The organism is Pantoea sp. BJ2 (assembly GCF_040255075.1).
GTDB lineage: Bacteria > Pseudomonadota > Gammaproteobacteria > Enterobacterales > Enterobacteriaceae > Pantoea > Pantoea leporis.
Genome location: NZ_CP158293.1, coordinates 173,015 through 288,357 on the forward strand (window position 1 = coordinate 173,015; position 115,343 = coordinate 288,357).

Annotated in this window: 88 protein-coding genes and 5 pseudogenes (2 of these 93 running past the window's edge); 48 read left to right on the plus strand and 45 right to left on the minus strand. The window is 53.8% G+C overall.

What is annotated here, in order from left to right; genetic code table 11:
• The 9 genes and pseudogenes from AAF463_RS20350 to AAF463_RS20390 form a co-directional block, all read left to right on the plus strand.
• Positions 1-8,829 carry the 3' portion of a hemagglutinin repeat-containing protein gene (locus tag AAF463_RS20350; protein WP_350262333.1) on the plus strand. Its footprint begins 2,214 nt before the window's first position, so 8,829 of the gene's 11,043 nt are visible here — the last part of the coding sequence; the start codon falls outside the window, past its left edge; its stop codon occupies positions 8,827-8,829.
• A 2-nt stretch (positions 8,830-8,831) separates the two neighbouring features.
• Entirely contained in the window at positions 8,832-9,182 is a 351-nt protein-coding gene (locus AAF463_RS20355) for a hypothetical protein (protein ID WP_350262334.1), read from the plus strand.
• 141 nt (positions 9,183-9,323) lie between these two features.
• On the plus strand, positions 9,324-10,025 hold the full coding sequence (locus AAF463_RS20360; RefSeq protein WP_336768069.1) for a GNAT family N-acetyltransferase: 702 nt from the start codon (positions 9,324-9,326) through the stop codon (positions 10,023-10,025).
• A gap of 62 nt (positions 10,026-10,087) precedes the next feature.
• Positions 10,088-10,681 (plus strand): annotated as a pseudogene (locus AAF463_RS20365) (NAD(P)H-dependent oxidoreductase).
• Positions 10,678-10,815 (plus strand): annotated as a pseudogene (locus tag AAF463_RS20370) (TetR/AcrR family transcriptional regulator); the annotation flags it as partial. The pseudogenes AAF463_RS20365 and AAF463_RS20370, both read left to right, overlap by 4 nt.
• Positions 10,816-10,873: 58 nt before the next feature.
• Positions 10,874-11,455: a hemagglutinin repeat-containing protein gene (locus AAF463_RS20375; protein ID WP_350262335.1), complete on the plus strand. Its 582-nt coding sequence runs from the start codon at positions 10,874-10,876 to the stop codon at positions 11,453-11,455.
• 73 nt (positions 11,456-11,528) lie between these two features.
• Complete coding sequence (locus tag AAF463_RS20380; RefSeq protein WP_255610303.1) at positions 11,529-12,071, plus strand: hypothetical protein; 543 nt, start codon at positions 11,529-11,531, stop codon at positions 12,069-12,071.
• 8 nt (positions 12,072-12,079) lie between these two features.
• A complete protein-coding gene (locus AAF463_RS20385) occupies positions 12,080-12,481 on the plus strand; it encodes a hypothetical protein (protein ID WP_222234083.1) in 402 nt (133 codons plus the stop codon).
• A 17-nt stretch (positions 12,482-12,498) separates the two neighbouring features.
• Positions 12,499-13,101: a hypothetical protein gene (locus tag AAF463_RS20390; RefSeq protein ID WP_350262336.1), complete on the plus strand. Its 603-nt coding sequence runs from the start codon at positions 12,499-12,501 to the stop codon at positions 13,099-13,101.
• Positions 13,102-13,367: 266 nt separating this feature from the next.
• On the opposite strand, the gene AAF463_RS20395 is transcribed toward AAF463_RS20390, so the two are convergent.
• Positions 13,368-14,288 (minus strand): LysR family transcriptional regulator, encoded by a 921-nt coding sequence (locus AAF463_RS20395; RefSeq protein WP_222234081.1) that lies wholly within the window; start codon positions 14,286-14,288, stop codon positions 13,368-13,370.
• Between the two features lie 111 nt (positions 14,289-14,399).
• On the opposite strand from AAF463_RS20395, the pseudogene AAF463_RS20400 reads away from it, so the two are divergent.
• The 6 genes and pseudogenes from AAF463_RS20400 (at position 14,400) to AAF463_RS20425 (ending at position 23,674) form a co-directional block, all read left to right on the plus strand.
• Positions 14,400-15,542, plus strand: a pseudogene (locus AAF463_RS20400) (M20 family metallopeptidase).
• Positions 15,529-16,929: a Na+/H+ antiporter NhaC family protein gene (locus AAF463_RS20405; protein ID WP_222234079.1), complete on the plus strand. Its 1,401-nt coding sequence runs from the start codon at positions 15,529-15,531 to the stop codon at positions 16,927-16,929. Before AAF463_RS20400 ends, AAF463_RS20405 begins: the two are co-directional and overlap by 14 nt.
• Before the next feature lie 302 nt (positions 16,930-17,231).
• Positions 17,232-21,797, plus strand: a complete 4,566-nt coding sequence (locus tag AAF463_RS20410; RefSeq protein WP_350262337.1) for an autotransporter outer membrane beta-barrel domain-containing protein — start codon at positions 17,232-17,234, stop codon at positions 21,795-21,797.
• 134 nt (positions 21,798-21,931) lie between these two features.
• A complete protein-coding gene (locus tag AAF463_RS20415) occupies positions 21,932-22,525 on the plus strand; it encodes an NAD(P)H-dependent oxidoreductase (RefSeq protein ID WP_101761297.1) in 594 nt (197 codons plus the stop codon).
• Entirely contained in the window at positions 22,522-23,097 is a 576-nt protein-coding gene (locus tag AAF463_RS20420) for a TetR/AcrR family transcriptional regulator (RefSeq protein WP_101761298.1), read from the plus strand. Before AAF463_RS20415 ends, AAF463_RS20420 begins: the two co-directional genes overlap by 4 nt.
• Positions 23,098-23,125: 28 nt before the next feature.
• Positions 23,126-23,674, plus strand: coding sequence for a pyridoxamine 5'-phosphate oxidase family protein (locus AAF463_RS20425; protein ID WP_350262338.1), 549 nt, complete (start codon positions 23,126-23,128; stop codon positions 23,672-23,674).
• On the opposite strand, the gene AAF463_RS20430 is transcribed toward AAF463_RS20425, so the two are convergent.
• Complete coding sequence (locus AAF463_RS20430) at positions 23,675-25,141, minus strand: MFS transporter (protein ID WP_350262339.1); 1,467 nt, start codon at positions 25,139-25,141, stop codon at positions 23,675-23,677. It lies immediately after the preceding gene.
• 116 nt (positions 25,142-25,257) lie between these two features.
• Here AAF463_RS20430 and ftrA point away from each other — a divergent pair, with 116 nt between their 5' ends.
• Complete coding sequence (ftrA, locus tag AAF463_RS20435; protein WP_350262340.1) at positions 25,258-26,262, plus strand: transcriptional regulator FtrA; 1,005 nt, start codon at positions 25,258-25,260, stop codon at positions 26,260-26,262.
• 37 nt (positions 26,263-26,299) lie between these two features.
• On the opposite strand, the gene uraH is transcribed toward ftrA, so the two are convergent.
• Both uraH and AAF463_RS20445 read right to left on the minus strand, forming a co-directional pair.
• On the minus strand, positions 26,300-26,722 hold the full coding sequence (uraH, locus tag AAF463_RS20440) for a hydroxyisourate hydrolase (protein ID WP_350262341.1): 423 nt from the start codon (positions 26,720-26,722) through the stop codon (positions 26,300-26,302).
• Positions 26,723-27,309: 587 nt separating this feature from the next.
• A complete protein-coding gene (locus tag AAF463_RS20445) occupies positions 27,310-27,513 on the minus strand; it encodes a general stress protein (protein WP_064740224.1) in 204 nt (67 codons plus the stop codon).
• 425 nt (positions 27,514-27,938) lie between these two features.
• Here AAF463_RS20445 and AAF463_RS20450 point away from each other — a divergent pair, with 425 nt between their 5' ends.
• Both AAF463_RS20450 and AAF463_RS20455 read left to right on the plus strand, forming a co-directional pair.
• Positions 27,939-28,433: a DUF892 family protein gene (locus AAF463_RS20450; RefSeq protein ID WP_222183016.1), complete on the plus strand. Its 495-nt coding sequence runs from the start codon at positions 27,939-27,941 to the stop codon at positions 28,431-28,433.
• 431 nt (positions 28,434-28,864) lie between these two features.
• Positions 28,865-30,430, plus strand: a complete 1,566-nt coding sequence (locus tag AAF463_RS20455; protein ID WP_210080197.1) for a methyl-accepting chemotaxis protein — start codon at positions 28,865-28,867, stop codon at positions 30,428-30,430.
• A 43-nt stretch (positions 30,431-30,473) separates the two neighbouring features.
• Here AAF463_RS20455 and map read toward each other — a convergent pair whose 3' ends face one another.
• The 3 genes from map to AAF463_RS20470 all read right to left on the minus strand — a co-directional run bounded on the left by map (position 30,474) and on the right by AAF463_RS20470 (position 31,795).
• Entirely contained in the window at positions 30,474-31,256 is a 783-nt protein-coding gene (gene map, locus AAF463_RS20460; RefSeq protein WP_271460289.1) for a type I methionyl aminopeptidase, read from the minus strand.
• Complete coding sequence (locus AAF463_RS20465) at positions 31,256-31,498, minus strand: ParD-like family protein (protein ID WP_008106304.1); 243 nt, start codon at positions 31,496-31,498, stop codon at positions 31,256-31,258. Before AAF463_RS20465 ends, map begins: the two co-directional genes overlap by 1 nt.
• A gap of 111 nt (positions 31,499-31,609) precedes the next feature.
• Positions 31,610-31,795 (minus strand): general stress protein, encoded by a 186-nt coding sequence (locus AAF463_RS20470; protein ID WP_101761305.1) that lies wholly within the window; start codon positions 31,793-31,795, stop codon positions 31,610-31,612.
• Between the two features lie 242 nt (positions 31,796-32,037).
• On the opposite strand from AAF463_RS20470, the gene AAF463_RS20475 reads away from it, so the two are divergent.
• The 4 genes from AAF463_RS20475 (at position 32,038) to ascB (ending at position 37,748) form a co-directional block, all read left to right on the plus strand.
• A complete protein-coding gene (locus tag AAF463_RS20475; protein ID WP_137387035.1) occupies positions 32,038-33,486 on the plus strand; it encodes a sugar porter family MFS transporter in 1,449 nt (482 codons plus the stop codon).
• Positions 33,487-33,550: 64 nt separating this feature from the next.
• Positions 33,551-34,255 (plus strand): YoaK family protein, encoded by a 705-nt coding sequence (locus AAF463_RS20480; protein ID WP_110867163.1) that lies wholly within the window; start codon positions 33,551-33,553, stop codon positions 34,253-34,255.
• 214 nt (positions 34,256-34,469) lie between these two features.
• Positions 34,470-36,338 (plus strand): PTS beta-glucoside transporter subunit IIABC, encoded by a 1,869-nt coding sequence (bglF, locus tag AAF463_RS20485; protein ID WP_350262342.1) that lies wholly within the window; start codon positions 34,470-34,472, stop codon positions 36,336-36,338.
• Between the two features lie 15 nt (positions 36,339-36,353).
• On the plus strand, positions 36,354-37,748 hold the full coding sequence (gene ascB, locus AAF463_RS20490) for a 6-phospho-beta-glucosidase (RefSeq protein ID WP_192235139.1): 1,395 nt from the start codon (positions 36,354-36,356) through the stop codon (positions 37,746-37,748).
• Positions 37,749-37,787: 39 nt separating this feature from the next.
• Here the strand turns inward: ascB and licT are convergent, their stop codons facing one another.
• Positions 37,788-38,651 (minus strand): BglG family transcription antiterminator LicT, encoded by an 864-nt coding sequence (gene licT, locus AAF463_RS20495; protein WP_350262343.1) that lies wholly within the window; start codon positions 38,649-38,651, stop codon positions 37,788-37,790.
• 293 nt (positions 38,652-38,944) lie between these two features.
• On the opposite strand from licT, the pseudogene fliD reads away from it, so the two are divergent.
• Positions 38,945-40,356: pseudogene (gene fliD, locus AAF463_RS20500) on the plus strand (flagellar filament capping protein FliD).
• A 47-nt stretch (positions 40,357-40,403) separates the two neighbouring features.
• On the opposite strand, the gene yajD reads toward fliD, so the two are convergent.
• Positions 40,404-40,751 (minus strand): HNH nuclease YajD, encoded by a 348-nt coding sequence (yajD, locus tag AAF463_RS20505; RefSeq protein WP_137387030.1) that lies wholly within the window; start codon positions 40,749-40,751, stop codon positions 40,404-40,406.
• Positions 40,752-40,961: 210 nt separating this feature from the next.
• Here yajD and AAF463_RS20510 point away from each other — a divergent pair, with 210 nt between their 5' ends.
• Positions 40,962-42,431 carry a glucosyltransferase domain-containing protein gene (locus tag AAF463_RS20510; protein ID WP_350262344.1) on the plus strand — a complete coding sequence of 490 codons (1,470 nt, stop codon included), beginning with the start codon at positions 40,962-40,964 and terminating at the stop codon, positions 42,429-42,431.
• 60 nt (positions 42,432-42,491) lie between these two features.
• Here AAF463_RS20510 and AAF463_RS20515 read toward each other — a convergent pair whose 3' ends face one another.
• Both AAF463_RS20515 and AAF463_RS20520 read right to left on the minus strand, forming a co-directional pair.
• Positions 42,492-43,523 (minus strand): methionine synthase, encoded by a 1,032-nt coding sequence (locus tag AAF463_RS20515; protein ID WP_101761313.1) that lies wholly within the window; start codon positions 43,521-43,523, stop codon positions 42,492-42,494.
• 29 nt (positions 43,524-43,552) lie between these two features.
• Entirely contained in the window at positions 43,553-44,533 is a 981-nt protein-coding gene (locus tag AAF463_RS20520) for a DUF1852 domain-containing protein (RefSeq protein ID WP_350262345.1), read from the minus strand.
• Positions 44,534-44,839: 306 nt separating this feature from the next.
• On the opposite strand from AAF463_RS20520, the gene AAF463_RS20525 reads away from it, so the two are divergent.
• A complete protein-coding gene (locus tag AAF463_RS20525; RefSeq protein WP_101761315.1) occupies positions 44,840-45,379 on the plus strand; it encodes a DUF2058 domain-containing protein in 540 nt (179 codons plus the stop codon).
• A gap of 20 nt (positions 45,380-45,399) precedes the next feature.
• On the opposite strand, the gene AAF463_RS20530 is transcribed toward AAF463_RS20525, so the two are convergent.
• Entirely contained in the window at positions 45,400-46,098 is a 699-nt protein-coding gene (locus AAF463_RS20530) for an RluA family pseudouridine synthase (RefSeq protein WP_350262347.1), read from the minus strand.
• A 190-nt stretch (positions 46,099-46,288) separates the two neighbouring features.
• On the opposite strand from AAF463_RS20530, the gene AAF463_RS20535 reads away from it, so the two are divergent.
• Complete coding sequence (locus tag AAF463_RS20535; RefSeq protein ID WP_101761317.1) at positions 46,289-46,771, plus strand: cold shock domain-containing protein; 483 nt, start codon at positions 46,289-46,291, stop codon at positions 46,769-46,771.
• Between the two features lie 53 nt (positions 46,772-46,824).
• On the opposite strand, the gene tssD is transcribed toward AAF463_RS20535, so the two are convergent.
• The 4 genes from tssD to AAF463_RS20555 form a co-directional block, all read right to left on the minus strand.
• Positions 46,825-47,310 carry a type VI secretion system tube protein TssD gene (gene tssD / locus AAF463_RS20540; RefSeq protein WP_192235130.1) on the minus strand — a complete coding sequence of 162 codons (486 nt, stop codon included), beginning with the start codon at positions 47,308-47,310 and terminating at the stop codon, positions 46,825-46,827.
• Positions 47,311-47,326: 16 nt separating this feature from the next.
• The gene (locus AAF463_RS20545) at positions 47,327-47,653 is read right to left on the minus strand and encodes a DUF1493 family protein (RefSeq protein ID WP_210080203.1); all 327 of its coding nucleotides are present in this window, start codon (positions 47,651-47,653) and stop codon (positions 47,327-47,329) included.
• Complete coding sequence (locus AAF463_RS20550) at positions 47,647-48,114, minus strand: STM2901 family protein (RefSeq protein ID WP_210080204.1); 468 nt, start codon at positions 48,112-48,114, stop codon at positions 47,647-47,649. The genes AAF463_RS20545 and AAF463_RS20550 overlap by 7 nt, the downstream gene beginning before the upstream one ends.
• 215 nt (positions 48,115-48,329) lie before the next feature.
• Positions 48,330-49,973 carry a methyl-accepting chemotaxis protein gene (locus AAF463_RS20555; protein ID WP_350262348.1) on the minus strand — a complete coding sequence of 548 codons (1,644 nt, stop codon included), beginning with the start codon at positions 49,971-49,973 and terminating at the stop codon, positions 48,330-48,332.
• Positions 49,974-50,262: 289 nt separating this feature from the next.
• Here AAF463_RS20555 and AAF463_RS20560 point away from each other — a divergent pair, with 289 nt between their 5' ends.
• Positions 50,263-53,529, plus strand: a complete 3,267-nt coding sequence (locus AAF463_RS20560) for an autotransporter outer membrane beta-barrel domain-containing protein (protein ID WP_350262349.1) — start codon at positions 50,263-50,265, stop codon at positions 53,527-53,529.
• 73 nt (positions 53,530-53,602) lie between these two features.
• On the opposite strand, the gene glgX is transcribed toward AAF463_RS20560, so the two are convergent.
• The 6 genes from glgX to AAF463_RS20590 all read right to left on the minus strand — a co-directional run bounded on the left by glgX (position 53,603) and on the right by AAF463_RS20590 (position 63,995).
• Positions 53,603-55,675 carry a glycogen debranching protein GlgX gene (gene glgX, locus AAF463_RS20565; protein ID WP_192412792.1) on the minus strand — a complete coding sequence of 691 codons (2,073 nt, stop codon included), beginning with the start codon at positions 55,673-55,675 and terminating at the stop codon, positions 53,603-53,605.
• Positions 55,676-55,710: 35 nt separating this feature from the next.
• Positions 55,711-58,197, minus strand: coding sequence for a malto-oligosyltrehalose synthase (gene treY / locus AAF463_RS20570; protein WP_350262350.1), 2,487 nt, complete (start codon positions 58,195-58,197; stop codon positions 55,711-55,713).
• Positions 58,194-59,978: a malto-oligosyltrehalose trehalohydrolase gene (gene treZ / locus AAF463_RS20575; protein WP_350262351.1), complete on the minus strand. Its 1,785-nt coding sequence runs from the start codon at positions 59,976-59,978 to the stop codon at positions 58,194-58,196. The genes treY and treZ overlap by 4 nt, the downstream gene beginning before the upstream one ends.
• 594 nt (positions 59,979-60,572) lie before the next feature.
• Positions 60,573-62,012, minus strand: coding sequence for a glycine betaine/L-proline transporter ProP (gene proP, locus AAF463_RS20580; RefSeq protein WP_350262352.1), 1,440 nt, complete (start codon positions 62,010-62,012; stop codon positions 60,573-60,575).
• A gap of 200 nt (positions 62,013-62,212) precedes the next feature.
• Complete coding sequence (locus AAF463_RS20585) at positions 62,213-63,103, minus strand: oxidoreductase (protein WP_350262353.1); 891 nt, start codon at positions 63,101-63,103, stop codon at positions 62,213-62,215.
• Between the two features lie 142 nt (positions 63,104-63,245).
• The gene (locus AAF463_RS20590) at positions 63,246-63,995 is read right to left on the minus strand and encodes a DeoR/GlpR family DNA-binding transcription regulator (RefSeq protein WP_210080451.1); all 750 of its coding nucleotides are present in this window, start codon (positions 63,993-63,995) and stop codon (positions 63,246-63,248) included.
• Between the two features lie 129 nt (positions 63,996-64,124).
• Between AAF463_RS20590 and AAF463_RS20595 the strand changes: the two genes are divergently transcribed.
• A complete protein-coding gene (locus tag AAF463_RS20595) occupies positions 64,125-64,484 on the plus strand; it encodes an NUDIX hydrolase (protein ID WP_350262354.1) in 360 nt (119 codons plus the stop codon).
• 47 nt (positions 64,485-64,531) lie between these two features.
• Here the strand turns inward: AAF463_RS20595 and AAF463_RS20600 are convergent, their stop codons facing one another.
• From AAF463_RS20600 to AAF463_RS20615, 4 genes are read right to left on the minus strand one after another with little or no spacing between them, the layout of a single operon-like run.
• On the minus strand, positions 64,532-65,311 hold the full coding sequence (locus AAF463_RS20600) for an SDR family oxidoreductase (protein ID WP_350262355.1): 780 nt from the start codon (positions 65,309-65,311) through the stop codon (positions 64,532-64,534).
• Positions 65,312-65,321: 10 nt separating this feature from the next.
• A complete protein-coding gene (locus tag AAF463_RS20605; protein WP_350262356.1) occupies positions 65,322-66,401 on the minus strand; it encodes a M24 family metallopeptidase in 1,080 nt (359 codons plus the stop codon).
• Complete coding sequence (locus AAF463_RS20610) at positions 66,394-68,037, minus strand: GMC family oxidoreductase N-terminal domain-containing protein (RefSeq protein WP_350262357.1); 1,644 nt, start codon at positions 68,035-68,037, stop codon at positions 66,394-66,396. Before AAF463_RS20610 ends, AAF463_RS20605 begins: the two co-directional genes overlap by 8 nt.
• A 10-nt stretch (positions 68,038-68,047) precedes the next feature.
• Positions 68,048-69,367 carry an MFS transporter gene (locus AAF463_RS20615; RefSeq protein ID WP_350262358.1) on the minus strand — a complete coding sequence of 440 codons (1,320 nt, stop codon included), beginning with the start codon at positions 69,365-69,367 and terminating at the stop codon, positions 68,048-68,050.
• Between the two features lie 152 nt (positions 69,368-69,519).
• On the opposite strand from AAF463_RS20615, the gene AAF463_RS20620 reads away from it, so the two are divergent.
• Positions 69,520-70,692, plus strand: coding sequence for an ROK family protein (locus tag AAF463_RS20620; RefSeq protein WP_350262359.1), 1,173 nt, complete (start codon positions 69,520-69,522; stop codon positions 70,690-70,692).
• A gap of 39 nt (positions 70,693-70,731) precedes the next feature.
• Here the strand turns inward: AAF463_RS20620 and AAF463_RS20625 are convergent, their stop codons facing one another.
• The gene (locus AAF463_RS20625) at positions 70,732-71,478 is read right to left on the minus strand and encodes an SDR family oxidoreductase (protein ID WP_110867182.1); all 747 of its coding nucleotides are present in this window, start codon (positions 71,476-71,478) and stop codon (positions 70,732-70,734) included.
• A gap of 147 nt (positions 71,479-71,625) precedes the next feature.
• Here AAF463_RS20625 and AAF463_RS20630 point away from each other — a divergent pair, with 147 nt between their 5' ends.
• Positions 71,626-72,531 (plus strand): LysR family transcriptional regulator, encoded by a 906-nt coding sequence (locus AAF463_RS20630; RefSeq protein WP_101761336.1) that lies wholly within the window; start codon positions 71,626-71,628, stop codon positions 72,529-72,531.
• Positions 72,532-72,566: 35 nt separating this feature from the next.
• Here the strand turns inward: AAF463_RS20630 and AAF463_RS20635 are convergent, their stop codons facing one another.
• From AAF463_RS20635 to AAF463_RS20650, 4 genes are all read right to left on the minus strand, one after another.
• Positions 72,567-73,463 carry an SDR family oxidoreductase gene (locus AAF463_RS20635; RefSeq protein ID WP_101761337.1) on the minus strand — a complete coding sequence of 299 codons (897 nt, stop codon included), beginning with the start codon at positions 73,461-73,463 and terminating at the stop codon, positions 72,567-72,569.
• A 248-nt stretch (positions 73,464-73,711) separates the two neighbouring features.
• A complete protein-coding gene (locus tag AAF463_RS20640) occupies positions 73,712-73,864 on the minus strand; it encodes a KGG domain-containing protein (RefSeq protein ID WP_101761338.1) in 153 nt (50 codons plus the stop codon).
• A 116-nt stretch (positions 73,865-73,980) separates the two neighbouring features.
• Positions 73,981-75,090, minus strand: a complete 1,110-nt coding sequence (locus tag AAF463_RS20645; protein ID WP_350262444.1) for an ABC transporter substrate-binding protein — start codon at positions 75,088-75,090, stop codon at positions 73,981-73,983.
• A 40-nt stretch (positions 75,091-75,130) separates the two neighbouring features.
• Positions 75,131-77,260 carry a TonB-dependent siderophore receptor gene (locus AAF463_RS20650; RefSeq protein ID WP_350262360.1) on the minus strand — a complete coding sequence of 710 codons (2,130 nt, stop codon included), beginning with the start codon at positions 77,258-77,260 and terminating at the stop codon, positions 75,131-75,133.
• A gap of 196 nt (positions 77,261-77,456) precedes the next feature.
• Between AAF463_RS20650 and AAF463_RS20655 the strand changes: the two genes are divergently transcribed.
• Positions 77,457-78,344, plus strand: a complete 888-nt coding sequence (locus AAF463_RS20655; RefSeq protein ID WP_350262361.1) for a MurR/RpiR family transcriptional regulator — start codon at positions 77,457-77,459, stop codon at positions 78,342-78,344.
• 2 nt (positions 78,345-78,346) lie between these two features.
• On the opposite strand, the gene AAF463_RS20660 is transcribed toward AAF463_RS20655, so the two are convergent.
• Positions 78,347-79,264: a DMT family transporter gene (locus AAF463_RS20660; RefSeq protein WP_350262362.1), complete on the minus strand. Its 918-nt coding sequence runs from the start codon at positions 79,262-79,264 to the stop codon at positions 78,347-78,349.
• 169 nt (positions 79,265-79,433) lie between these two features.
• Between AAF463_RS20660 and AAF463_RS20665 the strand changes: the two genes are divergently transcribed.
• A complete protein-coding gene (locus AAF463_RS20665) occupies positions 79,434-80,348 on the plus strand; it encodes an alpha/beta hydrolase (protein WP_350262363.1) in 915 nt (304 codons plus the stop codon).
• Positions 80,349-80,387: 39 nt separating this feature from the next.
• On the opposite strand, the gene AAF463_RS20670 is transcribed toward AAF463_RS20665, so the two are convergent.
• Positions 80,388-82,559: a TonB-dependent siderophore receptor gene (locus AAF463_RS20670; RefSeq protein WP_350262445.1), complete on the minus strand. Its 2,172-nt coding sequence runs from the start codon at positions 82,557-82,559 to the stop codon at positions 80,388-80,390.
• Between the two features lie 659 nt (positions 82,560-83,218).
• On the opposite strand from AAF463_RS20670, the gene AAF463_RS20675 reads away from it, so the two are divergent.
• The 6 genes from AAF463_RS20675 to AAF463_RS20700 all read left to right on the plus strand — a co-directional run bounded on the left by AAF463_RS20675 (position 83,219) and on the right by AAF463_RS20700 (position 88,834).
• Positions 83,219-84,115 carry an ABC transporter substrate-binding protein gene (locus tag AAF463_RS20675; protein WP_110867191.1) on the plus strand — a complete coding sequence of 299 codons (897 nt, stop codon included), beginning with the start codon at positions 83,219-83,221 and terminating at the stop codon, positions 84,113-84,115.
• On the plus strand, positions 84,112-85,035 hold the full coding sequence (locus AAF463_RS20680; protein WP_280173047.1) for an amino acid ABC transporter permease: 924 nt from the start codon (positions 84,112-84,114) through the stop codon (positions 85,033-85,035). Before AAF463_RS20675 ends, AAF463_RS20680 begins: the two co-directional genes overlap by 4 nt.
• On the plus strand, positions 85,028-85,789 hold the full coding sequence (locus AAF463_RS20685) for an amino acid ABC transporter ATP-binding protein (RefSeq protein WP_101761347.1): 762 nt from the start codon (positions 85,028-85,030) through the stop codon (positions 85,787-85,789). Before AAF463_RS20680 ends, AAF463_RS20685 begins: the two co-directional genes overlap by 8 nt.
• Before the next feature lie 34 nt (positions 85,790-85,823).
• Positions 85,824-88,109, plus strand: a complete 2,286-nt coding sequence (locus AAF463_RS20690; RefSeq protein WP_350262364.1) for a molybdopterin-dependent oxidoreductase — start codon at positions 85,824-85,826, stop codon at positions 88,107-88,109.
• An 87-nt stretch (positions 88,110-88,196) separates the two neighbouring features.
• Complete coding sequence (locus tag AAF463_RS20695; RefSeq protein ID WP_110867195.1) at positions 88,197-88,469, plus strand: antitoxin; 273 nt, start codon at positions 88,197-88,199, stop codon at positions 88,467-88,469.
• Positions 88,469-88,834, plus strand: coding sequence for a type II toxin-antitoxin system PemK/MazF family toxin (locus tag AAF463_RS20700; protein WP_217548016.1), 366 nt, complete (start codon positions 88,469-88,471; stop codon positions 88,832-88,834). Before AAF463_RS20695 ends, AAF463_RS20700 begins: the two co-directional genes overlap by 1 nt.
• A 98-nt stretch (positions 88,835-88,932) precedes the next feature.
• On the opposite strand, the gene AAF463_RS20705 is transcribed toward AAF463_RS20700, so the two are convergent.
• Entirely contained in the window at positions 88,933-92,643 is a 3,711-nt protein-coding gene (locus tag AAF463_RS20705; protein ID WP_350262365.1) for an FAD-dependent oxidoreductase, read from the minus strand.
• Between the two features lie 329 nt (positions 92,644-92,972).
• On the opposite strand from AAF463_RS20705, the gene AAF463_RS20710 reads away from it, so the two are divergent.
• A complete protein-coding gene (locus AAF463_RS20710; protein ID WP_255421536.1) occupies positions 92,973-93,095 on the plus strand; it encodes a hypothetical protein in 123 nt (40 codons plus the stop codon).
• A gap of 114 nt (positions 93,096-93,209) precedes the next feature.
• Entirely contained in the window at positions 93,210-93,434 is a 225-nt protein-coding gene (locus AAF463_RS20715) for a hypothetical protein (protein WP_007890034.1), read from the plus strand.
• Here AAF463_RS20715 and AAF463_RS20720 read toward each other — a convergent pair.
• From AAF463_RS20720 to AAF463_RS20730, 3 genes are read right to left on the minus strand one after another with little or no spacing between them, the layout of a single operon-like run.
• On the minus strand, positions 93,431-94,744 hold the full coding sequence (locus AAF463_RS20720; protein WP_350262366.1) for an MmgE/PrpD family protein: 1,314 nt from the start codon (positions 94,742-94,744) through the stop codon (positions 93,431-93,433). The genes AAF463_RS20715 and AAF463_RS20720 overlap by 4 nt on opposite strands.
• The gene (locus tag AAF463_RS20725) at positions 94,744-95,886 is read right to left on the minus strand and encodes an amidohydrolase (RefSeq protein ID WP_350262367.1); all 1,143 of its coding nucleotides are present in this window, start codon (positions 95,884-95,886) and stop codon (positions 94,744-94,746) included. The genes AAF463_RS20720 and AAF463_RS20725 overlap by 1 nt, the downstream gene beginning before the upstream one ends.
• A complete protein-coding gene (locus AAF463_RS20730) occupies positions 95,883-96,428 on the minus strand; it encodes a GNAT family N-acetyltransferase (protein ID WP_101761773.1) in 546 nt (181 codons plus the stop codon). The genes AAF463_RS20725 and AAF463_RS20730 overlap by 4 nt, the downstream gene beginning before the upstream one ends.
• A gap of 334 nt (positions 96,429-96,762) precedes the next feature.
• Here AAF463_RS20730 and AAF463_RS20735 point away from each other — a divergent pair, with 334 nt between their 5' ends.
• From AAF463_RS20735 to AAF463_RS20745, 3 genes are read left to right on the plus strand one after another with little or no spacing between them, the layout of a single operon-like run.
• Positions 96,763-97,833, plus strand: coding sequence for an iron-containing alcohol dehydrogenase family protein (locus AAF463_RS20735; protein WP_350262368.1), 1,071 nt, complete (start codon positions 96,763-96,765; stop codon positions 97,831-97,833).
• 33 nt (positions 97,834-97,866) lie between these two features.
• Positions 97,867-99,168 (plus strand): LLM class flavin-dependent oxidoreductase, encoded by a 1,302-nt coding sequence (locus tag AAF463_RS20740; RefSeq protein ID WP_101761353.1) that lies wholly within the window; start codon positions 97,867-97,869, stop codon positions 99,166-99,168.
• Positions 99,169-99,186: 18 nt separating this feature from the next.
• On the plus strand, positions 99,187-100,386 hold the full coding sequence (locus AAF463_RS20745; RefSeq protein WP_110867202.1) for an aminotransferase class I/II-fold pyridoxal phosphate-dependent enzyme: 1,200 nt from the start codon (positions 99,187-99,189) through the stop codon (positions 100,384-100,386).
• Between the two features lie 208 nt (positions 100,387-100,594).
• Here the strand turns inward: AAF463_RS20745 and AAF463_RS20750 are convergent, their stop codons facing one another.
• The gene (locus AAF463_RS20750) at positions 100,595-100,996 is read right to left on the minus strand and encodes an H-NS family nucleoid-associated regulatory protein (protein ID WP_350262369.1); all 402 of its coding nucleotides are present in this window, start codon (positions 100,994-100,996) and stop codon (positions 100,595-100,597) included.
• A gap of 528 nt (positions 100,997-101,524) precedes the next feature.
• On the opposite strand from AAF463_RS20750, the gene fhuE reads away from it, so the two are divergent.
• Positions 101,525-103,720 carry a ferric-rhodotorulic acid/ferric-coprogen receptor FhuE gene (gene fhuE, locus AAF463_RS20755; protein WP_350262370.1) on the plus strand — a complete coding sequence of 732 codons (2,196 nt, stop codon included), beginning with the start codon at positions 101,525-101,527 and terminating at the stop codon, positions 103,718-103,720.
• Between the two features lie 120 nt (positions 103,721-103,840).
• Here fhuE and AAF463_RS20760 read toward each other — a convergent pair whose 3' ends face one another.
• Positions 103,841-104,989, minus strand: a complete 1,149-nt coding sequence (locus AAF463_RS20760) for an acyl-CoA dehydrogenase family protein (RefSeq protein WP_350262371.1) — start codon at positions 104,987-104,989, stop codon at positions 103,841-103,843.
• A gap of 200 nt (positions 104,990-105,189) precedes the next feature.
• Here AAF463_RS20760 and AAF463_RS20765 point away from each other — a divergent pair, with 200 nt between their 5' ends.
• A complete protein-coding gene (locus tag AAF463_RS20765; protein ID WP_350262372.1) occupies positions 105,190-106,248 on the plus strand; it encodes an ABC transporter substrate-binding protein in 1,059 nt (352 codons plus the stop codon).
• 66 nt (positions 106,249-106,314) lie between these two features.
• Here the strand turns inward: AAF463_RS20765 and AAF463_RS20770 are convergent, their stop codons facing one another.
• From AAF463_RS20770 to AAF463_RS20780, 3 genes are all read right to left on the minus strand, one after another.
• A complete protein-coding gene (locus tag AAF463_RS20770) occupies positions 106,315-107,364 on the minus strand; it encodes a pyridoxal-phosphate dependent enzyme (protein ID WP_222212559.1) in 1,050 nt (349 codons plus the stop codon).
• 111 nt (positions 107,365-107,475) lie between these two features.
• A complete protein-coding gene (locus AAF463_RS20775) occupies positions 107,476-108,483 on the minus strand; it encodes an ABC transporter permease subunit (protein WP_277975292.1) in 1,008 nt (335 codons plus the stop codon).
• A gap of 10 nt (positions 108,484-108,493) precedes the next feature.
• Positions 108,494-109,567, minus strand: a complete 1,074-nt coding sequence (locus AAF463_RS20780) for an ABC transporter substrate-binding protein (RefSeq protein ID WP_350262373.1) — start codon at positions 109,565-109,567, stop codon at positions 108,494-108,496.
• Between the two features lie 194 nt (positions 109,568-109,761).
• Between AAF463_RS20780 and AAF463_RS20785 the strand changes: the two genes are divergently transcribed.
• Complete coding sequence (locus AAF463_RS20785; RefSeq protein ID WP_137386993.1) at positions 109,762-110,538, plus strand: ABC transporter ATP-binding protein; 777 nt, start codon at positions 109,762-109,764, stop codon at positions 110,536-110,538.
• 33 nt (positions 110,539-110,571) lie between these two features.
• Here the strand turns inward: AAF463_RS20785 and eptA are convergent, their stop codons facing one another.
• The 3 genes and pseudogenes from eptA to AAF463_RS20800 form a co-directional block, all read right to left on the minus strand.
• On the minus strand, positions 110,572-112,215 hold the full coding sequence (eptA, locus tag AAF463_RS20790; RefSeq protein ID WP_350262374.1) for a phosphoethanolamine transferase EptA: 1,644 nt from the start codon (positions 112,213-112,215) through the stop codon (positions 110,572-110,574).
• A 99-nt stretch (positions 112,216-112,314) separates the two neighbouring features.
• Positions 112,315-112,419, minus strand: a pseudogene (locus AAF463_RS20795) (LysR family transcriptional regulator); the annotation flags it as partial.
• Between the two features lie 19 nt (positions 112,420-112,438).
• Positions 112,439-112,705, minus strand: coding sequence for a YdgH/BhsA/McbA-like domain containing protein (locus tag AAF463_RS20800; protein ID WP_350262375.1), 267 nt, complete (start codon positions 112,703-112,705; stop codon positions 112,439-112,441).
• A gap of 717 nt (positions 112,706-113,422) precedes the next feature.
• Here AAF463_RS20800 and AAF463_RS20805 point away from each other — a divergent pair.
• Entirely contained in the window at positions 113,423-114,604 is a 1,182-nt protein-coding gene (locus AAF463_RS20805; RefSeq protein WP_350262376.1) for an outer membrane protein transport protein, read from the plus strand.
• Positions 114,605-114,711: 107 nt separating this feature from the next.
• On the plus strand, positions 114,712-115,343 hold the beginning of the coding sequence (locus AAF463_RS20810; RefSeq protein ID WP_061720063.1) for an arylsulfatase. It continues 952 nt past the right edge of the window; the window shows 632 of its 1,584 coding nt (coding positions 1-632); it begins with the start codon at positions 114,712-114,714; its stop codon lies off the right edge, out of view.

Consider the following 115,343-nt stretch of genomic DNA (forward strand, 5'->3'; position numbering starts at 1 on the left):
ATTCAGGCCGACACGCTTGATATGCGGTTGCAAAGCTGGCAGAACGCCGGCAGCGCTCAGGCGACCACGCAGTTCCTTGGCACGTTGAGCGGCGCGCTGGATAACAGCGGCACGCTGCTGAGCCAGAACGATTTTGCCCTCATCAGCAACGACATTTCTAACAGCGGTACGCTGGCGGCCAACCGACTCAGCATCACAGCCCCTCAGCTGACCAACGCCCGGCTGCTGCAGGGTAACCGCTCGCTCTCACTGAACAGCGCGAATGTTACTAACGCCGCCAGCGGTCAGCTTATCAGCGGCGGTTCGCTGACGCTTTCTCCGGTACAGCTGACCAATGCGGGCCTGTTACAGGTGGCGGATGACTTCAGCCTTAACGGTCGTGACCTGATCAACAGCGGACGCATCACCGCAACCAGTCTGAAAGCAGACCTGAGCGGCACGCTGAACAACAGCGGGCAGGGCGTTCTGCTTGCGCAGCGCCAGGCAGATATTCAGGCGAGCACGTTGAACAACAGTGGTTCGATTGCGGCACAGCAGTTGAACGCTTCAGGTGATGTGCTGAAGAATCAAAGCCTGCTACAGGGTGACAGCGGACTCAGCGCGGATTTCAGGCAGTTCAGCAACCTGAGCGCGGGGCAGTTACTGAGCAACGGTCTTCTTGCAGTTAAGGGCGCAATCGCTGACAACGCCGGTGTGATGCAGGGCAACAATGTTGATTATCAGTTTGGCTCGCTGATCAACAGTGGCAGCTTTTACGGTATTAACTCACTGAAAGGTCAGTCTGACGGGCTGCTGGATAATCGTGGCAGCCTGACTGCGGGCGGCAACGCCAGCCTGACGGCGGGCAACCTGCAAAACAGCGGTAAAGTGCTGTCCGATAATCTGAGGCTGCGCGGAAATAGCCTCAGCAACAGTGGGTTATGGCAGGGAACATCCTCGCTGGATGCGCAGTCGAGCGGCGCGTTGACACAGACAGCAGGCGGCAAAACGCTGACCGGGGGTGACCTGCTGCTGAACGCTGCTGACCTCAACACGTCAGGGACAATCCAGGGCGACAACGCACAAATCAGCGCAGGCCGCTGGCAGAATCAGGGCTCGCTGCTGGGCACCGCAGGCGTGTCTGCGGATGTTGCAGGTGAGCTGCGCAACAGCGGTGAAATATTGTCGCAGGGCACGGCACAGGTCAGCGCGCAGAACCTGAACAACAGCGGCTCGCTGCTGGCGGATAAGGCGATGACGCTGAGTGGCGACGCGCTGAATAACAGCGGCAGCGTGCAGGGCGAAACGCTGGCTATTACCCCGGCCAGCGTGACCAATCAGGGCAGTCTGATTGGCCTGCAATCGCTGACTATCGGTCCGGCACAAACTCCCGGGTTGCGCATGCTGGCGGTACAGTCGCAGCCAGCACGTGAATTAATCAACAATGCTGGCGGTCAGCTGCTGACGCAGGGCACGTTGAACATTGCCGGTGATGTCATCACCAACAACGGCAGCTGGCAGGGACAGCAAATCCTGCTGAACGCTACCCGCCTGGCTAACAACGGCGCGATTCAGAGCGCGGGCGATCTGACGCTTAACCTCAGCGATGCGCTGACGTCCGCCACGGGCAGCAAAATCACCGCAAACGGTAATGCCGCGCTCAACGCCCTCAGCCTCAACAATCAGGGGCAGTGGATTGCCGGAAACCTGACGTTAAAAGGCACTACGCTGAGCAATGGCGGAGAAATCTCCGGCGTTAACGGACTGACAGCGGTAATCGGCGGCACGCTGACGCAGCAGCAAAATGGCGCACTGCTATCGGGTGGCAAACTGGATCTTCAGGCTGCGGCGTTAAGCAATGGCGGCCGCATTCAGGGCGGTGATCTGACGGTCAACACCGGAACACTGACCAACAACGGGCGGTTGCAGGGAGATAACAGCCTGTTGCTGAACACCAGCGGCCGCATCACCAACAACAATAGCGGGACGCTGATAAGCCAGAGCGGTCTGACGCTGATCACGCCAGAGCTTTATAACTACGGCCTGATTCAGGGGGCAACTAATCGCATTACCGCCAGCAGCAGCGCGACCAACAGTGGAAAAATGCTGTCTGCGGGTGAGCTCACGCTCACCACGCCTCAACTCGTCAATAGCGGCTGGTTGCAGGCAGCGCAACTGACGCTGAATGCTGCCAACGCCAGCAACAGCGGCACCTTACTGGCCGATCAGCAGGGAACTTTAACCGGCTCGCAACTGCTGAATCAGGGAACTGTGCAGGGTGGCACGCTGGCGGTCAATTATGACCAGCTCAATAACAGCGGCACGCTGCTGGGTGTCAATCAGCTTAATGTGAAGGCCAGCCAGGTCACGCAGCAGGCCGCGGGTAGGCTGTTCAGCGGTGGCAATCTGCTGCTGGAGAGCACCGGTTTTGATCAGCTGGGACAGGTGGTGGCGCTTGGCGACGCCACGCTGAAACTGATTAACGGCTTTACCGCACGCAACACGCTGGCCGCAGGCAATCGCCTGACTATCAGCAGTAACGGTGCGATTGAGAATCAGGGCACGTTACAGGGGCAGGTGCTGACGTTGAGCGCAGGCGGCGATCTGACGAACAACGGCCAGCTCACCACCGGAACCGGCGACAGCAGCCTGAGCGGTCAGCGCATAAACATGAACAGCGCAGGCTCGCTGCAGGGTGGCGGCAACATTACGCTGGCCAGCCGCAGCGACGTAGCACTCAATGGCTTCACCGGCACGCGCGGCAGCCTCACCATTTCTTCGCCAGGCAGCATTGTAAATACGGCGCTGCTGTATGCCGGGCAGAATCTCTACCTGTACGCCAACAGCATTAAAAACCAGCGTGGCGACATGCTGGCAGGCAACAGCCTGTGGATGCAGCGCGACGCGGCGGGGAATGCCAATGGCGAGGTGATCAATACTTCGGGAACCATTGAGTCGCAGAATGGTGATATTACCATCAGAACTGGTAGCCTGCTAAATCAGCGCGATGGTCTGAGAGTGGAAGAAAAGACCCAACCTGTATCTGGCTTACCGACAGGTATTGGTGGTTCATCTATAACTTACCGGCTCGACCAGCTGAAAATTTCTGATTTAGGCTATTACATTATTTCCGTCAGGACGGGCGGCAGCTTTGGTCAGGGGAATGGTTCAATTGATGATTACTCATACCTGGCGCCTAATGCGCAAGGTGCCGTTCAACGCTATCTCACAGAAACTACAACACTTAATGCCCAAGCTGATGGCAATGCAGGTCGCATAGCTGCCGGGCGAAATCTTGATGTCTCTGCCAGCCAACTCAACAATCTCGCCAGTACGCTACTGGCAGGTAATTCCCTATCGCTTCAGGGAAATACCCTTAATAACCAGTCCTGGTTTAACGGTGTGAGCAACACTTATTTGACGTACACCTATGATGGCCGCACTGGAAACAACAAACTTAAAAGCGGTCGCGATCTGAACTATTTTTCTCCTGATGCTCAATCGGCTTCCTACAGGGGAAATACATCGGCCGCTTCAGTGACCTATCTCTTAACTACAACGCCCGAAACTGAAACGATTTTTAGCGGAGATGCATTACGTTCCGTAATTCAGGCTGGCGATAGCGTTAATGCCAGCTTCAGCGGTGATATCAGCAATACCAGCTCAACACCCAATGCTGGCTGGATTGGAACAACAATTCATGCGCCAGCATTAAATAACTTAGCTGCTGTCAGTCAGGTGAATGCACAGCAGCGTCAGCAACTTACTGCCACTGATAAAGTCGCAGTGAATTCTCCTGCATGGCAAGATCAGCTGCAAAATGCACTTCAGCAGGTGAACGGCGGTACCGTACTTGACACCTCAACGCCAGTAAGCGCTTCACTCGCTGACCAGTCCGGAGCGAAAAAAGGTCAGGCCAACTTAGGCGAGGCTGGCGGGCTTGCAACGGACACATCGGTAGTTCCCGCAGCACTCAAAACTTACTCGTCGTCAAACGTCGATACCAGCGCATACCCGCTCCCCACCAGTGACAATGGTTACTTCGTCCCGGGCGACAGAAGCAGTCCCTATCTCATCACCGTAAACCCCAAATTAAACGGTCTGGGGCAGCTGGACGCCAGCCTGTTTGGCGATCTCAATCAGTTGCTGGGTAAACAGCCTGGCAGCGCGCCACAGGAAAGCCGTCAGCAGTATACCGACGTGAATACTTTCCTCGGCTCGTCCTATCTGCTGGACAGGCTGAACCTCAAGCCTGACAACGATTATCGCTTCCTCGGCGATGCGGCATTTGATACGCGTTACGTCAGCAACACCGTTCTTAACCAGACCGGCAGCCGCTATCTGAATGGCGTGGGTTCCGATCTGGACCAGATGCGTTACCTGATGGATAACGCCGCCGCGTCACAGCACTCTTTAGGCCTGCAGTTTGGCGTGTCGCTTACCGCGGATCAGGTCGCTTCACTGGATAAGAGCATCATCTGGTGGGAAGCCACCTCGGTGAATGGTCAGACGGTGATGGTGCCAAAAGTGTACCTCTCCGAAAAAGATGCGGCGATGAACAACGGCAGCGTGATTGCCGGAAACAACGTGACGCTCTCCGGCGGGAACATCACCAACAGCGCCAGCACTATCGTGGCGCAGAATGCGGTCAGCGCCGACAGCCAGAACAATATCGACAACCTTAAAGCCGGGCTGATTAAAGCCGGAGGCGAGCTGAATCTCAGTGCGCTGAATAGCATCAACAACATCAGCTCGACAATCAGCGGTAAAAAGGTGGCGCTGGAAAGCGTCAATGGTGACATCAATAACACCACCATCAGCTCACAGTGGACGATCGGCGGCAACGGTCCAGTGCAGGCAAGCAAAACGCTGATTGGCCAGACGGCGGCGATTACGTCACTGGATGCGCTCAGCCTGAAGTCCGGTAACGATATCAACCTCACCGGCTCCTCACTCAATGCGGGTGGCGATCTGCTACTCAACGCCTGGCACGACCTCAGTCTCAACAGCATCGAGACCAGCGAAAGCCGTAAAACAGGTAACAAGGAAACGCATAGCTCCGGTGCTGAACGCACGACCGTTTCCAGCGGCGGCAATCTGACGCTGGTAGCCGGGCAGGATATTACCAGCCAGGCAGCAGCCCTGGCAGCGGAAGGCGATATTGGTCTGCAGGCGGGGCGTGATATCAATCTGAATGCAGTTGAAAGCCGCTCCGGAGACAGTGAACGGGGCAGTAAAAAAACGGTTATCAACGAAGCAGTGCGTCAGCAGGGCACGGAAATTGTCAGTGGCGGCAGCACGACGATGCTTGCCGGAAATGACATCACCACTCAGGCCGCAAGCATCACCGCAAACAAAGATATTGGATTACAGGCTGGCCACGACGTAAATATCACCACGGCGACGGAAAGTGATTATGCCTACAAGGAAGAAACTAAAACCAAAAAAGGCCTGTTCAGTAAGAAAACGACTCACACAATCAGCGAAGACAGCTCAACCACTGAAAAAGCTTCCCAGCTAAATGGCGACCAGATTTCAATCGTCGCAGGTAATGATCTGACTTTAAAAGGCTCCACCGTTGTCGGTGAAAACAATGTTGGTCTTAAAGCAGGCAACGACCTCACTATTGCGGCGGCAACCGATACCCAGAGCAGCTATAGGCTGAGTGAAACCAAGAAGAGCGGCATGTTCAGCGGTGGCGGAATTGGGGTCACTTTTGGCAGCGCATCCTCGAAACAGCAGCTTAAGCAGGACGGTACGACAGAAAGTCAGAGCGCCAGTACCGTTGGCAGCACTGGCGGCAACGTTACGCTGGTTGCGGGTCATGACGCGCACGTAGCGGGATCGGATGTGATTGCTAAGCAGGACATCAGCCTGGTCGGCGGCTCGGTCACTATCGATCCGGGCAACGACACGTTAACGCGCCGTCAGAGCTTTGAGCAGAAGCAGAGTGGCCTGACGCTGCAGCTGACCAGCCCAATCACCGACGCGCTGCTGAGTCTCGGTTCCCAGGCAAAGGCCGCCAGTGAGGCCGGTGATGATCGTTTGAAGGCTCTTGGCGCTGTGAAGGCGCTGGAGAGTGGCTGGGCGATGTCAAAAGGCGCTACGCAATCCGCTACAGCACTGGCAAAGGGCGATATGAATAACGCGGGCATTAAAATTTCGCTCAGCGTGGGGGCCAGCAAAAGCAAATCGTCATCCAAATACATCAGTAACACTGTTAGCGGTAGTTCACTTAGCGGCGGCGGCAATGTCGCCGTGGTGGCGACGGGCAACAACGGCACCAGCGGCGACGTGATACTGGCAGGCAGCGGCATCACTGGTAACAACGTGACGCTTGCCGCCGCACATGACCTGAATCTGGTTGCCGCCAGCAATAACACGGAGCAAAAGAGCAGCAACAAATCTTCAGGCTGGAGCGCTGGTGTTCACATTGCCATAGGTCAGGAAACCGGCATCGGCGTACAGGCCAGCGGCTACATGGCCAGCGGCTTGGAGAACGGCAGCAGCACCGAATACGTTAACAGCCGCGTCAATGCTAAAGACAACCTGACGCTCAGCAGCGGCAACGATACGCTGCTGTCCGGCGCCCAGGCGCTGGGTAACAGCATCAGCGTGAACGCGGGCAACAACCTGACGCTGACCAGCTTGCAAGATACCGACAGTTATCATAGCCAGCAGCAGAGCGCCAGCGGGGGCTTTAGCTTCACCTTTGGCTCGATGACGGGCTCGATCGGTCTAAGCCTGAGCAAAAGCAAGGTCAACAGCGAATACGCCAGCGTCGGCGACCAGAGCGGTCTGTTTGCGGGCAACGGCGGCTATGACATCTTTGTGGGTAACCACACACAGCTTAATGGCGCAGTGATTGCCTCAACGGCGGATGCCGCGAACAACAAGCTGTCAACTGGCACACTGGGCTGGGACAGCATCGATAATCATGCCAGTTACCACGCCAGCAGTTCTGCAATCGGCTTCAACGGCAGTTACAGCAAGACGCCAATGCCTTCCGGAGAGCACTATGCTGCCGGCGCGCTGCCGTCAGTGGTCAACATGAGCGACAGCGCCTCCGGTACCACGCGTTCAGCAGTGGCGGATGGCACGATTACGGTGCGCAACGCGCAGAACCAGACGCAGGATGTGGCAACGCTGAGCCGCGATACAGAAAACGCGAACGGCAGTATCGTCAAAATCTTCGACAAAGAAAAAGTCGCGAACCAGATGGCGTTTGCACAGGGCGTACAGGAACTGGCGGGCCGTGTTGTCGGTGATGTTAAAGAGTACAAAATGGGCGCCGCATCTGCCGAAGCTCAAGCGCGACTGCTAAAAGAGCATCCCGACTATGCAAATCTGACGCCAGAGCAGCTGAATGTGAAAATTCAGCAGGATCCGGGTTATCAGTCAGTCGCGGCACAGTGGGGCACCGGTGGCACCTATTCGATGGTGGCAACGGCGGTTGCGGGTGCGCTGGGCGGACTGAGTGCCAGCAATCTCGGCGCGGCTGCAAGCGGGGTGATGGCTCCGTATATTGCCAACGCTATCAAGCAAGCTACGACAACCTACAACGCTGACGGTACTGAGAACGTCAATCTGCTGGCAAATACCATGGCCCACGCCGTAGCCGGCGCTGTGCTGGCACAGATATCCGGCAGCTCTGCGTCAGCGGGTGCGGCTGGCGCAGCAGGTGGTGAGCTGGCTGCGCGGACGATTGTAAAAGTGATGTATCCGGACACAGACATCAGCAGCCTGACAGAAAATCAGAAGCAGATCGTCAGCAGCCTGAGCCAGATTGCAGCAGGCATGGCAGGCGGGATTGCGTCTAATTCGTCGATGGGAGTCGGGGCTGGCGCGGGTGCCGGGAAGAATGCAGTGGAGAATAATTTCCTGAGCAAGGGAAATCCGCAGAAATACGCTCAAGAATATAAAGAATGTCACGGTAATGATAGCTGTGAGCAGAAAATCCGTAAGAATATGGCGAAGGAGTCGGCAGAAAATATTCAGGCCCTGAAGTCGTGCTGGGATGCAGGGGATACAGCCTGTGTAACGACGATGCGCACCAAGATAGAGCTGAGTGACAACGCATATACGAAATTGCGCCAACAGGATAATATGGCTGGGCGAGCTTACGAAGAGTCGGCAAAATGGTATGGCGATATCATTGATAGCTGTGCTGGAAAATGTGGCTGGCTGGAAGCCGCGTTATTAAAAACGGGTGCGGATGGACTAGGTAATATAGTTTATGGCTCACTGGGTGCTGGCAGTGTGCTGAAAGTAAAACAGGGTTCCAATCCTGTGCCTGAAAATGTTGTAAAAAAAGGGGCTGGTAATTATCAGAATCCTGAAGCTGGGAATATAAATAAACTCGTAAAAAATGAACAAGGAATTTATGAAGTAAAAGTAAATTCGACACCGTTGGAAGGTCATGAAAGATTAAATACACCCGATGTAAATGGTAATGGGAAATATAATCCTGCTGAAGCCGCTGCTGCTGCGAGACTTGAAAGTACGTTGGGTAAACTGGAAAGAGCCCCTGATACAGGTGGAAAAACTGCTGATTTCATCATAAGTGGTGGCTCTAACGCAGGTAAAACGGTCGACTTTATGTACACTACAAAAAACTTGTCTCAGAAAGAGGTTGATGGGATCAACAGATTCTTTGAGAAAAATATGACAGTATCTAGAACTGCTGGAGAAATTCCAACAGGTCAAAAGCAAATCCTCGATCACTTAGGAAAAGCAGACATAGTTCCTGTAGATTTTAGTGTATTAACATCGTCTAACCAGAAAGTGTTTATGGACTACATAAAAACGTTGCCAAAAAATCAACAAGATAAATTAATTATTATGAGGTAATCATGGGCTCTTTTTTCGATATAGGATGCAAGCCATATAACAACAACTATGGTGAAAGAGGGCTAACAGTAGGGCTTAACAGAACAGCTTCGAATGCTTTAGAAGCATTGTTCGACGATGCATTACAGGAGTGTCATACTGACATACATGAAAAGATAATGATGTTTTTGCCCTTAGATCAGATAAGTTTTAGTGAGTTAAGTAAAGAAGAGTTCAATATGGCCGTAAAAACTATTAGACAATGTCTTTTTGCTCGAAAAGAACCCAATGAAGTTCAGCTATATCAACAAGACATCTGGAATACAGAAATTCTGCCTCTAATGATGCAGGATGAGCGCTATCAACCTGATTAAAATGTAGAATTTCGGCCGAATCCTTGATGTTACCTTTTTAACCAGTTAGTTAAGTATTATTAACTGCGGCGCAGCTATCACCGGGATAAACTCCGAATAGGTTGTATCCAGAAAACCATTTTCGTGAACAGGACGTTTAAAATGACACTTTGTGGCATAACTAATGACGGGTTAGCCTTCATTTTATCGGCAGACGAAAAAGTATTTTCCTCCCGTTTTGAGCCGTCGCGCACCACCAACTGGACGATTGTGCATCATATCGTTATCCAACTGGCACGGTTTGTTACAGAGAAGACAGGCGCGACGAATTGGATAAACATCGATCGCTCAACGTTTCCCAATCAGTGTAAAAAATTCTCCGCTCTGGAGGTTTTAATCAAGATGACTAACAGGAACATCAAAATCCAGCAATCCGCTCCCCACTCTGCAGAGTCCCAATTACTGGTAGAGAAGTTATCAGCCGAACTCGCCTTCATAACCGGCGACAACGGCAAAAGTCATTTCAACGCCCAGGAACTCAACAATGAGTGTTGTTTGTGGGTTCTAGCCAGAAATGAAGCCGGCAATGCCGTGGGTTGCGGGGCGTTGCGGTCGCTTGGGAACAATACCGCCGAAGTAAAACGCATGTACTCCGATCGTAGTGTGCCGGGCGTTGGCTCAGCGCTATTGGAGTATCTGGAAACGCGGGCCAAAAGTATGGGATACCGCGAAATTCGGCTATCGACCCGCGTTATCAATAGCCGTGCCGTGGCGTTTTATTACCGTTCCGGCTACGCGCAAATCCAGAACTACGAACCTTACATCGGCAGAAACGAATCGATCTGCTTTGCTAAAACGCTGTGAGTTTGACAACCTACCAATGGTAAGTTGCTACTGGTAGCTTACCCATGACGGAGGTTGTCGCTATGCATGCTCTGATCGTTACTGCTCATGTGGACCAACATTCACACACGCACAACATCGTCTCGCAGGTGGCACAAGGTATTGATGCTGGCTGCCACAGCTATGAAATTGCCGATCTGGCGGCGGAGCAGTTCGATCCGCGCTTCAATCAAGCCGATTTTGAACAGTTCAAAATTGTCGCACCGTCGCCCGCCGACGTCGTAGCGGAGCAGCAGCGGCTGGATCGAACAGATGCGCTGGTGCTGGTCTACCCGATTTACTGGTGGTCGTTTCCGGGGCAGCTCAAAGGCTGGATCGATCGCGTATTTACCTAAGGTTGGGCGTAGATGTTGACGGCCAAACCATGGTGAAAACGCTCGGCTATTTGCAGGTGCATTTGCTGGCGCTGGGCGCGGCGAGTCATCATACCTATGTGCGTCGCGGCTATTTTCAGCAGCATGCGCACGCAGATCGATGAGGGAATTTTTGGCTACTGCAGCGCGCCGGTGGTGACCAGCGAATTACTGCTGCCAACCGATGAAAATTATCCCGACGCACACTTCGCGCTGGCACATCAACACGGACAGCGACTTTTCAACGTGAAGGAACCGGCATGAATCAACCCACTCGGCAGCGCATGACGCATCAGGCACGTCGTCAACAACTGATAGGCGTGGCGTGGAATCTGGTGCGCGAGCAGGGAAGCGATGCGCTGACGTTAGGACGCGTGGCGGAAGAAGCGAGCGTCAGTGAACACCGGCATCGGCGTGCAGGCCAGCGGCTCGGAGAACGGCAACAGAACCGAATACGTGAACAGCCGCGTCAATGATAAAGATAACCTGACGCTGACCAGCCAGCAGGATCGCGCCAGCTACTACAGCAAGCAAAGTTCCATCGGTTTCAGCGCCAGCATCTACGTGCCGCCTATCTGTGCCGGCGTGCCGGTGCAGGGCAGCGCCAGCATGAGCGGCAGCAAAATCTACAACGATTACGCCTCCGTGCAGCAGCAGAGCGGTATCACTGCGGGTGACAATGGCTACAACATTTTTGTCGGCAACCACACACAGCTGGGCGGCGCGATCATCGCTTCCTCCGCAACGCCGGATAAAAACCATCTCAGCACCGGCACGCTCGGCTGGACGGATATTGAAAACCACGCCAACTCAGGCGCCAACGGCTTCAGCGTCGCCGTCAGCGGCAGCATGGGGAAACCACCACGCCGGCGTCTGACAGCTACATCAACAACATTCCGAAATCCGGGGAGCCCCAGCCGTCGGGTGGCAACTCGCTGCCTGTGGCCACGCTGCAGCAGACAAAGGACCGCGCAAGTTCGAGGACTTACAGCGCCATCTCACCTGGCACCATCGAGATCCGCAATCCAAAGCGAATGAGAGGGGTGAACTGCAGACGGAGTATGCTAACCGTCTAAATGCTCTGGGAGAAAAAGCCAGGGAAAATGGTGGCTTGGATGCGGAATACCGGCAAGAATGGATATACCTTAATGGTGTCCTACCCTCGCTGGAAGCTGATAGATCGGCAGCTATTAAGAATGCACTGGCATCAGGTGAATCGGCTGAAGCGAAACAGCTTGCCATAAATGAACTGGCTCAGGTGGTCGGGACAAGTGCAGCGGGGATTGCTGCAGGGATTGGTAAAAATAAAGGTGGTTCTCAGGCAACGAATAAGAATGAAACTATTCTTCAGGCTGAGAAAAACTGGGAAACTGCCCGTAATAAAGCCATTGATATCGTGGGTAATTTAGGACCCGACTCCAAACCAGTTATTGGCCGACTGGAACTTAGTGCCGGAAATGGCAAAGTGATTGGGCGCCAATCAAATGATGGCAAAGTCGGTTTGCGAGTTGATTACGATCCTGATAAAGGAACGCATATTAATATTTGGGATTACTCGCTTGGTAAAGGTCCAGGTAAAGGAGTTAAACAAGTGATTCCCTTTGAAGGTAATGAAAAATCTTTTGAAACCATACTTAAACAGTTGAATAGGTAGTGTTAAAAATGACTATGTTTGATGAGTGCAGAGAAGCCCTGGGTTCGAGCTTTTACATGGTTCAGAAAGATAGTGAGAAAGAAGCGATTAACATTTTGCATGGCTTTCCTTTAGTAGGAGGGAGCATTTCATGGACTGAAATTGAGCATGTGGATTTATTTGAACCACATGAGATTTTGAATTTTTCAGGCTTGGCTGAAGATATGGTTTATGTTTTGGCAGATGATGCTAGCATTCCCCTATTCGCAACTAAGATTTCGTCTTTCATTGAAAATATATATGATGTCATTTCACTTTCACCAAGGATTTTCATTTTTAATGATAAAATAATTATTCAACCACTTTTCCCTGATGATAAAATTAGACTCGGATTTAAAAAAACATCATCATTGGCTAATCTACATCTCTAAATATAAAGGGTTTTTTAATGTATTTGGCGGCTGAGCATAAAAAAATTCATGACTTATTATTTAATGGTGAAGTCGATATTGCTGTATTCGTCTTAGATGGAAATCATTACTATGTAATTGATAGAAAAGACAATTACTGTATAGATGGTAGACCAGAATATGATGCTTATATCCAGAATGGATGGTTGAAACCTGAACAACTTGATGATGCGTTAAACTCATTCAGTGGAGGGATCCCCTTGCTTGATAAAAATAATTTTTTTGAGTACATAAAAATAGCTGATGTAAAGTGCTTCACAAAATCATGGATGCATGCTTTTTTTATACACAATAAAACTAAAGAGGATTTATGTTCGTTCTATTCATATGTTGAAAATTTTCTTTCAACCTCTAATGAAAAAGTTAGCCTTGAGTGGGATGCATGGAGATTACGGCTACCCAAATTTTACATAAATTTTGATAAGAAAATTTATCAACATACTGATTGGGATAGAGATCATGAAAATCTGGTGCCATCGAATTGGAGCTTTCAAAAAAACAATATGTTTGGACTGCTCGTTTCCGATAAAGAGCAATATTGGATTATTGACGGAATGAATTTCTGGAAACTAAAAATGTAAAGACATCATGTCTCGTTCAAACGTAAAAATAAGTTTTCGATATTCAGAAAAATTAATAATAAAAGCTATGGGGATCGCCTCAATAGCACTGTGAGTGCCGCACCACCAATGGGTTAAACAATTGGAAAAAAATCAAAGTGATCCGAATTCATCACGGTTACAAATAGTTATAATAATGCCCAAGTGCTACCCAGAGAGCAAAATCGGCATAAATTAAATAAAGGGTAAACAAATTATTATTAAATTTGTAATCAAATAAGCAGCAATTAAACCGCACCCGCCGTACCTTCAAAAAACGCCACCAGCAATTGCCACAAATGTTGCGCTGCGGGCGTGAAGCGGTGATCGGCGCTGCGTAATAAGTGGCATTGGCTTTCGCGGGCGATGCGATGGTGAATCGGCACGGCGACTAAGTTCTTAGCGATGAGGTCGTCTTTAACCACTTTGGCGGTCATAAACGCGATGCCCATGCCGGCCTGGCTTAAGGCGATGGCGCTGGAAAACAGATTACAGCTATAAGCCGGGCTGAATATAAATCCTTCCTGACTGAACATGGCATTCATATAACTTTGAATGCCAAAATTTTTGTCCATGCCAATTAATGAATAATTGACCAGTTCGGCCACCTCAATTTGCGAATAATCCGCGATGGGGTGTTGGCTGTGCACCACCGCACAGATTGGTCCGCGGTGAAAACTCAAACACTTCAGGCCGGGCGGGCCAATCGGGCCAAAACCCACCGCCATATCAACGTCGCCTTTGGCAATCAACGACACGGTGGTTTGCATATCACCCGACAGGATATCGATGAATACGTCGGGGTAAGTTTGCGAAAACGGCTGCAAAACATGCCTGACGACTTCATCCACCATGCCCTGACCGACGCGCAATTTGATTGAGCCGCCGCGTTTATGGCGCAGATCTTTTAACTGGCGATCTAACTGGCTGCGCCGTTGATGGGTGTGCGCGTAATCTTCAGCCAATAACTTGCCAGCTTCGGTCAGCACCACATTGCGGCCACGTCGCTCCAGCAGAGGCAATTGCATCTCCCGCGCCAGTTGCGATAACTGACGGCTGATGGCGGCGGGATCAACATCCAGGGCTTCCGCCGCGCGACGAATACCGCCGTAATTGCCCACTTCATACAGATACCTTATGGATTTTTCTGGATAGAGCAGCATCGCCATAGGTTTTTCTTATCCGTTGATCTGAGGTCAACAATAATAGCCTTTTATCTCCATTTTTTAAGCGCATTTTTATCTCCATACTCGAAGATTCACTATGCGAGGGCAGTACAAATGAAAACTATAAAAAATTACCTGCAACAACATGCCGATGAAATTCTTGTGGATATCAAGGAATTGGTCGCGGCGGAATCTCCATCAATGAACAAGGCCGCCGTGGATCGTTGTGGCGAAGTCTTATAAGCGCTGTTTGCCAAACGTTTGGGCGTGGTAGCAGAGATTGATGAGCAACCGCATTACGGCAATCACCTGAAATTCACACTGGGAAGCGGTGACGAGCAAACCGTGTTACTCGGGCATTTCGATACCGTTTGGGATGAAGGCGAGTTGGTAATGCGTGAAGAAGACGGCAAGCTTTACGGCCCTGGCGTGCTGGATATGAAGGCCGGTCTGGTGCAAGCCATCTGGGCAGTACGCGCGTTGCAACAGCACGATTTACTGGCGGGCAAACGCATCGTGTTTCTCTGCGGCAGCGATGAAGAAGTCGGTAGCCCAAGCTCCAGCGCCTGGTTATCGCAGCACGCCCTGGGATCGGCGCAAGTGCTGGTGGTTGAACCTGCGGTGGCGGGCTCGGGCGCACTGAAAACAGCGCGAAAAGGTACCGGACAATATGAAATCACCCTCAACGGATTAGCGGCGCACGCCGGGAACAATCCCGAAGAGGGCATCAGCGCGGTACAAGAAATGGCGCATCAAATCATGTTCTTGCACAGTTTAAACGCGCCAGAGCGCGGCACCACCGTCAATGTGGGAATCGCGCGGGGTGGCAACCGCATCAATGTGGTGGCGGATAAAGCTGTGTTAGGCATTGATACGCGCGTTACCAGCGAAGCAGAAGCCGAGCGCATCCACGCCGAAATCAGCCAGATCACGCCACATTTAGCCGGCATCACGCTGGATATTAGCGGCGCACAATCACGTCCGCCAATGCGTCAAACACCGGAATCGTTGCTGCTGATGGAACGTGCGCAGCAGGTTGCCTTACAGCTTGGTTTCGAGGTGGAAGGCAAAGCGGTTGGCGGCGGCAGCGACGGCAATTTCACTGCTGCGTTGGGCATTCCAACCTTGGATGGTTTGGGCGCAACCGGCGCAGGTATTCATGCACGTCATGAACATATCATTATTGCCGATATTGCTCCGCGCGCGGCGTTGGTGGCGGGATTGATCCTCGGAGGTGATGCGCATGTCTCAGGTTAATGTTGAGAAAAATACGCTGCGGCAACCGCCAGCAGCGAAAACCGAGCAAAGTCCTTATCTGCTGCTGTTTATTATTTTGGTGCTGGCGGCGGTGGCAACCTGGATTATTCCGGCGGGCAAGTTTGACCATGAAACCCGCAATGGCATCACTTTTGCCATCAAGGGAAGTTTGCATGAAGTCGCGCGTTCGGGCGTTTATCCCGGCGAAATCTTCATGGCGATTGTGCAAGGGGTGATCAAAGCCGCGCCGATCATTTTCCTGATTCTGTTTACCGGCGGGTTATTAGCCGTTATCGAATCGACCGGTGCTATTGCCACGGCGCTTAATTCACTGTCGCGCAGTACCAAAATAAGCGATACGCGCATTATCATCATTTTTGGTGTGATATTCGCCATTCTCGGCACCACCGGCGTGGTGCAAAACTCGGTAGTGGCGTTTGTGCCGATTGGTTTATTAGTGGCGCGATCGTTGGGTTTATCGCCAATGATTGGTATGGCGCTGGTGTATTTAACCTGTGCGGCGGGTTTTAACGTTGCGGTATTAGGTCCAGCTACCACCGGATTAACCCAACATCTGGCGCAGTTACCGCTGTTCTCCGGCATGTTGTTGCGCGGCATCACCTGTTTATTGTTCGTAATAACGGTGATGACCTATTTGATTATCTCGGTGAAACGCGCGCGAAATAATGGTGAAGTGCGAATAGAACAAACGGCGCAGAATGATGAATCACTGACGATTACGGGTCGGCATAAACTGATTTTGATCACCTGCGCCGCAACGCTGATTGTATTTATGATTGGCACGGTGCAATTACATTGGGCCACCAATGAAATGTCGGCGATGTTTATTATTCTGTCGATTATGGTCGGCATGATGGGGCGCATGTCGGGTTCTGCCATTGCCAACACCTTCCTTACGGGTTGCTCGCAATTGGTAAAAGGCGGCTTCATTGTGGGTATGGCTGGCGCGATTTCCGTGGTGTTGCAACAGGGCAATATTCTTGATCCGATTGTTGGCTTCCTGTCTGATTTACTGGCACCGGTTCATCCCGCCATTGCGGCGGTGGGCATGTTCATTAGCGCGGCGTTGATGCATTTCGGTATTTCATCCGGTTCCGGTGAATCCGCTTTGCTGATCCCGATCTTCTCGCCGCTCGGCGATAACCTTGGTTTAACCCGTCAGGTGACGGTGCAAACGGTGTTGCTGGGTGAAGGTATCGTCAACTCCATCAGCCCAACTTCTGGCGTGTTAATGGCAGCCTTGGCCACCGCCAATATCTCTTTCAGCAAATGGATTAAATTCGTTGCGCCGGTGGTGGCGATTTGGTTTGCCATTTGTGTTGTCACCTTATTAATTGGTGTGGCGATCAACTGGGGACCATTCTAATAAATCGTAAGAAGCCACTTAATGGTGGCTTCTTATTTTTATATTGTTGTTAACACTATCAACATCCTTTCCGCTATTTCAGTCCCACGAATAATTGCATTCAATCCCCGGCCTTTTCTTAAAGTTATCTCATCATCGCTATTTGGCTTAAGTCGCGCTGGAACTGTCTCGCGTAAAGTGATGTTATTGCCGCGTCGCAGAATTTCTTTACGTTCAATTACACAAATTAATAATAGCCAAACCCATTGCTGGCGATGTCTTTACGCATCGCGGCAGCGTTGCACGCTTCTCTGGAGTGAACGATGATGTTTCGATTGCATCCGCTGTTTATTAGCCTTATTGCCGCTTACGGTGTGTTTAATCCAGCCTCGCCAGTTTGGGCGGCGACGCTTAAGCCTTTTACGCCAGAATTAAATGACAACCGCGCCGGCGTGTTTTGTATTTGCAATGGCTCGACTCAAACTTTAAGTGGCAATCAGCGGTTTGCGCCCGGTCAGGACGGCGGTGGCACCATATCCATCGGACAATTGCTCAGCAGTGGCAGAATTATTTCGTATTCCTGGCAAGATTCAGGTCGCGTCGATCTGGGCGCGCAGAATTATGTGATTAACGTGCCAGACGCCAATGGCAGCGGCAGTAATAGCGTTCAGGTATATAACTCCGCCGCGATTAGTGCCATTGAAACCAATACCTTGCCGAATTTTTATAACGTTAATAATGGGCAGTATATCAACGCGCGCGTTGCGCAGGTCAGCAATGGCACCATCAATGTTGATATCGGGCAGAAGGGCGCTGCGACCACCGCCAGCACCAACGGCTGGTCGATGGCGGCGAAACAGAGCGAATTGTTTACTGCCAGCGGCAGCGGCACCATGAACTGGAACTCCGCCAACCGCATCTCCTTTTTTGGCTCCTACACGCCTTACACCTATCAACTGGGGCAATGGTTCGACAATGTGGTCTCCTGGCGCGGCGCGTTTAGCGTCACCACGCTGGACAATGCCACCACTTCATTCAACGTTTCCAACGTCAGCAGCTTGCAGAGTTACAACAATTGGCTGATTGAGCAATTGCAAAACGGCAATCTGGCCGCCGATAGCTACAGCAGCGAGTTTAATAAAGCGCTCTCCTTGCGCAGCGATGTCATCGCCTATGTGATCGATGCCGATGAATACTACGACGAAGTGACGCAGCCGATTGGCGAACGCATTGTGTTAAGCGCTGATGGCCCCAATGCCAGGGCAACCATTGGTAGCAGCGGCATACTGGAAGTGGTAAATGCCAGCAGCGCGGCGATGCGCGCCAGCAACGGCGCGACGGCGGTGATTGACGGCAAACTGGCCAGCGTTGGCAGCAACGCACTGGAACTGTTGAACGGTAGCACCGGCATTAACAACGGCGTCATAAACAGCGGCTTTTTCAATAATGCCGATGGCAGCGGCGTCGATGCCTCGACCGTTGGTGCGGGTGGCACCGGCGTGTATGCCAACGGTGGCAGCCGCTTCATCAATAATGGCGTGATCAATACCGCGATTAACAGCACCGGCATCCGTCTCGAGGATGCCAGCGGTGCGAATAACGGCACCATCAATGTGAAGGGCAAGGGCGCGACGGGCGTTGCCGTTTCGGGCAGCCAGGCCAATTTTGCCCAGAACGGCAGAATCAATTTGTACGGCGAAAATACGGTTGGTGTTGATGTGCGCGATGACGCCAGATTAACCATCAGCGATGCCAGTTCACTGCATTTTTACGCGCCGAATCAAACCGGTTATCAAGCCACCAACTATGCGCACATCGATAGCCACGGCGGCAGTTATGATGTCTCCACGCCAGGTTCGGCGCTGTATCGCCTGAGTGATGGCGTGATCTTTAATCCGGTGGTGGCTGCCGACGTGACGTTGAACGGTGCCAACACACGCGGCATTGTCGCTTCAGGTGCCGGTTCACGACTTTACGGCACCACCTTGTACGGCACCGACAGCTATCACGTTAACGGCGAAGGGGCGATTGCGGTTCAGAGCTCGGAGGGTGCAGACGTGACCATCACCAACCCGATTGAGCTGAACGGCAACAATACCATTGCGGGCACCGGGCAAGGTGGATTCTTCGCCAACGTGGCGCCGATTACCGGCAACGGAACCAATGCCACTGCCTTTGATATCAGCGATGGTGTGATCTATCAGTCCACGCCGCGTGGCACCATCAATCTTACCGGGCCAAACAGCATCGGTGTGCGTATTCGCGGCGGCGGAAATATCTTTGATGGATCCAGCACCAACATAGCCTTGGGTATCGCGCTGGATACCGCCGAAGGCAATACCGTTTATTGGACCGATCACAGCGGATTGAGTGCGGGCGGCATTGCTGCGGTGCGCGTTGGCAATAACGGCGGCCTAACGATTAATGGTGATACCGCCGGGCCGAATTTTTACTACAGCACCATCAACGCCAATGCGGGCGCAGACACCATCTTACTGGATAAAGGCGCAGCATCGTTAACCGCCAGCAACATCGGACTCTACAATTCTGGCGGCGGCACTGTGCTCAACAACCGCGCGGAAACCAGCAATATTTCGCTGCAAGATGTCGGGATGAACACCGATGGCGGCACGTTAATTCGCTCCGCGACCTCATTCGATCCCAACGGTTATATGCTGGGTACGGTGAGTGGTGCAGGCGCGACGGGTTATGTGTTTAGCAAAGAAGATGGTAATACCACCAGCAACGATTTGATCATCCCACAAGGTTACAGCTTCTTTGTCTATGGCCCGGCAACCGGCGTGCGCGCCAACACCACCGGGCGGGTGATCGCCAACGGTAACATCATCGTTAACAGTTCCGATGGCGGCTCGGCGATTGTCACCAGCACCGCCAGCGAGGTGATCAACCGCGGCACCATCGTTTCGCTCAGCCTGGTTTCGCCAATTATCGATCTGCGTGGCGGCAACTCGGTATTTATCAATGAAGGCAACGTCACCGCGCCTTACCCGGAAACCGTTGTGGTTGCTGGTGGCGCCACCAGTGACCTAATTGCTTTGGTCGATGGCAACGTGGTGGGCGATGTGAACACCGGCAACGGCACCGACGTGGTCGAACTCACCGGCGGAACCATTGACGGCAGCGTGACGATGGGAACCGGTGTTAACAATGTGGCTTCGATCGCCAACGTCAGTCTGGCAAACACGCGTCACATCACTACCGCAGGCGGCAGCGGTAGCACGCTGAACTTTAGCGAGATTAACGCGCGCGGGGGTTCGTTCAACAACGATGATCTGGCGCGCGGCGTCAACCTCGGCGCGGGCTGGAGCACCATCAACTTCTACAACACGCAATTTACCCTTACCGATAATCTCAAACTGGCACACAGCACCATCAACGTGGATAGCGGCTCAACGCTGTTTGTCGGCGATCAGGTCAATCCGGTTTTGTCGGGCGAGACTGACGATTCGTTGGTGGTGAATAACGCCGGTACGTTGAATCTCACCAACGGCAGCGGCGCGGCGGGCAACACGTTGACCATCAACGGTGATTTGGCGTCGGCGGGCGGCAAGCTGGCGTTGCGGACGCAGGGCGCGCAAAGCGACACTTTACGCGTTAACGGCAACGTGACCGGCACTACCTTTATCAATGATGTGCTGAGTGCTGCCACGCTGGCGGATAGCAATCGAGATGGCGTGATCTCCGCCAATGAAGGCGTTTCTCTGGTGCAGGTTGCTGGTAGCGCCAGCGCCAATAGCTTCGCGCTGCAACGGGGTTATGTCGCTGCAGGGGCGTGGCAATACGGGCTTTATAGCTTTGCCCCCGAGAATGGCAATACAACCTGGGATTATCGTCTGGCCAATAACTACGTTTGTAAAGATGGTTCCCTTTGTCAGCCGCAGACAGCAGGCAGCGGCGCGCTGCGCCCGGCGGTCATTCCACAGCTTCCTTCGTACATTTCGGCGCCGGTCGGATTGGCGTATTACACCCTGGCAACCATTGGTGATTTACATCAACGCCTGGGCGAATTGCGGCAGAATCCAGACGGATCAGCGGAAATGTTCATCCGTTATTCCGGCTCCAACCAGAAGTACAAAACTAACCTTGATACGGCGCATTACGGTTACGACTTTGACCTCGATTACAGCGCGGTGCAGTTTGGCGGCAACCTACTGCGGTTGGACGGCGAGCAAGATAGTCTACGCGGCGGCCTGGCTTACACGCGCGGCAATGCGCGCATCCGACCGAATGCAGCTGATGGTTACAGCTCAACAGATTTCGACAGCGACAGCCTGACGATTTACGGCACCTGGCAGCGCGCAAGTGGCTTCTATCTGGATGGCGCGCTTTCACTCGATTGGCATCGTGGCGACACCGATATCGCCCGACAAAAAGAGGTGGCGAAGTTGAAAGGCAAAGGCTGGACCGCATCGCTGGAGAGTGGTTATCCGTTCCAGTTGGCGAACGGCATTCGTCTTGAGCCGCAAGCGCAACTGCTGCATCTGCATTTGAAGTTGGATGACTTCACCGACGACGATCAAACCCAAGTCTCTTACGACGATTATGACCAAACCATTGGCCGCGTCGGCGCACGTCTGGCACGGACCTGGAACGATAGCGGCAGCGGGCAATATACGCCGTATCTGCGCACTAACTACTATCGCGGTTGGGGCGGCACGGCGAAAGTGGATGTTGGTGCCAGTAACAGCGAGGTTAGCGATAACTTCAACAGCGGCAAGTTCGGCCAGATGTGGGATGCCGGCATCGGCGGCAATGCGGCTTTCACCAACAATGTCTCGCTGTATGCCGAAGCCAATTACCGCAAAGAGATCGACGGCAACGGCGTGCAAGGCTGGAATTACAACGCGGGCGTACGCTGGGTGTTTTGATAAAACGGTTACCCTCACAAGCCCGCCGGTTTAGTTGACGGCGGGCTTTTTTACCTGTTACGAACGCAGTAAAATTGACAACCTACCAATGGTAAGTTACTACTAGTAGCTTACTCATAACGGAGGTTGTCGCTATGCATGCTCTGATCGTAACTGCTCACCCGGACCAACATTCACACACGCACCACATCGTCTCGCAGGTGGCACAAGGAATTGCTGCTGGTGGCCACAGCTATGAAATTGCCGATCTGGCGGCGGAGCAGTTCGATCCGCGCTTCAATCAGGCCGATTTCGATCAGTTCAAAAGTGGTGCGCCATCGCCGACAGATGTGTTGGCGGAACAGCAACGTCTGGATCGCGCCGATGCATTGATTCTGGTTTATCCCATCTATTGGTGGTCGTTTCCGGCGCAGCTGAAAGGCTGGATCGATCGCGTTTTCACCCAAGGTTGGGCGTACGATGATGATGGCCAAACTGTGGTGAAAAAGCTCGGCCATTTGCAGGTGCATTTGCTGGCGCTGGGCGCGGCGAGCCAGCGCACCTATGTGCGTCGGGGCTATTTCAGCAGCATGCGCACGCAGATCGATGAGGGGATTTTTGGCTATTGCGGCGCGCCGGTGGTGACCAGCGAATTGCTGCTGCCAACCGATGAACATTATCCCGACGCGCATTACACGCTGGCAAACCAACTCGGACAGCGACTTTTTAACGTGAAGGAAATGGCATGAATCAACCCACTCGCCAGCGCATGACGCATCAGGCGCGTCGTCAGCAACTGATTGGCGTGGCGTGGAACCTGGTGCGCGAGCAGGGCAGCGATGCGCTGACGTTAGGACGCGTGGCGGAAGAAGCGGGCGTCAGTAAACCGGTGGTCTACGATCATTTTGGCACGCGCCACGGTCTGCTCGCGGCGCTGTATGAAGATTTTGATCTGCGCCAGAACGCGATTATCGAGGCGGCGATGCACGCTGCCGGTGCCAGCCTTGCCGAGCGGGCTAATGTGGTGGCGTCGAGTTACGTCGATTGCGTGTTAACGCAGGGACGTGAAATTCCCGATGTGCTGTCGGCGCTCGATAGCACGCCGGAACTGGCGGAAGTGAAACGTAAATATCAGCTCGATTTCATTGAAAAATTCCGCAGCTGGTTTGCGGAGGCAACGTTGCCGCAAGCCAGCATGTGGGGAATGTTAGGCGCCGCCGATGCGATTTCCCATGCGGTGGTGTGCGGTGACATCAGCCAGCAGCAAGGATTAGCCGAACTTCAGGCGCTGATTCTGGCGCTGGTGGAACGTCACCAGTAACCTTTTATCCAGCCAACAGGAACAACAGATGTCATTACGCGAGATTGATAGCGATTGCTGGCAACAACTGGAAACCGGCGCAAGCGATCCCGATGCCGGTTTTCACTTCTTAACGCTCGCGTCGGTTGATCAACAGGGCAAGCCGCAGGCAAGGACGCTGGTGCTGCGCGCGGTTGACCGCGTCGAACGCACGCTGGAGTTGCACACCGATATGCGCAGCCCGAAATGGCAGGCGCTGGCGGTTAATTCAGACGTTACGGTTCTGGGATACAGCGCAAAAACGCAGCTGCGGTTGCAGGGAACGGTTGAGCTGCACGCCGCGCACAGCGCAGTAGCTGAAGCGGCGTGGCAACGATTATCACGCCGGACGCAGCAAACCTATGCTGGCGCTGCGCCGGGAAGCGAGATCGAAACCACATCCACCCATCCCGGCAACGCCGAGGATAATTTTGGCGTGTTGCTAATCCGAATTACCCAACTGGATTGGTGCCTGCTGGCGCGGGAAGATAATCAAAGAGCGTTGCTGAATTACACCGACGACGGCGCGCTAGTCAGCAGCAAAAGGGTGCATCCGTAACTAAGGCGTGCATTGTTGCTGCGCCTTGCGACGAACGTTAAACAGCAGAAAACTTGCCAGCGCCAACCCCCATACGCCCGCCGCGCCATACAACAGCACGTCGGAAAAACCGTCGGTGAGCACCTGCGCGGCAATATCGTGGTTCAATGAAACCTCGCCGCCGCCGGCGATGCGCTCGGCTAGCGAATGCACATCACTTTGTCCCGGCATAATGCGTTGCAAACTCGCCGCAATGCCCGCCACCAGCAAACTGCCCATCAGCGCGATATTGATGGCAAGCGTAATCAGGCGCGCGCTGATATCAATCCCCGACGCCATGCCAACGCGATTACCCGGTACCGATCCGGTTGTGGTGTTGGTCACTGGCGTGTTGGTCAGTCCGAGCGCCATTCCAGCGAGCAGCGCGCCTGGCAGTAAACTCATCTGCTGCGCCACGGCGAACTTCATCAACATAAAGCCCGCGCCGATGGTGCATAATCCCAGCGGAATCATGCGCGCCGCGCCAAAGCGCACCACCAGTTTCTCGCCCAGCGGCGGCATCAGTAAGGTTGGTAAAGTGTAAGCCAGCAGCGCCAAACCGGTTGCCATGCTGCTGTAGCCAAGGCCGCTTTGATAATAGACCGGCAAATAAATCATCAGCGGCCAGAAGCTGAAGTTCATGCCAATCGAGCCCATTAATGCCCCGGAAAAGGCGCGGATACGGAACACGGAGAAATCAAACATCGGATGTGGATGGTGCTTCTCAATCCATACAAACAGCAGCGCGCTCAGTAGTGTAACCAGCAAAATCAGGTTTGCCACGACGCTGTTCCAGCCGAGGCTGCTGCCCTGCGTAATGAGATAAGTGGCGCCGACCACGCTGAGCGATAAGGTAATCAGGCCGCTGAGATCGAGCTTTTGGGCTTCAGCATCGCGCGATTCGACCACATTTTTCAGCGCGAGGATCAGCGTCAGCAACGCGATAAATCCGTGTACCAGAAACACCCATTGCCAGCTAAACCAGGCAACTAGCATGCCGCCGATGATGGGTCCGAATCCCAGCCCAAAGCCAAAGGTAATGCCCCACGCGGCGAACGCACGGCTACGCGCTTTGCCCTGGGGAAACTGGAACGACAGAATCGCAATCAGGCAGGTTAACATCGCGCCACCGCTTAATCCTTGCAGCAAACGTCCGACAATCAGCCACAGCGCATTGCCCGCCAGTCCGCACATCACCGATGTCACGCCGAAGGCGATGATGCTGATGATGAAGATGCGCTTGCGTCCATAAGTGTCGGCCAACGTGCCGGTGGCCATTAGCACTGCGGTGCAGGCCAGCGTATAGGCGTTCATTATCCACTGCAGTTCGCGGAAGCTGGCGTGCATCTCCCTTTCCAGCACCGGTAAAATCACCGGTACGCTGGATATCTCCAGTCCCGACATCAATGCAGCCAGACAAACCGCCATCAGCGCCAACATGTTCTTCATACTCAATCCCTGCGATACGTTAAGAGCGTGCCAGCATGAAAGATTGGCGTGCGAGTGGAAATCTGCCTGCATGCCATATATCGTCAAGATCGTGCCAATTTCTCCGGTGACCTTAAATGCAAATGATTGCTCCGCTTCATGGCCGTTCACCTGCACCGTTCAACCGCCGACTGGTTTTGCTGGCGTATGAATGTCTGTGTACCTTTGAGTTCGGCATCGCCGTTGAGGCTTTCGGGCGCGCCGACGAAGTGTTCGGCCAGCCTTTGTACGATTTGAGCGTGGCGTCGGTGGAAGAGGGTGTATTCGGCGCGCAAGGTGGCGTGCGGCTGGTGGTCGACGGCGGACTTGAGCTGCTGGAAGAAGCGGGCACCATCGTAATACCCGGCTGGCGCAGCGTACATGAACCGGCATCGGATCAGCTTGTCGCCGCGTTACAAAAAGCCCATCGCAACGGCACGCGTATTGTTTCGATCTGTGCAGGCAGTTTCGTGTTGGGCGCTGCCGGATTGCTAAATGGTAAGCGCGCGACCGCACACTGGAACAGCACCGAGATTCTGGCGCAACGCTTCCCGCAGGTGCAGGTTGAGCACGGTATGATTTATGTTGATGAGGGCAGCATCATTACGTCAGCGGGTGGCGCAGCGGGTGTGGATTTGTGCCTGCATCTGATTCGCCGCGATTATGGGATTGAAGTGGCAAACCGCACTGCGCGCCGCATGGTGACGCCGCCGCTGCGCGAAGGCAATCAGGCGCAGTTGGTTCAGCAGCCGGTGCCGCAGCGCGCGGCAAAAAATCTTTCGCCGTTACTCGATGATTTGCGTAATCACCTCAATGCGCCGCTGGTGATTGATCAACTCGCCAGGCAAGCTGGCATGAGCCGCCGCACCTTTTTACGCCGTTTCCATGACGCCACCGGCACCACGCCGGGAGAATGGATGTTGAGCGTGCGGCTGGAAAAAGCTTGCGCACTGCTGGAGAGCGGCAAGCTGAGCATTGATCAGGTTGCTGAACAGGCGGGATTTGGATCGCCAGAAACCTTACGTCATCACTTCAGACAGCGGCTCAACACTACCCCGACCAACTGGCGCAAGTCATTTAGTGAAAGAGGGATAACACAATAGATTCCGTGGGTCGCCGTCTAAGGCGACCGTTTTACATTTAATTCCCGCGATAAGTCGAATAACCAAACGGGCTCAACAGCAGCGGAATATGGTAGTGCTCGCCAGTGGTTTCCATATTGAACTCGACCGGAATTTCCGGGAAGAAGGTTTTCTGGTTGTTCATTTTGTAATAGTCACCGGTTTTAAACACCACGCGATAGCTGCCTGCGCTGGCGGTTTTATCTTCCGGGAACAGCGCGCTAATCCTGCCGTTGCTGTCGGTTTTGCCGCTGGCTAATTTCACCCAGTTATTATCCTGTTTCTGATCGAGTTCAACCTCAATACCCGCTGTCGGCGAGCCTGTTTGCAGGTTCAAAACATGTACGCTGAGCGGATTTTTTGGTGCTGCCGGTTGTGCTGCTCCCGCTGACAGGCTGGTCGCAATCAGGATGGCGCTGGCTGAGGTAAAGAGAGTTTTCATTAAAATATCCTTTTTAAGCAGGTGAATGTGCTGCAATCCTGGATGCTTCGACAACAAAATCATAATTGATAAGACTAAATGTGAAATTTCTGAGATCTGACGAGCAATCTACCAAGTGCTGACATCTTAGCGGGCATTGATGCAAACCTGGTTGCCATGAAGGGCGAGCATACGTAATGCAGGTCATTGTTGTTGTCACTCCCTCAGTGCAAATGGCGGTTAATTTAATTACCAGCGAGCGACAACTACGCTAATCCACCTCCGATTATTCTGAGTCATCTGTCAGAATTCTTCTCTAAAAGTTGTACCAGTTTAAGTAACATGTACATATATAATTTTGAGTCAGGCATTTATTATTAGCTTGCAAATGTAATTTTGTGGTTAATAAGCGAAGGGTAAAGCCTGGATAAGCGAAGCGGTAAATAAATTGAAGTTGATCAAGAAATAATCGATTATACGGATTTTTAGCTGGAAATAACCCTCCTGACATGGATAAATCTGTATTTAAGCGAAGCGTAAATACAGTATCAGGAGAGTGTTGTGCAGAAGTAAAACGATGTTAGATGTTTATTCTTTTGGGAAGAATGTTATTTGCGTCGGCTGATTTTCCCTCCTTTTCTTCCTGCTTCAATGGCGCGCTCCGGGTCGTTTTTGAAGTTACCGCTGCTAGCCTGACCGCCTTTGCGCCCGGCTTCAGCCGCGCGTTCCTTGTTCTCTGCGAAGTTGCCTGCACCACCACGACGTTGCGGCTTTTTTTCTTCCTCATCGGGTAGCTTCTTAGCGTCCGTCATTGGTTCTCCTCTTTTTTAAATACCAACATGATGCAAAATAAATGTAGTGCCATTTTTTCCAGTTTCAAGCCTGGGTTTCTCGTAAGTCTTAATTCTAAGAGGCTTGCTTATGTTACTTCCAGTTAAATTTTCACTTCTCTCTAAATGTAACTACCATTAGTTACGTGCTTAAGATTTTTAACATTAAAAAGAAAGCTTCTCTAGCCAGATAATAAGCGAAGCGGTAAGCACATTTACTTATAACCTCAATCGCAATTCTTGCGCGCATTACTTGCAGCTTGACGCTTGCTTGCTACGTTTAATTAATCTTCTTGTTTAGCCTAAATTAACGCTTCGCTTATTTTGCTCAATTAGCCTAAATGAGCTGATGTCATACCCATCAGGCAGCTAACTGTCGATGTTCTTCTCACTACCGGAGCAAATTGATGACCAAGGAATTTGTATATCTGGATTGGCTGCGCGATGCGCATGCGATGGAAAAACATGCAGAGCCTTTGCTGCAGGCAGCTACGCTGCGGCTGGAGGAGTTCCCGCTGTTACAGGCACGTATGAAGCAATATGCACAACAAACCGCTGAACAGCAGCAGTGGGTGAAAGACGTTTTGAAACGCTACGACAGTAACTGGTCAGCGCTGAAAGACGCGTTAGGACGATTGTCGATCGTTGGGCAAGCCGCGAGCGATATGTTGCGCAATGAAGAGGGCGTGCGCATTGCGGTGAGCAGCTACGTGTTCTGTAACTATAAAGTGGCAACCTACACCGCATTACTGGCCGCAGCGCAACAGGCGGCGGACAGCAAAGGTATTAAGACTTTCCAGCTGATCCTGCAACATGAAATCCAGATGGCAGATTGGCTTCTTCATCAGCTGCCGGACGTGGCGAACGAGGCCATTTTGCATAGCGCGGTAGCCGCAGTCTGACGGATAACTATAAGTGGTCGGCAGCCTTGCTCTGCTGACCGCTCAATTTGGCTTGCAGGTTAAACGCTACAGAGAAACTAACTGTTTTCCCTTAGTCAAATTGCTGCAAATAATAAAATCAGGATCATTCTTTGCTATTTGTTAGCCTGGCGAGAACCTTTATTCTAAATTAAGCAAAAAAACCAGGCTTAGAATTTTATGTTATTCCCTATCAGTAAATGGAACTGATCAATGAAATCGATTTCAGCAAAATAACACTCCGCGTCTGATATTTGAAATGTGACTCTATCAATCATCGTCTCTAATGTTAATGAAATTGCTGACGATAACAGCAGAGATGCTGCCGATAAACGCCCGTAGCCTCTTCTATTTTTTTTAAAACAACATTATTGTCTTCACTACTTTTCAATCAAAATCATTGAGGTTTCTAAATGGACGTAGTTCAAAGATTTTCACGTAATGTAAAGTTGCGAACCAAACTTACAATATCCTCTATGCTCAATATCGCGATGCTACTTTTAGTGGCGTTACTCGGATTAAATTCGCTGTTCTTAGCGGAGACCGGCGTTAATGGCATGATGAAAGACGATTACCCCACTATTGCATTGGGCAACCGATTAATTGATGAGATCAACGTAACGGTGCAGCAGCAGGCGCTGCTGCTGAGCCCGATTGATGCGCAACGCCGGACAACGATTCAGAGCAATCTTCAGGATGCCTCGAAAAAAATTACCGAAACCTATAAGCAGTTAAATAAGCTGGCTACCGATGATGAATCAATCGCATTTCTCAAGCGTGTGGAAGTGAAGCGATCTGAATTCCTTAAAGAGCGAAATGTATTCTTCGATTTAGTGAATAGTGATGTAACGAAAGCAGTAAATTTCTATTTTTCAACGCTTGCATCAGCGCAAAGAAATTATATCGATGAGGTTGAGGGGTTTATTACCCTGCAAGAGCAGCAAATGGATGGCTCCTATAATAATTTTATGGCGTCATACGGCAAAACGAAAATTTCAATGCTGATTATTTTTGTGGTGGCTATTTTACTTTCAGCATTTATTGGCTGGATTATTATTCGCTCGATTACGGTGCCATTGAAAAAAGTGATCGCCTTTCTTGGTCGAGTGGCGGATGGCGATCTCAGTTCTGATTTTCATGAACAGCGAAAGGATGAAATGGGACAGTTAATTAACGCCATCCAGCAGATGCAGGAAAAGATGTCGGATATTGTCAGCCATATTCGCATTAGCGCAGAACAGATTTCCGGCGGCGCCAGCGAAATCATGTCGGGCACCAACGATCTCGCGGCGCGTACGGAAGAGCAGGCCAGCTCGGTAGAGCAAACGGCGGCCTCGGTGGAGGAGTTCAGTGCCACCATTAGCAACACGCGTAATAATACCCACGTTGCCGCCGATCTCTCCGCTAAGGCGGAAACCACGGTAGGACGCAATGCCAGCATGATGGACAACGTCGCCAGCAAAATGGCCGAAATCAATGATTCTGCCAGCCGCATGGCGGAGATCATCAACCTGATCGATTCCATTGCTTTCCAGACCAATATTCTGGCGCTCAATGCTGCGGTAGAAGCCGCACGCGCGGGTGAACATGGTCGCGGTTTTGCCGTGGTGGCGCAGGAAGTCCGCGCGCTGGCGCAGAAAACCGCCACCTCATCGCATGAGATCCGTAATTTGATTGAGGAGTCGTCCACGCGTATTGCCGATGGGCGCGATATGGTGACGGATGCCAATAAATTGATGAACGGCATGATGTCGAACGTGGCTGAGATGAAAGAGTTGTTGGTGCAGATCAATCAGGCCAGCAGTGAGCAGGCAGACGGCATCAGCCAAATCAACACCGCGATTAGCCAGATTGATATCACCACGCAGCAGAATGCGTCGCTGGTGGAACAATCGCTGGCGGCGTCGGCGATGCTGAGCGAGCAGGCAGCGAATATGGTGAATAGCGTAAGCGTGTTTACGCTGCGTCAAACCGCTTAATGCGAGGGTGATCCAGAACGGCATATGCGTTCTGGATCTTTTTTTAAATTGCCGGATATTCGCCGGTACCTTCTGGCCACGGCGTCAACAAATCAAAGCCGGTTTCGGTCACGGCGATGGTGTGTTCCCACTGCGCTGACAGCGAGCGGTCTTTGGTGACCACCGTCCAGCCATCGGACAGTACACTGGTGCCGGCTTTACCCGCGTTGATCATCGGTTCGATAGTGAAAATCATGCCCGCCTGTAACGCCAATCCCGTGCCTGGCGTGCCGTAATGCAGAATCTGCGGATCGCCGTGATACACCTCGCCGACGCCGTGACCGCAATATTCGCGCACCACCGAGAAACCGGCTTTTTCCGCTACCTGCTGAATGGCCGCCCCGATATCGCCTAAGGTCGCGCCCGGTTTTACCACTTTGATACCTGCCACCATCGATTCGTAGGTGATATCCACCAAACGTTTGGCGCGCACCGACGGCTGGCCAACGTAATACATGCGGCTGGTGTCGCCGTACCAGCCATCTTTAATGATGCCGACGTCTATGTTGACGATGTCGCCATCCTTGAGCTTTTTCTCGCCCGGAATGCCGTGGCACACCACGTGATTCACTGACGTACAGGTCGTTTTGCTGTAACCGTGATAGCCAATATTTGCTGGCACCACTTTTAGCTCGTTTACCACGTAATCATGACAAATCGCGTCCAGTTCATTGGTGGTGACGCCCGGTTTAACGTACGGAGTGATGATCTCCAGCACTTTAGCGGCGGCGTGTCCGGCGGCACGCGCCAGTTCGATCTCTTCAGCGGTGTGCAGTTTGATGCTCATTACGCGATTCCCTGCGAGGTGAATAAAGGATGGTCGAGCAGTTGCGCTAAATCCGCGCCGCTGTCGCGTTCAACGCGCATCAGCAAGCGCGTCAATTCCTGATGATTGAGTGACGGATAAATCTCGGCCAGCATGCCAATCTTCATCCAGTGTTCTGCCTGCGCATTGATGGAACGGCTCATCGCCGTGCTGGCGATGCGCAGATTCTCATGCATTAAGTCAGAGATTTTTACGATGCCCATGGTGCAACCTATATATGAATCGTATGTGATATGTATATAGGTTACCGTTTTAGGCTGGGATATGCAAAAAGGGGTGAAGCCAATCCATGGCGGACAAAATCCTAAGGCGCCTTACTCAGACTTCGTTGGAGGACGACGACTTATCTTGCCTCCTTTCCGTCCCGCTTCAACGGCGCGTTCAGGATCGTTTCTGAAGTTGCCTCCACTGGCTTTGCCTCCCGCCTTGCCAGCTTCTTTCGCACGTTCTGGATCGTTAGCAAAATTCCCTGCGCCGCCTCTGTAGCTCTGTTTGTTCATAGGAAGACCTCTTATCAATGTTCCGTTAGATTTGAGGACTAGCTAGTCACGCTGCAATTTTAGTTCGCCGTTGCGTTAAAGCCAGGCCGTAAACGCCGATCATTGAAAATGATCATTAAGCGCGATGAAATTTGTCGAATTAATAGTGACCTTCGTCACATTTTACAATTCCTGACTATACTTCTGCCTTTTGGGTTTCAACCTTTGCGCTATAAGGCGCGTTCAATATGCAGGGAACAGGAATGGACACATCGCAGCAAAATAGTGACGACGATTCAGCGCTAAGTAATCTCACCGTTAAACAGCGCATCTTCTTTGTGGTACTCGTAGCGACAATGGGTGCGCTGGCTTTTGGTTATGACACCGGGATTATCTCGGGTGCCTTGCCGTTTATGACCTTGCCGCCTGATCAGGGCGGTCTTGACCTCACACCGTTCACCGAAGGTTTAGTCACTTCATCCCTGATCTTCGGTGCCGCGCTGGGTGCTTTCCTTAGTGGTTATTTCTCCGATCGCTTTGGCCGACGCATCACGCTGCGTTCTCTGGCGCTGATTTTTGTGCTGGGCGCGATTGGTACCGCCTTAGCGCCAAACCTGCACGTAATGGTGGCGATGCGTTTTCTGCTGGGGATTGCGGTGGGTGGCGGTTCCTCAACCGTACCGGTGTTTATTGCCGAAATTGCCGGGCCAAAACGGCGTGCGCCGCTGGTGAGCCGCAACGAGCTGATGATTGTTTCCGGTCAGCTGCTGGCTTATGTGGTCAGCGCGGTGATGAGTTTCACGCTTAACGATCCGCATCTGTGGCGTTATATGCTGGCGATGGCGATGATTCCTGGCGCGTTGCTGTTTATCGGCACCTTCTTTGTGCCAGCGTCGCCACACTGGATGGTGGCAGAAGGGCGCATCAAAGAAGCGAGCCGTATCCTGCACAAACTGCGTGAAACGCCACGCGAAGTGAAAAAGGAGATGACGGAGATGCGCCAGCACGCTAAAGCGGCGCGTCAGGGGCCGTCAGCGCGTGAACTGCTGCAAGAGAAATGGATTCTTCGCTTGTTATTGGTGGGCGCGGGGCTCGGCATTGTTATCCAGTTCACCGGCGTGAATGCCTTTATGTACTATACGCCCGTGATTCTGAAAACCACCGGCATGGGCACCAACGCCTCGATTGCGGCGACCATCGGTAACGGGATTGTTTCGGTGCTGGCGACCATGGTGGGCATCAAAGCAGTGGGACGTTTTGGTCGTCGCACCATGCTGATGACCGGTTTGTCGGTAGTGATCGCCATGCAGCTGGCACTCGGCTGCGTGCTGCTGTTGATGCCACAAGACATGACGCAAAGCATCTTCGCGCTGGCGGCGATCCTGGTGTTCCTGTTCTTTATGCAGATGTGCATTTCGCCGGTTTACTGGTTGCTGATGTCGGAGCTGTTCCCGATGAAAGTGCGCGGCGTGCTGACCGGCGCTGCCGTTTCGTTCCAGTGGATCTGTAACGCGGCGGTGGCATTTGCCTTCCCTCCGCTGCTCTCCGCCACCGGCAATGGCGCGTTCTTTATCTTTGCAGCCATCAACGTCGGCTCGCTGATCTTCGTGATCACTATGCTGCCGGAGACCAAAGGCAAATCGCTCGAGCAGATCGAAAATGAGATGCGCGAGCGGTTCAGCGAGCAGGAGCAGGATCAGCAAACCGCGTAGCGGCGCTTGAGAATTCCTGGTCACGGGAGGAAGATACGCATCTTTCACCGGGCCAGGATTTCCCATGCTAATCACCGCCGAGAACACGCGCACCTTCAATACCGACATTCGTCTGGCCTGCACGCTGGCCGCCGTTGCGGGCGCACTTAACACCGCAGCGTTTGAAACGGTCGGCTTCTTCTCGGCGAACATGACCGGCAATGTCTCCTCACTTTCCGACCATCTGGCCAAAGCCAATCTGCATGTCGGCCTGTTTTTTCTGCTCATCGTGTTGCTGTTTATCGCCGGATCTTCTGTCTCAACGCTGATAATTAACTCCGGCAGACGGCGCCAGATTCGCGGCATCTACGCCATCAACATCCTGATTGAAGGCATCGCTTTGCTGCTGCTCGGCGTGATTGAAAGCTGGTTTCGCTTTAGCGGCTCTGGCGTGCTGCTGGTGCTGAGCCTGAGTTTTTTGATGGGATTGCAAAACGCCGTTGTGACGCGCATCTCCAACGCCCGCGTGCGCACCACGCACGTTTCTGGCACCGCGACCGATATCGGCATTGAGCTGGCGATGCTGTTTGATGTGCTGCGCCGCAAAGAATCCCCCAAAGATGCGCCGCTCTACATTGAGCGGCTTAAGCTGCATTTTTACACCGTGCTGGCGTTTTTGGGCGGCGGTGTGTTGGGAATTTGGCTGCTGCAGTGGATGAGTTATCTGCTGCTGATGGTGATCGGTGCGCTGCTCAGCGTGCTGGCTTTAGCGGCACTGAAACGGATCTGATCGGTGAGCAGCTTCACAGTTTTCCGCATCGTTCGCTAAAACTGCTTGCCACTTTTTCCGCGCTGTTAGCATGATAGCGCCCGTTAAGGATTGTTACTGTTCGGCAGGCAAAACCTGAGACGCGCCCTTTTTCAGTTGAAGAGGGCGCGTCTCAGGTTTTTTTTTGCGCGAAATTCAGGGCATGAGTTTAGGGCATTGTTCAGGAGAAAGAGTGATGCAATATCAGGAACTAGCGGATGACATCTTTGCCGGTGTTGGCGGCAAAGAGAACATCATCAGCGTGATGCACTGCGCCACGCGCTTACGCTTCAAACTAAAAAACAGTCAAAAAGCGCAAACTGCGGCGTTAAAAGACAATCCTGGCGTGATCATGGTGGTGGAGAGCGGCGGCCAATATCAGGTGGTGATTGGCAATCAGGTAGCGGAAGTGTATCGCGAACTCACGTCACGTCACGGGCTGGATAATCAGAGCGAGGCCGCAGATAACGCTGCACCGCAAGGCTTATTTGCACGCTTTATCGATCTGGTATCCGGCATCTTCACCCCCTTTATCGGCGTGATGATCGCCACCGGCATCATCAAAGGGTTGCTGGCGTTGGCGTTGGTGCTCGGCGTGATGAGTGCCGACAGCGGCAGCTACAAAGTGCTGTTTGTTGCCAGCGACGGTTTGTTCTACTTCCTGCCGATTTTGCTCGGCTACAGCGCCGGTAAAAAATTTGGCGGTAATCCGTTTGTCAGCATGGCGATTGCCGCTGCGCTGGTGCATCCAATGATTCTCGAAGTGCTGCAACAGCAGCAGCAGGGCAATGCGCTGACCTTCATCGGCATCCCGCTCGAAGTGCTGAACTACAGCTCGTCGGTGATTCCGATTATTTTCGCGGCCTGGGTTTCCAGCCTGATTGAACGCTGGGTGCATCCGCGTTCTCCCAGCGCGGTGCGTAACTTCACTACGCCGTTGTGCTGCCTGCTGATCACCGTGCCGCTGACGTTTCTGGCGATTGGTCCGGCGGCGACCTGGCTGAGCCGCATGTTGGCCGAAGGTTATTTGTGGATTTACAGCCTGAGCCCAATGATTGCGGGTGCGGTGATGGGCGCGATTTGGCAAGTGTGCGTGATTTTCGGTCTGCACTGGGGTTTAGTGCCGATCATGCTGAACAACCTCGCCAACTTTGGTCACGACACGCTACTGCCCTTGCTGATGCCTGCGGTGCTGGGCCAGGCGGGCGCCACGCTCGGCATCTTCCTGCGCACCCGCGAAGCGAAACTGAAAGCGATGGCGGGGTCGGCTTTTACCGCCAGCATCTTCGGCATCACCGAGCCGGCGGTATATGGCGTGACGCTACCGCACCGTCGTCCGTTTATCTTCGGCTGCATCGGTGGCGCCTTGGGCGCGGCGATCCTTGGCTTCTGGCACACCACCATTTACTCCTTTGGTTTCCCGAGTGTCTTCACCTTTATTCAGGTGGTGCCAAACAGCGGCATTGATGCCAGCGTGCTGGCGGCATTTGCCGGTGCGGCGGTGGCGCTTATCTTCGCTTGCGTCAGCACTTATCTGTTCGGTCTGACCGAGCTCGCAACCGAAGCGGTTGCGCCGCCGGCAGCGGTTGCTCCGCCCACCAGCCTGACGCGCCGCGAAAGCGTGGTCAGTCCGATGGCGGGCGATGTGATTCCGCTCGATCAGGTTAAAGATGAAACTTTTGCCAGCGGATTGCTCGGTAAAGGCGCGGCGATTATCCCGCAGCGGGGCCGCGTGGTATCGCCGATCGATGGCGTGGTGTCGTCAATGTTCCGCACCGGCCATGCGATTGGCCTGACATCGGCGCAGGGCGCAGAAGTGTTGATCCACGTCGGCCTCGATACCGTGAAGCTTGATGGACACTATTTCTCTCCCAAAGTAGCGAACGATCAGCCGGTCAAGGTTGGCGATCTGCTGCTAGAGTTCGATCTCGATGCGATTAAAGCCGCAGGCTTTGACCTTACTACGCCGGTGCTGGTGAGTAATAGCGATGACTTTGTGGATGTGTTAACCCTGAGCCGCACGGCGGTGAGCGAAGGCGCTCCGTTGTTGGCCGTGCTGAAATAATAGAGGAGCAAACAGATGACTAAACGTTTCCCGGACGGATTTTTATGGGGCGGCGCCGTTGCCGCAAACCAGGTTGAAGGCGCGTATCAGGAAGGCGGCAAAGGTTTATCAACCTCCGACCTGCAACCCAAGGGCATATTTGGTGCACGCGTCGAGCGCAGCGATGACGATTTTGGCATCAAGGATACCGCCATCGATTTCTATAACCGCTTCCCGGAGGACATCAAACTGTTCGCCGAAATGGGCTTTACCGTGCTGCGTACCTCGATTGCCTGGACGCGCATCTTCCCGCAGGGTGATGAAGCGGAACCCAATGAAGCGGGATTAGCCTATTACGATCGCCTGTTCGATGAGATGGCGAAATACAACATTACGCCGCTGGTGACACTGTCACATTACGAAATGCCGTATGGCTTGATCAAAAAGTATGGCGGCTGGGGCAATCGCATCACCATTGATTGCTTCGAACGCTATGCGCGCGCGGTGTTCACCCGCTTCCAGCACAAGGTGAAGCTGTGGCTGACCTTTAATGAGATCAACATGTCGCTGCACGCGCCGTTCACCGGCGTAGGTCTGGCGGAAGAGAGCGATCAGCAGGCAATCTATCAGGCGATTCATCATCAGCTGGTGGCGAGCGGGCGCGCGGTGAAAGCCTGCCATGAAATCGTTAAGGACGGCAAAATCGGTAACATGCTGCTGGGCGCGCTGCTCTATCCGCTGAGCTGCCGTCCGGCGGACGTGCTGGAAACCTTGCAACAGAACCGCGAATGGCTGTTCTTTGGCGATGTACAGGTGCGCGGCGCGTATCCGGCCTATATGAAGCGCTTCTTCGCCGATCGTAACATCAGCATCGAGATCACCGATGCCGATAAGCGCGACCTGCAAAACACCGTCGATTACATCTCCTTCAGCTACTACATGACCGGCTGCGTCACCACTAACGAAGAGGAGAACCAGAAAGCGCGCGGCAACATTCTCTCGATGGTGCCGAACCCGCATCTGCCGAGTTCCGATTGGGGTTGGCAGATCGACCCTGAAGGGTTGCGCATTCTGCTTAACATCCTCTATGACCGCTATCAAAAGCCACTGTTCATCGTGGAAAACGGGCTTGGTGCCAAAGATGTGGTGGAAGCGGACGGGCAAATTAACGACGATTACCGTATCCAGTATCTCAACGATCATCTGGTGCAGGTGCGTGAAGCGATTGAAGATGGCGTCGAGGTATTGGGTTATACCTGCTGGGGGCCGATTGATTTGGTCAGCGCGTCAAAAGCCGAGTTCTCCAAGCGTTACGGCTTTATCTACGTTGATCGCGATGACGCGGGCAACGGCACGCTGGCGCGTTCACGTAAGAAGAGTTTCTTCTGGTATCAGGACGTGATTCGTAGCCATGGTGCAGCATTGAAATAAGTGAGTTGAATGAAGGGTGCGCAATCATGCGCACCTGGTTTACGCCTCATCCGCATCATCCTGCAACGCAAGCGTCTCTTTGCGTACCCGCTCAATATGAATGGTGAGAAACATGCGTTCCTCGCTGGAGAGCTGATACAGGTATTTCTGCTGAATATGCTGGTCAATCTTCACTGCACATTGATAGGCGAGCGGATATTTGTCGCGCACCACATCATGTAAAGATTCATCCTCGCTCCACACGCCGCGTTTGCCCAACATGCGTTGCGCAAAGAACTTCAGATGGTTGACGAAACGGTTGTAGCTCAAGCTCTCTGTGCGGTAATCCAGCTGCAGGCGATACTTCACGATATGCAGGATTTCCTGCATAAATTGCGTGATGTGAGAAACATCGGCGAAATCACTACCAAGCTGCGCATTCACCAGATGCAGCGCGATAAATCCGGCCTCATCTTCAGGTAACTCCACGCTAAGCCGTTTGTGAATCAGCGCCAGCGCTTCGATACCGAGGGAAAACTCTTTCGGATAGAGCGTTTTGATCTCCCACTTCAACACGTTACGAATCGGGATGCCTTGCTGGTGGCGCTCAATCGCAAAATGGCAGTGATCGCACAGTGCGATGGAGAGGCTTTCATGCAGCGGCTGGCCCAGTTGCTGACGCGCATTGGCAATAATCAGTTCGCTGGTGGTGATCACCTCGAGCGGGATATCCGACAGCAGTTCGCTGAGCCGGCCCGTTAAGGTGTCGCTTTGCAGCGCAAACACTTTTTCGATCTGCTGTGCATCCAGTTCGTCGCCAACGCGCTTCTGAAACGCCAAACCGCGTCCCATCACCACCTGTTCTTTGCCGTTGTCGCCCAGCACCACCGCGACATTATTGTTGAGGATTTTCGCGATTTTCATTTTTATTTGCCCTGAAAATAAAAAACCTGACCCACCGGAAGGACGGCGTGTCAGGTTTTGCCTGCGCTGAACGCAGTAACAATCTCGCCAGATCATAATCGGCTCTGCTTTCCCGACAAGCAGAGCGACAGTTAAATGTGAAACGCATCATATTTCCAGCGCAATGAATCAGATGCGTTGATGGCGCAATTTAATGAATGTAAGGATAGCGTAAGGAAATGATCAAATTTCTATAAAGTTTGCGTTAAGGCTGTCGATAGTACCGTAACGTTAAATTAACAGGAGTTGCGGACATGACTGGGATTTCAACATTAGGCGTCGGTTCAGGACTGGGTTTAAGCACCATTCTCGACAAACTGACCGCGGCAGAAAAACAATCGCTGGCACCGATTTCCAAACAACAATCCGCTGCGACCGCGAAGTTGTCCGCCTACGGCACCCTTAAAACCGCGATTCAGACCTTCCAGACGGCTAACAATAAATTAAACGATGCCGCGCTTTATACTTCGACGACCACAGCATCCAGTTCAAGTGCGTTTAGCGCCGATTCCAACGGCAATGCGCTGGCGGGAAAATACACCATCAGCGTGCAGAACTGGCGCAATTCCAGACGCTAACCAGCGAGACAAAAACCGATATCAAAGCGGCGATAGGTAGCGATGCCGCGTCCAGAACCCTGAAATTTGTTAACGCGGAAGGTAAAGAGAAGAGTATTACGCTAACCAAAGATCAGACTTCGCTTTCGGCGATTCGTGACACCATCAACAAATCCGACGTTGGCGTTACTGCAAGCCTGATCAAGGTATCCGCCACGGAATACCGTTTGTCGCTGACATCATCGGCATCCGGCACCGCCAATGCGGTGAAATCGCTGAGCGTGACCGGCGATGATACCTTGCAGGATTTTATCGGCTTTGATGCATCAGATGCGGCCAGCAGCGGCATGGCGCAAAGCGTCGAGGCGCAGAATGCCAAGCTGACCGTAAACAATGTGGCGATTGAGAGCAGCAGCAACGTTATCACCGACGCGGTGGAAGGCATCACGCTAAAGCTCAACGATGAAACCAGCGGCAACCAAACGCTGACGGTGAGCAGCGATACCAACAAGGCGAAAACCGCCATTACCGATTGGGTGAATGCCTATAACTCGCTGCAGGATACGATGGCGAGTTTGACTAAATACACGCCAGTGGATGCGGGTAAAGATCCGGACGGGAAGAATGGAGCGCTACTCGGTGATGGCACACTGCGTAATATTCAGGTGCAACTGAAAAGTATTCTGGCCAACAGCTCGGGTTCAGGTGTTTATAAAACACTATCTCAGGCGGGCATTACTACCGATCCCACTAACGGCCAACTTAAGCTGGATGCCACCAAACTGACCACCAGCTTGCAAGTGAAACCAGAAGCGATTCGGGACATGTTTGTCGGTGATGGCAAAAAAACCGGTGTTTCGACGGTGCTGAACACCACGTTCACCGCATTTCTCAGCAGTAAAGGTGTGTTGCAGGGCGCGACGGATTCGATCAGTAAAAAACTGAATACGCTAACAGATCAGTACAATACCGCCAGCAAACGTATTGATGACACGATTGCGCGGTATAAAAAGCAGTTCACCAATCTGGATAAGATGGTCAGCGTGCTGAATAACACCAGCAACTATCTCACCGAGCAGTTCAGCAATAGTACAAAGACCAATAAGTAAGCGTAACGCGGTCGCCATAAATGGCGATCGCTATTTCTGAACTAGCCTTACTTTTTCTTATTCAACATGGTCTTCAAATCGGCAAAAGGATTATAGGTGGCTTCACCAACATCCTTCTGCGCATCTTCACCCGCCACAACACGCGTGCCGTACTGATCCGCTTCGGTGTATTTCGAGTGCTCGTGATCGTGACAATAGAGGCATAACAACTCCCAGTTACTGCCATCTTCCGGGTTATTGGTATGGTCGTGATCGATATGGTGAACGGTTAATTCGCGCAGGTTGGAATAAACAAATTCACGCGAGCAGCGGCCGCATACCCACGGATAGATTTTCAATGCTTTCTCACGATAGCCGCTTTCCAGCCGCGAGTAGTTTTTAGGGATCAGAGCCATTGCAGACGTTACCTGTTAGAAAGAGATAAAGCGACATGTTATCTGCACATCCCGCAGCTGCCAATGATGTTTATCATTCCTGAGCATCCGTTCTAAAAAACCGCCTACACTAGTTTGTAACTACGCGGAAATAAAAGGCCGCCCGACCCCGTTCGATGGAAATTCACTCATAAAATGATGCCCGTTAATGATTCTCCGTCGGTAAGCCGGATGCAACGTATCGCTTTGACGATGATGGTGGCATTGCTGGCCACCATCCCTCTATGGACTAACAAAATTTATTATCGGGATGATCTTTACCGGATATTAGATGGGGATAGATCAACATGGCTAAGTAACGGGAGGCCGGGCACCTGGTTATTACAATCCCTGATCTCTTTTGGTGATACGGTCAGCGATATTTCTCCGCTTAATTTACTGCTCGGATTGCTGGCGCTAAGTATTGCTGCGGTAATTTTCACGGAAAGATTGAGAATTCCGCTTGCGGGTTTCTGGTCATTTCTCCCGCCGCTATTTATCATTCTTAATCCCTTTCTGACGCAGGGAATGCTCTATACCTATGACAGTCTCACCATACTTCTGTCATTTGCAGGCGCCATGCTGGCAAGCATGGTTAATCGCGCAAAGCCTTTTCAGGAGATCGTTTACACGGCGCTGATATTATTGCTGATTCAGACACTCTATCAGCCAGGGCTCAATGTCTATATTGCCTGCGTAGCCTTGCTGGTCGTCTCTCGACTGGTAAATGATCAATCCAGCTGGAAGTGGCTGTGCGGGAAAATAGTGGCGCTGGGCATTGCCATCCTGGCTTATAAACTCGCGATGAATTATTTATTGCCGGTGAAGATCGACTGGTACAGCATGAAACACAGCAAGCTGTTATCACTGAATTCCGATTCTCTGCAAGTCCTTATCAACACTATTAAGGCGTTCAGTGACCTTTTTCTCAGCGCCTATCCGCGCGGCATGATGGTATTTATAGGGCTGCCTATGCTGATAATGTTTTCAGGCCTTATTGTGATGGTTCGAAACTTAAAACAGCAGCAGAAGTTGACGCTAAGTGCGGTCTTAATGCTGTTCAGTGCGGGATTGATCGTCATCATCGCCATCCCCGGGCTTTCATTGGCCTTAGCCACGCCGTTATTTGCACCGCGTATGCTGGGCGCATGCAGCATTACTTTCCTGTTCTGTTTCTATGTAGCCGTTTATTCATTACCTGCAATAAGAAGCTGGCTGGCGGGATTGAGTGCGATATTGCTGTTTTATCATCTGGTGGTGATGCTGGTCACTTTTAACACTGTAGTTAACGATCAACGTTATCAAATGGAGGTGATGAATCAGATCAAAATCACGCTTTCTGCTCCCGCTGCCCAATCGATTGATTCACTTGCCTTTATTGGGCAGTTGAATGATGCTCCAGAAGTACAAACCAATATTCGTAACTTCCCCATCATCGAACATATCCGCATGAAAATGTTGGGTGAGTCTGAACCGTGGATATGGCTGGCGCTGATCAAACATGTAGGTTTGAGATTGAAAGCGGTGAAAGCAACGGATGAAATGAGAGTAATTAAACCGCGTCAGGTTCTGGCGCAGGGACCCGATTATGACGCCTTTCAGGATGGGCAAACGATGGTGATTGATTTTAGAAAATCGGGTGGGCAGATTAATAAACCTTAATTCAGCGGCTCAGTCCGGTTGCGGGTGGGTAATAATCCCGGACTGAGCTTTTATCTGATGTTATTTATTCAACAGTTCTTTGCGAACAATTTCTGCACCTGCACTCAATGCATCTAGCTTGCCTCTTGCCACACCGCGTGGCAGAGGAATCATGCCGCAGTTGGTGCAAGGGTAGAGTTTATCAGCATCAACAAACTGCAGGGCTTTACGCAGCGTTGCTGCAACTTCTTCTGGCGTTTCAATGGTATTGCTTGCCACGTCAATAGCACCAACCATCACTTTTTTGCCGCGAATCAGTTCCATCAACTCCATCGGCACATGCGAGTTTTGACACTCCAGTGAGATGATATCGATATTCGACTTTTGCAGTTTAGGGAATATCTCTTCATATTGACGCCATTCTGTGCCCAGCGTCTTTTTCCAGTCGGTATTCGCTTTGATGCCATAGCCGTAGCAAATATGCACTGCGGTTTCGCATTTCAGCCCTTCAATGGCTCTTTCTAAGGTTGCGATACCCCAATCATTCACTTCGTCGAAGAAGACGTTAAATGCCGGCTCATCAAACTGAATAATATCGACGCCCACCGCTTCTAACTCTTTCGCTTCTTCATTGAGAATTTTAGCGAATTCCCATGCCAGTTTTTCGCGGCTTTTATAGTGGTTGTCATAAAGCGTGTCGATCATGGTCATTGGACCCGGCAGTGCCCATTTAATAGGACGATCCGTTTGCTGACGTAAAAACTTTGCATCTTCAACAAATACTGATTTTTGACGACTCACCGGACCCACAACGGTTGGCACACTGGCATCATAACGATCGCGGATTTTAACGATCTCGCGCTTCTCAAAATCTACGCCGTTGAGATGTTCAATAAAGGTGGTGACGAAGTGCTGGCGGGTTTGCTCGCCGTCACTGACGATATCAATTCCTGCCTGCTGTTGATCGTCCAGGCACAAACGCAGCGCATCTTGTTTGCCGTCGGTTAATTCCTGATCTTGCAATTTCCACGGTGACCACAACGTTTCCGGCTGAGCCAGCCACGATGGTTTCGGTAAACTACCAGCAGTGGAAGTCGGTAATAATTTTTTCATAGCAGGTGACCTTATATTTTTATCGGTAATCAAAGAACGGGAGTAAACCATTGCTCAAGAAGAGTTTGATATGGCTTGATGAAGCGCTCTTCCGTGAACTTTCCTTGTTCAATAGCCAGTTGGCTACGTTCTTCTCGATCATAAACAATTCGCGTTAAAGAATAATCCTGATGGCTCAGGCTTGGCTGATAGTGTCTACCAGCTGCAGAATTCGCATTGTAAATCTCAGGGCGGTAGATCTTCTGGAACGTCTCCATGGTGCTGATGGTGCTAATCAGCTCAAGATTGGTGTAATCACTGAGTAAATCGCCATGGAAATAGAAGGCCAGAGGCGCAGCACTGTTTGCCGGCATGAAATAGCGTGCCCGCAGGCCCATTTTGCCGAAGTATTCGTCAGTCAGAGAAAGTTCATCCTGCTGATATTCAATGCCCAATACCGGATGTTCATTACCGGTGCGGTAATAGGTATTTTTACTGGATACGCTCAGGCAAATAACCGGGGCTTTATTAAAATTCGCTTTGTAAGCTTCTGAGTTAACGAAGTGCTTGAAAATGTTGCCATGCAGATCGCCAAAATTATCTGGCGTGCGGAATTCAGTATGGTTCTTGTTGTGCTCAGACAATAAAACGCTGAAATCATAATCACGCACGTAAGAAGAGAAGTTATTTCCAACAATCCCTTCAATGCGTTCGTTGGTTTTTTTATCAACGATATTGGTCTTCAATATTTCGATCACCGGGAAGGTGCTGTTGTTGCCCTCAGCACCCAGATTCAGCTCAGCAGAAATAATCTCTAGCTCAACCGCGTAACGATCGCTTTTAGGGTTGTCCCAATGCGCCAGTGAATTGAAACGGTTATCAATCATCACTAAAGCATTGCGCAGGTTCTCCTGACGCTTCTCACCACGCGCCAAATTGGCAAAGTTGGTAGTGATGCGTGTATTGCCAGAAGGATTGTAATTTTCGTCGAAACGAAGGCTCTTAACCGTAAAAGTAAAGGCGTTGTTCATTTTAGTCTGCTATCCCGGTTACCAATAAAAAGCCTTGCTGTCGCTGGATTTCAGAATTTCCCAATGCTTTTGCAGGGTACTTTCATTCAGCAGGCTTGATATTATTTTAAGTTATTAACAATGGTACTTTTATGCCTGAGTCACTGGTTGAAAAAAAGTGATTTAATTTCATCGAACATGAAGGAATTTCATGATGTGGTGGGGAGGATGAACGGCGCTCACTGTAGCTAGCCTGTTCAACCTGGCAGAGGCTCTACAATTAAAGGTATACTCTTCCACAAATTTTTAACCGGTTAAGACACGACAATGGCAAAACTCACCTTACAAGAGCAGCTGCTGAAAGCAGGCTTAGTCAGCAGCAAAAAAATGGACAAGGTCCAGAGAACCGCTAAGAAATCACGCGTTCAGGCTCGTGAGGCCAGAGAAGCGGTGGAAGAGAACAAAAAGGCTCAGCTTGAGCGTGATAAGCAGTTGAGCGAACAGCAAAAGCAAGCGGCGTTATCGAAAGAGTACAAAGCGCAGGTTAAGCAGCTGATCGAAATGAACAAAATCGATATCTCTAAAGGCAATATTGGTTTTAATTTCACCGACAATAATCTGATCAAAAAAATCGACGTTGATAAGCAAACGCAGACACAACTGATTAATGGCCGATTGGCGATTGCGCGCTTGGCCGTCGATAGCAAAGGCGAGAGCCAATACGCGATTATTCCTGCCAGCGTCGCCGATAAAATTGCGCAGCGTGATGCGAACAGCATCGTGTTGAATAGTGCATTGAGTCAGGAAGCGCAGGATGAAGACGATCCGTACGCTGATTTCAAAGTGCCTGATGATTTAATGTGGTAAGCACAATGCCGGTTGCGCTGTCAGAACGGGCAGGCACACCGGGCGTTTAGGCACTCGCCGCTGACCGGATGAACAAACTTCAACTCGCTGGCGTGTAACATCAGACGCGGGATGTGTTCGGTCCCCGCCAGCATAAGACCGCCATACAGGTCGCAACCCAAAATCGGATGGCCCAACAGCTGGCAGTGGATACGCAGCTGGTGGGTGCGTCCAGTCTCTGGCGTAAGTTCCACCCGCGTTAATGGCATTAACGTCTTATCTTCCAATAGGTGCTGAGTGCGCTCAATCACCCGATAGCGTGAGCGAGCCGGCTTACCATTGATTGGGCAAATTGACATCAACGGAAATAGCGTCGGATCTTTGGCAATCGGCGCGTCAATCACACCTTCGTCTTCATGCAGATGCCCGCACAACAGTGCGCGGTAAATCTTGGTCACGCTGCGCTGGCTAAACTGCTGGCAAATTGCGGCATTGATCGCCTTATTGCGGGCAATCACCATTAACCCTGATGTGCCGAAATCCAGACGATGCACCAACGTGCAGCCGGGAAAAAGCTTCACTAACCGATGATGCACAGAATCGAGATTGCGCGGATTTTTCCCCGACAGGCTGAGCAGACCAGCAGGTTTATTGATCAGCAGCAGATGATCGTCCTGGTAGAGAATCTCAATCTCTTCAAGGCATAGCGGGGCAATAAAGGTATCGATAATCGTAGACATCAGGCTGCCCGGCTGGCTAAGGGATGCGGATAATAGCGAATTTTGCGGCAACTGGCGAATCCGGGCATGTGTCTATTCGCTCAGGCGAAATTTATCGTCCAGACTTAAAGCAAAGACGTGGTCTGCGCAGGCAATGTGCTTTACACTGCGCGCTGAAAAAACTGAGTAGATAACGATTAGGTAGGCGGCAATGGCGATGAACGGAACGATCACAACCTGGTTTCAGGATAAAGGTTTTGGATTTATCAAAGATGAAAATGGCGATAACCGCTATTTCCATGTGATTAAGGTCGCTAACCCTGAGCTGATTAAGAAAGACGCGGCGGTGACCTTTGAACCCACCACCAATAATAAAGGTTTGTCAGCGTATGCGGTGAAGGTCTCGCCTGAGAGCAAATACATCTATATTGCCGGCGAGCGCCTGAAGCTCACCTCGATCAAATCTTATGTGGTTTACAGCGAAGACGTGCCGGTTGAAACGCGCATCGATAAAGAGAATACCGTGCTGTCGGTAGGTATTCTGATGAATAGCATCAAGCCGAAAACAGACGTTAAGCCGGATGAAACGCGCTCACTGAAAAAACTGGCGGTAACCACCTTTCAGGGAACGACTTTGATTTTCACGGCGGATGAAATTGATATTGATGCCACGGTGAAAATGCTTAAGGTGTGAAGATATTGTGATTAATTCTCAGCGGAAATCCTCACGCAGGATTTCCGCATTAATTATGCCGTTGGCCTTTCGTTCCATGCGTCGGTGAATTGAATATTTCCATCAACATATTTCCACGTGATCTTCGCGTAACGCAGCGCAACGCTTTCCATATGCCCGGTTCCTGGACAATTACGCGTGTCATGCATGATCGGCGATATCGAGATGACCTTTACGTCTTCCATTAATATGTTGAAGTACTCTTCTTCCTGACCGGCGTCACTGATGCGGTACCATTTGAGTTCCGCAGCTTTCAGCGTCTGGCCTGTGGCTACTGCCTTGTAAAGATAAGGGGAGGCAGAATCAATTTCTTTCTCGAACTGAAACGGAGCATGTTGCCGGGTTCCAGTCAACTTGCCGGAGCTGTTATCCGTGGGAATGCTGAGATTATGGTGAATACCTCTCAGCTCGATACTCCCTTCTCGGTTCATCACATCAGAACCACCACGAATTACAGCACCGCCATCATCTTTAATCCACATATGAACTGGAACTGCCATGTCAATTCTCCTTGTATTATTTATATAACCAACAGCCTGCTTTAGCGGACTCTATTAACATTCCTATCGTAAAGTCGGGAACCTGAACTGGAATAGTTTTCTTAAAAGGATTCCAGGAAAATGGGATGTCCGGGTAATAAACTTTGATATCGAAACCAGCGGGGTCAACGTTAAATTTCGTAAAATACTCTTTCATTAACTCCTCAACCTCATACTCATCAATACTCAGATCGGTATCGAGATCAGTCTCATGGGTAAGAATCACTTTTCTAATGTTGAACAAATAGGTTCCGGCATACGGCCGAATGAAATCATATATTTGCTGTTCGATATTACTTACCATATTTTATCTGCTTCTGAGACAATAAAGTTGTAGTCCCTGATTGTACAGTAAACTATTTGGGATATATCGGCAGCGAGTATAATGACACCGAGTAGTGGAACGGTTCGCCCCACAAAAGTGCCAATATTCCTTACATAGATTTTCCTTGCAGTCCATGGGGTATAACCCCCTAACCATGTTGGAAGTTCAATCCCATAAGGGAATTTAGCTTTCTTGAATACGGCTCGTGAAGCCTTAGAGGCATAGGAAGTTCCTTTCGTGGTATTACCACCAATCTTCCCTCTCGTTGATAAGTTATTTCTACCTGAAACGATAGCCGCAACAGCTGAAAAATCAGCAACACCCAGTCCATATTGTTCGACAACCTTTTCACAAAAAATCATAAAAAGGAGTTCACTGCTCGTTAGATTCGAACGTCCAGCATAGAAGTACGTCCCATTAAGCTGCTCAACCGTATCCATAATCATCCTCCCTGAATTACAGGCGGCCAGATTACAACGTGATGAACGCTATTTTTTGTTCAAAAGAGAGGAGTGGAACCACTAATAGCGGGTTAACTATTGGAGAGTTTAGGGAGACTATGGCAGCGTTTGCCTGGCAAAGGCAGCGTGGTCGCCATGATTGGCGACCCAGCGTTTTCGTAGGGTGCACATTTATGCGCACCGGCTAAATCAGCTTAAAAACTCTGCCAATCCGCATCATTCACCACCGCAACGCGCGAGGGTTTAACGAATGAAGGCGTACGCACCACAGCCTGCTTTTGCTGAACTTCGCCAGCCGCCGCGACATGGAATTTACCCACCAGCTGATTCAAATTCCCGGCCTGTTCCTGCAGCGATTGCGAAGCGGCAGAGGCTTCTTGCACCAGCGCGGCGTTCTGCTGCGTAACGTCGTCCATCTGATTCACCGCTTGCTGCACCTGCACGATGCCCTGACTCTGCTCGACTGCGGCAGCGGCGATTTCTTCCACCAGCTGACTTACCTGATGAATGGCATCGTTCATCACGCTCATATTACGGCCTACGTCGCTGGCCTGCGCAGCACCGGCTTCGGTCAGACGATGTGACTCTTCGATCAGCGTTTTGATTTCGCGCGCGGCGGTGGTTGAACGTTGCGACAAGTTGCGCACTTCACCGGCGACTACGGCGAAGCCTTTGCCGTGTTCACCGGCACGTGCGGCTTCAACGGCAGCGTTCAGCGCCAGAATGTTGGTCTGGAAGGCGATGCCTTCAATGATCGAAACGATTTCCGTCACTTTGCGCGAGCTACCACGAATGTTATCCATGGTTGAAAGCATGGTGGTCAGTGATGTGCTGCTCTTCTCCGACAATCCGCTGGCGTTAGCGGCAAGCTGACTGGCCTGGCGCGTGTTATCGGCGGTTTGACGCACGGTTTCACTCAGCTCGGTCATGCTGGCCGCGGTTTGCTCCAGCGATGCCGCCTGTTGCTCGGTGCGTGATGAGAGATCTTCATTGCCCGCGGAAATCTGTACCGATGCGCTGCTCACTGATTGTGACGCCTGACGCACCGAAGAGAGCGCGCCTGCAACGCGTTCCATCAGGACGTTAAACGAGTGCGCCATGTTGCCCACTTCATCACGACGGCTCTCATCTGCTTTCAGCGTCAAATCGAGGTTTTCGCTGGCAGTCATCATTACTTTGCCCGCAGCAGACAAGCTGCGACGAATGCGCAATACGGTGAACAGCGACAGCACGCCAAAAATCAGCACGGTGGCGATAACGCCGGTGATGGTGGTCCATAACACCGAGTGGAACGTGCTACGGTTGGTGGCGCGCAGTTCATCGCCGATAGTGATATTCAGCTGCAGCTGTTTTTGATAATCGCTAATCAGCTGGCGAATGGCGGCTCCGATACCGGTTTGTCCATCAATCAGATTGAGGCTGATATCATTTTGATGCGCCCGCGAGGCGGTGATAAACGGCGCCAGTGCGGCGGTGACGTGCTGAATATTGGCATAAGCGACTTCGGTTAAGCGCTTATCTTCATCGCTGGAGATATCGTGCGCCATGTAGTAATCGGTCTGCGCCTTCAAATCCGCCAGCTGTTTCTGGATCTCGTCCTCAATAGCCGGCATTTTGCTGTCGTCGGTCTGGCTTTTGTGTTTGTAGAGCGTCAGCGCCAACTGGTTACTGCCATCGATCAGTTTCCCCAGATCTTTGATCGAGGGAATCGCATTGGCCTGTACATATTCAAAGCGATCCTGAAAACCAGAGAGTAAGGAAATGGCGAGTATCGCTTGCAGGATGATGGCGCCAAACAGTATGGAAAAGGTGGCAAACAGACGTTGAGAGATGTTCATTTTATTATCCTTAATCTTAAAGCGTCCCGGCAAAAGCCGCGTAGGGAAGAGGGCAGATTAATAACCATCGGCAGATTGAGGAAATTAGTTAATTTTTTTATTCAGGGTTTAAGTCTTCAACTGGTTATCACGCTAATTTTTAACATTTTTGCCGGATACCAGCGCTGTATTGCATTGGATAAGTAAAGGACTACAAAACTCCGCGCTCCCTCCGATATTGCCTTACAGACCCGCTCTCTATGATTTCGGAAATCGTGAAAGTTTCTGAACTTAAAGAGAGTAAAATCCCATGAATAAAATATTCCGTGTGATTTGGCATGCTGCAACGCAGCGTTATGTGGTGGCCTCGGAGCTGGCTAAGGGCAAGGTTAAATCCCATTCCTCTTCGGTGTTAACGCCGTCCGCAAGCAAAGCCATGGCGTTAACCGGTGTGGCGCTGGCAATTACAGTGGCTCTGCATGCTACAACGGCAATCGCTGCCAGAACCATCATTGCTAATGGCAATCCGGTCATTGTAAATAATCAGGATATTGTAGGTGCGGGAACCGGCGAATATGTGCGCGGCGTAAGCGCCACAAATAATGGGACAGTTGATTTCACCACCGGCACCATCACCACTTCAAATACCTATGGGCACGGTGCATTCGCAGATACTGGCGCTGGGGTGACCTTAAAAGATATCGATATCAAAACCTCTGCAGCCACGTCGCATGGACTCTATGCGCGCGGTGCCGGCTCTATCACTGGTGACGGTATCAATATCATTACATCTGGCAAAGGTTCATACGGGGTCCAAACCAGCGATGGTGATATCACGCTGACTAACGGCACCATTAAAACCAGCGGAGCCAATTCCTTCGGTGCGTTTGCGGCGGCGGGTGCTGGGCATCTTTCCATCAGTGATAGCAGCATCAGTACCACGGGCGATGGTGCTCATGCGGTCAACGCCACTGGTGGCGAGATAACAATTAACAATAGCGTCATCAAAGCAGAAGGCCACATGACTAATGGCGTTAAGGCCGCAGGAAACGCCAGCGTAGTTAATGTTAATAACAGCGAGATCAGCACGGCGGGCTCATCCTCCGAAGCGGTATATGCGCAAAACGGCGGTACGGTTAATCTGACTAACACCAATATCTTTACCGATCGCATTAATAACTACGGTCTGCGTGCCAATGGAGGCAATTCAGTGGTGAATTATGATGGCGGCACCATTACCACCACTGGAGGTACAATAACGGTTCAGGCATTCAATGGCGGGACATTAAATATCCGTAATGCCACCATTAACGGTGGAGCAACAACAGTTGATGCTTATGCAACTGGCGCAATTAATCTCGATAACGTCATTATCAATAATGATGGGTCAATGGCGACTAATGCGGCGGGTGTGTTTGTTCATGGTGTAGGCACAACGCTGAACGCCAAAAATGTCCAAATTAATACGACGGGAACCAATATCTTCGGTATTCAACTGGTTGGTAATAACTCAACGTTGGAAAATGTCGAAATTAACAGCGCTGTCAGAGGCTCCGGCCTGCAGGCATACGACGGCAGTCATATTGTTGCAAATAATTTGCGCATAAATATTCAAAGCCAGGAAGGGTTGGACATCTCCTCTGGTCTTACCATGAGATCAAATGGTGGCGACAATAACGTGGCGATGGAAAATTCCCAGATCGTTATGCAAGGCACGAATAGCGCAGCGTTACTTTTCAAATCTACAGCTAACAATACTAATAACTTGTCACTGATTAACAGCGCCGTCACTGCCAGTGAAGGCATCGCCATGAAAGTCACTGATACGGTGAATGCACAGGTGACCGCCTCTGGTGCTTTATTATCCGGCGCGACGCTGTTATCCACTGGCGTTAGCAGCACAGGCACGGTTAGCAATGTGACATTGACCGGTGATAACGGCTCAGTATTTAACGGTGATGTCATCATCGATCGCGCCAACACCGCGACTAACATCATCAACCTCGATAACAACTCCGTCTGGAACGGTGCGACCAGCTCACTGGAAAATCTGAACCTGGCGAATGGCAGCCAGTGGAATGTTACGTCGAGCTCTGCGGTGGATAATCTGACGCTGAATAACGCCACGCTGAATATGACCGCGGCCGGCACCGGCTTTAGCAAGGTGACCTTGAGCAGCCTGAACAGCACCAACGGTACCATCGACTTCAAAACCCATCTGATGGATGATCATTCAGAGACCGATCACCTGCACATCACCGGTGATTACGCCGGTAACAGCAACGTGGTGGTGCAGAACGCCGGCGGCACCGGCGCGCAAACCATCGATGGTATCGAGCTGATTCGCGTCGATGGCAACGTAAACGGTACGTTCACCCAGCAGGGCCGTATTGTGGCCGGTGCTTACGATTATCATCTGGTGCAGGATGCCAATAAATGGGTACTGGAGAGCAACAGCAACAACGTGGCACCGGGCAATCCAGGCAGCAATCCGGTTAATCCTGGCGATCCTGACAACGGCTCCGGCACGCCAGGCGATGATACCGGCACGCCGGGCAGTGGTTCAGGTAATGCGGGTGATGTGGGCAAGCCGGTTAAAGGCTTCCCGATTACGCGTCCGGAAGCGTGCAGCTATGCGGCTAACCTCGCTGCTGCGAATACCTTATTTACCACCTCGCTGGATGATCGTCTGGGTGAGACCCACTACATTGGTGCAGACGGTAAGAAACACGCCACCAGCCTGTGGTTGCGTAACGCAGGTGGACACACGCGCTTCAGCGATAGTTCCGGCCAGCTGAAAACCACCGGTAACCGTTATGTGATGCAGTTAGGCGGCGATATCGCCAAGTGGAGCAGTAATGGTGCGGACCGTTTCCATCTGGGTGTCATGGGCGGCTACGCTAATGCGCAAAGTAACACACACTCCAACGTGACGGGTTACACCGCAAAAGGTCAGGTGCACGGTTACAGCACGGGCGTTTACGCGACCTGGTTGCAGGACAACGCTGACAAGACCGGAGCTTATGTAGACAGCTGGATGCTCTACGACTGGTTTGATAACAGCGTGAAAGGTGATGGCATCGCGGAAGAGAGCTACAAATCGAAAGGCATCACCGCGTCAGTGGAAGCCGGTTACAGCTTCAAAGTCGCGGAGATGAGCGAGCGTTCCAGCGTCTATCTGCAGCCGAAGGCGCAGGCGACCTGGATGGGCGTGAAAGCGAAGGATCATCAAGAGCAAAACGGCACGCGCGTGGTGGGTGAAGGCGACAACAATCTGCAAACGCGTCTGGGTGTTCGCGCTTACATCAAAGGCCACAATGCCATTGATGATGGTAAAAACCGCACCTTCGAGCCATTTATCGAAGCCAACTGGGTGCACAACACCGAAACCTTTGGCAGCAGCATGAATGGCATCAGCGTGCAGCAAGCCGGTGCGCGTAACCTCGGTGAAGTGAAGCTGGGCGTCGATGCGAAGCTGAATAAAACTGTTAATCTGTGGGGCAATATGGCTCAGCAGATGGGGGATAAGGGGTACAACGATACCAGTGCGATGGTGGGCGTGAAGGTTAATTTCTGATAACACAAATCGCGCCGCTACGAATGCGTGCATGCTTCTGTAGCGGCGCAGTTTATTGCGCAAATTTATATAATTATGGCCTGCGGAACAGCGCCATACTGCGGCCTTCCAGCTCGAAATCCTTCTCTTTGGTAATCACTAACCCTTTCTCAACGCTGTCAGACGTCGAAAGCTCCAGCACCCAGCCGCCTTCACCAAACTGTGGAATACTGAACGGTACATTGCCTTCATACGGATTAAACAGCATCAACACGTCATGCCAGATGCCTTCCTCCGGCTCTAAATCCGGGCGACCGAGATACACCCCGAGCGTGGTGCCATCATCCCATTGATCATCCTGCTGGAAGCCGCCACCGGCGTTAAACCATTTGATTTCCATACCATCGCGCCAGCTTTCACGCCGCAGCAGCGGTTGTTGAGCGCGTAACGCCAGAATATGTCGGGTAAAGTCGCGCAGTGCATCAGCAGAAGGCGGCAGGTTTTCCCAATGCAGCCAGGAAATCTCGCTGTCCTGGCAGTAACCGTTATTGTTGCCAAGTTGACTGCGACCAAACTCATCGCCCGCCAGCAACATCGGCGTGCCGTGCGAGAACAGCAGCGTGGCGAGGAAGTTGCGTTTCTGCCGCTCACGTACCGCGTTGATGCCTTCATCGTCCGTTGGGCCTTCCGCACCGTAATTGTACGAACGGTTCTCGTTATGGCCGTCATTATTATCTTCACCGTTGGCTTCGTTGTGTTTCTCGTTGTACGAAACCAAATCGTTGAGCGTGAAGCCATCGTGCGCGGTAAGGAAGTTAATGCTGGACCAGGGACGGCGACCGCGCTGATCGTAAAGATCGCCAGAACCTAGCAGGCGCGCGGCAAAGTCATTAGTGACCATGTCACCTTTCCAGTATTCACGCACCGTATCGCGATACTTATCGTTCCACTCCGCCCAGCCCGGCGGGAAGCCGCCAACCTGATAACCGCCCGGCCCGATATCCCACGGTTCACCGATCAGTTTCAGTTTGGACAACACCGGATCCTGCATGATGGCATCGAAGAAGCCACTACGCTGGTCAAAGCCTTCCGGTTCACGGCCTAGCACGGTGCCGAGATCGAAACGGAAGCCATCAACATGCATGGATTCGGCCCAATAACGCAGCGAATCGAGAATCATCTGCAGCACGCGCGGATGCGACGTATTCACGGTGTTACCGGTGCCGGTGTCATTGATGTAGTAGCGATGCTGATCCGGCAGCGTGCGGTAATAAGAGTAGTTATCGATGCCCTTAAACGACAACGTGGGGCCCAGTTCATTGCCTTCGGCGGTGTGGTTGTAAACCACGTCGAGGATCACTTCGAGGCCAGCATCGTGGAAGGCGCGCACCATATCGCGGAAGCCCTGAATTCCGCGCGGACCAAAGTAGCGAGTGGCCGGGGCGAAGAACGCCAGCGTGTTGTAGCCCCAGAAGTTTTTCAGACCGCGATCCAGCAGATGCTGATCGTCCGGGAAACCGTGCACCGGCAGCAGCTCCACGGTGGTTACGCCCAGGCTTTTGATGTAATCGATCGAAGCCTGATTGCTTAGACCGTCGTAAGTGCCGCGCATCTCTTCGGGCACCGCCGGATTAAGCTGGCTAAAACCTTTAACGTGCGCTTCATAAATGACCGTTTTCGACCACGGAATATTCGGTCGGTTAGCATCCTGCCAGTCAAATTCATTGGGATCGATGACCACACATTTGGGCGTAAACGGTGCGCTGTCGCGGGTATCGAAACTCAAATCCTTGTCTTCATGCAGCAGGTCATACGCGAAGTGCGACTCGTCCCACTGCAATTCGCCCGCCAGTTCGCGTGCGTAAGGGTCGAGCAACAGTTTGTTAGGGTTAAAGCGATGGCCATTTTCCGGCTCGTACGGGCCGTGCACGCGATAGCCATAGAGCGCGCCGGGCTGCAAGCCGGGAATGTAGCCGTGCCACACTTCATGGGTGTATTCCGGCAAATCGAAGCGGGCGATTTCGTTTTCGCCGCTCTCATCGTATAAACACAGCTCGACTCGCTCAGCGCAGGCCGAAAACAGCGCAAAGTTCACGCCTTGGCCATCATAGTTAGCGCCAAGCACTTGTCCCGAACCTGCTGTAATTTCTAGAGGCTTACTTGTCATCCATTATTCTCCACACAGATTAATCGGGTAATGCATCAGCTGCTTAGCAGCACTAACGGCGCACTTGAGGCCGCCTCATCCAGCGCGATGTAATCGCCAATCGTCACGGTTTCGCCACTCCATAAGTTACGATAGTGGCGATGGGCGAGTGACTCGGGTAGTACCACTTCGGTTTGCGTCCACTGCGCGTTGTCAAAACTCAGGCGAGGAAGAATGACCAGCAGCGCGTGGTTACTGTCCTGACGCGCAAAGGCGATAACTTTCTCCTGATGCTCGCCGCTGACGTCCAGCGGCTGATAATCGCCCACGCGGAACAGCTGCGGATAATCGCGGCGCAGATGCAGAAGGCGTGCAATCACCTGTTGTTTCAGTTTGCCGCTCAGCCAGTTTTGCGCGTCGTTAAAGTCAGGCGAAGCGGACTCTTCCAGCTGCTGCTCCAGCAGCGCGAAGTCCGGCGTGCGGCGGTTGTCGGGATCGACCAGGCTGAAATCCAGCGCTTCGCTGCCCTGATAGATATCCGGCACGCCCGGCGCGGTGAGTTTAATTACCGTTTGCGTCAGGCTGTTGATTAATCCAGCCTGAATAAACGGTTGCAACGCGTGGCTGAAATCGCTGAGGAACAACTGATTGGCCGGTGAAAGCAGATGACGCGCGTAATCCAGCACCGCTTTTTCGTAGGCGTCGTTGCTCTCTGCCCAGTCGGTGCGCAGTTTGGCTTCGCGTAACGCTTTTTCGACAAAAGTAATAAAGCGCTCTTCGAGTTGGCTGGCATCCTGCGGTTGCAAGGTGGTCGGCCACACGCCAGCTAACGCCTGATACAGCATCCATTCCACTGCCGGTTCCGGTGCGGCGCCATCGTCCAGTTCCACTACCTGCGCCTGATTAATCTGCCGCCAGCGCGCTACGTGTTCCGCCCACAGCGCGGGTGCTTCGCTTAGCGTATACAGCCGCGCACGCGCATCTTCACCACGTTTGGTGTCGTGGGTTGAGGTGGAAGAGATGCCATCGGGCTGCTGTTGCAGCCGCGTTTGCATCTCGCTGTGGAAATGCGCCAGCGAGAAGGCGTGCGGCAGCGGTTCTGCGCCCACTTCATTGATGGCTAACGCGACGTGATTGCGGAAGAACAGCGTGTCTTCCACCGATTTCGCCATCAGCGGTCCGGTCAGCTGCTGGAAGCGCATGCGGAATTCGTGCGCGTCTTTTTCGCTCTCTTCGGAAACCGCGCCCAGCAGCATCGCCTGCAGCAAACTCAACACCGTCGGTGACGCGCTGTTTTTCACCGTTTCCAGCACCTGTTGCAGCAGCTCTTCGCCTTCGAGCGGCATGCCGTCCTGCTGGCCGTAGGTGCGATACACCGGGAAGGCGATGAGGATTTCGCGCAGTGCGACGTGCAGTTCCGCTTCGCCAAGGTTGCGATGTTCAGAACCGGCAATCTGCGTCGCCAGCTTAAGCAGACGCGCAAACTCACCGGCGAAATTGCGGTCAACCATCAATTCACGCGCCACGCGCAGTCCGCCTTCAACGTCGTTGCGTTGTCCGGTGGTGGCTTCATAGGCCAGATGCAGCGTATCGATCTGCGAATCATCCACCAGCGCGTGCGACAGCGCGGCAATAAATTCGTAGCCGGTGGTGCCGGAAATGGGCCAATCGTCAGGGATCTTTTCTCCTTCGGCGAGGATCTTTTCCACCGTGATGTAGCAATCCGGGCCGGTGGCCTGGCGCAGCTGACGCAAATAGCCTTGTGGATCGGCAAGGCCATCAACGTGATCGACGCGCAGGCCGCTGACCGCACCGGAGCGCACCAGTTCGAGAATCAGCCGGTGGGAATCGGCAAACACCGCTTCATCTTCAACGCGCAAGCCGACCAGACCGGTGATCTCAAAGAAGCGGCGATAAGAGAGCTCGCTGCGTGCATCGCGCCAGCTCATCAAACGCCACGGCTGCTGCTCATGCAGTTCAGCAATCGCTTTGGCTTCAGTCATCGCCAGCACCTCATCGGCGCGATCCTGCCAGCTGGCGGGCGTCAGCGGGTAAAAGCTGCCGTAATACGCCAGCGCGGGATGGCCAGTTTGCGGATGCGCTTTAATGCTCAGCTCACCGTTTTCCAGCACGTTCTCGAAGCTGTCGCCGAGAAACGGCAGCGTCAGGCGGCGCGTCCAGTCGATATCAAAATGATTGGCATAGCGGCTGCTCTCGCCATACTCGATCACATCACGCCACCAGGCATTTTCCAGCGAGGCCGCCATATGGTTTGGCACGATGTCGAGAATCAAGCCGATCTCCGCGTCCTGCAACGCCTCAACCAGACGATTAAAGCCGTCGCGGCCGCCAATCGCCGGTTCGATCTCATTGGCATCGATGACGTCGTAACCGTGGGTGGATTCGGCGGTGGCGCTAAATATCGGCGACGCGTAAAGATGGCTGATGCCAAGGCGTTGCAGATAGGGCACCAGCGCCGCGGCGCGATCAAACGTCATGCCGTTGCGAAACTGAATGCGATACGTCGCGGTTGGAATACTCATTTTGTTGCTCCCTGATCCAAACGCACCACGATGGCGTTTTGTGATAATGCTTCAGTTTCTTGCGGCCAGGCGAAAATCGTGCGACCTGGCGTGGCGGGTAAAGGTTGCGTCTGCTTGCCGATATTCAGCGCCAGCGACAGTTCGCCCTGTGGGAAATGCCAGCTGACGGCCACAAAGCCTTCAGCGGTGGCGAGCACCTTGCCGCTGTTGCCGCCCGCATCGGCCAGCAGCGGCACGATATATCGCTGACGCAGCGCCAGCAGCTCGCGCGTGAGCGCCAGCCAGCTCTGGCCTTCAGGCGTTTGTAACTTATCCCAGTCAAGTTTTGAGCGGGTAAAGGTCTGCTCGGCGTTGGGATCTGGCACCTCTTCGTCATGCCCGGCGTGCCCGGTGAACTCCTTCGCGCGCCCTTCACGCACCGCTTTGGCTAGATCGCCGTGGAAATCGGTGAAGAACAGGAAAGGATTCGTTTCCCCATACTCTTCGCCCATAAATAGCAGCGGAATATGCGGCGACAGCAGCAGCGTCGCCAGCAGCACTTTGGTGCGATCGCTGCCCGCCAGGCTGAGCAAACGATCGCCCTGCGCGCGGTTACCCACCTGATCATGGTTCTGGATGAAATCAACAAACGCCACCGGCGGCTGGCTGGCGCTCGGCACGCCGCGCCGCTGCCCACTCTGCGGTGAAAGTTCGCCCTGATAAGCAAAGCCTTCAGTCAGTACGCGCGCCACCAGCTTCTCCGGCACGTCGGCGAAATCTTCGTAATAGGCATGAGTTTCACCGGTTGCAAACACGTGCACCGCGTTGTGGAAATCATCGTTCCACTCACCGGTAAACAGCGGCGCGTTGCCCTGTTTGTCACGCGGATGCAGGAAGATAACGTTGCGGCAATCTTCGGTGGTGAGATGAATAGGGCGCTCGGGTATTTCCTGACGGATGCGTTCGGCAATCTCAATCAGCGCATGCTTACTGGAGCTGTCTTCAATCTGGTCGATGGCATCAAAACGTAGGCCATCAAGATTAAATTCCTGCAGCCAGTAGAGCGGTGCTTCGACAATGTAGCGCCGCACAGCATCGACATCATATGCAATGCCCGCGCCCCACGGCGTCATGCGTTCCTGGTGGAAAAACGCCGGCGCCAGCAGCGGCAGGTAGTTGCCTTCCGGGCCAAAGTGGTTGAGCACGATATCCAGCACCACCGACAAACCGTGCGCGTGCGCGGCATCGATAAAGGCTTTGAAATCATCCGGCGATCCGTAAGCCGCATGCGGAGCGTAGAGCAGCACGCCGTCGTAGCCCCAACCGCGATTGCCACCAAACTGCGACACCGGCAGCACTTCCAGCTGCGTGATGCCTAATTCGGCCAGCCACGGCAATTTAGCTATCGCCGCCTGGAAAGTGCCTTCGGGCGTGAAGGTGCCGATGTGCATTTCATACACCACCGTTTCATGCCACGGACGACCTTGCCATTCGGTGTGCTGCCACCGATAGCTTTGCGGATCGACCACCAGTGAAGGGCCGTTAACATCAGCCTTTTGCGCACGCGCGGCGGGATCCGGCACCACCGTGCCATCGTCCAGCACAAAGTTATACTCTGCACCGGGCGCCACGCCGCTGACTTGCAGCTCAAACCAACCGTCGCCTGCGTCGAGCATGGCGGTGTCGTTATCGGCAAGTCTTAAGGTGATGTGCTGCTGCCCTGGTGCCCAAACACGAAAACGGACGCTGTCATCAGCAAGAATCTCAGCGCCCCAGGATTTTTCAAATGATCTGAATTCCATTCAATTGCCTCGTTTAGCCCACGCAGGGGCAATGGACGACATCAAGCGATTCGCTACTGGCTGAAAACGATAAATAATTTGGGATGAAAGTTAGGTCGGACAACAAATCATAGTCGATATTTTGGCGTTTTCTGGTGCGCGCGAGAGGATTTCAGGTGGGTTTAAGAAATTATCGAATTAGCGGGGGATTTTTACGCTTCGGTTAGATGAGGTCGCCATGAATGGCGTAATGCTGCTCAGTTAAACGCCGAGCGACTTTCGTTCGCCCTATGCTGAGGCAGTTGCAGTGTCTTCGTGCGGCGACCGAGCAGAGGACGCCTAGCCGCGCCCTCTGCACTCCCGGGCCTTGCGCCAGCCCAACCCGCCGCTGCGCGGTGCCTTCACTCATTCACGATTCCTGACGGACCGGCGGCGATTCGCTCCTGCTCAGCGCCGCCTCTCGCCGCATCCCTGCGGCTCGCCCTGGAATCCCTCATTCGTTCAGCGGATTGGGATGTCGCCTCAACATCCGCGCTGCAGCAGTCATGCGTATTCTCAACTCAAAATCGCTTTAAATCCCGCAGGACTGCGGCCCTTGTTAATGCCGACTCGAACCTAAGCCGTTTTATGCTTGACCTTACGTTTACGCAATTTATCGATCAAACGATGCGCTTCCGCTTCTGTTGCCACCGCAGGCGATGAACCTTTCAGCGGTTTGCGTGCCGTTTCACTCAAGGTTAAAACCGTCAGCAAACCAATAATCCCGGCACCGATCATGTAATACGCCGGCATCAGATTATTGTGCGTGGTATCCACCAGCCATGCGGTAATCAGCGGCGTGGTGCCACCAAATAGCGAAACCGATAAGTTAAAACCAATTGCCAGCGCGCTATAACGAATATCGGTGACAAACAGCGCCGGTAACGTTGCCGGCATGGTGCCGCTGAAACAAGTATGCAATAAGCCCAGAATCGCCAGTCCGGCAAACACCAAAAGCATATTGCCGGAACCAATCAACATATAGCTCGGAATCGCCAGCACGATTAAGCCCAACGCGCCTAAACCAATCACCGGACGGCGACCAATGCGGTCGGTGAGATATCCCCACATTAACGTCAGCGGCATCATGATAAACATAATCACCATCACCAACATCAGGCCGGATAATTCACTCATTCCCAGCACGCCGGTTAAATAGCTCGGCATATAGGCGGTCAGCATATAATTGGAGACGTTGAACAACAGTACCAGACCAATACATTTCAGCAGCGGTTTACGTTGATCGCGCAGCATCTGCCACACGCTCAGGCGCGGTTTGTTGTGCTCCATCTCTTCGCGCTTATCCATGTGATCTTTAAACGCGGGCGTCTCTTCCAGCTTTAAGCGGATATACAAACCGAACAGACCCAACGGCGCGGCGAGGAAGAACGGCACACGCCAGCCCCAATCCATCATGGTTTGATGCGGTAAGAAAGCGATCATTGCTGTCACCAGGCTGGCGCCTAGCAGATAGCCACCCAGCGTACCGAACTCAAGGAAGCTACCCATAAAGCCGCGGCGTTTGTCGGTGGAGTATTCCGCGATAAAGGTCGCGGCACCGCCATATTCACCGCCGGTGGAGAACCCTTGCAGCAAGCGCGCCAGCAGCAGCAGAATCGGCGCAGCGATACCAATGCTGGCATAGCTTGGGATCAGACCGATACAGAACGTACCGATCGACATCATGATCATGGTCAACGCCAGCACCTTCTGACGTCCAATGCGGTCGCCGAGTGGACCAAACACCATGCCGCCAATCGGACGCACTAAAAACGCCGCGGCGAAGGTTCCGAACGAAGCGATCAGCTGCGCGGCAGCGCTGGCATCGGCGAAGAAGACCTGGCCAATGATAACGGCGAGATAGCTGTAAACGCCGAAGTCAAACCACTCCATCGCATTACCCAATGCGGCGGCACCGACCGCGCGTTTCAGCAATTTGTTGTCGATAACGGTGATGTCATCAACGGTTAAGCCACTGGCTGTGGCTGAGTGTGTTGTATCCGTTCCTGTGCTCATAAATTCCCCAGTTGAGAAAATGGCGCGATCTTATAGCTTTCGCAGCCGTAATTTCATAAATGGAAAAGAAAGCTATAAGAGGCAGAAGAAGCGCAAACCCTAGTAAAGATTTTAACATCTCGCAAGTTGGCAGGATAAAACACGGGTAGATAGCATGCTTGAGGGAGGTCGCCATGGATGGCGACCGTGAATGTAGATGATCAGCCTGGCCCCTCACTACCGGCCGCCAGCAGCGGCACAATCACATCGCTGATTGGCGTGGGAATACCGCGCGCCCGACCATAACGCTGCACGACGCCGTTGCGGATATCCCACTCCAGCGGACGGTCGGCCTGGCGGTCGGCAAGGATCGAGGTGCCTAAATCAGTCGGTGCGCGGTGGAAGCGTTCTACAATCTCCTGCGGCACCTCATCTTTTAACGCGGCACCTTCGGCGCGCGCTACCGTCAGGCACTCCTGCAAATAGGCCAGCGCCAGCGCGCTGATGTCTTCGCGCTGGAACATACCCGCACGACGATTCGACAGCACCATCAAACCGGCAACCGCGTTTTGCAGCAGTTTGCGCCAGGCGATGGTCAGGAAATCGGCGGAGAGATCGACCGCGCAGCGCGTGTCGCGCAGTGCCGCAACCACCAACTCAGCGTGCGGCGTTTCCGGCAGTGTCAGGCGCGGCTTTTCCCGCAGCCACACCGAGGCGTCCGGTTCGCGCTGGGCCGGGAACCACACCACCGATGGCAGCACGGTCGCGCCATTGACATAGGGCGCGAGTTGGCTTTTCTGCTCCACGCCATTCTGCAGCGCGCACACCACGGTATTTTCATTACACAGCGCCGCCAGCCATGGCGCGGTATCCTCAACCTGGGTGGTTTTCACCGCCATAAACACCAGATCGAACGGTTGCGCGATCTCGGCGGTATTGGTGAGCACCGGGCCGGGAACAATAATTTTGCCGCTGTCGTGACGCAACTCCAGCTGCGGATGTGCGGTACGCCCGCAAATCGTGGGCGTGCGTCCAGCTTCATGCAGTGCCGCTGCGATGGTGGTGCCAATCGCGCCCGGTCCAATAAGGGCGATGGTGGGATTCTCAGACATCTTATTAAGCTCCTGATTATCAAAATGCTTGCAGGGATCGTAGCGGCGCAATTCATTGCGCGATAAATCGCGCCGCTACGGGATAGGCTTTGATTGGAAAGCGTACGATGACCTTAATTGTTTAGCAGCGAAGAATAGCCGTTTACAGCACAGTTATGTGCTTTTTCCGCAGCAGTTGGCACATTTCGTCATCGGGTTGAGCATCAACGATCAAGGTGCTGGCCAGTGATAATTCGCCGATGGCAAACGCCGAAGCGGAATTCAGCTTCTCATTCGACACCATTACCACCGTTTCCGCCGCGCGTGCGGAAAGCGCACGTTTCACCCCGGCCTCTTCGTAGTTGCCAGTGGTTAATCCCGCCGTTTTGTGCACGCCGGTCACGCCCATGAAGAACAGATCGGCATTAATCCGCGCAATGCCTTCCAGCACCGCCGCACCCACCGCCACCACCGAATGGCGATAGAGCAGGCCGCCAATCATGATCACGTCAACCTGCGGATAATCCACCAGCGCCACGGCAATGCTTGGGCTGTGCGTCACCACGGTAAATGCCAGGTCCGGCGGCAGCAATTTCACCATCTCGGCGGTGGTAGTGCCGCCATCGATAATCACTACCTGGCCGGGCTGGATCAGCTGGACCGCTTTCTGCGCGATAAGGCGTTTAGAGCTAATCTGCACGCTTTTGCGTGTTTCAAACGGTGCAATAGCGGCAGAAACCGGCAGCGCACCGCCGTGTACACGTTGCAGTAATCCTTCGGCGGCTAATTCACGCAGATCGCGGCGGATTGAGTCTTCCGACACCGCAAAGCGCTGGCTAAGCTCGCTCGACATCACCTGTTTTTCTTCGCTCAGAATGGCGAGGATGTGCTGTTTACGTTGGCTGGAAAGCATTATTTTCTCATTCATGTTTTTGCTTGTATCTGCACGATTATGCATGTTAGCGTAGATTTTGTCACCTATCGCCGGGCAAATCGTGCAAAAAAACGCTTGCCCACACCATCGAATTTTTGGAGAAACGCAATGTTGATTCTTATAGCAGGGCCCGTACGCAGCGGCACCAACGGCAATCAAGTGTTAATTCATGAAAACATTAAGAAATTAGACCAGATTGCCCTGCAGGTCTACCAGCGCGGACATACGCCGGTGATTGGTGAGTGGCTGGCGTTGCCGCTGGCGAGCGCCGCCGGTTCGCAGACAATTGGCGATGAAATCAGTGAATCTTTTCTCTATCCGGTGGCGCATCGTTTGATTCACTGTTGCGATGCTATTTTACGCATTCCGGGCGCGTCGCAGGGGGCTGATAACGATGTGCGGATTGGCAAGGAGCGGGGGATGGCGATCTTTACCCAACTGGATGAGATTCCGGTGATTAAGAGTTAGATTAAGCGTGGTCGCCATGAATGGCGACCCGATAAAAATATCATTTATTACTCGTGATAAATCTGGCTGCGTCCGCCATCAACCAGGATATCGGTGGCATTGATGAAGCGCGCTTCGTCCGAGGCGAGAAACAGCGCGGTATATGCCACTTCCTGCGGTTCACCAATACGTTTGCACGGTAGCAAAGCGGCCTGCCGTTCACGCTCGGCTTGCGGATCGGGACAGCTTGCCAGCCAGGCTTCAGCGGCGGGCGTCACAATCAAACCCGGAGAAATGCTGTTAATGCGAATGCCCTGGCTGGCGTACTCCACGCCCAGCGAACGCGTCAGGCCAATCAAACCGTGCTTGGCAACCGGATAGGGAAACGCGCCGGGAATGATTTTGTGCCCGTGTACCGACGCGACGTTAATGATATTGCCGTACTGGCGCGCCAGCATGCACGGCAGCACGCTGCGGATCAGGTTGTAGGGTCCTTTCAGATTGACCTCCATACAGCGCTGCCAGTCGTCATCTTCCAGCGCCAGCGGATCGCGAAACACATTCACGCCCGCGCAGTTGATCAGAATATCAATCGGGCCCAGCGCTTGCTGCGCTTCGCTCACCGCCCGCTGCACCTCCTCGGGTTGCGTGACATCTGCGCTATAGGCAAAACAGTGTTGGCCGCTTTGCTGCTGCAACTCTGCCGCCAGCGCTTCGGTGGTTTCACCGTCAAGATCGAAGAGCGCCACGCGAGCACCTTGTTGCGCAAACAGTGTAGCGATTGCGCTGCCTATGCCGCTGCCAGCACCGGTGATAATCGCGGTTTTATTAGCTAATCGTGATGACATAATCGCCTCCTTATGAAGATGCCGGTAATGCCAGCCAGTCTGGGAAGTACAACGTGCGCTCGCCGCGCTGCACGGTAATCATTGGCCATTCGCCACTGCGCGTTAAGGCTTCGCAGCCCTCAGCGGTAAGTAAAAAGGTATCTTCGCTTTTTACGCCGCTGAGCGTGGGATTCCACGCCACGGCAATATCAGAGTGAATATCGCCGCGCGTATCTGGCGTTAGGATCACGTCGCGGCAACCATAACCCGCCGGGCCGCCCTGATGATGATCGCGCCACGCATCGCCATGTCCGTGCCGCTGATAGGCATCTTTAATTGCCTGAAATAGCGTTGACCAGCTTTGGCCCGGCTGCGTTGCACAGATAATATCGGCGTGAATCTGGCACAAGGTGTTGAGGTGCTGGCGTAATGCGGGTCCTGGTTGGCCGATATGCACTAACCGCGTCAGGCTCACGTGCAGCCCGTGGCGCTCGGCGCCGAGCGTGATCAGCATGTGTTGCTGCAGCTTTTTCTGCGTGGGCACCGGATGTTTGAACGCGCTAATACGCTCATCGGCCGCTACTAAGGTGCACATCGGACGAATACCGCGTGCCAGACAGGCAGCGACAATCTCGGCCTCCACTTGCCATTCCGTTACGCCTGCTTTTAACTGGTGCGCCACGCCTTCGACAATCTGCGCGGCTTCGCGCCCCAACGCTTTGAATCGCTGTTGCTCATTGCTGTTCAGGCCCTGTCGCAGCGCCACCATCGCTTGTTGAATATCAGACATGCCGTTTTGCGGCGTATCGCTGCCGAATTTGCCCTCAGGCAACAGGGTATTTAACGATTGATACCACGGATAGCTCAGCGTTTCACAGGCAAACGGCAGCGATTCTTCGGCGAGGATACGCGGCATCTCATTTTCAGGGGCGAGCAGTAGAACCTTGTCCTGCGTGATGAGCAAGCTGGCCACGCCGACTTCGGCGCGTTCCACCACGTAAAAACTGGCACCGTCGGTCAGCCAGGCGATGTTATCGCGCCGGGTAAGCAGCACACCATCGAGCTGCCAGGAGGCGAGTGCACGCTGCAGGCGGGATAATTTTTCACTCATAAGCGTGCTCCTTGCTCTCGCTCTGCTGCGTCTGCAATAGCAATTCAGCAGCACGGTGAGCCACCGCCATCACAATAGCATTGGTGTTGCCGCTAATAATGTTGGGCATCATTGAGGCATCGACCACGCGCAGGCGGTTAACGCCGCGCACGCGCAGGTCGTCGTGTAACACCGCCAGCGGATCGTTATCGTGGCCCATGCGGCAAGTGCCGACCGGGTGATAGCCGGTTTTCACCATGCGCTTGCAGTGTTCGGCAATCGTTTCATCTGAAGTCATCTCTGCACCGGGGAAGATCTCTTGCTGCACCATCGCGCCGATGGGCGTCGCGGTGATGACCTTACGCGCAAAACGGAAACCGGCGATGGTGCGCGCCAAATCGTCGGGATGACCAAAGATTTGTGTATCGATAATCGGCAAGCTGCTGGCGCTGCTATCGCGCAGCGTGACCTCGCCGGTCGCTTTGGGGCGCAGCAGCAGCGAATTGACGGTAACGCCATGGCCGGGATCGGCGCCCATCACGTCGCGGTCGAGATATACCGTGGGCACGCAAAACATCTGAATCGTTGGCGTGGCGCCGAAATCGAGCGGGTCAAAGAAGGCGCAGGTTTCCACGCCGGTGGTGGTGACCGGACCGGTTTTGAACAACATATATTGCAAGCCGGCTTTGACCATCGGCCAGCCACGATCCTGACCATAATAGCCAAACGCACCGTTGGTGCTGGCCACCACCGGCACTTCATAGTGATCCTGCAAATTCTTGCCGACACCCGGCAAATGCTGACGCAGCGTGATGCCATGCTGTTTTAGCTGGGCTTGTGGACCGATGCCGGAGAGCATCAGCAGCTTCGGCGTTTGATAGGCACCGGCAGCCAGAATCACCTCTTTACGCGCGCAGGCACGTTGCGGATGGCCATCCTGTGTGTAGCGTACGCCGCTGGCATTTGCGCCCTCGAACAGAATCTCCTCTACCTGCGCGCCGGTGACGATGGTCAAGCGCGCGTCATGGCGCAGCGGCGTAATAAAGGCATCCACCACGCTGCAGCGCTGGCGCGTCTGACCGTTAATGGTGTGCTGCATAAAGCCTACGCCAAACGGATTGCCGGTATTGAAATCCGGCGTGTAAGGAATCCCCAATCCCTGCAGAGTTTTCACATAGGCGCGGCTCAGTGGGCTGAAGTGGCCGAGATGCGACACTTTCATTGGCCCGCCGATGCCGTGATGGGGCGCGCCGAGATGATCGTTATCTTCGATGGCGGTAAAGTGCGGCAGCAGCGCATCCCACGACCAGTCGATGCCCTGATTGCCGAGTGCGCTGTTCCAGTCGGCGTAATCCTGGCGATGGCCGCGCATATACACCATCGCATTGACCGTCGAACCGCCGCCCAACACTTTCGCCTGCGGCACAATCACGCCGCGTCCGTTGAGCTGTGGCTGCGGCTCGGTCTGGTGCATGGTGAGGAATTTGTCGCTGGCGAGAAACTTCATGTAACCTGCGGGCATCTTTAGCACCGGGTGATACTCATCGCGCCCGGCTTCCAGCAGCAGCACGCGCGCGTTGCCTTCCGTGACTAACCTGGCGGCGACGATACAACCGGCGCTGCCGCCGCCCACCACAATGTAATCAAACTCTTTCATGGTTCTCTCTTTACTCTGAAGCGACAGAATCTAAACGGCGCAGGCGCTGCGCCTCGGGATTATGCTGCTCGCCGGGATCCAGCGGGCTGAGCAGGAAGCACCAGGAAACCAGAGCGCTGATCAAGTACAAAGCGGCGTAACCCCACACTACGCCCGAGGTGCCAAACAGCGCGTTGAAGGCACCGTACAGCGCAGGGCCAAAGAACGTGGAAAGCCCGGCAGCAAAGCAGTAAATCGCCATCGCGTTGCCTTTATCTTTTGGCTGGCACAGGGAAGAGAACAGCGCGGCAGCGGGAACATAGCCGCACAAGGTGATGCCATATAAACACGCGCAGATGACGCTGAGTAAAAAGCTACCGTGGCTCCACTGCGGCACAAAATACATCAGCAACATTGAGATGCCGGAACCGAGTCCACCAAATACCGTCAGCACTTTGCGCCAGCCGATGCGATCGCTGAGCTTGCCGACAATGGGATTAAAACTCATGCCGACTAAACCCATGATGGTGATCAGGCTGAGGTATTCGGTTTGCGTAAATCCGATCTGCTCGGTGAAAAAGCCCGGCAGGAAAATAAAGAAGCCGAAGTAAGGCGTGGTGTTGATGATGCGCACTACGGCAGCGGCGGCGATGCGCGGTTCACGCCACAAAATATCGATGCCGCCCATTAGCGTACGCGCAACGCTCTGCTGACGGTGTTGCTCATCGAGCAACGACTGATAGCCGCTGCGTTCTTTAAGCGCGATCACCATGACCAGCAACCCCAACGCGACCAGCCCAAGCGACAGCCAGAAAGTCGCGTATTCACCAATCAACTGTATTGAGAAGATCGCCACCAGCGATCCCAGCGTGGGCAAGCCGCCGGTAAACGCCAGCCAGAACCAACCGGTTGCTGAACCGCGCATATCGGCGGGTGCGGCGGCCTGAATCCACACCAGAAACGCATAGGCAAACATGGGGTAGGCAACGCCGCGCAAACCGTACGTTAACGCCAGCAAGGCCACGCTATGGGAAGGCAAGGCGATGGCGAGGAACAGCACTTCAAACACAATCCAGATCACACCGCCTGCCAGCATCACTTTGCGCGGGCCAATGAGTGTGGAGAGTGAACCGGCCAGCCACGAACCGAGCGTAACGGTGACGCCGTAGAAGGCGATCACCGCCGCCGCGATATTGAGTGAGAAACCATTTTCATGCAGGTAAGGCGCGAGATAGTTCGACTCCACGCCATCGCCAATCATAAACAGCAATACAGCGACGTAGCCCCAGGCCAGCGCGGGTGGAATGCCGAGGCGGATCAGCCACGGATGGTTTGCAGGTGATGTTGTCATGTTCAATGTCTCTTGGGAGGTGAGGATATTTTTTTGTTATTGGGATGAGCACGAACTTTAAGACAACGGTAGTAAAGAGGATGGCGAAACCATCACAAAAGACAGTAAACTCTGTTTAGTAAACGGGGCGGATGGAGTGTAATGGAGACAAAATGAAGCCGGTTGGTTTGAACAATTTGCAGGTGCGAAAACATAATAAGGCGCTGTTTATGTCGCTGATGTGGCGGCATAAGCAACTCAGTAAATCTCAATTGGCACACCTCAGCGGCTTAACCATTCCAGCCACCAGCAAAATTTTGCAGGCGCTGCTGGATGAAGGAAAACTGCAACACTCTGAGGCGCTGATGAGCGCTCGCGGTAACAGCAATGGCAGTTTTGAACTGCCATCCAACGGTGCCTGGACGCTGTGTTTATGCGTCAAACCGAGCAGCATTGAACGGCAACTGGCCGATGCGCAGCTGGTAGCGCAGGGAGAATTTGAGCAAGTCGCTATCAAAGCGGAAACGCCGGAAGCATTGCTCAGTGAGATTGAGGCGGTGTGGCGGAAAACCTGCAAACAGTGGCCGAAGCGACGCATTAATCTGGCGCTGGCAGTGCATGGTCAGGTTGATCCGGTCACCGGTGTGTCACAGCATATGCCGCAGGCCGCGTGGAAAACGCCGTTGCAGTTGAAATTTCTGCTGGAGGAGAAGCTCGGCGTGGAAGTGCGTGTGGATAACGACTGCGTGATGCTGGCGCTGGCTGAGAAGTGGTTAAATCGCAATGCGCTCAGCGAATTCTGCGTCATCAATGTGGATTACGGCATCGGCTCATCATTTGTGATCAACGGTGAGATTTTTCGCGGCAATTTGTACGGCAGCGGACAAATCGGCCACACCATCATTGAGCCTAACGGCCAGCGCTGCAGTTGCGGCCGTCAGGGTTGTCTGGAAACGGTGGCCTCACTCAGCACCTTAAAACAGGCGGCTCATCAGCGCGATCCCGAAGCGCCGCAGCCCAGCAGCACGCAGTTATTGCAAGCGTGGCAAGCGGGCGAACCCTGGATTGTAGCGTGGGCACAGCGCGCCGCCGAAGCGATTGGTATGAGCTTATATAATTTTCTCAACACGCTGAATATTAATCAGATTTGGTTATATGGTCGCAGCTGTACCTTTGGTGACAGTTGGTTGCAGACCATTGTGCGACAGATCGATTTTAATCCGTTCGATCCGCGTGATGCGTTGAAAAGCAAAGGCACCAATGTGCATTTTGGTCAGCTGGATCGGTCGCGGCAGGTGCTGGGGATTGGTTATTTGTATGTGGAGGCGGAACCAAGTGCGGCTTGAGAGCGTGGTCGCCATAAATGGCGACCTACACAATAGCTTTCAGACCTGCGCCATACCGCCATCGACGAACAGCTCAGCGGCGTTAATAAAGCTGGACGCATCGGACGCTAAAAACGCCACCACTTTGCCAATTTCGTCAGGTTCGCCAAGACGACCTAACGGCACCTGCGCCGCCAGCGCATCAAACAATCCTTGCTGCTGATCTTCCGGCACCAAACCACCCAAACCTGGCGTGCGCACCGGGCCGGGACTCACAACGTTAACGCGAATACCGCGATCTTTCACATCCAGCGCCCATGAGCGGGCAAAGTTGCGCACCGCGGCTTTACTGGCGCTGTATACGCTGAATCCGGCAGTACCCTGAACCGATGTGGTGGACGAGGTGAGGATCACCGAGGCATTGTCACTCAGTAGTGGCAACGCCTTCTGCACGGTAAACAGCACGCCGCGCACGTTGGTGCCAAAGATACGGTCAAAATGCTCTTCGGTGATGGCGCCAAGCGGCAGCATGTCGCCGCCACCGGCGTTGGCGAACAGGATATCGAGGCGGCCCGCTTGTTTGGCGATTTCTGCGTAAACGTTGTCGAGGTCGCTTAGCACCGCAGCATCAGCGCGAATACCGCTGGCGCTGGCACCGATGCTGGCGACTGCCGCATCAAGCTCCGCCTGACGACGACCAGTGATAAACACGCGAGCGCCTTGTGTCGCCAACTCCTGCGCGGATGCCAGACCAATGCCAGTTGTGCCGCCGGTTACCAATGCGATTTTGCCGTTGAGTGCGTTCATGTTTGCTTCTCCAATGGATGATGAGGTTTTGATGACTGCGTTGCAGTGCATGAGAAGCAATCTATCTTCACGGCGTTTGCTGATAAATGGTGTAAAATCGAAATGACTATTTCTGTGTGTGGATAATTAAAGGCGGCGGAAAACAGCATGGATCAGTTATTGGCGATAAAGGCCTTTGCGCGCGTCGTCGAAGCGGGCAACTTTACGCGTGCGGCGGATTCGATCGATATGCCGAATGCCACGCTGAGCAAACTGGTGCAGGAACTGGAAGCGCATCTCGGCATTCGCTTGCTGCAACGCACCACGCGGCGCGTCACGGTGACGCCAGAAGGGCGCGATTACTATGAAAAAGCGCTGCGCATCGTGCGCGATTTGGAAGATATCGACCACTCGTTTAATGCGGAAAGCGCCAAACCTGGCGGCTATCTGCGTATTGATATTGGCGGCTCAACCGCGCGCGATGTGTTGATTCCGGCGCTGCCCGATTTTATTGCCCGCTATCCGGACATTCGTATCGATCTTGGCGTTGCGGATCGCGCGGTGGATTTGATCAGCGGTAACGTCGATTGCGTGATTCGCGGCGGTCCGCTTAGCGATTCGTCGCTGGTGGCGCGTCATTTGGGGGATGCGGAGATGATTACCTGCGCCGCGCCGGGCTATCTGAAAACCTATGGCGTACCGGCTTATCCGCAGGAGCTGAAAAATGGACATCGCGTGGTGAGCTATTTGTCACCGCAGAGCGGCAGAGCGTTTCCGTTTCGTTTTACTCAGGGCGAAGAGCAGCTTGAGATTAAGAGTGAGCATCGGATTGGCGTCAATGAAAGTAACGCGCATTTGGCGGCAGCGGTTGCGGGTTTAGGGATTATTCAGACCTTCCGCTATGCAGCGGCAGCAGATTTACAGGCAGGGAAATTGGTTGAGATTCTGGCGGCGTGGCGTCCGGGGAATTATCCATTTCATGTGGTTTATCCGCAGAATCGTCATCTTACGCAGCGATTACGGGTATTTATCGGATGGCTGAGGGACGTGTTTCCTGAACGATTGAACGGGTAGAGCGGGATCGCCACGAATGGCGACCCCAAAGATGATTACAGCGTGCCGGTGCCGCCATCAGAGCACCACACCTGGCCGGAGGTGAAGCTGTTTTTCACATCGGCAAACGTGACGTACAGCGGGGCGATTTCAGCCGGTTGTCCCGGACGACCCAGCGGTGCGGATTCACCGAACTTCTCCACTTTCTCTTGCGGTTGTCCGCCGCTCACCTGGAGCGCGGTCCAGTACGGGCCAGGCGCAACCGCGTTGACGCGAATCTGCTTTTCACCCAGCTGTTTCGCAAGCGCTTTGGTAAACGCGACAATCGACGCTTTGGTCTGCGCATAATCCAGCAGGATCGCGCTTGGCTGATACGCCTGCACCGACGAGGTGTTGATGATGGACGATCCAGCTGGCAGATATTTCAGCGCCGCTTTGGTGATCCAGAACATCGCATAGACGTTGGTCTTAAAGGTGGCGTCAAAATCTTCAGTAGAGAGTGTCAGGATGGATTCATTAAACTGCTGACGTCCGGCGTTATTCACCAGAATATCCAATCCGCCTAGCTGCTCAGCAGCCTGATCCACCAGCTTCTGACAGAACTCTTCCGAACGAATATCACCCGGAATCGCCACCGCTTTGCGGCCTTCAGCTTCAATCAGTTTTACCACTTCTGCCGCATCAGCCTCTTCTTCCGGCAGGAAGTTGATGGCGACATCCGCACCTTCGCGGGCATAAGCAATTGCCACGGCGCGGCCAATACCGGAATCACCACCGGTGATGAGCGCTTTACGACCGGTCAATTTACCGGTACCACGATAGCTGGTTTCACCATGATCGGGACGGGGATCCATTTTGCTCGCCAAACCCGGCATCGGTTGCGTCTGCTTTTTAAATGGCGGAACCGGATACGTTTCAGTAATAAGGGTTTTATTTGTGGTTTGCGATGTCATATATATCTCCTTGTCGCATGAGGTGAATAAACTAAGCCTGGCATAAATGTGATGTTTGTCACGTTAGAAAGTGAGCAATCAGATTTATTAAGACGAAACGGTAAACGAAAGGGGGTTAAAAAGTGCAGCAGTAACGTGAAGTAATTAACAATATTTATCGAGGTGCGACTGCAGAAGGGGATAATGCTTAGGGCGTCCGTGCCCTGGCGGATTTCCAAGGTGCTATGTGCTATTTAAAACATGGTTGGCTACTTCTTGCCGCCTTTCTTACCTGCTTCTGATGCTTTAGCGGGGTCATCTTTGAAACTACCACCGCTTTTTTCTCCGCCTTTTTTACCGGCTTCTGATGCTTTCTTTTTATCGTCAGCAAAATTACCGGAACCGCCTCTATGCTCAGCCATAAAACATCCTCTCGTGAGTTGTTGTTGCATGGCGGAAATAAGGGCTTCAACGCCATGCCCGTGCTGCAATTTAAGATTAGCGAGGTTCGGATTAATCACAAGCGGAGCGGAAGTGATTATTTATTGCTCGCTGGCGGGATGTTAATAAAATAAGTGCCGCTATAAGGAATCGGTAAGAAATCACGAAAAATCTGCTGCAGGGTCTTTTCGGGTTCCAGGTCCGCAAACAGCTGTGGATAGAGTGTTTTAGCCATAAATTCTGTCGCCGCAATGTGCCACGGACTGAGGTAGAAATTCATCCAGATCACCGCCGAGTGACCATTTTTCAATGCTGATAATTCGCGTAAACCGTTTTGCTGCGCGGTGAGCTGTCTGAAACTGCTGAGCACGGTTTCGGGTGCCACGTCTGGCCCTAATTTCAGTAAGCCCTGCGAGGCGTTATCGCCAAAGCCGGTAGCAAAATAGTACTGCGGCTGAGCGGCAATCACGCTCTCTTCACTCAGGCGACCAAACACGCCGTGCTGGGTTTTGTTGGCGATATTGTCGCCGCCCGCTGCGTTGAGTAATTCGCCGAGGCTGCCGTTGATCGCCGTCACGCAACATTCGTTACGGCGTCCAAGATGCAGTTGCAGCAGCACCGACGGTTTCGCGCCCTGATAGCTGGCTAAGCGATCATGAATCACCTGCATATGCTGCTGGTAGAAACGATTAAACGCTTCTGCCCGCGCCTGCTGATTCAGCACTTCGCCAAATATCTCCACGCTGCGCCGGGTGTTTTTCAGCAGATGCACGCGCAGATCGATCTTCACCACCGGAATGTGCGCCGCTTTCAGCATGGTGACAAGGCGCAGGTCGGCATCATCGTAGCGTACCAGACTCGGCAAAATCACCACGTCCGGTTTCAGCGCCAGAATCTGCTCGGGATTGATGGCGTTCGGCCCGCCAGCACCCAGCGACGGGATTTTCAGCATCTGGGGAAAGTGACGGGCAAAACTGTTCCAGGTTTGGCTGTCGTACTTCTTCAGATCCTGCGGCCACGCCACAATGTGCTGAAACGGATCGCCAGGCTCCAGTAACGCCAGCGTATACAGCATGCGGCTTTCACCCAGCACGATACGCTGCGGACGATCGGGGATCTCAACGCGATTGCCGTCGATATCGGTGATGGTTTTTGCTGAGGCCACGCTGCTGAGCACCAGCAGAAAACAGGCCAGCACCACCAACATCGGGCCGGACAAGCCTGGCGCACGTCGTACAAATATCGAATCAGAATTCAACGCTGGCCTCGAGCATCAGGTTGCGGGTTTCTCCTTCACGCACGCGCAGATTGCCGCCGCTGGAGGGGTAATAATGTTTGTTGAACAGGTTATTCAGATTGAGCTTCAGCTGGGTTTTCTCGCCAAACAACTGGTTGTTCCAGGCGACAAAGCTGTCCGCCACCACATAATCGGGCAGGGTAAAGCTGTTTTCCGGATCGCCGGCGCGCGTTCCCACATAGCGCGCACCGCCGCCTACGCGGAAATCGCCCGGAATGCCGGAGATCGCCAGATTATGGCTCAGATAGAGCGCGCCTGCGTGGCGCGGCGCATTCTGCAGGCGATTGCCGTTATTAGCCGCGTTAACACCGTCATCTACGATCTCGGCTTTGTCATAACTGTAGTTGGCGCTGAGATCCCAGCCCGGCAGCACTTCGCCATTTAACTCAAATTCCGCGCCGCTGGAGCGCGCTTTATTGATGGCGCGCGTGGTGCCGTTAATGCTTAGCGACATATCGCGCTCGTTGATGCGATACAGCGCGACGCTGGCAAACAGCTTCGGTGAAATCTGCCACTTGCTGCCGACTTCCCATGTGGTGCCCTGTTCCGGTTTACCGACGTTGCCATCATCATCAACATCGGTCGATGGTGTGAAGGATTTACTCACGCTGGTGTAGAGCGAAACGTCCGGCGTCACTTTGTAGATCAAACCGGCCTGCGGCAGGAATTTGTTGCCTTCGCTGTCCAGCGTTTGCACCACCGGATCAAAACCTTTCGAGGCGCGTTGCTCGTAATGCTGATAGCGTCCGCCCAGCACCGCAATCCAGTTTTCCGTCAGGCTGATGCTGTCTTTGGCATAGATTGAACGGCTGTGCGTGCGGTTGAGGTTATTGGCGTTGGCGCTGTTTTCGGTGCTGCTGTTGGTAACAGGCGACAGAATATCGTACTGCGGATCGGTGAAGTTGAAACCGGTGTTGGCTTTGCCCTGATACTGATGCGCGCGATAGGTTTGGATCATCTCGTAATCGGTGCCCAGCACCAGATCGTGCGTCATCCCAAACACTTGCGGTGAGCCGATCACGTCCCACGAAACATATTTGGTTTTATGGTTAAAACCGCGATTGGCATCGGCACGACGCGTCACCACGCCAGTGTTAGCATTGACCGCCGTGACGCGCACTTCATTATTATCGTATTGACGCTGGTTCCAGCCGAGCGTAACGCGCGTGCTCCAGTCATCATTAAACTGCCAGTCATAATGGGCGTTGAGGGTTTTGTTGTGACCCCATGCATGGTTGGCTTTGTCATCCAGACGATCTTTGTAGTCCATATCCAGCGGCTTACCGTTGATGAATGCGGTGCCACGATCGTAAGGAATGTCGTACTGATAATCTGAATAGCTAATCAGGAAGCTGGCTTGCTCACCAAACCACTGCAGCGAGGGCGCGATCAGCGTGTGCTTTTCGCTGCCGAAATTGCGCCAGTAATCCTGATTCTGTTTTTCCGCAATCAGGCGGAAGGCGAAGCCGTTGCCAAGCGGTCCGGTGACATCCATCGTGCCCGCGCCACCGCCTTCACTGGAGGTTCGGCCGCTGACTTTTCTGTGCCACTCATACTGCGGCTTTTTGCTTATCACATTGATTACGCCACCCGGATTCTGGATGCCGTACAGCAGCGATGCAGAGCCTTTCAACACTTCAACGCGCTCGGTGGTGGCATCAAAGTTCAAACCCTGGCTGCTGCGCACGCCATCGCGATAAATCGAACCATCCGAATTGCTGCCAAAGCCGCGACGCACGAAGCCATCTTCGGTGCCGGCCAGCGTGTTGCCTTCCGTAACGCCGCTGACAAAACGCATCGCGTCGGCAAGACTCGACGCCTGATAATCCTCCAGCTGCTGCTGCGTAACCACGCTGACCGACTGCGCCTGGTTAATGCGCGGCGTAGAGGTTTTACCGCCGATCGCGCTATTAGTGACGTTGTAACCTTGTGCGTTATCTTCCTGCGCCGAAACGGTGAGCGTGTTGCTCTCCTCGGCGGCAAAACTGCTGGTGGAACCCCAAATGCTGACGCCGTAAATCGCAGCCAGAATGGCGGGATGGCGTTGAGATTTAAAAGCCGACGGCTTGTTGTTATTCATTCTTTATTAACCTGGTGCAATGCAATTGAGAATCATTCAACCATGTTGTAATGTAGTAGTAAATGGAAATGATTACGAAGCCGTTACATTTTTATTATCTTAAATTCATTGGCTTACATCTTAGATCTAAGTAGTAAGTGGGTAATTCACTACAAACCTTCAGTAAAACTCTGACACTTTAAAGAGCAATCAGCAGATGAGTCGAAATAGCATTAAAAGTCGTGTGGATGTGCTGGGTGAACGCTATCGGTTACGCGCACCGACATTATCATCCGGTCTGCAAGCGGTGGCGCGTTACATCCACGACCATCGCGAGGTGGTATTGGATGCCACGGCGCTGGAAATTGCCAGGGCCACTAACACCTCGGATGCGACGGTGGTGCGCGCGGTGCAGGCATTAGGTTTTGCCGGTTTGCGCGATTTAAAAACCACGTTAAACGCCTGGTTTGGACCGGCGATGAACTCTGAAGAGAAGATGAGCGCCACCGTCAGCGAACTGTCGTGCGATATCAATTCCGGCATCGATTTTGTGTTGAGCGGCCATAAACATGCCTGCGATGCGCTGTCCGAACCGCACAATCGTGAAGCCGTCGCCAAAGCGGTAACGCACTTGATTGACGCGCGTCAGGTGGCGCTATTTGGCATTAATGCCTCCGGTATTTTGGCGGATTACAGCGCGCGTCTGTTGACGCGCATTGGTATTCCGGCGGTAACGCTCAATCGCTCTGGGATTGCGCTAGCGGAACAGTTGATTGGGCTGCAACGCGGCGATGTGCTGATTATGATGGCGCAGAAGTCGGCGCATCGTGAAGGCATGACCGCGCTGAAAGAGGCGAAGCGTCTCGGCATGCCGGTGATTTTGCTCACTAATGCGCTTGATTCGGCTTTCGCTAAACAGGCGGATGTCATTATTAACGTGCCGCGCGGTGGCGAGAATGGTCGCATGCCGCTGCACGGAACGGTGTTGGTGTGTCTGGAGATGTTGATATTGTCGGTGGCTTCCGCGACCTCATCGCGCACGGTAAAAACCATGAAGCGTATTCAGGATCTCAATCGATCGCTGAAGCCATCCGGCAAAAAGTAACGCTATTTGCTGGCGCTGCTGTTTACAGCGGCGCGTTTGCCAAAGCCGTTGCTGGTCACCAGCCACACCGCGCAAACAATCAGCAGCGAACCGCCGATAAAACCCTGATTGATCTGCTCGCCCAACACTAACCAGCCCCACAAAATCCCGAACGGCGGAATCATAAAAGTGACGGTCAGCGTGCGCAGCGGGCCAATATCGGCCAGCAGACGGAAATAAATAATGTAGGCCAGCGCGGTACAGATAAACCCAATCGCCAAAATAGAAGCCCACACTTCCGGGATTTGCCAGCTGCTGGCGGGCGTTTGCGGAGCACTAAAGGCAAAGACCGGCAGTAAAAACAGCGATGCACCCAGTTGGCTGCCAAAAGCCACTTTGGTGGCATCCAGTCCGCCGCGTGCACCAATCCAGCGCTTAGTCAGAAAACCGGCAAATCCATAACTGGCGGTGGCAACCAGGCAAGCCAAAATCCCCCCGATTAAAGTGCTGCTCAGATGCGCTTCGCCGGTGGTGCTGATGATAATGATGCCGCTGAATCCGGCTATCATGCCGAGAACTTTGGTGATCGTCAGTTTTTCATCGAAAAATGCCGCACCAATGATTACGCCCATTAACGGTGTGGTGGCGTTAAGAATCGCGGAATAGCCCGCCGGTAGCACGCGCGCCGCCAGACAATACATTAGGAACGGAATCGCTGAGTTGATAACGCCCAGCAGCATCGCCCAACCTAATTTGCCCTCAAAGCGGCGTGGAATGCGCATCATCGCCATGATGATCAGTAAACCCAACATGCCGCAAAACACGCGTAAAAACGCGGTGTTCACCGCGCCCAGCGCCGGTACCGCAATGCGCATAAACAGAAAACTGGCACCCCAAATCCCCGCTAAAAGCAGCAGCCGCAACAAATCCGATGTTCGCATAAGTTTCACAATTGTTAAGAAAGAGTCGCGCACAGAATAGCAAATAACCCGCTCCGTCGGGCCGTTATTAACGGCGACTGATTACCGCTTTGCAGAAATATTCCCAGGCAGCGCAATCATCAGTTAGTATTTAGGGATTGATCATTTCCTAAATGAGCGGAGAGCGAAAATGTCAGCATCAGTTATCAAATACGCACAGGGCTGGACGCAACCATTCAACGCGTTAGACGGATTTTCCCATCATTACGCCACGGTCGACGGCGTGCGTTTGCACTACGTCAGCGGCGGCAATGCAAATGGAGAAACGTTGCTGCTGCTGGCGGGATTTCCGCAAAGCTGGTTCGCCTGGCGCCAGGTGATGGCGCTGCTGGGCGATCGCTATTTCATTATCGCGCCGGATTTACCCGGTCAAGGCGACTCGGATAAACCGCTCAGCGGCTACGACACCACATCGCTGGCGCAGAATATACAGGGCTTGATGCAGCAATTGGGTCATGAAAGCTATTACCTCGCCGCGCACGACGTCGGCGCGTGGGTTGCCTGGCCGTATGCCACGCTGTTTAGCGATCAGGTGAAGAAACTGGCGCTGCTTGATGCCGGTATTCCTGGCGTGACGTTGCCAGAATCGCTGCCCGCCACGCCGGATAAAGCGTGGAAAACCTGGCACTTCGCGTTTCATCTCTTACCGGATTTGCCAGAGGCGCTGATAGAAGGGCGCGAAGCGATCTATCTCGAATGGTTCCTGAAACGCAAAGCGGCCAGTCCGATGGTGTTTGGCGATGAGGACATGGCGGAATATACCCGTTTGTTACAGCAGAAGGGCGCGATACGCGCCGGAATGGCGACTTATCGTGAAGTGACGGTTTCGGCGGCGCAAAACCGTGCGTTGCTGAAAGAACGCGGCAAATTAGCGTTGCCGTTACTGGCGATCAGCGCCGATCAGGGTTCGATTCCGGATATGGCCTTACCATTGCGTGAATTCGCTGCGGATGTGACGGGAATTAAGATCGCGCACTGCGGTCACTTCATTCCGGATGAGCAACCGCAGGCGCTGGCAGAGGCGTTGAGTGAGTTTTTTAATTAAACGTCAGGTCGCCATGTCTGGCGACTAAACACCGCTCAATCAAAACGACATCGTCACACCGGCATAATAGGCGCGGCCCGGTTCGTTATAGGTCGAAGCACCCGAATTTTCACGGTAAATGCGTTTATCAAACAGGTTATTGATACCGGCATTGGCGCGCAGGTTTTTGCTGATGTCGTAATTGACGTTCAAACCAAACACCGAATACGGGCTGATTTCCTGCGTCGTCATGCTCGAGGTATAGATATTGGTCTCAACATTTTGACGCGGTTTCAGGCGGCCATACTGCGTCCAGTTGATGTTGGCGCTGAGATCCTGCGTCGCCTGCCACTCCAGCTGCGAGTTGATGGTGAATTCCGGGATCACCGACAGCGGATTGCCGGTTTTCTTGCTCTCGGAGCGGAACATGTAGGTGGCGTTGGAGCGCCATTCCAGCGTATCGGCGATCAAAGGAATAGTCAGATTTCCTTCCAGTCCTTCCACAATCGCTTTGCCGCCATTTTCCCAGCGCAGCACGTTGTAAACCGGGCGAGTGCTGGAATAAACCGGCTCGGTGCCGGACACAATCTTGTTCTTATAGTCATTGCGGAACCAGGTGATGCCCGCGACGTAGCCCTGGTTGCTGAACTCCAGTCCAATCTCTTTGTTGACGCTGGTTTCTGCATCGAGATCGTTATTCCCCAGCAGATAACATTGGCTGAGCCCAATCGGGCAGCCGTTGCCACGCGTGGAGAGCAGATACCCCGGCGTTGACTGATACAGGTTTGGCGCTTTAAACACCCGTGCAATACCGGCCTTCAGGGTGAAAAAGTCGCCCAGACCTTGTGAGAGGTTAAGGCTTGGGCTCCAGTTGGCGCCAAACTGATCGTGATAATCAAAGCGCAGGCCCGGAATCACTTCGGTGCTATCGGTGGCGGCAATGTTGTCTTCGAAGAACAGTGAACTGATGGTGGCGCTGTTCTTACTGCTGCGCTGCGATGGATCGCCAGAACTGCCAGGCAAATTCACGCCGCTCGCGCTGGCCGCAAGCATTGATGCTGGATCGTTCAGCTCATCGCGGTTCCACTCCGCGCCCAGCGTCACGGTTTGGTCGACCAGCAGCTGCAGCGGGAAGTTGATCTCTCCGCCCGCGCGATAGCTTTCCAGGCGGCTGGTGGCGTACGTATCGCTATTAATCATCCCTTCAGTACGCCCGGCGGTGCCTTCCTGCAGGCGAGTGTTATTGGTTTTCTCGTAGTTGAAATTAAGCTTCGAGGTTCCCCAATCCCAGATACCGTTGTGCGCGATGCCGTAGCTTTGGCGATACATGCGGTTAGTTTCATCACCGTACAGCGACTCTACTAAACCGTCGGTGCTGGCGTTGCTGTTACTGTTCTGCGTGTCACCGGCATAAATATTGCCCTGACGGCTGTAGCCCCAGGAGAAGTCGATGATTTGCAGCGGCGTGATTTTCCACGACAGCACGGTATTGATGTCTTTGTTGCGCACGCCTTCACGGCCCGCCGCGTATGAACCGTTTTCTGCGGTGTTGATATCGAACGCATCGGCATCGGTGCGGTTGAGGTTGCCGTACAGGCGCATGGTCAACGCATCACCGGCCAGCGGGCCGCTGAGATTGAAGTTAGCGCGTCGGGTATCGCCTTCTTTGCTATTTTCCGGCTGGCTGGTATAGAGCGACAGCGAGCCGTGCCAGTCGTTGGTGGGACGCTTGGTGATGATGTTCACCACGCCGCCCGCCGCGCCAGAACCGTATCGAGCAGCGGCCGGGCCTCGAATCACTTCAATGCGCTCAACCATTTCAGCTGGCACCCAGTTGGTATCGCCGCGTGAATCACGCTCGCCGCGCCAGCTGTAGCGCACCGAGTTACGAGAGGAAACCGGCACGCCATCGATCATCACCAGGGTGTTTTCCGGGCCCATGCCACGGATATCGATTTGCCGGTTATTGCCGCGGCTGCCGCTGGCGCCGTTACCGGTAAGGTTTACGCCGGGCATTTTGCGAATGATGTCGGAGAGATCGTTAACAGGGGGATTTTTTTTGATGTCTTCAGCGGTGATGGTGGACACGCCCGGTTGCTGTTTCAGCTCCTGCTCGGCGGTGACGATCATTGATTCATCGTCAGCCAGCTTTTCGGTGGTTTCAGCTGCAAAGGCAGGCGACGTTAGCATTCCCGCTAAAAAAAGCGCAATTGGACGCTTTTTGCCACGCATGGTTACATTCACTTAAGTTTTCTCCCTGTAACGTTAACAATTGTAAGTAAATGCGCATGATAATGATAACGTTTCTCATTGTCCATTCAGTGAGACGGCAACATGCCTGACAATACAAACCTTTACAAAGGTTGTTCGGTTGCGGGGTATGAGTTGCGGAGAGGGGAATTTCTCATTTGCTTAGAAGAAACCGTTATGAGTAAGAAGAAATGTGTCGATGAATACTGGATAAGCAGGCTATTGATTCACTAGCAAATTCTGAATTCTGCTAAGTATTACGTGCCAAATCTCGGGCGGAAATCCCGCCTTGCAACCGTACTAGCGGCTATTGCCATATTTTGGCAATAGATATGTTTTTTTCGCATTTGTGATTGTTATCTATCTTCCAGAGAATGCTAATCGGGACGTAAATACCCGTCATAATTTCAGCCGCAACTGCGTTGGCTCCGCGTGTTCACCCTAGTCACTTACTTAAGTAAGCTCCCGGGGATTCACACGCTTGCCGCCTTGTTGCAGCTGGAATTATTTAGGGTATATGAGGATGACAATTCCACTCACCGCACGCCGCTCGCGCGAGGTGAGTCAGGAGACAAAACCATCGCTACCTCAACGCCTTTTCCCTGTGGGGAAACTTTTTATAAATCAGGAGAAAGGTTCCAGTGAAATTCGCCAAAGGCATGACTCTTCTTGCGCTCGCGCTGAGTGCACACACCGCGTTCGCCGCCGATGAAAACGTCCCAACTGACAGCTCAATCCATGTGCAGGCCGATCCTGCGCTGAAAAGCCTGCTGCCTGCGGATGTGGTGAAACGTGGCTATATTGTTGCCGGAACCAACCCCAACACGCCGCCAACCACCTTCTATAAAGAAGACAACAAAACGCTGGCCGGCCGTGAAATCGATATCATGAATGCCGTGGGCGAGCGTCTGGGAATCCAGGTTCAGTGGCGCGACACCGGCGGTTTCGACAACATCATTCCAGGCCTGAAAACTGGTCGTTACGATGTGGCGCTCTCCAATATCAACGCCACGCCAGCGCGTGCCAAAATCATCGACTTCGTGGGTTATTACGATGCCAGCCGCCTCGGCATTATCTCGCGTAAAGATGCCAACATCGCGCCATTCAAAGAACTGGCCGATGTCTGTGGTAAAGAAGTGGGCGCCGGTTCCGGTACCACCCAGGTTACGCGCCTTGAAGACGCCAGCAAAGCCTGTGAAGCGGCGGGTAAAAAGCCAATCAAAGTCTCCGTCTTCCCGGATCGTCCAGCTGGCGTGCAGGCGGTGGTAAGCGGTCGCGTGCCAATGTTCCTCGGCCCGTATGAAGGTTTGCTGTGGCAGGTGAAAGTGATTAAACCGCTGACCATGAGCGGCGAAATCACCGTACACGATGCGCCAGTCTCCGTCGCTTTCCCGAAAGATTCCGCGCTGGAGCCCGCCGTACAGGCCGCGCTTAACTCGCTGATCAAAGATGGCAGCTATAACAAGATCCTCGACAACTGGGGCATCGGCTTTGGTGCTGTTAAACAAGCCAAACGCAATCAGGAAATCTTTCAATGAGTGACATTCACGACCACACCGGCGACTTGAAAATCGTCGGCAAACGTTACTACGGACGCTGGCTGAGTGCGCTGGTCGTGTTGTTGTGCGTGGTGGCGATGGCGAACTCGATGATTAACAATCCACGCTTCGAATGGAGCGTGATTGCGGAGAACTTTACCGGCGAATCGATCCTGCAAGGCGTATTAATGACGCTGCAGCTTACCGCGATCTCTGTGGTGCTGGGTTTTGCCTTCGGTACGGTGCTGGCGCTGATGCGCCTCTCCTCCAATCCGGTGCTGGTGGGCGTGAGCTGGTTCTACACCTGGTTCTTCCGTGGTGTACCGATGTTGGTGCAACTGTTCCTGTGGTACAACATCGCGGCGCTTTATCCCACCATCGCCCTATCGATTCCGGGCCTCGGCGAAGTCTGGAGCACGCAATCGAACGCGCTGGTGAGCCCATTCAGCGCGGCAGTGATCGCGCTGGTGATGCACCAATCTGCCTATGCCGCCGAAATTGTGCGTGCGGGTATCCAAAGCGTCGGCAACGGCCAGCTGGAAGCCGCGCGTGCGCTCGGCTATCGCCCTTCGCAGATTTTCCGTCACACCGTGCTGCCGCAGGCGATGCGCGCCATCATGCCGCCCGCCGGCAACGAAATCATTGGTCAGCTGAAAACCACGGCGGTGGTCTCGGTGATCTCGCTGCAGGACGTGCTGTTCTCGGCGCAGATTATTTACCAGCGCACCTATGAAGTGATTCCGCTGCTGCTGGTGGCTACCTTGTGGTATCTGCTGATGACTTCGGTGCTGTCGGTGGGTCAGTTCTATGTGGAACGCTATTTTGGCCGTGGCGTTTCGCGCCGGGAAAAACGCAGCCTGTTGAAATCGCTGCCGGGCTTATCAGCGCCAAAAGCAGAAAGGAGCGTCAGCAATGGGTGAAGCGATCGCCTTACGTAAAGTCACTAAGCGCTTCTCTGGCGTCACCATTCTGGATGAAGTGAATCTGGATATTCCGGCCGGTTCAGTCACGGTGATCCTTGGGCCGTCGGGTTCGGGGAAATCCACGCTGCTGCGCTGCATCAACCACCTGGAAAAACTGGATGGCGGCACCATTCGCATCGGCGGCGAGATCATCGGCTATAAGCAGAAAGGCCAGGCGCTGTACGAGCTAAGCAGCGGTGAAGTTGCACGTCAGCGTGCCGAAATCGGCATGGTGTTCCAGCAATTCAACCTGTTCCCGCACCGTACCGTGTTGCAAAACATCGTCGATGCGCCGATGCGCGTCAAGAAGCAGAGTCGTCAGCAGGCGACCAGCAAAGCGCTGTCGCTGCTGAAGCAAGTGGGTTTGTCTGGCCGCGAAGATGAGTGGCCGCAGAATCTCTCCGGAGGACAGCAGCAACGTGTGGCGATTGCCCGCGCGCTGGCGATGGATCCCGGCGTAATGCTGTTTGATGAACCCACTTCAGCGCTCGATCCCGAACTGGTTGGCGAAGTGCTGCAGGTGATCAAACAGCTGGCGCACTCCGGCATCACCATGGTGGTGGTGACGCATGAGATTGGTTTTGCGCGCGAGGTTGCTGACAACATTGTGTTTATGGAAAGCGGCAAAATCGTGGCGGCGGGGCCAACCCAGCAAGTGCTCGACGACCCGGAAAACGGGCGCGTAAGAAACTTTATTGCAACGGTGCTTTAGGCACCGTTTTTCTTTTTTGATGCCAGGAACAGTGATGACGCAAAAACCGGTAATGCACAGCGCCCATTGGGGCGCTTTTCATGCCCAGCAACAGGGCGATCGGCTCACCATCGAACCGTTCAAGGGCGATCCCGATCCCAGCCCGCTGCTGCAAAATTTCCACACTGCGTTAAACCATCCGGCGCGCGTATCCCGTCCGATGGTGCGCCGTGGCTGGCTGGAGAACGGCCCGGGCGCGGACGATCGTCGTGGCAATGATGAGTACGTCGCGGTGAGCTGGGATGAAGCCTACGCGCTGGTCACGCGCGAACTGCAACGCGTCGGCGATAAGTACGGCCCGGAAGGCATCTTCGGCGGCTCTTACGGCTGGTCAAGCGCTGGCCGCTTCCATCACGCACAAAGTCAGGTGCATCGCTTCCTCAACACCACGCTCGGCGGCTACGTGCGTTCAGTCAACAGCTACAGTTCCGGCTCCGCGTCGGTGTTGCTGCCGCATATCGTCGGCGACATGAATGAAATTGCCCGTCGCGGCGTCAGTTGGGAAGAGATCGCCCAGCACAGCGAAATCGTGGTGGCATTTGGCGGTTTGGCGCTGAAAAACTCGCAGGTCGCCAGCGGCGGTTTGAGCGAACACACCGAGCGCGGCTTTATGCAGCAGGCGGCTGAGCGCGGCACTCGCTTTATCTCGGTCAGCCCGCTGCAAAGCGATCTCCCTGAAGAAGCGCAGGGCGAATGGCTGGCGCTGCGTCCGGGCACTGACGCGGCCTTCATCCTCGGCGTGTTATCGGTATTGATCGCTGAACAGCTGACCGATGAGGCTTTCCTCGCGCGCTACACCGTGGGCTGGCCAGAAATGGCGGCCTACATTCGTGGCGAAGAGGATGGCACGCCGCGCGATGCGGCGTGGGCAGCAGAAATTTGCGGCGTGAGTGCTGCGTTCATCAGCGATTTTGCTCGCCAGCTGCACGGCAAACGCGTGCTGGTGACGGTGGCGCATGCCTTGCAGCGCGCCGAAAACGGCGAACAGCCGGTGTGGCTGGGATTGGTGCTGGCGGCCGCACTTGGTCAGCCGGGCTTGCCGGGCGGCGGCTACACCTATGCGCTGGGTGCGCTGGGCCATTACGGTAAGCATCACAATCTGGTGAGTTTTCCGGCGCTACCGCAGGGTAAAAACGGTATCGATCGTCTGATTCCGGTGGCGCGTATCTCCGATATGCTGCTCAATCCCGGCAAGCCGTTTGATTACAATGGCCGCCGTTTAACCTATCCGCACATCCGTCTGGCATATTGGGCCGGCGGCAATCCGTTCCATCATCATCAGGATCTCGCGCGCTTGCGTCAGGCTTTTTGTCAGCTGGATACGCTGATCGTGCATGAGATCGCCTGGACCGCCAGCGCGCGCCATGCCGATATCGTTTTGCCCGCCACCATGACGCTGGAGCGCGAAGACATTGGCGGCGCACCCACCGATCGCCATTTGTTTGCCATGCAACCGGTGGCGCAACCGTTCGGTGAAGCCAAAGATGATTACGCGATTTTCACCGAGCTGGCGCGCCGTTTAGGCCGCGAAGAGGCCTTCACCGAAGGGCGCGATACCCGCGGCTGGTTGCAGCATCATTACGCCCAGCTGCAGCAGAAGCTGGCGGCGCATCAGGTTGAGATTCCCGACTTCGAGAAGTTCTGGCAACAAGGCGTGCTGGAGTTGCCGCAGCTGAAAGATGGCGGTCGTATGATCAACGCGTTTCGCGCCGACCCGGAAGCGTCGCCGCTGCCGACGCCGAGCGGGAAAATTGAAATTTTCTCTGCCACCATCGCCAGCTTTAACTACGAAAACTGTCCGGGACATCCGGTGTGGCGTGAACCGCAGCAAAAACCGAATCCCGATCATCCGTTTTGGTTGATCGCCAATCAGCCGGCGACGCGTTTGCACAGCCAGCTCGATTTTGGTGATTACAGCCTGAGCGGCAAACGCCATGGCCGCGAAGTGTGCAGTTTGCATCCGGCGGATGCGGCGGCGTCAGACATTAATGATGGCGATATTATCGAGCTCTACAACGCGCGCGGCCACGTACTCGCCAGTGCGCGTCTCACCGAAACCATCATGCGCGGCGTGGTGCAGTTGCCGACCGGCGCCTGGTATGATCCGGTCGATCCTACCGCGCTGCGTCCGCTGTGCCGTCACGGTAATCCCAATGTGTTGACGCTGGATATCGGCACGTCTTCATTGGCACAAGGTTGCAGCGGACAAATCACCGTCGTGCAGGTGCGTAAATATCGCGGCGAAGTGACGCCGGTACAGGCGTTTATTCCGCCTGCCTAAAAGCAGATGCATCTCAATAAATCAAAGTGTGACTTTGTCTCACCGAGTGATAGACTCAGTGTGACAAAGTTACACTTTGGAGGATGTATGGCTTTAACCAAACTGCGTCAGCAAGGCGGAGCCGTTGTGCTAACGATTCCCAGTGACATCGCGACCAAAGCGGGTTGGCATGTGGGGATTGAGCTAGATGTCACTGCAACTGACGAGTCAATCAACATCAAACCTGTTAACCGGCTCGCACGCGGCAGGAAAACGATGGACCAACTGTTAGCTGGCATTGATCAGGAAGAGATTCGCCAGTTTAATGAAGCCGTCAGCGACGATTTGCAGGATAAACCGCAGGGCAAGGAGGCTATCTGATGATATCGCGCAGAGTTCCGCAGTTAGGTGAAATCTGGCACGTCAACGGTGATCCCGTTGAAGGCAGGGAGTTTAAAGGGCCGCATTATTATCTGGTGATTTCACGGCGGGAACTCGTCGCCGCTCTAGGGACAGCGGTTTGCATTCCGGTAACCAGCGGTGGCGGCGCATCACGCTCGAGTGCTGTTGCGGTGTATCTGGATGGCAGCAGCACGGATACCGGCAGCGTAACTGGCGTAGCGTTGTGCTACCAACTTCGTTCTCTTGACCTGACCGCGCGGAAGGCAAGTTTCGCCGCGAAAGTTGAATCGCACGTCATGGATGAAATCCTGTCGATGGTAGTGGATTTGATTGATCCGCGTTAAAAAGCTGAATGCGCACCCTACGAAAATCACGATGACAATCGTAGGGACGCCATTCATGAATGCCGCCCCGTTCACCCTAACTGACTAGCTTTTTCATCTCACGCAGTCGTTTTCCGGTTATGGGTCAAATCTTTCACCGTTTCCGCTGCACGTTTACCGGCAAGGAACGCGTGGTCCGAGTTGTAATATTCCCACTCGCTGTAGCGCCCGGAAAGATGGATGCCTTGCGTCGCCAGCCAGCTACGAATCAGCGTGACGTTGGCGGTGCGTTGATGGTCGTACACCACATAAGCGTACGGCATATCCACTTCGCTGGCGGTAACGATCTCATCATCGGCATTGATGATGCCGACCCGAATACAATCCGCAATGCAGCGTTCAATCAACGCATCGCCTTCGCAAGGAAGCGGCTGATCGTCGCGATAGGTCATTTCGCAGGTCAGGCCAAAACCGCCTTCTGGATTGCAGTGCGGGCTGGCGTTGCCCTGTAAAAAGATGCGATGGAACAGCGTGTTGCCGGGATAGTAAATCCAGTGTTTGTCGCTGATATTGGCGCGGCCAATGCCCAGATTGACGCAGCGCACCGAGATATGACGCAGTTGCTTCGCCGCTTTCTGCACCGCTTCCGGTGCAAAATTACCCATCAATCGCACCAGCTCAGGCAGCGGCAAGGTGCTGATCATCTGGTCATAATGGAACTGTCGGCCATCACTCAACAGCACGCGCCGTTGCAGCGGCTGGATCTCGCTGACGCCTGCTTCCATCTCCAGCGTGCAGTTCAGATGTGGCAGAAATCCTTCCATTAGCGCCTGAAAACCGCCGCGCAGCGGATAGCCAAAGCGCGCATTGGGGCCGACCGGCTTATCCAGCGGCGCCAGCGCGCCGGAGATGATCTGCTCCAAATCCGGCAGCGGCACGCGTCCGCCGAGCCATGAGGTTTCCATATTCACCAGCGGTGTTTTCCACAGTTTCTGGTTATACGGCAGGGCGAAATGGCGGGCGATGCCTTTGCCCCAGGTACGGAAAATAAAGCTTTCGAAATCTTCGCTCTCCGGCTGACAAACCAGGCTTTCACCATCCGGGATGGCACCATCGGCGCAGCAATCACGCCGTGCCTCGGTGGCCACCGCCTGTAAAGCAGGAGGCGACGCATAGCGCGCTTCAATCGCGCCTAACACACACTCGCCAATCACCTCGGCAGGCAAACCATGCAGCGCCGACTGGAACGGATAGCGGGTGTAAACATCATGGCTGTAAACCCAGGCTTCACGCGTTTGCCAGTGCTGATTGTCGCCCAGCAGGATATCGTACAGGCGCAACACGTAAGGATCGTTGGAGAACATAATGTGGCCGGCATGATCGAAGGTGAATCCCTGATCCTCGACCGAACGGCACCAGCCGCCCACAGTGGCATTTTTCTCCAGCACCACTGCGCCCGCACCGTAGTGATACCCGGCGCTCAACCCCGTTGGCCCGGCCCCCAAAATCAAGCACGCAACGGTATTGTGCGCCAGCGCGGGCGGAGGGGCGGCGGCTATTTCGGGATGGGAAATCTGACGTTGGGTCAGCGCCACGATATGCGCCTGCATCTCATCGGCAGTGCGATCCCACGAGGTTTCCGCTACGCGTGCCGCCATGTTTTTCGCTAGCTGATAGCGGGTTTCCACCGGCATGCTGAGCGCCGCTTCACAGGCCCGAGTAAAGCTCTGATGTGAGTCGGCGATGCTCACCACGTCGGCATAGTGTCGCGCCACATCGGCAATCGCGGTGCTGACAATCGGCAACTGCGCCGCCATGTACTCCAGCACTTTGGTGGGGCTGATAAAGCGCGTCGAAGCATTCAGCGCGAACGGCATCAGGCATAGATCCCAGCCGGCGAGAAAGTGCGGCAAGGCGGCGTACGGTTGCTGGCCGAACCAGTGCAGATTGCTGCGCTGGGGCAGGCTGGCGACATCAATTTTCACCACCGGACCGACCATCACGATCTGCCAGTCGGGATGCGCATCCGCCAGCGCAGCAATCAGCGTCAAATCGAGGCGCTCATCGATCACGCCGTAGTAGCCGAGGCGGGGTTTTGGCAGGTTTTCCTGCAGCGGATGGCTGTTAGTGCGGTCCAGCGCCTGTTCGAAATGTCCCGCATCGACGCTGCTTGGGCAGCAGAAAACCTGCGGATGGCGATGTTTCTTCGCTTCATACAGGCTGGTGCCGCCGGTGAACACCAAATCGGCACGGCTCAACAGTGCCGATTCACGCTGCTGAAGCTGGCGCGGCGCCTGGTTAAAGGCGGAGAGCTCATCCATGCAGTCATAGATAATCGCGCTCGGTGTAAAGCAGGCCAGCAGCGGCAGCGCCATCGGCGTATAAAACCACACCATCGGCGTTTCATCGTCAGCAAGCAGTTCAGCCAGCAGCGGTTGCAGCACGGCGATTTGGCTATCGTGAAAGCCAGGCGCGGCCACATCGGTATGCGGTTCGATCACCGTCACGTTTGGTGCGGGCTGATATTGGCGTAACGCGGCTTCACCGGGCTGATAAATCGGCTCTTCGATAAACACAATGCGGTGGAACTGGGCGAGGCGCGACAATAGATGCTGTGGACGTTGAAAGACAAATCCCCAACGTAAATGACTGAATACCACTAATACGGATTGTTTCATGACGCTTTCCTCTGGCCTGCTGGCCGCGGTGATAAGACCCTGAAAACGGGCTAATAATCGTTGTGATTGCTGTAATGACGCGGCATAAACTGGGTTCAGTAGACGCTTTTTGTGGGGATCGACATCCCACAATCCGCTGCGTGGCCAGTGTTCGAGATCTTCCCAAAGTGGGCGATCGATAATCGGATAAAGACAGATGCCGCGGATATCACAGCCATTAAGCTGTGCCTGCGCGACATCGGCGGCCACCTGGGCGATCCAGGCGGCGCGTCCGCTGCCGACGTGGCTGGTTTCCGCCAGCAAAATGGGCCGCTGGTAACGCTCAGTTAAGTGCGCCAGCAGCGGATGCAGCGGCACGCGGCGCGCATCGCCCAGATGCCATTCCAGCCGGCAGCCGGACCCGGTGAGCCACTGATTGCCGTGGTAATAATTGGCGCCAACCACATCGAGATAGTGCGGTTTGCCGCCGAGTTCCGGCTCGCGCAAACCGACGATCATGTCCCACGCCTGATATTGCGAAGCGTTGATATCCCGGGTGCGCTGCCGACATGCATCGCTGTCTTCATCCGGCACCACGTGAATAATCGGGTCGCAGTGCAGGAAACGCGCACGCGGATCTGCAAGGCGAATGGCAGCGCAACCCGCCAGCGTGGCGCGAATCAATTGACGTTTAATCTCATCGGGATCGGTATGGGCATTATTACCAAACAGGCCGACAGAAATTCCCCACGCCAAAAACGAGATTTCATTCATCGGCGAATAAATGGGTGCGTCTTCATAATATTCCGCGAGGAAGCCCGCCATGCGCTGACAAAAAGCGGCGAAGCGCGGCACAAATTCGCTGGAAAATAAGGTTAAGTCATCCGGCCAGCCGTAATGGCAAAAGGTCCAGTTAATTTGCACGCCAAAGGAGCGCGCCGAATTCATGCGTTTTTTTAAACTTTCGAGCGTGGTTTGCGGTTCCATTTCCGCCAGTCGCCAGCCAATACTTTCGCGGGCGGAGGTAATGCCAAACTGCTGCAGCGCGGCGTAATCGTTATGGTATTGCGATAAATGGTCGGTCAAAGCATTCATTGAAAGCCGCTCGCCGAAGGGATTGATATGATCCGCTCCCTCATAACCGGCTTGCCAAAAGCTGGAAAATGGCGACATGATGTTCCCCCGGAATAACATTCAGGAAATAGCAATAAATAAAAGAAGTTAATCGTGTTATAGGGGCGCCATTTAAGGCAACCAGGGAAATCGACTGTTGAACCTAATTCAAATTATAACCACGCTTTGGCTTAGCGCAAATGGCTGAGCTGAAAAGAAAATAAGCCCAGCGTGAGTTTTGCTTATTTAAGTGAAGCGGCATGAAGAAATAAAAATATTATTGTTGCGCGATTTCTTACGCTTAACTCACATAATGAAAAGAAGGGCGATGTTTAATTTATTTCATTACTACACTTCAATTAACCCAATTCGGGTTTACGGAGGTACGTATGTCAGAACGTCCAGATGATGATGTAATTCCACTGCCAGGTGATGATGAAACATTACCTGACGAAGATGATGATTTACCCCGCGATACTGAATTCCCTGAAGATCAGCAACCTAAAATCTGAAAATCAGTCGAGCCGCCGCTGGCGGCTCACTATTTAGAGTGCACTCTGCTGTAATTCCCCCATAATACCTCTCCAGGATTCATTTATTTTTTTAACACTTAAGGGAGAGATACGATGGTCAACGACTATTTCACACAGCCACCGATTGGCGTCACGGTTGAGCAGCATAAACGCACCGTTGCGGTTGCGGCGGCATTAGCGGTGGCAAAAGAGTCAGTTAGCGCCTCAACCTCTGCCAGCGGATCAAAGGCATCGTGGGATTTGCAGGCGGTTGCCAATGAGATCGCAAATCTGGCCGATGCCATTCAGGATGCGCTGGAGCCGGTCGAAACGCTTTAAGCGAGCAACTGGGTTAACTGCGCCAGATGCGCGCTGTTAGCCAACTCGCTGCTGTTCAGCAGTTGTTGCTGACGTAGCGGGGACTCCTGCTGCAGTGCCGCGCGCAGCTTGCCTGCGACATCAACCGCATCGGCCAGCGATTGCTGACGAGTGCGGTGATGCTGCATCTGCAAGCCGTCGCGTAGCGTAATCGTCACCAGATGAAAACGCAGCGCCGGGTTAATCGCATCCGGTGGCGCACCTTCATCTGGCGTACGACGCACCTTTGCTGCCAGCGGCATCACCTCTTGATTCAACTCGCCTTCGGCAAAATCCTGCAAACGCAAATCGCCATACATCAGCATCGCGGCGATCACATATTCCAGACTGAAACGCGCTTCGATGCCGTTGGTTGGCACGCGCACCGATGCCGCAATATCACCGCCCGGCGGAAACACCACGCTAATTTCGCTAATGTTTTCCAGCAAACTTTCCAGTGATTTACCGCTCGCCAGCCATTGATTGCGCAAGATGCGCGTGGCTTCGGCGGCGCTGTGCGTACCGGCGCAGGTGGGGAAGGGTTTGAATTCCAACCCAGGTGCGACGATGCGCCACGGCTGCGCCCAATGCTCAATCAGTTTTTCCGGCTGCGCCTGGCCATTGCTGGTGGCGGAGATGAAAGCGTCAATTACGCCGTCCTGCTTGCCATCAAAGCCTGCCAGCGTCAGCTGTGCGGCGCTCACCGCGCGTTCAGCTGCAAACCCGGCATGCAGCGGCTTTACCGCCGAACCAAACTGCGCGCGTAAGCCGCTGGCCTGCGTGGTGGCGATGCCGAGCAGCATCGCGGTGGCAGCCACATCTAACGCCAGCAAACGCGCCAGCGCGGCGGCAGCGGCAACTGTGCCAAGCGTCGCGGTATTGTGATGACCTAAGGCGTAATGCTGCTGGCTGACGGCGAGGCCTAAACGTCCGGCAACCTCCACGCCGACCGCATAGGCATCAAGAAACTGATCCAGCTCAGAGGGCTGCAACTGCTGCCAGGCAAAGAGCGCAGGCAGAATCACCACGCTGGGATGCCCGCGAAAATCCGCATGGAAATCATCGTAATCCAGCGCGTGGCTGGCATACCCGAGCAGCAGCGCGTTGGATCGCGCGCTGCCGTCGCCATATACGCTGCGCAGCGCCGGTAATCCGCTGTCTGGCACCTGACCTTGCAGTACCGGCCAGCTGACGGCGAGGAAATCACGCACCCCTTCGCGCGCCGCATTACGTGCGGCGGCGTCCGGTTGGCTGTGAACAATGCGCTCAGCCAGCGCGGCAGTGAGGCTCATCAGCTCACGCTCTTCAGCGCTGCGACCGCCAGATTGGCGAGATAGCGCGACGTCGGCAACAGCACATCATCATTGATGCGAAACGCCGGATGGTGCAGCGCGTAAGGCTCGCCGGTGCCAATCATCATAAACGCGCCCGGCAGCTGTTGCTGATAGAACGCGAAGTCTTCGCCGATTGGGCTGGCTTCCACCACGCGCGCCTCAAAGCCGCTGGCGCTGGCCTGCTGCAAGGCAAAATCCGCCCAATGCGCATCATTTACCACCGATGGCGGACCCGCGTGCCAGTTGAATTTCACCTCGGCGGCGAAAGCGGCGCCGATACCTTGCACGATTTCACGGAAGCGCTGCTCCAGACGTTCGCGCGTTTCCTGCGAGAAGGAGCGCACCGTGCCTTCCAGCCAGGCGCTATCAGGAATCACGTTCCAGGTGCTGCCGCTGTGAATCTGGGTAATCGAGACCACCGCGTTATCGCCGGATGGGGCATTGCGGCTAATCAACGTTTGTGCGGCCGAGACAATTTGCGCGGCAATCACAATCGGATCGTTACCCTGATGCGGTTTGGCGGCGTGGCTACCCATGCCGGTGATGCTGATATCAAAGCGATCGACCGCTGCGGTGAGCGGACCGGCTTTGCTGCCAATCACGCCTGGCGGCAGCGACGGATCGTTGTGGATGCCGAAGATTGCCACCGCATCATCAAGCGCGCCGGTCGCGATCACATCGGGCGCGCCCTGGCCGGTCTCTTCAGCGGCCTGGAACAGAATACGCACGCGACCTAGCAGCGTATCTTCCTGCTGTTTGAGCAGAATCGCTGCCCCCAGCGCCGCCGAACTGTGAAAGTCGTGGCCGCAGGCGTGCATCACGCCGGGACGTTCAGATCGGAAGCTCACATCTGACTGCTCTTCAATCGGCAGCGCGTCAATGTCGGAGCGTAACACCATCAATGGGCCACTTTCCGTCCCAATTTCCGCCACTAAACCGGTTTTGAGCGGTAAATCCAGCACGCGAATCTGGTGTTGCTCTAATTGCTGACGAATTCGTGCGGTGGTTTCAAACTCTTGATTGGAGAGCTCGGGAAAACGGTGCAGTTCATGACGGAAAGCGATCAGCTGTTCGCCTAAGGTATCGAGAGATTGGCTCATGCTTTTACTCCTTGTTGTGCCGCCTGGCGTGTTAACCACGCATCGTGGGCGCTTTCATCCAGTACTTTCTTCATATATTGCGTGATATGCCCCTTGCCGAGATCGGTGGTGTGCATCAGCTGGAAACCGCGCTTTTTGTACATCTCGATCAGCCACGGATGGCTAGTGGCGGTGCCGAGCGACACCGCAGGCGCGCGTAACTGGCCCAGCAAGATCTCCTGCTCGAGACGATCCTGCACCTGACGACCAAATTGCTGGCCGGGATAATCGGGATGCGCGCCAAACCAGCCGATATGCGGCAGGCCAAACGGGCCGGGCAGCGGTCCCCACGGATAGCGTACGGTAACGGATGAGACCATCACATCATCGGCATACAGCGCATAAACACCGTGGCTCTGCAGATGACGCAGTGTCTTGGCAAGGTCGGCGGTGGCGGCATCAAATTTAATGCCGAGCGCCAGCGTGGGTGCATACGCGGCATGCATCAGCGCCTGATAGGTTTCCACCTCGTCTTCTCTGACCTGACGAAATTCAAGTGACATAGACATCCCCGGGAAAAAACCGCCATCAGGCGGAGAATCAAAAAACAGGCACCTTCCATAGCGGCGCGATTCATCGCGCAATAAATTGCACCGCTACGCAAGGTGCTCGTCTGTTATAAGGGTTCAGATTACCAGCAAAGCCATTCCCCGCTATATGTGAAAAATAACTAAGCTAATGCGAATTTGTGAAAATGAAATCGCCCCTTTTGCATTGCTTAAATCGTTATTTACCGTAGTATGCAGAAAATACATAGCGCTATAACTATTCTGTATTAACCCTCTGAATTATCTTAATTTAATCCGTTATAGCCTTATTCTTAATCAGGGTGACGCCGTGTTAGCGATCAAATCTCCGCGTGCATATGCACATGAATCCGGTTTGCGTGCGCGCGCCGGTGAATTTATCAAACCTTACGCTTCCCACATTCGCGTCTTTACTTCCCCCCGCGCCTGGCAGGCCGTTAATCCGGAATTAACCCAGAGCCTTGAAGCCAATAATATTCGCTGGGAAATAGAGTATCTGACCGGTGAATGCACCGATGCCGCGATTGAAACCCTGAAGCACAATGTCGAGCAGCAGGGCGCTGAACTGCTGTTTGCGATTGGCGGCGGGCGCGTGCTGGATGCGGCAAAAGCGGTGGGTAGCCAGCTGCCCGATCTCAAGGTGATCAACTTCGCGACGGTTGCCGCGACTTGCGCTGCCTGGTCGCCGGTGGCGATTGTTTACAACGAGCAGGGCGGCCATGTGCGCAGCCAGCCGCTGGGCAAAATGCCGGATTTGGTACTGGTCGATAGCGAGATTATCGCGCGCAGCGACGTGCGTTACCTGAAGGCCGGCATCGTTGATGCGCTGGCAAAATATTATGAGTTCTATCCGTATCAGCGTAACAATCCCAACGATCTGGCGCTGGATCTTAAAGTGATGACCGCCAAACGCGCGCTGGATCTTTATCGCGAGCTGGGCCCGGCGGCGGTAGCCGCTAACCAGCAACAGCAGGTCACGCCGGAGCTGGTGAAAATCATCGATGCCAATATCGTGTTGGCCGGATTAGCCAACAGCGTGCGCGATGTGCTGCCGACGCCAGGTTTTGCTCACGCCATTCACAATCGTCTGACGCATCAGCCGGAACTGCATCAATGGCTGCACGGTGAAAAAGTGGGTTACAGCCTGCTGGTGCAATCGCTGATTGAGCATGACGGCGTGCCGGATGCCGATCTGCTGACGCTGCTGCGTGCGTACGACATGCCGCTGACCTTAGCGCCGTTAACCGGTGACCGCGCGGCGACGATTCGCACCATCGCAGAACAGATTAAATTTCCGGCGGCCAGCGCCGAACGTCTGCCATTCCGCATCTCTGCCGATGCGCTGGAACAGGCGCTGCTGGCGACCGAGAACACGTTTTAAATCGCACCACTTTTTATTGACCAGGACAAATTAATGGCTAACTCAAAACAACAACGCCGCATCCGTTTAGGCCTTTTCGTGCAGCCGGTAGGACAACACGTCAGCGGCTGGCGTCTGACGGAAAAGCTCGGCGATCCAACTGACATCGACTGGCTGATCACCATCGCCAAAAAAGCCGAAGCCGGTAAATTCGATCTCTTCTTCGTAGGCGATGCGCTGGCCACCAGCATGTATCGTCTGCCCTCGACCATGGCGCGCCTTGAGCCGCTGACCATGCTGTCGGCGCTGGCGGTGAATACCAAACGCATCGGTCTGGCGGCAACGGCGTCCACCACCTTTAGCGATCCGTTCACCATGGCGCGCAGCTTCTCTTCGCTGGATCACATCAGCCGTGGTCGCGCGGCATGGAACGTGGTGACCTCGTTCTCTACCGATGTAGCGCGTAACTTTAGCCGCAACGATATGCCAAACCATGCCGAGCGTTATGCGCGTGCGCGCGAATTCCTCGAAGTGGCTGACAAGCTGTGGGCCGGTTGGGAAGAGGGCGCGGTGCAGCCGAACAAAGAGACCGGTGCGTACTTTGTTGATGAAAAAATCCAGCCGATTAACCATGAAGGCGAGCACTTCCAGGTGCAGGGTCCGCTGAATATCACCCGTTCGCCGCAGGGTCGTCCAGTGATCATCGAAGCCGGTTCCTCCGCCGATGGTCAGAAACTGGCGGCGGAAACCGCGGAAGTGATCTTCACCGCGGCTGCCAGCCTCGAAGAAGCACAAACCTTCTACCGTTCGCAGAAAGATCAGGTCATTGCCGCTGGTCGTAATCCGGATCATGTGGTGATTATGCCGGGCGTGATGCCGATTGTGGGCCGCACGCGTGAAGAGGCCAAAGCACTGTGGAAAGAGCTCAACACGCTGGTGGACATCGAAAACGGTCTGCGTCAGCTGTCGCTGCGTTTCAGCATGGATCTCAGCCAGTTCCCGCTGGATGGTCCGGTGCCAGAAGTGCCTCTGGGCGAGGGCAACCAGAGCCGCGTTAAACTGATGACCGATATGGCGAAGCGCGAAAATCTGACGCTGCGCGAGCTGGCGGCGGTGGCTGCTGGTTCACGCGGACATCGCGTGATTGTCGGTACCGCCGAAGATATCGCTGACGATTTCGAGCTGTGGATGAACGAGGGCGGCGCGGATGGTTTCAATATCATGCCGGCGATCATGTCCGAGCAGCTGGATCTGTTTGTTGAGCTGGTGATCCCTGAACTGCGCCGTCGCGGCCTGTTCCGTGACGATTACGAGTTCGCCACGCTGCGTGAAAACCTCGGCTTGCCGGTGGTCTAACCCATTCAGGAGCTCAACATGGTCACCTTATCAAAGCGTGTGCAGTCCGTGTCGCTCTCTGCTAATGCGGCGGCGCGTCAACTGACGCGCCAGCTGAAAGAGCAGGGCGTGGATATTCTCGATCTCACCACCGGTGAGCCAGATTTTGATACGCCCGCGCATATTCGCCAGGCGGCGGTGGCGGCAATGGAAGCCGGTGAAACGCGCTACACGCCGACCAACGGCACCACGCCGCTGCGCAAAGCGGTGCTGGCTAAGCTGAAAAATGAAAATCAGCTCGATTATGAGCTGGCGCAAATTTGCATCGCCAACGGTGCCAAGCAGATTATCTTCAACGCCTTTGCCGCCACGCTGAATGAAGGCGATGAGGTGATTGTGCCAGTGCCGTACTGGCCGACGTTTCCGGATAGCGTGCGTTTCAACGGCGGCGAAGCGGTGCTGCTGGCGTGTCCGCTGGAGCAGGAATACAAGTTGCAGCCGCAACAGCTGGCGCAGGCGATCACTGCTAAAACCCGCTGGCTGGTGCTGAACAATCCCGGCAATCCTTCTGGCATGGTGTACAGCGCAGATGAGCTGACCGCGCTGGCGACGGTGCTGCGCGATCATCCTGATGTGCTGATCATGCTGGATGAACTCTACGAGCATATTCTGTTTGATGGCCGTGAACATATTAGCCTGCTGCACGTTGCGCCGGATTTAGCCGACCGTATTCTGCTGGTGGGCGGCGTGTCGAAAACCTACGCCATGACCGGCTGGCGCATCGGTTTCGGTGCCGGGCCTAAAGCGTTGATCGACGCGATGGTGGTGGTGCAGTCGCAAAACAGCTCCGGCGCCAGCGCGATCAGCCAGGCTGCGGCGGTGGCGGCGTATAACGGTGGACTCGACTTCCTGCCGCCGCAACGCACGGCTTATCAGGATCGCCGCGATGCGATTATGGCGCTGTTAAAGCCGGTGCAGGAAATTGACGTGCTTAATCCTGATGGCGCGTTCTTTATTTTCTGTCGCTGCGCCGGTTTATTAGGCAAAACGCGTCCCGATGGTCAGAAGATCGAAAGCGAGCAGGATGTGATGAATTATCTGCTGGAAAGCGGTGTCTCTGGCGTGGCGGGCAGCGCGTACGGATTATCACCTTATTTCCGTTTGTCGATTGCCACCGACATTGAAACGGTGCGTGAAGCGGGCCGCAGAATTGCGCAGGCCTGTGCGGTTCTGAAATAAGCTTATTAGTAAAAGACGTCAGATATTTCCGGGGGATTATCTGACTTAACGGCAAGTATGATGCGCAATCCGGTATCGCTTGCCAGGATTATGTTTACGACGTTTTAAAAGCGTATATCAAACAGATTAACGCGCAGAAGTAATAACGAAAAAACGCAGCACTTACGCTGCGTTTTTACTGTTCATGCGCTGCACAGCAAGTCACCGATTAAATCAGGAAATCATCCATTGATCCGCCCGCTTCCAGTGCGGCTTTAATCGGTGATGGCGTACGGCCCTGGCCGGTCCACAATTTCTCGTTCCCCTGTTCGTCGATGAATTTATACTTCGCGGGGCGCGGAGCACGTTTCGACTTGGGTTTGCTTTGCTGGGTAGTTAATTGCGCCAGGTCACTAATATCAATGCCATCTTTCAACAACATCTCTTTATACAGCGCCAGCTTTTCTTCTTTTTCGCGCTGAGCTGCAGTTTCTGCTTCCGCTTCTTCACGGCGCTCTGCGACGACCACGGCGAATTTTTCCAGCATCTCTTCTAATGCTGCGACGTCAATATTACGCGCCTCGGCACGCAGCGTACGAAGATTGTTCAATGCTTTAAGTGCATCGCTCATGTATTAATCCTTATTACTTATTTGACTGGTATAAAGGGAGGCATTCTACGAGATTTTTTGCCAAAGTAAAATAATCAAACGTGGGCAGAATTGTCTGTAAAATATCCGGGTGATCAGAGATTCCTTTATATTCCGTGACGCTTTATCGAGCTATTTGGCTTATTCATGTGACGCGGGAGAGTAAGGAGAATAATAGTGGGTGATTTAATATGCGTGTGTATGCGGTGCGTGTGAAGGTCGCCATAAATGGTTACTGTACACATAAGAATCTGTTCAATTTCACATAGTTGCCGAAAGCCACGCCATGAACCTTCCTGAAAATAACGTAAGTCAACTATTACTCGTTGAAGAATAAGGCTTTTCACCAAGTGTAAAAGTGTCAGTAAACTGGTAACAATTTCTTGCATTGGAAATCTTAATGCGTATATTTCTCATTTGCTTTCTTAACGGCTTCCTTACTGTCGTTCCTCTTTCCGACGTCAGCAGCGGTGCCGCAAAAAAATAACGATAAGTTGATTGAGGAATCGTATGTCTTTTAGTGATTTGCGCGTCAGGAAACCCGGCAGTGCGCCTCAGCGTGCGTTACGTCTCTCTTTACTGGCTGTGATGGTTGCGTCGGGTATCGCGCAGGCAGCAGAGACCACCAACACCGAACAGACGCTGAACGTGGATGCCAGCGCCAACGCCGATCAGCAACAGCAGGCGGCACAGGATTACAGCGTACCGGTGACGCGTGCCGGTACCAAAATGGCGCTCACCGCGCGCGATATTCCGCAATCGGTTTCAATCGTCAGCAAGCAGCGTATGCAAGACCAACAGCTGCAATCGCTGAACGATGTGCTGAAGAACACCACCGGTATCCACGGCGTCTCTTCCGATATGGACCGCACCAACTACTATTCGCGCGGTTTCCTGATCGACAACTATATGGTCGACGGTATTCCAACTGCCTTCGCCTCACGCTGGAACCTTGGCGACGCGCAGAGCGACATGGCGCTGTATGAGCGCGTCGAACTGGTGCGCGGTGCCACCGGCTTGCTGACTGGCCCAGGTAATCCTTCCGCCTCCATCAACATGGTGCGTAAGCACGCCGATAGCAAAGAGTTTACCGGTGATGTTTCCGCCAGCTACGGCAGCTGGAACAAGCAGCGTTACGTTGCCGATCTCTCTGCACCGCTGTCGCCTGAAGGGAACGTGCGTGGTCGTCTGGTTGCGGGCTATGAAGACAAAAACAGCTTTGTCGAACGCTACGGCGCAGACAAAAAGTTCGTTTATGGCGTGGTTGACGCTGATCTGACCGACTCCACCAAATTGTCGGTTGGTTACGAATTTACCCAGGTAAACACCGATTCTCCAATGTGGGGCGGCACACCGCGCTGGTATACCGACGGCTCACAAACGAAGTTGCGTCGTGGTTACAACACCGCGCCAGACTGGGCTTACAACAACAAAGAAAACAAAAAGGTCTTTGTTAACCTGCAGCAAAACTTCGATAACGGCTGGAACATCACGCTTAACGGCACGCACAACGAAATGTTCCTCGACAGCAAACAGCTGTATATCGATGGCTTCTTTGATAAAACCACCGGCGCGGGCTCTTCCTCTTACGCCGGCTATCCGGTTATCGGCGGCACCGGCTATAACACCGGCAAACGTAAAGTGGATGCGGTGGATGCCTTCGCCAGCGGCCCATACGAATTGTTGGGACGTCAGCATGAGCTGATGATTGGCGTTAACTACAGTCGTCAGGACAACAAGTACTACAGCTCGTGGGAGAACATCTCATCAGCAGAGCTGGGTAACTTCAATAACTACAACGGCGATTTCCCGGAATCTAACTGGGATCCGCGCGAACCGGCTTCAGATACACAGCTGGTACGTCAGAAATCTGCTTATCTGGCAACCCGCATCTCGCTGGCCGATCCGCTGCATGTGATTCTCGGCGCGCGCTACACCAACTGGAATCGTCAGACGCTGAGCGAAGAGATGGAGAAGAACAACATCACGCCGTACGGTGGTGTGATTTGGGACTTCTACGACAACTGGTCAGCGTATGCCAGCTACACCTCGGTATTCCAGCCACAGGATTATCAGGATGCCTCGGGCGGATTCCTGGCGCCGGTGATTGGCAAAAACTACGAAGCGGGCGTGAAATCAGACTGGTTTAACAGCCGCCTGACTACCTCGATCTCCATATTCCGCACCGAGCTGGATAATGTTGGCGAAGCGACCGGCGAAACCAACCCGGAAACGGGCAATGCCATCTATGTGGGTAAAAGTGGCGTAGTGAGCCGTGGCGTGGAGTTTGAAGTCAACGGCGCGGTAACCGATAACTGGCAGATGACCTTCGGCGGTACCAGTTTTGTGGCGGAAGATCGCGAAGGCGAGAATTACAATTCTCAACTGCCACGCACCTCATTCAACCTCTTCACCAGCTATCGCTTGCCGATGCTGGATCAGTTGACCTTGGGTGGTGGCGTGACCTGGCAGTCGAAAACCTACGGCGACATTGGCGGTCCAGACGGCGAAGGCACCTGGCGCGCACGTCAGGGCAGCTACTCGGTGGTGGATCTGTTCGCACGCTACGACGTCACCAAAAACGTCTCACTGCAGGCAAACATCAACAACCTGTTCGACAAAGAGTACGACACCAACGTCAGCAACGGCGGTATCGTGTACGGCGATCCGCGTAATTTCTCCGTCTCGGCGACGTATCGTTTTTAATCAAAATTTAGGGTGCGTGTCATGCGCACCCAATAATAAACCCGTCAAATCACCTTAAGCAGGCCTTTTATAGCAACTCGTATTTCTTCTGATTACCCTCCAGACCAATAAATTCCAGCGTCATGATGTACTCCTCTCAGCATAAAGGGCGGATTTGCCCACGGAAGTGAAAATGGCGTCGTCCTGCGGCGTATGTATGCGGCCGCAAAGCACGTTACGCAGGTGACGTTGTAACGGATGGTGGCGCGTCAGCGCGTGGTTGCCAATGCTTTCCACCATCAGCTGCACGCTGCGAATGGCATTTTCAGTCACCACCTGTTTGATTTGCGCGGCATGTCCGCTGGCGATGTGGCCGTGGGCGGCGCTGCTTAGCATCGTTTGACTGGTAAACAGCAGCGTATCGATGCGGCCAACCAGCTCCTGAAAGCGCGGCAATGATGCCAACGGTGCGCCAAGATTGGCCGGCACGCGCTGCTGCAAAAAGCCGATAAACCAGTCGCGTGCGCTGTGCGCAATGGCGTCGTACAGCGAACCGAGCAGCACCGCCATCCACACGGATTCTTCTTCGTTGAGGCCCGCTCGCGGCGTGCTCCACGGCGCGACGTTGACCGCGTGATCAAGCGGGATCAGCACCTCGTCCAGCACCACGCGATGGCTACAGGTGCCGCGCATGCCGAGGTGATCCCACTCATCGATAATGTGGATGCCGGGCGCATTGGCCGGCACCAGATAGCCGCCGACCAGCGGATCGGCATCGTCGCTGCTGGCCCACACCAGAAACCAGCTCAGCCCATAGCTGCCGGTGGAGTAAATCTTCTCACCGCTGATACGCCAGCCTTCAGCGGTGCGGCGTGCGCGGGTGGCGGGCAATCCGCCGCGCGCGGGCGTGCCTAATTCGGGTTCGACACGTAATGCGTTAATCAGCGCACCGTCGCGAATCACGCTCTCCGCCACCCTGCGGCGCACCGCGTCTGGCCAGTTTGAACTGTCGTCGAGGCGACGCGTGTTGAGATACTGCATGATGAGGATCAGCGCCGCAGAAGGTTCGCCGCGCGCCACGGCCTGGATAATCGCCTGGCTTGCCAGCAGATCGCCGCCGCTGCCGCCCGACGCCGTCGGCAATACAAAATGCAGCAAGCCATGCTGCTGCAACACGCTAAAAGCGGTTTTGGGAAATTCGCCGCTGCGATCAACCTCTTCAGCGTCTTTTTCTAAGGCCTGAATAATCACCGGCAATATTTCAGCCAGAAAGGGCGGGTTATTTGCCATGCGTTATTAATCCCCTTATTAAATCAGGCTTAATTGTTTCCTGTTCTGCCACCGCTGTAAAAGCAATAAACCGGCTATATACATGCGGAATCGGCATAATTCTGCCGCCGGTGGAAGTGTTAATTTGCAATGGCTGTTTCTGCGCAAGCCATTAATTAGGGTCAACACCTTCACCTGCATTTATTTTTGGGAGTCATTTAATGCCAAATAATTATTTAGTTTCCCGTCGGCATTTTCTGGGATATTCCGCCGCCGCGGCGATGGCGGCAACGTTACCGGGCCGCGTGTTTGCCGACGATCATATGGCGGGCATGCAGATGCCCGGCGATTTACTGCAAGATGGCCCCGGAAAATGGGCGCTGGCAAAGCCGACGCATGTGCGTCTGGCGGTGAATCTCAACGCCATCTGCCTTGCGCCGGTAGTGGTGGCCGATCAGCATAACTTCTTTAAAGCGCACAACCTGGAAGTGGAGTTCGTTAACTTCGGCAACTCCACCGAACTGCTGCTGGAATCCATCGCCACCGGCAAAGCCGAAGCCGCGATTGGCATGGCGCTGCGCTGGCTGAAAGCGCTGGAGCAGGGCTTTGACGTCAAACTCACCGCCGGCACGCACGGCGGCTGTATGCGCCTGCTGGCGCGCGATGGCGGGCCGACCACGCTGGAGCAGCTGAAAGGCAAAACCATTGGCGTCACCGACATGGCGGGCGCGGATAAAAACTTCTTCTCGCTGATGCTGAAAAAGCACGGCGTCGATCCCAATACCGATGTCGACTGGCGCGTGTTCCCGCAGGATTTGCTGCCGATGGTGCTGGAGAAGGGCGAGATTCAGGCCGCCAGCGGTTCCGATCCGGTGATGTGGCGCTTAACCCAGAAGCCGGGCTACCGCGAGATTGGCACCAACTTAATGGACGAGTACGCCAGACTGAGTTGCTGTGTGGTGGGCACGCGCGGCAGTTTGATTCGCGAAAAGCCGGAAGTGGCGGCGGCGATCACCCACGCGATTTTGCAGGCGCATGCTTATGCGGCCAAACACCCGGAAGCGATTGGCAGCGAGTTTAACGGCCAGGCGCTCAACACCACGCCGCAGGAGATCGCCAGCGTGCTGAAAACCCATACGCACGGACACTATTCGGTGGGGAACGCGTTTGTGAATGAGATTGACGTGTATGCGCGTGATTTAAAGGCGATCAACGTGTTACGACCGGAAACCGATCCGCTATTGTTTGCTAAGGGGATTACCAGCAACGTGCTGGTTTAAATTGAAATCGCGCCGCTACGAATACATGCAGGATTCTGTAGCGGCTCGATTTATCGCGCATTATTTTCAGGCGATTTTCCTGGAGGTTTGCACGGCGCTCGCCAGCTTCAGCGATTCGGCTGGTACCTGATGCGCGAACAGCTGGGTGGTTAAATAACTGCTGCCGCCATCGGCCAGCAACACCACAATGCGCTTGCCACGGTTCTCCAGTCGCGCTGCAACCTGTTGGGCCGCCCACAACACTGCCCCGGAGGAATCCCCCACCAGCACACCTTCGCTCAGCGCCAGCTGCCGCGCCGCTGTGTACGCCTGCCAGGTTTCCACCGCGATCACTTCATCGTAAACGCGGTGATCGAGATTGGCAGGAATACGCTCAGGCGTCTGGTTGCTGAACGCATGCACGCCGGTAATTTCCAGTGGATCCGGACGCAGTTCGCTCGGCTGTGAACCCACGCCCGGCTCGACGGCGATCACCTGTAATCCCGGATGTTGCTGTTTGAGATAGCGTCCGGTGCCGGAGAGCGTGCCGCCGGTGCCGACGGCGGCGATAAAGATATCCAGCTCGCCGCCGCTGTCGCGCCAGATCTCCGGCCCGGTGGTGCGCTCATGCACCGCCGGATTGGCCGGATTATCCAGCTGCAGCAGGAAGTGCACTTCCGGTTCCGCTGCGGTGACCTGCTCGGCCAGCCATTTGGTGGCGGCGACGAAATCGCCGTTGCTGGCATCGTAAAATGCTTTAAAGCCTTCAATGGTGCTGAACGGCACCACTTCGGCACCGTACGCCTGAATAATCTGGCTGCGTTCGATGCTAACGAAATCATTGATATAGACGCGGAACTTGTAGCCTTTCGCCGCCGCAATCGCCGCTAACCCAATGCCGGTGTTGCCGCTGGTGGTTTCAACCAGCGTATCGCCGGGCTGAATAATGCCGTTGCGTTCGGCGGCTTCAATCATGCTGAGGGCGATGCGATCTTTCACGCTGTGATTGGGATTAAACAGTTCGAGTTTGGCGACCAAATCGGCCTGAATATCGTGTTGCTGTGCGTAGCGAGACAGGCGCAGCAGCGGCGTGTTGCCAATCAGTTCAGTGATAGAAGCAGAAATTTTTGCAGCCATAATCGACCTCATAAATAGATGAGATGAGCCTGAATGATTGCGCGATAAGTCGCGCCGCTACGGATGGGTGCACATACCGGATCGGCGCAATTCATTACGCAATGTATGTCGTTACCATTTCACCGCGCTGCGCTGCCATGACAACAGGCGATCGCGCACCAGGAACAGCAGGGAGATCAGCGAAGAGAACAGCAGCGCCATCACAATCAGCGCGGCGTACATATTGGCGTAAGCCGCCCAGCCTTGCGCCCACTGCAGATACCAGCCGAGCCCGGACTTCACCCCCATCATCTCCGCCGCTACCAGCACCGAGAACGACGCGCCCAAACCCATAAACAGGCCGACAAACAAGTGCGGCAGCGCTGCCGGCACCGCCACGCGCAACACGAGGAACAGCGAATTGGCACCGAGCGTGCGCGCCACATCGTAATAACGCGTATCAACGCTGGAAACGCCCGACCAGGTTAGCACCGTCACCGGGAACCAGGTCGCCAGCGCAATCAGAAATACCGCCGCCGAGAAGCTTGACGGGAAGAAGTAGAGCGACAGCGGCAGCAGCGCGGTAGAAGGCACCGGGCCAAGGAAACGCAGAATCGGATGCACCCAATAACCCAAGCCGCGCGACCAGCCAATCGCTACGCCGGTAATAAAGCCGACCACGCTGCCGTAGATAAAGCCGAAGGCCAGCAGACGCAGCGAATTGAGCACGCTATCCAGCAGGCGCGGCCAGTCGGTGGCATAGGCTTCGACCAGCGCACGCGGCGGGGCGAAAAACGGCGCGGGCAGCAGCGCCAGTTTGCCAGTAACGGTTTCCCACAGGCCAATCAGCAGCGCCAGTACCATCAGCCACGGACCGCTGCGTTTGAGCGGCGCAAGTAAGGTCAGTCGCGGGAACAGACCCGAGGCAATCGCCAGCCCGGTGAGAAGCAGCGCGATGGCGGCAAACAGCTCGTGCGTTTCATTGACAAAGCGCGGGGCGGCAAACCCCTGCGGCTTATCCGGCACCGCCACCATCAGCGCGACCAGCGCCCACCACAGCAGAAGCGCACCCCAAACCGCCGGTTGAAGGCGGCGCGGCACATCACGGTTGCGGGCAATCGTCAGAGTTTCACTGGCCATTCTCGTCTCCTTAACTCGACATGTTGCTCATGTGCGCCATATTGCTGGCGTGCTGATGGGCGGATTCCGCCGGCAGCAGCTCTGGCACATAGTGTTCGGCGAAGCGCTGCGCATCGGTATCCGGGCGGATCACGTTGATTTTTTTCAGCTCATCGATATAAACCGCCACCTCTTTGCGCAGCTGCACGCCGGTGGAGTGATGACTATGAGTGTGCTCTTTCAGCATCGCGGCGATATCCTCCACCGCGACGGAGCCGGGCACAAACGGCTGGAAGATTTTCGCCGTCTCGTCCGGATGTTCGGCGGTCCACTGCTGCGCATCGACAATCGCCTGAGTGATAGCACGCGCGGTGGCGGGATCGTCACGTACCAGCGAGCCGCGCAGGCCCAGCACGCAGCAGGTGAGGTTGGCGTATTCGCCTTTCAGGTTGTTATCGACTTCCACCAGGTTGTGCTGCTTCTTCAGCAGCCAGCCCTGTGGATCGTCGGTAGCCAGCGCCTGCACTTCGCCTTTGCGCAGCGCTTCGCCAAACAGGTCGGGCGGATATTGCAGCCAGTTGACCTGCTTATCGGGATCGATGCCCTGTTTCGCCAGCTGAATGGCGAAGAAGTTGCGAATCGGGCTGGCTTGATCGCTGACCGCCACCGATTTGCCCACCAAATCTTTCACATCGCGGATGCCGCTATTTTGCGGCGCGAGTAAACGCATGCAGCCGCCGTGCGTGCCGACGGTGAGATCCACATCAAAACCCTGCTCCAGCGGTTTCAGCCAGCGCAGCGCCATGCCGATGCCGCCATCGGCCTGACCAGTGGCAATCGCCTGTAACAGCGCATCGGTGGGGCCGCTGAAGTTCACCGGCTCAACATTCAAGCCGTACTTTTTAAAGAAGCCTTGCTTCAGCGCCACCGAAATCGGTGACTGACACACTGCGGTTTGCCCCCAGGCCAGCTTGATGGTTTTGAGGGATTTTTCGTCGGCAAACACGTTGCTGCTCAGCAACGGATTTACCGCCACGCCGGCACTAAAAAGACCCAGCCCGCGTAATAACGCGCGGCGGCTCAGAGAGAATTGTTGCAATGCCATCCTGTCTTCCTTGTAGATAAAGTTCACAGGCACTATGGCAAAGGCAATTAGCGCGACCAAATAACAATCCCGCATGACATCATGCAGTTTTTCATTATGAATATTTGCGGATAGGTTTGCCGAAATGGCTATTTCGATGTGGGAAAGGCGAGGCTTATGCTTTATTTCTTAGCAAATCAAGCAGGAGCGAAAATATGGCTACCACTTCGGCGGGCGTTAATATTGCGATTGAGAAGGTGAATCATCACTTCACCTTAGAAGGCGAAGATTTACCGGTGCTGGAGAATATTAATTTGCAGGTAGAGGCCGGTGAATTTGTCGCGCTGCTGGGGCCGTCCGGCTGTGGCAAATCGACGCTGCTGCGTTTGCTGGCCGGCCTCGAACCGCCCGCCAGCGGGTTACTGGCGGAGGAGGGCAAAGCGATAACCGCGCCCGATCCGTCGCGCGTGGTGGTGTTTCAGGATCCCACGCTCTATCCATGGCGCACCGTCTATGACAACGTCGGTCTCGGTTTGCAGATTCGTGGGGAGAGCCGGCCGGTGCGCGAACAGCGCATTAACGCGATGCTGGATCGCGTCGGCCTCAGGCAGTTTGCTCGCGCGTGGCCACATCAGCTTTCGGGCGGTATGGCGCAGCGTGCAGCGCTGGCTCGCGCGCTGGTTAACGTGCCGCGTTTGCTGATCCTCGATGAACCGCTCGGCAAGCTCGATTCCCTGACGCGATTGCGGATGCAGCAGGAGATTGTCGACCTGTGGCAGGAGCAGCAGTTCACCACGCTGATGGTGACGCACGATGTTGAAGAAGCGTTGGTGATGGCGAATCGCGTGGTGGTATTCAGCCCAAGACCGGCGAAAGTGGTGGATGTGATCGAGGTGGATCTGCCGTGGCCGCGCCGTCGCGATGATCCGCAGCTGGTGGCGCTGCGCAGCAGGATATTGGATTTGTTGGGGGCGGATCGGGTAGCTGCGTGATGTGGGTCGCCATTCATGGCGACCTTCTGGCATTTAACCCTGCACGATCCGGCAACCGGCCAAAATATCATCCGCAGGTTGATACTCGCTGGTCTGAATCCCCGTCAATCCAAGCAGGGTGGAGAACAGATTATCCTGAGAATAACTCTGATGCGCCGCTTGTTTATCGACACAGCTTTTACTCACGCCATAACGCTGCTGGTAATCTGGTGACAGCCAAATCAGCATCGGCACATGTTTCTGCACATCCGGTGCAATTGCATACGGCATACCGTGCAAATAAGCACCATTTTCCCCCAACGACTCACCGTGATCCGATAAATACACCAGGCTGGTGGTGTATTGATCCTGATGCGCCTTCAATACATTGATCGCCTTATCGACAATGTAATCAATATACAGAATGGTGTTGTCGTAGGTATTCACCAGCTGCTGTTGCGAACAATCCTGAATTTGATTGGTATCGCAGGTCGGCGTGAATTTTTTAAACTGCGGAGGATAACGGTTGTAATAGGTTGGGCCGTGACTGCCAATGGTATGCAGTACGATCACGCCGTTGCCTTTAAGGTTTTTAATAGAGTCCTCGATACCGTGAAATAATACCTCGTCATAACATTCCCCATCGTGACACATATTCGGCAGATTCAGGCTGGTCATATCCTGATGCGGGACACGATCGCAGGCACCTTTACAGCCGCCGTCATTGTCATTCCATAAAACCTGCACGCCGGCGCGCTGGATAATATCGAGCATGCCTTCCTGATGTTCAGCAAGCTGGTCGTCATAATGCGCGCGCGGCATATTCGAGAACATGCATGGCAACGAGACCGCAGTAGCGGTACCGCAGGATTGCGTATTAGGGAAATAAGAGACGTCATCTTTCGCCAGCAATGGCGTGGTTTCTCGGCCATAACCATTGAGCTGGAAATTCACCGCGCGCGTGGTTTCACCCACCACCAAAATCGTCAGATTGCGCTTTGCACCCGCCAGCATCTGCGGCTTTTGTTTGGCATCTAAGCCAATTTTCACCAGCGGCAAATTGGCGGTGCGGCTGTGGTGATACCAGGAAAGTGTCGCCACAATGGAGTTCGACGGGCTAAGCGATTTGATCAGCTCTTTTTGGTTACGAAACAGCGAGGCGTAATCCTTATAGAAAAATGTCGCCACCAGGGCGATGCAGATGACCGACACCACAATTGACGCGGCGCGTTTGGCGATGTTTTTCCACAGAGGTTCGCTATGTTTAATCCGAATCCAGAATACCAAAAGGGCAGCGAGCAGGCCGCTACCACCCAGCGTGATCATCAACTTAGGCGACAATAAAGCAAAGGACTCGGACGGTGTGGTATCCAGAATATTCACGATCATCGAGCGATCAATAACAATGCCGAAGGTCCAGATGAAATATTGCGCGGCAGCCGCCACCAAAACGAATAGCACAAGAATAAGCCGGTCGAGCCAGATAAAAGAGGCGAGCGTAGCAATAATGTTGATCACGCTAAATGCCACCAGCGGCATCGAGACGAAGACGAATATTGTGCGCAGCGTATCAAGCGGCATCGCTGCAATTACCTGTCGATAAAAGGCAATATTCAGGAACACCGCAATATAAATGGAAAATAGCGAAATAAGAGTCAGCCGACTTAGCGTCGGTCTTTTGCGCAGCGAAAACGTCATTGGTCCATCCGTAATAGTGAAGATGGCGCCAGATTAAGAGATGAAGGTTAAGTGAACCTTAGGCTGAATCCTGTCAGGCGGATTTATCTTTAGACAGCATCATTGCGGCTGACCGTGGGTGAACAATAATTCGCGCATCCAGCGATGTCCGGCATCGCGGTGCGTTCTTTCGTGCCACGCCACGGTTTTGGTGAAGCCCTGTATTCCAGGGCATCGCAAAATACTACTTATAAACGGTCGCCGTGCCACGAATTTTATGGCCTTCAGTACCTGAAGTTATGACGAAATACTTACCGCCCATCTCGTCAGCTTTTTGTGAAATTTCTTTCATGGCATCCGAAGGCGCTGAATGTTCATTTATTGTGCTGACTTCACCCACTTTCTCGTACTGCTTTGCTTCCTCTTTTGTGATTTCCTTAGCTGCAAAAGCTGATGAACACACCACAGATGTTAAGGCCAGAGCTATCATAGTAACCGAAATCTTTTTCATTATTTCACCCTTATGATTTGAAATATCAGACTTCTTTAACCGCCTTAAAATGATTAGCCTGGATTCCGTTAAAAGCAAATAAATAAAATATTAATATCCGACTAACACTGCTAATGCTGAATGTGAGTTTTAATAGTCTGACTTTAGATCCCACCATACATGGATGGTGGGTAACGTATGATAACCCGCTTCATTTCAGGTTCTTAAAAACTCGCCCTCACCAATAGGAATGTTCTTATTGGCGAAATTCCGAAAAAAATAGCCAATGAAAATCCGCTCGATACCCCATTGATTCCTATGGCTTTAAGTTTATAGACGTATATTTATAAAGTGATCACTTCCCATTTTCAAATCCTTCTAATTCAATCAGATAAAATGTATTTACCACTAATCTCACTCATCATTGTGTAAGTTTGATTTTCATCAAAAATTTGCGAGGCGACTTACTAATTCCTTACATTCATGTTGCTGAAATTCAAACTTTGGCTAAGTTAAATATCAAAATGTAAATAAAACTGTCTTATCCTCGGGTTATGTTTAATTCTCATAATGCCCGACCTCTTCCCCCGTTTCGGGTGATTCTTATTTTGCTACCAGAGATAATTCAATTTTCTTTCTATACCACGAGCAGTCTTGAGTTAAGTGGCATGAGGATTATTGAAAGACTGATGGATTAATGTGACCGGATGTTCTTAACCCTGTTTAAGAGAGAGTCCCATGCGCAAAATAATAGCCCTGGCCTTTTTATTTAATCTTTCTTCTGCAAGCGCGAGTGGACTTTATCTATATGAAATTGGTACTGATGATATAGGCCTGGCCGGTGCAGGTCAGGCGGCGCGAGCGCAGGATGCCTCAACGCTCTTTACCAATCCTGCTGGCATGACCCTGTTGCCAGATAAAATGCTCACTTTGGGGGCGCAGGCATTATATGGCGACGCGCCTTACCGGCTGGACGACGATGCACAACTGAGCGGTAACAGCCCTGGGAATGTCATTAGCTGGTTTCCCGGTGGCAGCGCTTTCTACACGCAACGGATCAGCCCAACCGTCAGTGCCGGAGTAGGATTTTATGGCAACTACGGACTTGGCCTGCATTTCGGTGACTGGGCTGGTGACAACCTGATTAAAGACAGCACGCTGCTGGCGGTAACGCTGATGCCCGCGCTGGCCTGGCAAATCAATGATGCCTTCTCTCTCGGTGCGGGGTTGGGAATTAACTATGGCCTGCTGAAAATCAAGCGCGCCCGAGGCGATGAGCTATCCGATCATGACTGGGCGCTCAACGGAAAAATAGGTGCGTTATGGCAGTTTACCCCACAAACGCGTGCCGGATTAACCTATACCAGCCGGACCAATTATCACTTCAACGTTAACAACACGGTCCGTCTTGACCAGCTGAATAACTCTCCTTCCTGGACGTTGCCTATCGCAGCCACCGTCAATACGCCCCAACAAATCATGCTCAGCGTTTTCCATCAGTTGAACGATCGCTGGGCTGTCATGGGGGATGCGGGTTGGCAGGACTGGAGCGATTACAGCAACAGCGAAATAACCGTGGCAGGCAATCAGGTGGGCGACAACGGGCGTCTGCGTGATACCTGGCACCTCGCACTCGGCACCCAGTTCAAACTCTCTGCTGACTGGACGCTGAATACCGGCGTTGCCTTTGACAGCAGCTTCTACCGCAACCAGCAGGATACCTCTCTGACGATGCCGTCCGGCGATACCTGGCGCTGGGGCGTTGGTGCACGTTACCAACTCGATCCTGACAGCAGCATTGGCGCCGCCTTCGAATACGCGCACATTGACTCGTCAGAGGTCGCATCGCCGCTGGTCAAAGGACGCTATGACAATCCTGCTCTCTATTTCTTTGGCATCAACTACAGCCGGACTTTCTGACCCGGCCAACTAAGGAGGCGCATCACATAACTTACTGTCGAACGATTTGACCGGGCGGGCGATACCTATGCCTTTCCTACGAGAGTCCACTTATCTGGAGCACAGAAATGTCAAAAGTGCCATTTTGCAAATCGCTGCTCGCCTCGATGTTGTCTGTCGCCTGCTGTGCGACCAGCGCTTATGCAGCCCCGGCCAGCAATACCACGACGGCGCCGGAGCAGAACAATCAGAAGCCCAACATTGTAGTGATATTCGGTGATGACATCGGGTACTGGAACGTCAGTACCTACAATCAGGGCATGCTGGGCTACCAAACGCCCAATATCGACAGCATTGCGGCCGAAGGCGCCAAGTTCACTTCTTACTATGCGGAACAAAGCTCCACCGCCGGTCGCTCATCCTTCATTACCGGGCAGATGCCGTTCCGTACCGGGATGAGTAAAGTAGGCATGCCCGGCGCACCGCAGGGACTGCAGAAAGAAGATCCTACCATTGCCAGCATACTCAAGCAGCTTGGCTATGCTACCGGCCAGTTTGGTAAGAACCACCTTGGCGACCGCAATGAGTTTCTGCCTACCGCGCATGGTTTCGATGAGTTTATGGGCAACCTTTACCATCTGAATGCGGAAGAGGAGCCAGAAAACCCGGATTACCCACAAGATCCTGAATACAAAAAACAGTTCGGCCCGCGTGGTGTCATTAAGTCCAGCGCGGACGGGAAAGTAGAGGACACGGGCCC

Bases quoted from the DNA above. Each gene is read 5' to 3' on its own strand.
- AAF463_RS20480 (WP_110867163.1), top strand. From the start codon at position 33,551: ATGCTAATCACCGCCGAGAACACGCGCACCTTCAATACCGACATTCGT.
- AAF463_RS20665 (WP_350262363.1), top strand. From the start codon at position 79,434: ATGTCAGCATCAGTTATCAAATACGCACAGGGCTGGACGCAACCATTC.
- AAF463_RS20780 (WP_350262373.1), bottom strand. From the start codon at position 109,567: ATGGCATTGCAACAATTCTCTCTGAGCCGCCGCGCGTTATTACGCGGG.
- AAF463_RS20700 (WP_217548016.1), top strand. From the start codon at position 88,469: ATGATATCGCGCAGAGTTCCGCAGTTAGGTGAAATCTGGCACGTCAAC.
- uraH (WP_350262341.1), bottom strand. From the start codon at position 26,722: ATGAAAACTCTCTTTACCTCAGCCAGCGCCATCCTGATTGCGACCAGC.
- AAF463_RS20525 (WP_101761315.1), top strand. From the start codon at position 44,840: ATGGCAAAACTCACCTTACAAGAGCAGCTGCTGAAAGCAGGCTTAGTC.
- proP (WP_350262352.1), bottom strand. From the start codon at position 62,012: ATGAGCACAGGAACGGATACAACACACTCAGCCACAGCCAGTGGCTTA.
- AAF463_RS20685 (WP_101761347.1), top strand. From the start codon at position 85,028: ATGGGTGAAGCGATCGCCTTACGTAAAGTCACTAAGCGCTTCTCTGGC.
- licT (WP_350262343.1), bottom strand. From the start codon at position 38,651: ATGAAAATCGCGAAAATCCTCAACAATAATGTCGCGGTGGTGCTGGGC.
- AAF463_RS20450 (WP_222183016.1), top strand. From the start codon at position 27,939: ATGACCAAGGAATTTGTATATCTGGATTGGCTGCGCGATGCGCATGCG.
- AAF463_RS20725 (WP_350262367.1), bottom strand. From the start codon at position 95,886: ATGAGCCAATCTCTCGATACCTTAGGCGAACAGCTGATCGCTTTCCGT.
- AAF463_RS20390 (WP_350262336.1), top strand. From the start codon at position 12,499: ATGTATTTGGCGGCTGAGCATAAAAAAATTCATGACTTATTATTTAAT.
- AAF463_RS20465 (WP_008106304.1), bottom strand. From the start codon at position 31,498: ATGGGCATCGTAAAAATCTCTGACTTAATGCATGAGAATCTGCGCATC.
- bglF (WP_350262342.1), top strand. From the start codon at position 34,470: ATGCAATATCAGGAACTAGCGGATGACATCTTTGCCGGTGTTGGCGGC.
- AAF463_RS20710 (WP_255421536.1), top strand. From the start codon at position 92,973: ATGTCAGAACGTCCAGATGATGATGTAATTCCACTGCCAGGTGATGAT.
- AAF463_RS20515 (WP_101761313.1), bottom strand. From the start codon at position 43,523: ATGAAAAAATTATTACCGACTTCCACTGCTGGTAGTTTACCGAAACCA.
- AAF463_RS20805 (WP_350262376.1), top strand. From the start codon at position 113,423: ATGCGCAAAATAATAGCCCTGGCCTTTTTATTTAATCTTTCTTCTGCA.
- map (WP_271460289.1), bottom strand. From the start codon at position 31,256: ATGAGCATCAAACTGCACACCGCTGAAGAGATCGAACTGGCGCGTGCC.
- AAF463_RS20560 (WP_350262349.1), top strand. From the start codon at position 50,263: ATGAATAAAATATTCCGTGTGATTTGGCATGCTGCAACGCAGCGTTAT.
- AAF463_RS20550 (WP_210080204.1), bottom strand. From the start codon at position 48,114: ATGGATACGGTTGAGCAGCTTAATGGGACGTACTTCTATGCTGGACGT.
- AAF463_RS20715 (WP_007890034.1), top strand. From the start codon at position 93,210: ATGGTCAACGACTATTTCACACAGCCACCGATTGGCGTCACGGTTGAG.
- AAF463_RS20395 (WP_222234081.1), bottom strand. From the start codon at position 14,288: ATGGCGATGCTGCTCTATCCAGAAAAATCCATAAGGTATCTGTATGAA.
- glgX (WP_192412792.1), bottom strand. From the start codon at position 55,675: ATGACAAGTAAGCCTCTAGAAATTACAGCAGGTTCGGGACAAGTGCTT.
- AAF463_RS20750 (WP_350262369.1), bottom strand. From the start codon at position 100,996: ATGAGCGATGCACTTAAAGCATTGAACAATCTTCGTACGCTGCGTGCC.
- AAF463_RS20625 (WP_110867182.1), bottom strand. From the start codon at position 71,478: ATGAACGCACTCAACGGCAAAATCGCATTGGTAACCGGCGGCACAACT.
- AAF463_RS20615 (WP_350262358.1), bottom strand. From the start codon at position 69,367: ATGACAACATCACCTGCAAACCATCCGTGGCTGATCCGCCTCGGCATT.
- AAF463_RS20360 (WP_336768069.1), top strand. From the start codon at position 9,324: ATGACACTTTGTGGCATAACTAATGACGGGTTAGCCTTCATTTTATCG.
- AAF463_RS20785 (WP_137386993.1), top strand. From the start codon at position 109,762: ATGGCTACCACTTCGGCGGGCGTTAATATTGCGATTGAGAAGGTGAAT.
- AAF463_RS20690 (WP_350262364.1), top strand. From the start codon at position 85,824: ATGACGCAAAAACCGGTAATGCACAGCGCCCATTGGGGCGCTTTTCAT.
- AAF463_RS20740 (WP_101761353.1), top strand. From the start codon at position 97,867: ATGGCTAACTCAAAACAACAACGCCGCATCCGTTTAGGCCTTTTCGTG.
- AAF463_RS20650 (WP_350262360.1), bottom strand. From the start codon at position 77,260: ATGAATAACAACAAGCCGTCGGCTTTTAAATCTCAACGCCATCCCGCC.
- AAF463_RS20655 (WP_350262361.1), top strand. From the start codon at position 77,457: ATGAGTCGAAATAGCATTAAAAGTCGTGTGGATGTGCTGGGTGAACGC.
- AAF463_RS20355 (WP_350262334.1), top strand. From the start codon at position 8,832: ATGGGCTCTTTTTTCGATATAGGATGCAAGCCATATAACAACAACTAT.
- AAF463_RS20600 (WP_350262355.1), bottom strand. From the start codon at position 65,311: ATGTCATCACGATTAGCTAATAAAACCGCGATTATCACCGGTGCTGGC.
- AAF463_RS20610 (WP_350262357.1), bottom strand. From the start codon at position 68,037: ATGAAAGAGTTTGATTACATTGTGGTGGGCGGCGGCAGCGCCGGTTGT.
- AAF463_RS20695 (WP_110867195.1), top strand. From the start codon at position 88,197: ATGGCTTTAACCAAACTGCGTCAGCAAGGCGGAGCCGTTGTGCTAACG.
- AAF463_RS20630 (WP_101761336.1), top strand. From the start codon at position 71,626: ATGGATCAGTTATTGGCGATAAAGGCCTTTGCGCGCGTCGTCGAAGCG.
- AAF463_RS20445 (WP_064740224.1), bottom strand. From the start codon at position 27,513: ATGACGGACGCTAAGAAGCTACCCGATGAGGAAGAAAAAAAGCCGCAA.
- AAF463_RS20660 (WP_350262362.1), bottom strand. From the start codon at position 79,264: ATGCGAACATCGGATTTGTTGCGGCTGCTGCTTTTAGCGGGGATTTGG.
- AAF463_RS20775 (WP_277975292.1), bottom strand. From the start codon at position 108,483: ATGGCCAGTGAAACTCTGACGATTGCCCGCAACCGTGATGTGCCGCGC.
- AAF463_RS20405 (WP_222234079.1), top strand. From the start codon at position 15,529: ATGTCTCAGGTTAATGTTGAGAAAAATACGCTGCGGCAACCGCCAGCA.
- AAF463_RS20455 (WP_210080197.1), top strand. From the start codon at position 28,865: ATGGACGTAGTTCAAAGATTTTCACGTAATGTAAAGTTGCGAACCAAA.
- AAF463_RS20730 (WP_101761773.1), bottom strand. From the start codon at position 96,428: ATGTCACTTGAATTTCGTCAGGTCAGAGAAGACGAGGTGGAAACCTAT.
- AAF463_RS20605 (WP_350262356.1), bottom strand. From the start codon at position 66,401: ATGAGTGAAAAATTATCCCGCCTGCAGCGTGCACTCGCCTCCTGGCAG.
- AAF463_RS20760 (WP_350262371.1), bottom strand. From the start codon at position 104,989: ATGGCAAATAACCCGCCCTTTCTGGCTGAAATATTGCCGGTGATTATT.
- AAF463_RS20555 (WP_350262348.1), bottom strand. From the start codon at position 49,973: ATGAACATCTCTCAACGTCTGTTTGCCACCTTTTCCATACTGTTTGGC.
- AAF463_RS20475 (WP_137387035.1), top strand. From the start codon at position 32,038: ATGGACACATCGCAGCAAAATAGTGACGACGATTCAGCGCTAAGTAAT.
- yajD (WP_137387030.1), bottom strand. From the start codon at position 40,751: ATGGCTCTGATCCCTAAAAACTACTCGCGGCTGGAAAGCGGCTATCGT.
- ascB (WP_192235139.1), top strand. From the start codon at position 36,354: ATGACTAAACGTTTCCCGGACGGATTTTTATGGGGCGGCGCCGTTGCC.
- AAF463_RS20535 (WP_101761317.1), top strand. From the start codon at position 46,289: ATGGCGATGAACGGAACGATCACAACCTGGTTTCAGGATAAAGGTTTT.
- AAF463_RS20520 (WP_350262345.1), bottom strand. From the start codon at position 44,533: ATGAACAACGCCTTTACTTTTACGGTTAAGAGCCTTCGTTTCGACGAA.
- AAF463_RS20765 (WP_350262372.1), top strand. From the start codon at position 105,190: ATGCCAAATAATTATTTAGTTTCCCGTCGGCATTTTCTGGGATATTCC.
- tssD (WP_192235130.1), bottom strand. From the start codon at position 47,310: ATGGCAGTTCCAGTTCATATGTGGATTAAAGATGATGGCGGTGCTGTA.
- AAF463_RS20430 (WP_350262339.1), bottom strand. From the start codon at position 25,141: ATGAAGAACATGTTGGCGCTGATGGCGGTTTGTCTGGCTGCATTGATG.
- treY (WP_350262350.1), bottom strand. From the start codon at position 58,197: ATGAGTATTCCAACCGCGACGTATCGCATTCAGTTTCGCAACGGCATG.
- AAF463_RS20645 (WP_350262444.1), bottom strand. From the start codon at position 75,090: ATGTTGGTGGTGCTGGCCTGTTTTCTGCTGGTGCTCAGCAGCGTGGCC.
- AAF463_RS20770 (WP_222212559.1), bottom strand. From the start codon at position 107,364: ATGGCTGCAAAAATTTCTGCTTCTATCACTGAACTGATTGGCAACACG.
- AAF463_RS20425 (WP_350262338.1), top strand. From the start codon at position 23,126: ATGTCATTACGCGAGATTGATAGCGATTGCTGGCAACAACTGGAAACC.
- AAF463_RS20640 (WP_101761338.1), bottom strand. From the start codon at position 73,864: ATGGCTGAGCATAGAGGCGGTTCCGGTAATTTTGCTGACGATAAAAAG.
- ftrA (WP_350262340.1), top strand. From the start codon at position 25,258: ATGCAAATGATTGCTCCGCTTCATGGCCGTTCACCTGCACCGTTCAAC.
- AAF463_RS20410 (WP_350262337.1), top strand. From the start codon at position 17,232: ATGATGTTTCGATTGCATCCGCTGTTTATTAGCCTTATTGCCGCTTAC.
- AAF463_RS20680 (WP_280173047.1), top strand. From the start codon at position 84,112: ATGAGTGACATTCACGACCACACCGGCGACTTGAAAATCGTCGGCAAA.
- AAF463_RS20720 (WP_350262366.1), bottom strand. From the start codon at position 94,744: ATGAGCCTCACTGCCGCGCTGGCTGAGCGCATTGTTCACAGCCAACCG.
- AAF463_RS20470 (WP_101761305.1), bottom strand. From the start codon at position 31,795: ATGAACAAACAGAGCTACAGAGGCGGCGCAGGGAATTTTGCTAACGAT.
- AAF463_RS20510 (WP_350262344.1), top strand. From the start codon at position 40,962: ATGCAACGTATCGCTTTGACGATGATGGTGGCATTGCTGGCCACCATC.
- AAF463_RS20420 (WP_101761298.1), top strand. From the start codon at position 22,522: ATGAATCAACCCACTCGCCAGCGCATGACGCATCAGGCGCGTCGTCAG.
- fhuE (WP_350262370.1), top strand. From the start codon at position 101,525: ATGTCTTTTAGTGATTTGCGCGTCAGGAAACCCGGCAGTGCGCCTCAG.
- AAF463_RS20590 (WP_210080451.1), bottom strand. From the start codon at position 63,995: ATGCTTTCCAGCCAACGTAAACAGCACATCCTCGCCATTCTGAGCGAA.
- AAF463_RS20635 (WP_101761337.1), bottom strand. From the start codon at position 73,463: ATGACATCGCAAACCACAAATAAAACCCTTATTACTGAAACGTATCCG.
- AAF463_RS20745 (WP_110867202.1), top strand. From the start codon at position 99,187: ATGGTCACCTTATCAAAGCGTGTGCAGTCCGTGTCGCTCTCTGCTAAT.
- treZ (WP_350262351.1), bottom strand. From the start codon at position 59,978: ATGGAATTCAGATCATTTGAAAAATCCTGGGGCGCTGAGATTCTTGCT.
- AAF463_RS20530 (WP_350262347.1), bottom strand. From the start codon at position 46,098: ATGTCTACGATTATCGATACCTTTATTGCCCCGCTATGCCTTGAAGAG.
- AAF463_RS20670 (WP_350262445.1), bottom strand. From the start codon at position 82,559: ATGCGTGGCAAAAAGCGTCCAATTGCGCTTTTTTTAGCGGGAATGCTA.
- AAF463_RS20385 (WP_222234083.1), top strand. From the start codon at position 12,080: ATGACTATGTTTGATGAGTGCAGAGAAGCCCTGGGTTCGAGCTTTTAC.
- AAF463_RS20585 (WP_350262353.1), bottom strand. From the start codon at position 63,103: ATGTCTGAGAATCCCACCATCGCCCTTATTGGACCGGGCGCGATTGGC.
- eptA (WP_350262374.1), bottom strand. From the start codon at position 112,215: ATGACGTTTTCGCTGCGCAAAAGACCGACGCTAAGTCGGCTGACTCTT.
- AAF463_RS20705 (WP_350262365.1), bottom strand. From the start codon at position 92,643: ATGTCGCCATTTTCCAGCTTTTGGCAAGCCGGTTATGAGGGAGCGGAT.
- AAF463_RS20415 (WP_101761297.1), top strand. From the start codon at position 21,932: ATGCATGCTCTGATCGTAACTGCTCACCCGGACCAACATTCACACACG.
- AAF463_RS20620 (WP_350262359.1), top strand. From the start codon at position 69,520: ATGAAGCCGGTTGGTTTGAACAATTTGCAGGTGCGAAAACATAATAAG.
- AAF463_RS20800 (WP_350262375.1), bottom strand. From the start codon at position 112,705: ATGAAAAAGATTTCGGTTACTATGATAGCTCTGGCCTTAACATCTGTG.
- AAF463_RS20545 (WP_210080203.1), bottom strand. From the start codon at position 47,653: ATGGTAAGTAATATCGAACAGCAAATATATGATTTCATTCGGCCGTAT.
- AAF463_RS20595 (WP_350262354.1), top strand. From the start codon at position 64,125: ATGTTGATTCTTATAGCAGGGCCCGTACGCAGCGGCACCAACGGCAAT.